Raw genomic sequence first — 93,853 nt, 5'->3', positions numbered from 1 at the left:
GCTCACCTCTTACCATTCCGAACAGAGAAGTTAAGCCCGTTAGCGCCGATGGTACTGCATTTGTGGGAGAGTAGGTCGTTGCCTTTTTTGAAAGCCCTTCATATTTTTATGAAGGGCTTTTTGTTTTTATTTACTTCGCTTATATATCCTATTAAAATTCTAAAATCTTAAAGGAACCTAAATCATTATCATAGCTAATAAAGGAAATTTGATTCGATTGTATGAAAAAGATATAATTGACCATTCAAGTCTATAAACTTTTCGAGTATATTTAAGGTATATAATTTCAGGAACAAATACTAAAACTAATGAACACACAAAATTCAAGACGTAACTTTATTAGAAAAACTGCAATAGTTGGAACCGGTATATCTGTATATCCAAACTTTACTTTTGGTGGTAATGAGTATAACAAAAAAGTAAAACTCAAATTAGGATTAATTGGTGTTGGTTTAAGAGGAACGAATCATTTAAGTAATGTGCTCTTAAGAGATGATGTATTAGTGACTGCAATTTGCGATATTGATTCACAACGTATTGATTTGGCATTACAATTAATTAAAGATGCAAATAAATCAAAGCCAGAAGTTTTTGGTAAAAACGAATTTGATTATAGGAATTTACTAAACTTAAAGAATGTTGATGCAGTCATTATTTCGACACCATGGTTGTGGCACACAAGAATGTCTAAAGATGCTATGATAGCAGGGAAGTATACAGGCGTAGAAGTTTCTGCAGCAAATACAATTGAAGAATGCTGGGATTTGGTAAATACTCATGAGTCGACAGGAACTCATTTGATGATACTGGAAAATGTTAATTACCGACGAGATATTATGGCAGTTCTAAACATGGTTAAACAAAATGTGTTTGGAGACTTAGTGCATTTTAGATGTGGATATCAACATGATTTGCGTTTTGTTAAATTAAATGATGGAAAGAGTGCTTATGGAAAAGGAGTAGAATTTGGTGAAAAGGGTATTTCTGAATCAAAATGGCGTACCCAACATTCTGTAGCTAGAAATGCGGATGTATATCCAACGCACGGGGTTGGTCCTATAGCAACCATGTGTAATATTAATAGGGGCAATCGTTTCTCGTCGATTACCTCAAATGCAACAAAAAGTATAGGGTTACATAATTATATTATCAATAATGGTGGAGACAATCACCCAAATGCTAATATTAAGTTTAAGCAAGGGGATGTTATAACTTCAATGATTGAAACAACAATGGGTGAAACCATTATTATAACCCATGATTGTAATTTACCACGTCCTTATTCATTAGGATTTAGGGTGCAAGGCGCTAATGGTTTATGGGAAGTTGATGGAAACAGGATATATATTGAAGGAACTTCTGAACCTCACAAATGGGATGACGCGGATAAATGGTTAGAAAAATATGATCATCCATTATGGAAAAAGTTTGGTGAACATGCTTTGGGGGCTGGACATGGTGGGATGGACTTTTTTGTGATGAATGCTTTTATAGAATCAGCAAAACAAAATATTGCACCACCATTAGATGTGTATGATGCAGCTGCCTGGAGTGCAATTACACCTTTATCCGAAATTTCCATAGAGAATAATGGTGAACCGCAGGATTTTCCTGATTTTACAAGAGGATTGTGGATGAAACGCAAACCATATGACTGGATTAAGGACACTTATTAATTTTGAAGTTAATTAAGGATCATTACTAGATATCTCTTGAAGAAAAAAAATAAAATAATAAAAATAGTATCTCCTGGTAGAACTTGTTTATTTGGTGATCACCAGGATTATCTTGGTTTGCCAGTAATTGCTTGCGCTATAAGCAAATATATAAGTCTTAATGCTTATGAAAATTCATCTTTTGTTTTTAGAATTCAATTGCCAGATATTGGCGAAGAAAGAATTATAGATATTCATGATGATTTTAAAATTTTAAAAAAAAGAGATTATTTTGCATCTTCACTTAAAGTATTAAAACGATATGGTTGTATCCCAGACAGAGGATTTAATATAACAATAAAGGGAGATTTACCTATAAATGCTGGACTTTCAAGCTCATCTGCGTTAATAGTTGCTTGGATTCGGTTCCTCTTGGAAGGATTCGGTTCAACTCATAAAATAACACCGGAATTAATTGCTAGAATGGCTTATGAAGCTGAAGTTTTAGAGCATAAAGAGCCCGGCGGAATAATGGATCAATATACCATAAGTATGGGTAATGTTTTATTTATTAATACTAGTGAAAGGGCATCTTATGAAATTATTCAGAAAAAATTGGATGGATTAATTGTTGGTGAATCTGGTATTAAAAAGGAAACAATAGGAACTTTAGGAAACAGAAAGGAATTTGCCTTAAAAGCGATTGAATCTGTAAAACTAAAAAATCCTGATTTTAACATCCAGTCGGCTTTGCTTGAAGAATATGACCATTATGAGAAAGATATTCCTTTAGAATTAAGACCCTATTTTTTTGCAGCACTTAAAAACCATTCTATTACTTTAAAAGCTTTTAATGAGTTTAAAAAGGAAAAACCGGATCTAAGATATTTGGGGGCTTTAATGAACGAACATCATTTAGTTTTAAAGGATATTCTTAAAATAACGGTTCCTTTAATTGACCAAATGGTTTCAAAGGCCATTGAAGCGGGAGCTTATGGTGTTAAGATTGTAGGATCCGGTGGTGGTGGGAGTATTGTTGCTATTGCGCCATTGGAAAAAGAACAAAAGGTTATAGAAGCTATATGTAATGCAGGAGCCAAATCGGCTTACAACGTAAATGTAGATAGAGGAGTAAGATTAATTGATTAGTAAATATGCATGATATTTTAATTATTTTGGCGGGTGGAGCCTCATCACGAATGAAAAACTCAAAAGATTCTGAGTTAGGAAATGATTTGGCAATACAAGCCAATACTCGGACAAAAGCACTTATTAGTTTGGACAGTACGGGGCGACCTGTGATGGATTATTTATTATTCAACGCAAAAAAGGCTGGCTATAAAAACATATATATTGTAATAGGAGAAGAAGAATCTTTGATTAAGGAATTTTATGGAGATAAATCAAAGGGTAATACGTTTCATGGGCTGATAATTAATTATGCCATTCAATATATCCCTGAGTTCAGAGAAAAGCCTTTTGGTACAGCGGATGCTTTGAGCCAGGCAATAATGCAATATCCGGAATTAAGAGTTAAATCATATACTGTTTGTAATAGTGATAACTTATATTCCGTGATTGCTTTAGAAAAATTAAGACATTCTAAGTATAAGAATGCCCTCGTGAGTTATGATAGAGATGCCTTGCAATTTAATATCGAACGAATAGCGAGATTTGCTTTGGTATATATCGATGAAAAGGGGTTTTTAAAAAATATTATAGAAAAACCTTCTATTGAAGATACAGCACTTTATAAAGATAAAATGGGTAAGCTACGGGTAAGTATGAATATCTTTAAGTTTGATGGTAACCTGTTTACAGATTATGTAGAAAATTGCCCTATTAATGAGATAAGAAATGAAAAAGAGCTTCCAACGGCTTTATTAAATATGGTGAAAGATTATCCAAAATCAGTTTATGCCATCCCAATTTCAGAGCATGTCCCGGACCTTACTTCAAAAGAAGATATTGCAATTTTAAAAGAATATATAGCAGTGCATTATTCCAATATGAATTGGAACTAATTTAATTTTAAAAATATCTTGTCAATCCCTAATTATACTTCTTGAAATCAAAAAAACGAATTTTAATCTCTCAAAATACGTCTCGAGATTACAATTTTTTAAATTTCAAAAAGGCCTTCCTAAATCTGAGTTGTTTTAGTATCTCACATCAATCGTTCTAAATGATGAACTTTTACAAAACCATAGCCGCCGTGTATTTTTAATACTTCTACATATATTATCGTAATTAGTTTAATAAAAATATATAGCAGATACTGCAGATTTTATTTTTCATAAATAACTCAACAATTAATTTCATAAATTATTATCTTCCAAACCTATTTAATTATGTTTAATGGCTGTAAATATAGAACTTGAATTAGCTTGGGAGTTTGTAAACAATACCAATCGATCTATTTTTTTAACGGGAAAAGCAGGAACAGGTAAAACGACTTTTTTACATCGATTGAAAATGGATAGTTTAAAGCGTCTGGTTGTTGTTGCTCCTACAGGTGTAGCAGCTATAAATGCCAAAGGTGTTACGATACATTCGTTTTTCCAGATGCCTTTTGGTCCTATTTTGCCAGATACAGACTTAAATAATTCTACAAGTTTTAATAGAAAGTTTAGCAAGACTAAAATCAATATTATTAAATCGATGGATTTATTAGTTATTGATGAAATTAGTATGGTACGTGCAGATTTACTGGATGGTATTGATAGAACATTGCGTCGTTTCAGAAATAGAGATAAGGTTTTTGGAGGTGTACAAGTGCTCATGATTGGAGATTTACAACAATTATCGCCTGTTATTAAGCAGAACGAATGGAACTTGTTGAAACATGTTTATAGTAACGGATTCTTTTTTAGTAGTAAGGCTTATCAAGAATGTCATGCGGTTACTATAGAGTTAAAACATATTTATAGGCAAGAAAATCCTAAGTTTATTAAAATCCTCAATGAGATTAGAAACAATGTTCTGAGTGAAGCCTCAGCTTCAGAATTGAATAAACGATTTATTCCAGATTTTACACCAGAAGCTAATGAGGGCTATATTTCATTAACCACACATAATAATAAAGCAGAGGCAACTAATAAGGCCGAGTTGGAAAAGCTCGAGACTAAAGTGTTTACTTATAATGCTAAAGTAGAAGGCAAGTTTCCAGAATTTTCGTTTCCTAACGATGAAGCTCTTAAATTGAAAGTGGGTGCACAAGTCATGTTTATTAAAAATGACAGCAACCCAGATAAACGTTATTTTAATGGAAAAATAGGTAAGGTTGTTCATTTGGATATTGATGAAGTGGCAGTATATTGTCCCGAAGATGATTTTAATATTGTAACGACACCCGAAATTTGGGAAAACATCAATTATACAGTTGATGCTGAAACAAAAGCCATTACCGAAGATAAAATAGGTGCCTTTACACAAATGCCACTGCGATTGGCTTGGTCTATTACTATACACAAAAGTCAGGGATTAACTTTCGAAAAGGCGATTATTGATGCACAGGGTGCTTTTGCCCATGGACAAACCTATGTAGCTTTGAGTAGATGTAAATCTTTAGAGGGTTTGGTTTTAAAAAGTAAAATTAGTTCGAATCAAATTATAAGCGATGGCCACGTTATTTCGTTTAATAAAAATGCCGAAGCTAATGAGCCTGATAAAACGGTTTTAGAAAACTCTCAAAAGATGTTTCAGTTAGATTTGATAGCTGAAGTTTTTGGATTTTATGAGTTTATGTATCCTGTCAATAGAATACTAGATATTTATTATAAAAACCGAACTAGTATTGAAGGTAAAGTTGAATCTCCTATGCTTAGGATTAAAAATACGATTACCAATTTTTTAAAAGTGAGTAATGGCTTTAATATGCAATTAAAACAACTTACCGAAAATGAGCGCTTACCAGAGTTTAGTGACCAAATTCAAGAACGTTTTAAGAAGGCTATTGCTTATTTTAAAACGGAAACAGATGCGAATCTGGTTGCTCCTTTAAAAGAATTTGGGTTTACTACCGATAACAAGGCTGTTGGTGCAGATATTACTAAAAATCTAGATTTGGTTGAAGAATTACTGGAAGCTAAACTTTTATTTTTTAACGGATTATCTGATGGTTTTACAACTATAAAACTTTTAGAATTGCGAGCGAAATCTGTGTTTCTTACCAAAGAGAAACCTAAAAAACCAAGAAAATCGGTTATTGATGGAAAGACCAATGTTGAATTATTTGAGTTGTTGAGAGTTCTTAGAAATGAGATAGCCAATGAAAATGATTTAATACATTATCAAGTGTTTACTCAAAAGGCGCTATACGAAATGTGTGAAACCTTACCATTAACAAAGAAAGAACTGCTACAAGTAAACGGTATGGGAAAAACGAGAGTTGAAAAATATGGGAATGCTATTTTGGAAATAATAAAAGCTTATTGTGAAGATAATGACATAGAAACTCTAACTAATGAACCCGTTTTTGAAGAAGTAACATCAAAAAAGAAGAAAGTTGACACTAAAAAAGTGTCTTTAAAATTATTTAAATCAGGCAAATCTATTGAAGAGATAGCAAATGAACGTGACTTAAATGAAAATACTATTTTTGGACATTTAGCAGGTTTAATTCCTTCAGGAGAAGTGAAGGTTACAGATTTAATGTCTAAAAAACATTATAATGAATTAAAGAAGCTTATCCCAAGTACGACCTTCGATAATTTATCAGATTTAAAACATCAGTTAGATGAAAAATATTCTTATGGTGAATTACGTTTAGTTCTTGAAGACTTAAATAAATAATACTAATGCCTCAAAATACGTCTTGAAATGGAAAAAGTGAATTTTATTCTCTCAAATTTCTTTCAAAATCAAAAAATAGAATTTTAATCTCTTAAAATACTTCTCGAGATTACAATTTTCTGAATTTCAGAAGTGCCTTCATAAATCTGAGTTATTTTAGCATCTCGCATCAATCGTTCTACATGATAATCTTTTACAAAACCATTGCCGCCATGTATTTGAACAGCTTCTACCGTATGCTCCATAGCTACTTTAGAAGCGTATAATTTTGCTACGGCACTTGATACATCATAATTTTTTCCTTGATCTTTATCCCAAGCTGCTTGCATTACCAAATGGCGTGCTGCAGTAATATCTGTATACATATCGGCTAATTTAAAAGCAATAGCCTGATGATTTGAAATTTCAGTTCCAAATGCTTTTCGCTCTTTAGAGTATTTTCTAGCCAATTCATAAGCACCTTGAGCAATTCCCAAAGCTTGAGCGGCAATACCAATACGTCCGCCAGACAAGGTTTTCATAGCAAATCTGAATCCAAAGCCATCATCACCAATTCGGTTTTCTTTGGGTACCTTAACATCATTAAATTGTAACGTATGTGTATCACTACCTCTAATGCCTAACTTGTTCTCTTTGGGTCCAATATGGAAACCTTCCATGCCTTTTTCAACAATAAAAGCATTGATACCGTGAGAACCTTTGTCTCTATCTGTTTGTGCAATGACTAAATATACATCTGAACGTCCGCCATTTGTAATCCAATTTTTAGTTCCATTTAGTAAATAATAGTCGCCTTTGTCTATCGCTGTTGTCCTCTGCGAAGTAGCATCACTACCAGCTTCTGGCTCACTTAAACAAAAAGCTCCAATAAATTCACCTGAAGCTAATTTTGATAAATATTTTTCTTTTTGAGCCTCGGTTCCATAGGCTTCAATACCATAACAAACTAAAGAATTATTTACAGATACAATAACAGATGCAGAAGCATCAATCTTAGATAATTCTTCCATGATGATTACGTACGAGATGGCATCCATACCGCTTCCACCATATTTTGGGTCTACCATGATTCCCATAAAACCTAGTGCCCCCATTTTCTTAATTAACTCATCTGGAAAATGTTGATTTTCGTCTCTTTCTATAACACCTGGAAGTAATTCATGTTGTGCAAAATCGCGAGCAGCCTCGCGTATCATGATATGTTCTTCTGTAAGATTAAAATCCATAATATAAATTAACTGTTGATTTGATAAAAATTACAAACAAATATAGGTTTTTAATAGTATATTTTTAATAATGATTGTTGTTTTTTCTGAATATGATAAAAATTTAAACAAGATAATATTTGCTTACAAAGCGAAAACCATACAATAAACGGTTAACAATCTTAAATATATTTCTTATTTAAAAATAACAAAAAATTAATCTTAAAGGGTTTTAGTTTTTTATATTTGTTACTTAATGATTTAACATTTTTATTATGACTCAGCTTTAGCTACGCCTAGATATTATTAAAAGAATTTAAAAGCAATCTAAAAATGAATCATAGACTAATATAAATGAAAGAATTATTAAAGAAGTTTGAAAACAAAGAACCGGAAATTGTCTTTAATTGGAAAGATTCTAAAACTGAAGCGGAAGGATGGGTAGTTATCAACTCACTTAGAGGAGGTGCTGCTGGTGGAGGTACAAGGATGAGAAAAGGTCTGGATATGAATGAAGTTTTGTCTTTGGCAAAAACGATGGAAATTAAATTTACTGTTTCTGGACCCCCGATTGGAGGTGCTAAATCTGGAATTAATTTTGATCCTAATGACCCAAGAAAGAAAGAAGTGTTGGAACGTTGGTATAAGGTAGTATCTCCGTTGCTTAAAAGTTATTATGGTACTGGTGGTGATTTAAATGTTGATGAAATTCATGAAGTAATTCCTATTACAGAAGAAAGTGGAGTTTGGCATCCTCAGGAAGGAGTATTTAATGGGTTTTTTAGACCTACTGAGGCAGATAAAATTAACAGAATTGGTCAATTACGTCAAGGTGTTATAAAAGTTATTGAGAATCCGTTTTATTCACCTAGTGTTTCAAGAAAATATACAGTGGCAGATATGATTACTGGTTTTGGAGTTGCAGAAGCAGTTAAGCAGTATTACAATATTTATGGTGGCAACATTAAAGGTAAAAAGGCTATAATTCAAGGGTTTGGTAATGTAGGTGCGGCAGCCGCATTTTACTTATCACAAATGGGCGCTAAAATAGTTGGGATTATAGATGCTGTTGGAGGGCTTATAAATGAAGACGGATTTACATTTGAAGATATTAGAAGTTTATTTTTAGCAAAAACAGGAAATACATTAGTTAGTGATAATTTAATATCATTTGAAGAAATCAATAAAAAAATATGGTCGCTTAACGCAGAGATTTTTGCGCCATGTGCTGCATCGAGATTAGTAACTATTAATCAGATAGATGAACTTATTGATAACGGTTTAGAGGTGATATCATGCGGTGCAAATGTGCCATTTGCAGATAAAGAAATTTTCTTTGGACCCATAATGGAACGTACAGATAATAGAGTTAGTTTGATACCTGATTTTATTTCTAACTGTGGCATGGCAAGAGTTTTTGCCTATTTTATGGAGCGAAAAGTTTTAATGACAGATGAAGCTATTTTTAACGATACATCAAACATAATAAAGGAAGCAATAGAAAATGTATATAATAAAAAACATAGTAAAACGGGAATTAGCGAGACCGCATTTGAAATCGCATTAGATCAACTTATTTAATTAAAATTTATGGAAGCAGCAATTATTTTGGTATTTGTAATGGGTTATTTAGCCATAACCATAGAGCATAGTATAAAGATAGATAAACTTATCCCAGCCCTTGTAATGATGGCTATTTGTTGGGCATTAATAGCATTAGGTCTTGATGGTTTTTCTCAATGGTTTGATTCTTCGAAACATACTTTATTAGAAGGATTTGGAGCCTTTACTTCAGATGAAAAAATGCATTTAATGGAAGAAACGCTTTTGCATCATTTAGGGAAAACTTCCGAAATTTTAGTATTTTTATTAGGGGCCATGACTATTGTTGAAATCATCGATTATTTTGATGGCTTTTCAACCATAAAAGATTTTGTGAAAACTAAAAAGAAAACGAAGATTCTATGGATTTTTTCTATTTTGGCATTCATTTTATCTGCCATTATTGATAACCTAACAGCAACTATTGTTCTTATTTCGATTCTTCAAAAAATTGTAAAAGACAGAAATGTACGTCTGTGGTATGCTGGTTTAATTATAATAGCTGCCAATGCTGGTGGTGCTTGGTCTCCAATAGGAGATGTAACGACTACTATGCTTTGGATTGGTAAAAAAGTTTCAACTGGTCATTTAATGGGATATTTATTGCTTCCATCATTCTTATGTATGGCGGTGCCATCTTTTATTGCTTCTTTTTTACCAGCGTTTAAAGGTGATTTGGAAGTTGATGAGAATGTCGAAGAAAAAAAGAAATCGAAGTTTAGTGGCACGATGTTATATTTAGGTTTAGGGGCTATTGTTTTTGTGCCTGTTTTTAAAATGATTACTCATTTACCACCATATGTTGGTATGATGCTATCTTTAGGATTTGTAGCCGTTTTTGCAGAAATATATAGTAATTCTAAATTTAGTATGTCACACTTTGATGCAGAAGAAAGTGATGCTCATGCCTTACACAGTCCTGTTCATCATTCGTTATCAAAAATAGAATTACCTAGTATTTTATTCTTTTTAGGAATCTTAATGGCAGTAGCGGCATTAGAATCTTTAGGGATTTTATTTGGTTTTGCCGAATCATTACAAGAAACTATGCCAATGTTAGGTACCGAGATTCATGCGGGTGAAGGGGTTTCAGATCTTGTAGTCCTTTTATTGGGAGTGGGTTCTGCTGTTATAGATAATGTGCCTTTAGTAGCGGCTAGTTTAGGAATGTTTCATGAACCAATGGATGATGAGCTTTGGCACTTTATAGCCTATTCAGCTGGTACGGGAGGTAGTATGTTAATTATTGGTTCTGCAGCAGGAGTTGTTGCAATGGGAATGGAGAAAATTGATTTTTTCTGGTATTTAAGAAAGATTTCGTGGCTAGCTTTAATTGGGTTCCTTGTAGGTGCTGCTGCATTTATGTTTACTAGAACATTATTTTAATATACTTTAATAAGAATTTGGCCGTTATATAATCGGTTAAAAAAATACACCATATGATAAACACACTCATACAAAATGCACAAGAAGGAGTAGACATACTTCAAGAAGGTGAATCTGTTGAAAAAACACTATCAATTATTGAATTAATTGGTAGTGGAGGAATCGCAGGACAATTTATAATAGCTATTTTATTTTTAATGCTTGTATTAGCTACTTATATTTATTTTGAACGTTTGTTTGCTATAAAAGCGGCCTCAAAAGCAGATGCAAATTTTATGAATCAAATTAAAGATCATGTGAGTCATGGTAAAATTGATGCAGCTCAAATATTGTGTGCTCAGGTAAATTCACCTGTATCTAGATTAATAGGCAAAGGTATTACTAGAATAGGAAAGCCACTGGCAGATATTAATACAGTTTTAGAAAATGCAGGAAGATTGGAGATTTATGGGCTGGAAAAAAATGTAAGTATGTTAGCCACTATTTCGGGGGCTGGTCCTATGATAGGATTTCTAGGTACCGTAATTGGAATGATATTAGCAATATTTGAACTTGCAAATGCTGGAGGAACTATTCAAATGGATGTTCTGGCTAGTGGTCTTTATACAGCAATGACCACAACAGTTGCTGGATTAATTGTGGGAATTGTTGCTTTTATGGCATATAATCATTTGGTAGTAAAAACTGATAAAGTCGTGTATCAAATGGAAGCAAATTCGCTTGAGTTTTTAGATCATTTAAACGAGCCATCATAATATGAATATTAGAGGAAGAAATAAAGTATCTCCAGAATTCAATATGTCTTCTATGACAGATATTGTGTTTTTGCTACTTATATTTTTTATGATCGCATCTACTTTGGTTTCTACCAGTGCTATAGATATATTATTACCCAAGGCGAGCGGGAAAACCGAAAACAAGAAATCTGTTGCTGTAAGTATAAAGAAAGATTTGACTTATTATATTGACCAAAAGCGTGTTGGTGAAAGTGTTTTAGAATCCGAATTAATTGCTGCTCTTTCATCTGAAGAAAAGCCGACTGTGGTTTTGCGTGCCGAGAGATCAGTGCCCGTTGAAAATGTGGTTAAAGTTATGGATATTGCCAACAGAAATAAGTTTAAAGTGATATTGGCAGTTAAGCCAAATGATTAATTAAAAAATGGGTTACTGATTTCTGATGAAATATTTTGAAACCAAACATGAAAGGAATTCTGCCAAATTAACAACTTTAATTACGGTTATTTTAATTTTGTTATTATTTGTAGTAGGGGCGCAATATATGGATCCGCCAATAGAATATGGTGTCGCCGTTAATTTTGGTAATACGGACTTTGGTAAGGGAACAGTTCAACCCTTAAAACCGGTTAAATCTGAACCAAAAGAAATTAATGAACCTTATCAACCTGAAGTTTCTAAAACGGAACCTCCAAAAGCCGCTGAAGCAAAAGAAGAAGTTTTAACACAGGAAAATGAAGAAGCCATTGCTATAAAAAAGCAAAAACAGGCTGAAGCAAATGCGAAAGCAATTGCGGATGCAAAAGCTAAAGCAGAGGCCGACCGAATCGCCAAAGAAAAACAAGAGCAAGAAGATAAAAAACGAAAATTAGACGCCTTAATTGGCGGTGTTAGTAAGTCTGAAGGCAGCACCACAGGAAGTGAAGGTAACGATAATAAAACTGGTGATAAGGGGCAGCTAAATGGAGATCCATACGCACCAAGTTATTTTGGAGATCCTGGTACCGGTAGTGGAGGTGTTGGATATGGTTTAAATGGAAGAGGTAAGGCGACATATCAAACTTTAAAACAAGATTGTAATGAATCTGGTCTGGTGATAGTAAAAATTATTGTCAACAATAGCGGAAATGTTGTTGAAGCTGTTCCTGGTTTTAAAGGAACAACCAATACAGCGGCTTGTTTATTAGAACCTGCAAAGAAAATCGCCTTATCTCATAAATGGAGACCAGACCCTAATGCGCCTTCAAAACAAATAGGTTTTGTTAAAGTAAACTTCACTTTAGGGCAATAGAATGACATATCAGGATACCTTAAATTGGATGTTTTCTCAACTACCAATGTACCAAAACCAGGGTAAAACAGCTTTTAAGGAAGATTTATCTAATACCCTAAAACTAGCTAAGCATTTAGAAAACCCAGAAAATAATTTTAAATCAATACATGTTGCAGGAACCAATGGAAAGGGCTCAACTAGCCATATGTTGGCATCTATATTACAAGAAGCTGGTTATAAAGTAGGCTTGTATACCTCGCCGCATTTGAAGGATTTTAGAGAGCGAATTAAAATTAATGGAAATGTTGTTAGTAAACAGTTTGTTATTGATTTTATAAAAAGAAATAAGTCCTTTTTTGAACAGCATTCTTTATCCTTTTTTGAGATGACTGTAGGAATGGCATTCCAATATTTTTCTGAAAACAAAGTAGATATAGCTGTTATTGAAGTCGGACTTGGAGGAAGACTTGATTCAACCAATATTATCACCCCAGAAGTATCAGTAATTACTAATATAGGCTTAGATCATATGCAGTTTTTGGGAGATACTTTAGAATTAATTGCTTTTGAAAAAGCGGGTATAATAAAACCTGGGATACCTGTGGTGATAGGGGAGACTCAAAAGGAGACCACTAATATTTTTAATAAAACAGCAACAGAAAAAAAAGCTAAAATTGTTTTTGCAGATCAGAAAAATAAAGAAACGTTTCAAAGTGATTTAAAAGGGTATTATCAATTAAAAAACATAGCAACAACGGTTCAAACAATTAAAGAACTTCAATTAAAAGGTTATAGGGTAACAAAGGAGCATATTGAAAGCGGATTATTAAATGTTGTAAAAAACACTGGTTTGTTAGGTAGATGGCAACAATTACAATCAAATCCTAAGGTTTTTTGCGATACGGGTCATAACAAGGAGGGGCTGGCCTATGTTATGAAACAGATCTCAAATGAGAATTTTGATGCTTTACATATAGTTTTTGGAGTCGTAAATGATAAAGAGTTAGGGACGATTGTTCAATTATTACCTAAAAATGCGACTTATTATTTTTGTAAACCTCATATACCTCGAGGTTTAGATGCCTTTATTTTGAAGGCATATATGAACAAAGAAGGATTTTATGGGAATGCTTATCCTTCAGTAAATGAGGCCTATAAAGAGGCTTTAAGTAAAGCAACAACCAATGATTTTATATTTGTTGGAGGCAGTACTTTTGTAGTTGCTGAAATAATTTAATTTTTTACATAAAAAGTTTTTGCAGTATTAAAAACTACTTTATATTTGCATTCCAATTATTGGGGCAATTAGCTCAGTTGGTTCAGAGCACCTCGTTTACACCGAGGGGGTCGGGGGTTCGAATCCCTCATTGCCCACCAAATAAAAATCCTACTAGAATTAGTAGGATTTTTTTATTTTTCATTCTGTCATAATAAGCTCATCAAGCCTTCTGTGTAATAGATAATCTAATAACAATGGCCATCAGTAGCCAAATAATAAATGTTTCACCATTAGACATCTCATAAGTAGAGCCGGCCAATTTTGCTATCCCCAAAACAATGTAAATAACGATTGGTGATAACACTAAGCATAAAACAAGATTCAGAATCGATTTTTTAAAATCCATAATTTGATAATTTGTTTGGTTAATACTAAAAATTTAATTGTAAAATAAAATGTCAAGTTAAAGATACTAAATTTTTAATATGGTTGAATTTCAAACTTATGAATTCTCGTTTATCAGATAAAAAACAGATTTGATGTTTTATGGCATAAAAAATTTTAGATGAACAGAAAAGATAGCTATAAGCTTACTAATCAATTAATTCTCATTACTCTTATATCCATAGGGTTAATTACTTTGATGTTTTTTATTTTGTAAGAGTTTTTTAATTAATTTTGATGTCATTTAGGGTCATTAACTCAGTTGGTTCAGAGTGTTACCTTGACAGGGTAGAAGTCACTGGTTCGAATCCAGTATGACCCACATCAAAGACAATCCCAATGCCTGTCATTGGGATTTTTGCTTTGGGAAAACCCAAGTCGGAGATTGGCGGGTTTGTAGGAAACAAAAAGACCTGGAGCGCAAAAAGCGTATTGGAATGTATGTGCATGAGTGGTTTTCTCTGAATCACTTTAGTAATCCAGTACGACCCACATCATTCGGAAAATCTGTATGACATACAGATTTTTTTTTATATTTGAAATTTTAATATTAACGCTATGATTTTAGAAAATATAAAAACATCCTACAAAGAAATATTTCAATCTTATTTTAATGCTTCTCTCGAAAAGCACATTAATAAGATTATTGAGTTAGATGCCTACTTACCTTATAGTTCTACCTTTTTCTGTATTACTAATACTCAAAACTTGTCTTTTGAATATATAAGTAAAAACATGTTTTCCTGTTTAGGCTTAGATTATGACGTAATGAAAAGTAAAGGCATGAATTATTTTTGGAGTAGAATGCATCCTGATGATATTGAACCTTGGCTCCAGGCACTGAATGAACTTATGGCCTTTACCTTGTCAAATATTTCGGTAGAAGAACGATCTAGAATGAGCTACACCTGGAATTATAGAATTAAAAATGTTCATGATGTTTATGTAAATGTTATTCAGAATACAACACCTTTAGAATTTGATAAAAATGATAAGCCAATCATAGGATTAGCACATTATACTGTTTTAGATTCAAAAATTAAGTTACAAGTTTCTGCAACAGCTAAATTATTAAATGAACATAATGAGTACGAAACCAAGTTCTTTAATAATTATTCTCAAAAATTATTTTCTGCCAGTATTAGTAACAGAGAACGAGATGTTGTTCGACTGTTAGTATTAAATAACTCTAGTAAACAGATAGCAGAAAAGTTAAATATTAGTTCAAATACTGTAGATACGCACAGACGAAATATTTTAAAGAAACTTAATGTTTCCTCAACGGGAGAGCTTATAGGAATGATTAAAACTAAGGATTACTTTATATTTTAGTCATTAAAGTTATTAATAATCTTAAAAAATACTCAAATTGAGTATTGCCTAATATACTTTTTATAAATATGTTTGCCATGCTATTAATCAATTCTTAGGGAGAATTTGAAATTTGAAGAGTGTCTATAAGGTTTATTCCTTTTAGGCGCTTTTTTTTTTGGATTAAATTATTTCAAATTTTTAAAGTAAATTATTAGGAATTTAAACAACAAATTAGGAGACTGTTTAAATAATCTTATAAAAAGGTTTTAAGAATAACTTACTTAAAAAAATCTAAAGTTCGCTCTAAAGCCATGCCACGAGATCCTTTAATTAGAAAAGTTATGTTTGTAAGCTGTGAAAAGTTAAAGTCAGTTTTAAATTCCTGAAAAGATTTGAATAATGAAACTTTAGGAGAAACAATCTTTGTTTTAAAGAAGTTTTCTCCAATAAGAATAATATGATTAAAAGGCATAGTTGATGCTAAGTCTGCTATATATTGATGTTCTTTTGGTGCATCTTCTCCAAGTTCAAACATATCTCCAAGAATAGCGATTTTATCTCCTGATTGTTTTTCAAAATTTAATAAAGCAGCTCGCATGCTAGTTGGGTTGGCATTGTAAGCATCTAATATTATCTTGTTAGAGTCTTTTAGTATGATTTGTGAACGATTATTGGATGGGGCATAACATTCTATTGCTGTCTTTATATCACTTTTTTCAACTTTAAAATAGTGGCCAATAGTTATCGCTATCGCTATATTGGTAAAATTATAATCACCAATTAGTTGACTATGTATTTCTAAACCGTTATATAAGCACTTTACGAATGGTTGGGCATCAACAAATTTGATATTGACATCTTTATTTGAATCGCCAAAAGAGATTCTTTTAGCTATTTGAGTTTTATCAACTTGAATGGGGTCATTTGCATTAACAAAAATGGTTTTATTATTTGAAATTAAATAATCATACATTTCACTTTTCCCTTTAATAATGCCTTCTACACCTCCAAAACCTTCTAAATGTGCTTTACCATAATTGGTTATTAATCCGTAATCAGGTTGAGCAAGGTTACATAAAAATTCAATTTCTTTTTGATGATTAGCGCCCATTTCAACAATGCCTATTTCAGTCTCCTTATTCATAGACAAAAGAGTTAAAGGCACACCAATATGGTTGTTTAAGTTTCCTTTGGTAGCTGTGGTTTTATATTTTTTAGATAGAACAACGTTTATAAGTTCTTTAGTTGTAGTTTTTCCATTGCTTCCTGTAAGCGCTATTATTGGTATTTTTAAATAATCTCTATGAAAAGACCCTAACTTTTGAAGTGTTTCCAAAACATTATCTACTAAAATAGTCTGTGATGACGTGTTGTATTCAGCCTCATCAATAACAGCGTATTTTGCACCATTATTTAGGGCTGAGTTTGCATACGTATTCCCATTAAAATTATCGCCTTTAAGAGCAAAAAACATGTCGTTCTTATGTATATTTCTCGTATCCGTACTTACTAAATTACATTCTAGAAATAGGGTGTGAAGTTGACTTATATCCATGAATTAAAAGTAAAAAAAAAGTCTTAACAATTGAATGTTAAGACTTTTTTTAATTTATATTTTAGAAGAATTAATTCTTCGTTTTATTTTTGTCTTTAGATTTTGAACCTACTCTCGACATCGCACATCTAAACCCAATATAGTCGGTGGCCATATCCTGTGGGAAATAGCGCCTTTGAGCTGGATCTAACCAGTATTCTCTATCTTTCCAAGAACCACCCTTGTAAACTCTAACTTTATCGTTAATAAGAGACGTTCTGTTATTACTCTTGTCGTATTCTCTAACTAAGTTACCATCTTCATCCCTAGTTACAGAATGTTTAGGTGAGTTATACATTTCTCCAGTTAGAGATTCCTCATCACCACTTTCATCATCAAAGTTTTGATCATACTTTCTAGATGAGCGTCTATCACCATCTCTAAAGTTTATTTCATTACTTTTATCAAAATTGGTTCTTAAGTAAGTCTCATTTTCATCAACAGGAACTTGTAAAATTTCACCAGGTAAGTTTCTAGCTATAATTTTTCCGTTTGATAATGTATCATATACAATGTCTTCTGGAGTCACAACTTTTACTGTACCATCTTCATTTAAAGCGTTTTTAGTATAAACATTTCCGCGATAATAGTTGAAATCATTAAACTCATCATCAACGATAGGTCTGTAAACATCAGCAACCCATTCAGCAACATTTCCTGCCATATCATATAAGCCATAATCATTAGGCTCATAAGACTTTACTTCGTTTGTGATGTCAGCGCCATCATCAGACCAACCTGCGATTCCACCATAGTCACCTTTTCCTTGTTTGAAGTTAGCTTTTTGGTCGCCTTTGCTTTTACGTGAATCAGATCGTGTGTACTGTCCATCCCATGGGTATTTTTTACGACCACGGTATAAGTTATAGCTACGAATTTCTGATAAACCTAAAGCGGCGTATTCCCATTCTGTTTCTGTTGGTAGTCTGTATTTTGGAGAAATTATCCCAGTTTCTCTGGTTGCATATAGGTTTGTTTCATTACCATCAGCATCTACCATAACATTTCTATTTCTACCACCTTCTTCATTGATGATTTCTTCATTTCCGCCATAAGTTAATGTTGGCGCATTAATGTAAGTGTCCGTATTAAAGTTAGATTCAGCATTTACATCTGTAATCATCGCATCTCGTTTAATGTAACCAGCTTGCGTTAAATTGGCTTCATTAACTCTGTCTGTTCTCCAATTGGCAAACTCAACAGCCTGAATCCAGCTAACACCTACAACAGGGTATTCGGCATAACCCGGATGACGTAGGTAATTTTCAGTCATTACTTCATTGTAACCTAATCTATTTCTCCAAACAAGCGTGTCCGGTAATGCACCATGATAAATGGCTCTAAAATTTTCTTCAGTTGGCGGGTAAACCCTTTTAATCCAATCTAGAAATTCTAAATACATGACATTAGTAACTTCAGTTTCATCCATATAGAATGACTGAACATGCTGTTGGTTTGGGGTATTATTCCAATCATGCATTACGTCGTCTTGAATACGACCTTTGGTAAAGGTACCACCTTCAACAAATACTAAACCAGGTGCAGTTTCTTGTTCTTTGAAATCAGTGTTATACTGAAAACCACCTTCACGGTTATTTATTTGCCATCCAGTTGCCCTGGAACTATTCTTATTACTGGTAGATTTTTTACATCCAACCATAGCTAAAAATAACGTCAAAACTATTAAAGTCTTGAATGCTAATGCTTTTTTCATATCCATTTATTTAAGTAAGCTAATCAATTTTGGTGCTGCAATATAAGAATTAAACCCAATACTGCAAGCGATTTTTCACATTTTAACGAAAAAAATGTGTATTTCACCCTATTTTTTTGACATTACAACGATGATTTTGCTGTTTTCTGCCTCTATTTTGTCTTATAACAACGTAGATTTTAGTAAAATATTATTGTATTTTTGAAGTGTTTATTAAAATTGTTATTTCTATGATAATAACAGGGAATAAATCTCGTTTATCAAACAATGAAAAAGAAACTATTACTATTTATTTTTTTTACGTCGTATTTAATCTTTTCTCAGCAAAAGAGTTTTACTATTGATTGGAATGGTTTTAAAACCTTATCAAGTGAATCGGTTTCAATAAAGGTTCCGTCTTTTAATAGTGAAAATTTTAGCTTTGGTTTTGAAACGGGATTACGTTTTGTCTCCCAATGGAAATCGTCAATTAATATTGATGAAACAAATATTGTGCTAAATAATGTAACATATTCATCGATATCTAAACCAGATTTAAAAGATTTGGATGCTAGTAAGATACCTAATGAGGTGGTTTATGAGTTGAAAAATTCAAAGGCCAGAAACGAGCAATTTGCCTTTTTCTATATAAGTCCTATTATTAAAGATGGTAATGGGAGTTTTAAAAAAATCACTTCTTTCACTATTACATATACCGCCATAAGAAGTAATAAGACAACTTTAAATAAAATAGGTAAAGCTTTTAAAGTAACTGATAATTCCGCATTAAATTCTGGAGAATGGTACAAATTTTATGTCGATACCACTGGTGTTTTTAAAATCACGAGAAGTTTTTTACGGGAATTGGGAGTGAATGTTAATAGTGTTGACCCAAGGAATTTAAAACTTTTTGGAAATGGAGGTGATATGATTCCATATTCAAATAGTGTTTCATATCCTTTAGATATTCAAGAGAATGCCATTAAGGTTGTTGGAGAGGAAGATGGTGTTTTTAATAATGAAGATTATGTGTTGTTTTATGGGGTAGGACCAAAAGGATATCAAGTAGAAAGTAATACGAATATTAATTGTTATACAGATAAAACCTATTATTTCATTAATATAAGTCCTAGTGCTGGTAAACGCATTCAACCTTTTGCTCAGCCAGTCGGAACCATTGATTTAGCCATTAATACCTTTCAAGATTATCAATTTCATGAGGTTGATGAATATAATATAGCCGCTTTTGGCAGGCGTTGGTTTGGAGACAGATTTGGTGTTGAAAATAATAAGACATTTACATTTGAATTTCCCGGCTTGGTAACATCAGAACCAATTAGATTAAGAACCTTTGTCGCGGGTGTTTCATCTTCACAAACGTCGATGCAGCTTTTAGTAAATGGGAACTCTGTTGCTACATTTTCATTATCGGGAGCTTCATCACCATCAGTAGCCAGCGAAGCTTCATATACTGGTAATGTTAATGTAAGTTCTTCAACGATTTCTGTAGATCTTAATTATAATAATTTAGGAAACCCGAGTGCTTTGGCTTATTTAGATTATATATCAATTGAGGCAACTAGAACTTTAAATTTTTTAGGAAATCAGTTCCAATTTAAGAATAATGAGACCGCATTAACTTCCGGAATTGGAGAATATACTATTACAAATGCTTCAGAGATAGCAGAAGTTTGGGATGTTACTGATATTTTTAATGTAGCTAATTTTATAAATTCAGAAAGTCTGTCAAATTTAAGTTTTACATCAACACTTGGGACTTTAAAAGAATATGTGGCCGTTACTCAAAAAGATTATTTTGAACCTAAAAGAGATAGTAACACCTCAGTAAGTAATCAGGATATTAAAGGAACTATTTTTTTAGATAATCAAGGACAGTTTCAAGATATCGATTACATTATCGTTGCTCCAAATAATATGATGAGTGAAGCAGAGCGATTGGCAGAAATTAATAGGAATCAATATAATTTAAATGTAAAGGTAGTAGCACTAGACAATATATATAATGAGTTTAGTACGGGGAATCAAGATATTGGCGCTATAAGAAATTTGATTAAATACGTTTATGATAATGCAAGTGCTCCTGAAAAGAAGATTAAATACCTTTGTTTGTTTGGAGACAGTTCTTATGATTATAAGGATAGAATTACCAATAACACAAATATAATACCCTCTTGGCATGCTTATAATAGTTTTAGTTTAACAAGTTCTTACGTTTCAGATGATTTTTATGGTATGATGGATTCAAATGAAGGAAACATGCAGACTAGTGATAAATTAGATATTGCGGTTGGAAGAATTCTAGCAGATACCCCACAACGAGCAAAAGAACTTGTAGATAAAATTGAATCGTATTATAAAAGAGAATCTTTTGGAAGTTGGAGAAATAATGTAGTAGTGGTTTCTGATGATGTTGATCAAGATTGGGAAGGTATTTTACAAGGAACTACCGATAATGTTGGGAATCTTATTACCCAATCTAAAGCTTTTGTTAATGTTAATAAAATACATTCAGATGCATTTAAACAGGAATCATCCGCCGGAGGAAACAGCTATCCACAGGCAAATGAGGCTCTATTAAATGCCATTGATAATGGTGCATTAGTAATTAATTATTTTGGTCATGGTGGTGTAGAACAGTTAGCATCAGAGAGTATTTTAGTAAAATCAGATATTTTAGGTTTAAGAAATTATTTTAAACTTAACTGTTTTGTTACTGTTACCTGTGAATTTACAAGATTTGACAACCCTTTTAGAGAAACTGCAGGTGAGTTTACGTATTGGAGTAAAGATGCTGGAGCAATAGGGTTAATAACTACTACAAGACAAATTTTTGTAACTACTGGAGTTACATTAAATGATGTTTTGGGGCAATATCTATATTCTTACAGTAATAATGATTCTTATGAATATTATGAATACCCTTCAATGGCAGAAGCATTAAGACTTACAAAAATTGATCCCAATGTTTCTGGGATTGGCCAAAAGCGATTGGTGTTCTTTATTGGTGATCCAGCCATGAAGCTTGCGTTTCCAAAACCAAATATTAGGCTCACTAAAATAAACGATATTCCTATTGGTCAGTCAACAGACACTTTAAAAGCTTTAAGCTATGTTAAATTAGCAGGCGAAGTAACGGATATAACGGGTAATGTTATGAACAATTATAATGGGGCATTATCTACAACCATTTATGATAAAGAAATAAACAGGCAAACACTTGCTAATGATGGAATTAGGTTAAACGGAGAGCTTGTTAAACTAGACTTTACCACTTTGGGAGAAATTATATTTAGAGGTAAGGCAACCGTTTCAAATGGACAATTTGAGTTTGATTTTGTAGTACCTAAAGATATTGGAGTTCCAGTTGGATTTGGAAAAGTAAGTTTTTATGCAGAAAATGAAACGGTTTTAGAAGATCAAACAGGAGCTAGTATCAATACAGTAAAAATAGGTAGCGTTAATGAAAATGCTCCAACTGACGAGGTAGGACCGTTGATATTACTTTATATGAATGACGAAAATTTTGTTTCTGGAGGTATCACTAATGAGTCGCCAACATTATTAGTTAAGCTGGAAGACCTAAATGGTATTAATACAGCTAGCGGCATTGGGCATGATATAGTCGCCATTCTTGATGGTGATGAAACAAATCCTTTTATTTTAAACGATTATTATCAAACAGAATTAGATGATTATCAAAAGGGAGTTGTAAGTTATCCTTTTAGAGATCTAGCACCAGGACTTCATACCTTAACAATTAAAGCGTGGGACGTTTATAATAATTCATCAACTGCGGAAATTCAATTTATTGTTTTTGATAAAGATCAAGAATTGGTTGTAAATAATGTGCTTAATTACCCAAATCCATTTGTTAATTATACAGAATTTTGGTTTAATCACAATAGTTCAGACCCTTTAGACGTTTCTATACAAATATTCACTGTCTCAGGAAAGTTGGTAAGAACCTTAAATGGGCAAACCACAGGAGGGATTTATGCAACCAGTTCGCTGTCTAGAGACATTGTTTGGGATGGAAGAGATGATTTTGGAGATAAAATAGGCAAAGGCGTCTATATATATAAATTAAAAGTAAGATCACCGCTTTTAAATAAGACCGTTGAAAAACTTGAAAAACTTGTTATACTATAATAAAAAATTATATTTGTTAAATTAAATATTTTAAATGAAAAGATTTATCATAACCATAGCTTTAGTATTACTAATAGTTAAAGTAAATGCACAAACTACAATAATTCCGAATGAAAATGACAGTCGCGTAATTACTACAGGCATTCCATTTTTGTTAATAGCTTCTGATGCACGAGCAGCAGGTTTGGGAGATATGGGAGTTGCAACTTCTGTAGACGCTTATTCTCAACAATGGAATTCTTCAAAATATGCATTTTCTGAAACCAAGTCCGGAATAGCTGTTAGTTATACGCCTTACCTAAGTAAATTAGTAAATGATATTTTTTTAGGAAACCTTACTTATTTTAATCGATTAGATGAAAGAAGTGCCTTTGCCTTAAGTTTAAGGTATTTCTCTTTAGGTGAAATAGAATTTGTTAATAATGAAACAGATACACCTAGAATACAAAAACCAAGTGAACTTTCTCTTGATGCATCTTATGCTTTGCGATTATCAGACCAATTTTCAATGGCTGTAGCAATGCGGTATTTGCGTTCAGATTTAAGAATTCAAGGTGTTGATGGGGATGTTTCGCCAGCAAATACCTTTGGAGTTGATATTTCTGGATACTATCAGAGTGAGGAAGAAGCTTATTCTGATTTTAATGGACGTTGGAGAATGGGCTTTGCTATTCAAAATTTGGGCCCAAAATTTAAATACGATGATGGAGGACTTGATAATTTTCAACCAACAAATTTAAGATTGGGTGCAGGTTTTGATTTTATTTTTGATCAATATAACAAAGTATCCGTAACTGCTGAAGTAGCGAAATTATTGGTGCCAACACCTCCAATGTATGGTACAGAGTTTAATTATACAGATGAGAATGGTAACGGTGTTTATGATGAAGGTGATACTTTAGGAAGTTCTGTAGCTGAAAATGTTATTTACAAAGGTCAAGACCCAAATGTTGACTTTTTATCAGGTGTTTTTCAATCGTTTGGAGATGCTCCAGGCGGTTTTAGTGAAGAATTGAAAGAATTTACATGGTCTTTAGGAGCAGAATACGTGTACCAAGATTCTTTTGCTTTTAGAGCAGGTTATTTTAATGAAAGTGAAGAAAAAGGAGCCAGAAAGTTTTTAGCATTAGGAGCCGGTTTTAAATATAATGTCGTTAATATTGATTTATCATATTTGTTTTCAGCATCTAAAGTTCAAAGCCCATTAGAAAATACCTTACGCTTTTCTTTAACTTTCAATATTGGTGCTGGCGAATATCAAGAATATTAATCTAAAACAATAAATCAAATAAGATAAACTATTGTTCTTTCATAAGAGCAATAGTTTTTTTGTCTAAAATTGTTTCTTAACTTTATTGAAAAGAACTCGCCAAATGAAAGAATTAAAAATTGAATCAACAATTTATATTTTTGATACTTTAGAAGAATTACCTAAAGAAGTCTTGTTGTTGATGAATAACGCTATTGAAGCAAGGAAGAATGCCTATGCGCCCTATTCTAATTTTAGTGTTGGCGCAGCCTTATTATTAGATAACAATGAAGTTATAACCGGTAATAATCAGGAAAACGCCTCTTACCCGTCAGGGTTATGTGCAGAACGTACTGCTATATACTATGCTGGGTCACAATATCCTAATGCTAAAATTATTAGAATGGCTATAACTGCTGCGTCTAAAAAAAATAAAACAACATCACCTATTCCTCCATGCGGGGCTTGCAGGCAAGCTATTGCTGAGTACGAAGTGAAACAAGATATACCTATTGAAATATATTTTATGGGTGAAGAAGGTAAAATTGCAAAATCTAATTCTTTAGCTAATTTATTACCACTTATTTTCGATAAAACTGTACTTTAATACCTTAATGTATTCCATAAAATTTAGTTGATAAAACAAAGTAATTTTTTTGATATAAAACTAATTATTGAGAAAATTTATAAAATACGCAATATTGCATCTTTAGAGCTCGTTTTTTAATATTTTTTTGACTTTAATTAAGTTAGGTTTTTTCAATAGCATACAAAGTATTACTTTTGTACTTCTCATAAGTAAAACCAATAATAGTCGATGCAAAAAATCACTAAAAAAACATACCTAAAATGGTATGAAGATATGCTGTTCTGGAGAAAATTTGAAGATAAGTTGGCAGCAGTTTATATCCAACAAAAAGTAAGAGGTTTTCTCCATTTATATAATGGTCAAGAAGCCATACTAGCAGGCGCTTTGCATGCTATGGATTTAACAAAAGATAAAATGATTACGGCCTACAGAAATCACGTTCAGCCAATAGGTATGGGTGTTGACCCTAGACGTGTTATGGCAGAATTATATGGAAAAGCGACTGGAACATCTCAAGGTTTAGGTGGTTCGATGCATATATTTTCTAAAGAACATGGCTTTTATGGAGGCCACGGTATTGTTGGAGGTCAAATCCCTTTAGGTGCTGGAATGGCATTTGGAGATAAGTATCATGATAGGAATGCCGTTACTATATGTTGTTTTGGAGATGGTGCAGCGCGCCAAGGATCTTTACATGAAACATTCAATTTAGCTATGCTATGGAATCTTCCCGTAGTTTTTGTTTGTGAAAATAATGGGTACGCTATGGGGACATCTGTTGCCAGAACTGCAAACCATACTGATGTTTGGAAACTGGGAAAAGGGTATGAAATGCCCTGCGGTCCCGTTGATGGTATGAATCCTGTAAAAGTTGCTGAAGCATTTGACGAGGCAATTCAGAGGGCCAGAAAGGGTGGGGGTCCAACATTCTTAGAATTAAAAACATATCGTTACAGAGGGCATTCAATGAGTGATGCGCAGCATTACAGAACTAAAGATGAGGTTGAAGAATACAAAAAAATTGATCCTATTACTCAGGTTAAAAAATTAATATTAGATAATAAATACGCAACTGAAGACGATTTAAAAGTGATTGATAAGCGTGTAAAAGATTTAGTATCAGAATGTGAAAAATTTGCTGATGAATCGCCATATCCAGATAAAAATGTTATGTATGACGTGGTGTATGAGCAAGAAGATTATCCATTTATACAACATAAATTATAAGCTATGGCAGAAATTATAAATATGCCTCGTTTGAGCGACACCATGGAAGAAGGTACTGTGGCGACGTGGTTGAAGAAAGTTGGAGACAAAATAAGTGAAGGCGATATTTTAGCTGAAATTGAAACGGATAAAGCGACAATGGAGTTTGAGTCGTTTCATGAAGGGACCTTACTTCATATAGGTGTTCAAGAAGGTGAAACAACAAAAGTTGATGAACTTTTAGCAATTATAGGAGACGATGGAGAAGATATTTCCAGTCTTTTAAATTCAAAGTCTGAATCACCAAAAGAAGAAGAAAAAGAACCAGTTAAAGAAGAAAAAGCTACTACTGAAGTTTCAACTAAAGATGATATTCCAGAAGGTGTTACTGTTGTTACTATGCCTCGTTTAAGTGATACGATGGAGGAAGGAACGGTTGCTACTTGGTTGAAAAAAGTTGGTGATGAGGTAAGTGAAGGTGATATTTTAGCCGAGATTGAAACAGATAAAGCCACGATGGAATTTGAATCTTTTCAATCGGGTACGCTACTTTATATAGGAATTAATGAAGGCGAATCTGCTAAGATTGATTCACTTTTGGCTATTATTGGTCCAGCAGGAACAGATGTTTCAGGTATTGCATCTAATTTTAGTGTAGATTCTGGTTCAACAAATTCAGAAGAACCAGTCAAGGCAAAAGAAGAACCTAAAGACGTTGCTCCTTCTAAGCAAGAAGATAAAGCTGTATCCCCAAGTGCAGCTCCGTCAGCGTCTTCTAACGGAAGACTTTTTGTATCGCCATTAGCTAAGAAAATGGCAGAAGAAAAAGGTGTTAATTTATCAGAAATAACAGGTTCTGGTGAAAACGGAAGAATCGTAAAACGTGATATAGAAAATTTCACACCTGCGACTGTATCATCAGCTGCTGCGGTTGGTAAGTTTGTACCTTCAGGTCAAGAAGATTTTGATGAGAAGCCAAACTCTCAAATGCGTAAAGTGATAGCTAAACGTCTTGCAGAATCTAAATTTACAGCGCCTCATTATTATTTAAATGTAGAGTTTGATATGGACAATGCGATTGCATTCCGTGAACAATTTAATTCCATTCCAGATACTAAAATATCATATAATGATATCGTTGTAAAGGCTTGTGCGTTGGCATTAAAACAGCATCCACAAGTTAATTCGCAATGGTTTGCTGATAAGATGCGTTTAAATAATCATGTACATATTGGAGTCGCAGTTGCTGTAGAAGACGGTTTAGTGGTACCAGTAGTTAAATTTGCCAATGAACAAAGTTTACCTCAAATTGGAGAAGCGGTTAAAGATTTTGCAGGCAGAGCAAGAAATAAAAAGTTAACACCTGCAGAAATGGAAGGGAGTACTTTTACAGTATCCAATTTAGGTATGTTTGGTATTGAAAGTTTTACGTCTATAATTAATCAACCTAATTCAGCTATTTTATCTGTTGGTAATATTATTCAAAAACCAGTGGTTAAAAATGGTCAAATAGTAGTTGGTAATACTATGAAATTATCTTTGGCTTGCGATCACAGAACAGTTGATGGAGCAACAGGTGCTCAATTCCTTCAAACATTAAAGGGGTTTATTGAAAATCCGGTCACTATGTTGGTCTAATATTTATTGAATATTATTTTATAATACAATAAAAATAGCCTGCTTTATTTTAAGCAGGCTATTTTGTTAATTAGCGGTTGGTTTAATATTTTGATTGACTCTAAACAAGTTATTAGGATCAAACGTCTTTTTAATGCGAGCCAAGCGTTCATAATTATCTTTATAACTAGCCTTTACGCGTTCTTGTCCTTCATCCATCATAAAGTTAGAGTAAGCGCCTCCAGAAGAATATGGATGTAGAGCTTCCCAATAATCTTTACACCAATGGGTGATTTTATCAGCATTTTTAGGGTCTGGGTCTACGCCTACAATGACACCTGCATATTTTGCGTCTCTATAGGCCCAAGGCGTATCTTTTATACCAACTCTACTAGCGGCTCCACTAATTGGATATAAATGCATTTGAGACAATGGCGTTGGAATTTTAGATCCAAACTTTAAATGTTGTGCTCTTACTTTGGGTCCCAATTCATTAAAAAAGTCAGCACGCCAATACCATTGTAATCCTGGAGGCATTAAACCATCAAACAAGGTTTGGATAGAAGGATATGGCATTTCACCAACATGAGCAAAAACGGGATTTAAATCCATAGCTGGTTTAATCAACTTATCGAATTCCTCTTGGCTGCCTGTATAGCACCATACAATCCCACAATATTGGTTTCCATGCAAGAAATCAGGAAATGGTGGACCAGGGATTATCATTGCAGCAATAAACCCATTTAATTCATCGGGAGCATCATTAATGAATTTATGATACCATTCCATGATTTCTTCAGTTCTTTCAATAGGCCATAAAGTGGGACCTCCAATAACATTTTTTACAGGATGCGCTTGAAACTTAAATGAGGTAACTATGCCAAAGTTTCCACCTCCCCCACGAATTGCCCAAAACAAATCGGTATTTTGATTAGCATTTACAGTAACAAAAGTGCCATCAGCAAGAACCATATCAACTTCCAATAAATTATCAATAGTTAAACCATATTTTCTAGATAGGTGACCCACGCCACCGCCAAGAGTAAGTCCTCCAACGCCAGTAGTTGAAATTATCCCAGCAGGAACAGCTAGTCCAAATGGATGTGTGGCATGATCTACTTCTCCCCAAAGGTTGCCACCACCAACTCTTACCGTATTATTTGAAGTGTCTATACGAACAAATTTAATTCCAGATAAATCGATAACAAGCCCATCATTACATAAGCCTAATCCGCCCCCATTATGGCCACCACCCCTAACGGCGATTAATAAATTGTTTTCTCTTCCAAAATTTACAGCTGCTATAACGTCTGCTACATCAACACACATAACAAATAAACCTGGATGTTTATCAATCATGCCGTTATAAACTTTTCGTGTTTCGTTATATTTGGAATCTGATGGTTTTATAAGTTCGCCTCTTAATTTTGAGGCTAAGCCTTCAATTATGTCAGGCTTTAAATTTTTAACTAATGTTTTCATTTGTATAGTTTTAGGTTGGTTGCAATTACTTATTTTCCTATCATCATGCCTTTTAATGACCATAAAATGGATAAGACATCTTTTTTAGAGTTTTCATCAATATTATTTTTATCTAGAGCCATAAAAATATCATCCATTACGTGCATGTATTCTGCAGGACTTATATTCATGCCTGTATGCGCCGTTACCATATCTTTTCCTTTATAGTTGTTTGGTCCACCACTGCCAGCACTAAAAAAATCAATCGTATGATTTTTAATAATAGCTAATCGTTCAGGTTGTTCTTTTAAAGGAAGAAACCGTGCATTTACTGCTGTGTTGTTCATGTGGTTCTCAACGGTATCATCAACGATTGCTGATATACCATTTCTGCCTCCAAGTCTGTCGAATAATGTTTTCATTTGGTTGGTTTTTAGTTTAGTTTGTTAATTAAATTAGTTATTATGTGGTTTTTTCAAATTGTGAAAAATGCTCATGTGTTATTTTCCAAGTACCGTTTACTTTTACAAAATCTTAATAGTTTTACCTTTAGTTTTTTAGTGGAGAATGGTGTTCGTGAACCATCTTCCAGCCATCATTTGTTTCCACAAATAGCAGGGTGATTTGGTCGTTTACAATAACAAGGTCTTCACCGAATTTTAAATGAAAATTAGAGTGAAATGTTAGATTGGCTACGTGACCATATACAGCAATTTTCAAATCTTTTGCGTCAAACTTTAATACTTCGGTGACAGAACCAAAAACGTTTCGTTCGTGGATTTCGTTTGCTTCACTACCATTTCTTAGTTCTCCGTTTTTAAATTCTGTAAACTTTGGCCCATAGGCATGAAAAGAGATGAGTTTATCTATATCTCCGTCTTTTATGCTTTGTGCAATAGCCTCAAAAGTTGCCATGACTTCCTTCTCAGCTTGTGGGAATTGAGCTTTGATAAGGTTCGTTTGTGCGATACAGGTTGTAGATAAAAAACCAAATATCATAATAAATGTATATAATAATCTTGTTCTCATAATAATATATTTTAAAGGTTTTAGTTGTTTTTAAGTGTTTTGCCACTAATTAGTTTAATGGTGAATGATGTTCATGAACCATTTTCCAACCTTTTTTTGATTTAACAAATAACAAGGTTATTTGGTCATTCACAATAACAAGGTCTTCACCAAATTTTAAATGAAAATCTGAATGAAACGTGAGATTAGCAACTTCTCCATATACAGCAATTTTCAAATCTTTCGCGTCAAACTTTACTACTTCAGTAATAGAACCGAAAACATTACGTTCGTAAGTTTCATTTGCATCACCTCCATTGCGAAGTTCTCCATTTTTAAATTCGGTAAACTTTGATCCATAAGCATGAAAAGAGATGAGTTTATCCATGTCACCATTTATAATGCTTTGCGCAATTGCACCAAATGTTTCTTGCACCTCTAACTTGGCATCAGAAAATTCAGGGGTTATCAGGTCTGGTATTTTCTTTTTTCCTTTTAAAGTAGCTTTAGAAGTCACAGGGGCTATAAGGTCTGGTATTTGTTCTGGTGCCTTATCTTGACTACACCGAGAAATGAACATTGAAAAAATCATAATCAATGCAATTTTTAATTTTGTTTTCATAATTTTGAATTTATTGGCTATACATCAAAACTATGAAGAGTGAAATGAACCAACCTTTACATTTAATTCAAAAAAGTAGAATTTTGAGCCATTGAAAATTTTAGCGACACAATAATGTTACATTATATGTTGCTGAATATATTTTGACGGTAGAATACCGTATTTGTTTAGAAAGCATTTTGAAAAATAAGCGGCACTATTAAATCCTGTTTCAAAGGCGATTTCTGAAATATTTCCTTTTTGTTTGTATAATAATTGTAATGCCTTATGCAGTCTAAATTCTTTTAAAAAATTATTGGGTGATAGCCCAGTTAAGGTTTTTAACTTTCTGTTTAATTGTGATTTACTATAGCCCATGGCCTTACTAAAGAAACTAACATCAAAATCAGATTTATGCCATTTGTCTTCAATAAAATCCATTAATTGAGTAAGAAATTTTTCCTCAGCAACTTTTAATATTCTTACCGATTCTTTATCAATAGTGGCATTTCTGTTTTCACTTTCATAAAGTGAGTTAACCTCAGAGGTAATAACAAAAGGCTCTTTTATAATATCGCACATCCGAGTTGCTAAGGTTATAGCGTCTTCAAATATATTTTCTTTATCAGTTACTGGAATACCTGAACTTAATGCAATGTTTAGTTTTCTACTTGAAGGGTCAAACTTAGGTGTTACATATTTAAATTGAAATTGAATTTTTTGCGCACATAATACAGCATCTGTAACCGATTTAAAAGACACTAAATAGTTATTATTGTTTTTCTTTACAATATTTCCATTAAATTGATTTAAACGTTTTGAAACGCTATTATGGAATTTTTGAGTAAATATGGTATATTGATTGGCTTCAAGTCGATCAAGATAATTACTAGTTTCAATGACCATTAAAACTCTAAATGCCGGGTCGTTTATTATATTTAGTTCTGTATTTTGAGATTTCTCCGGATCTTCAATACGTCCTAAAAAAGATTCAACTATGTTACCATCAACCTCAATGATGCGTAATGGCACATCACCGTGTGCCTTAGTATGTAATTCTTTAAGAGCTTTTTTATTAGGAGCTTCAATCAAGCAGAAAGCTGTTTGTCTTTTTTCATCACACCAGTATGTTAATCCACGACAATTAAATTCATGTTCAATTTTTAAATCGGCTTGATGCATTTCTGCAACATGTTCAGCAGTAACACCATCAGGCATTTCATGGAGGTCTAAATATATTGGCATAGTATGTATTTTTATCCAATTTAGTGATTATTAGTGTATTATTCAAAAAAAGAAATTTATGTAACAGACTAAAATTTTGTTTGTAAGATAAAAGTAATGCGTAGCGTATTGTTTTTTTTATCTTTAAGCTCAAAATATATACATGAATAAAATAGTTGCTTTTTTATGTTTAATATTAATTGTTAGTTGTAAATCATCTAGTAAAATACAAATTACGCTTGATGAAGTTAAAGAGCATGTTGCATTTTTAACATCTGATGAATTACAAGGTCGGGATACGGGTTCAAGAGGGATAGAGTCGGCAGCCAAATACATCGAAAATGTCTTTATTAAAAACAATATTAAGCCCTACTTTCAAACGTATCGAGATAGCTTTAGTGCTAAAGACCGTATTGGTTATAATATCATCGGGCTAATAGAAGGCACTGATTCTAAATTAAATAATGAATTTGTAATTATTGGTGCGCACTACGATCATATAGGCTTTTCAAATGCATTTCAAAACGATTCTATTGCAAATGGGGCAAACGATAATGCTGCCGGAACGAGTGCTGTATTATCATTAGCTAAATATTTTTCCAAGAAAAATAATAATAAACGAAGTATCATAATTGCTTTATTTTCAGCTGAAGAAATGGGGCTTTTAGGATCTAATCATTTAGCCAATAAGTTAAAAGAAAACAATCTAGACCTTTATACAATGCTAAATTTTGAAATGATTGGTGTGCCCTTTAAAGATAGAGATTATGAAGCCTTTGTAACCGGTTACGATTTAAGTAACATGGCTACTGTTATGAATGCTCAAATAGGGTCGAATTATATAGGGCGCTCTGAGATAGCTATAAAATATAATCTCTTCAGACAATCAGATAACTTTGCATTTTATAATGTCTTTAAGGCACCTTGCCAGACCATTTCCAGTTGCGATTTATCAAATTATGATTATTACCATCATGTGGATGATGAAGCAGATAAATTAGATTATGAGCATATGATGAGCTTGATTCAAAAAATGATTCCGGCTATAGAACATATTTGTAATTCAGATACAAAAGAAATAAAAGTGAATAATGAGTAAAAATGTAATTATAACAGGAACCAGCAGAGGTATTGGTTTTGAGTTAGTAAAACTGTTTTCGCAATCAGGACATAAGGTATTGGCGCTTTCGCGGAATGATCAACCAATAAATAATCTTAAACTTGAAAATGTTACTGCCTTTTCATTTGATTTAATTAAGATAAAAGACTATAAAAAAGTTAAAGATTTTATAAACAAAAACTGGAAGCAAGTTGATGTTTTAATAAATAATGCTGGTACACTTTTAAATAAACCGTTTGCCGAAACAACAGTTCAAGATTTTGAATATGTTTATAAGGCAAATGTATTTGGTGTTGCCGAAATGACAAGAATTGTAATTCCCTACATGAAAAAGGATAGTCATGTGGTTACTATCAGTTCTATGGGAGGTGTACAAGGGAGTATGAAATTTCCAGGTTTGGCAGCTTACAGTTCAAGTAAAGCAGCGGTTATTACACTTACAGAATTATGGGCTGAAGAATATAAAGAAGCGGGCCCTAGTTTTAACGTGTTAGCCCTTGGAGCGGTGCAAACTGAAATGCTGGAAGAAGCGTTTCCAGGTTATCAAGCACCAACAACAGCTTTAGAAATGGCCTGCTATATTTTTGATTTTTCCATTAACGGAAATAAATATTTTAATGGTAAACTACTTCAAGTTTCAAATTCTACGCCTTAGTTTATGAGTCACTATAAATGTGTAATTTTTGATTGTGATGGCGTATTAGTAGATAGTGAACCAATAGGAAATCAAATTTTGGTTAATATGGCTAACCATCTTGGCGCTAATATAGATTTAGACTTTGCCATGAAGTACTTTAAAGGCAGTCATTTTTCAGAATGTTTAAAAATTATTGAAGTTTTAGTCAGTCAACCCATACCAGAAACATTCGAAACTCAATATAGACAGCAAAGTTTAAAGTCATTTGAAACTAATTTAAAACCTATTGAAGGGGTTACCCAAGTAATTGAGCAATTAAAATTACCGTTTTGTGTAGCTTCCAGCGGAATGGAGTCGAAGATGAGGTTTAATTTGGATTTAGTGGGTTTATTGCCATATTTTGAAAACAAAATGTTTAGCTCTTATACTATTAAAAAATTTAAACCAGAACCTGATGTTTTTTTATGGGCAGCAAAAACTATGGGATTTCAACCTCACGAATGTATTGTTATCGAGGATAGCTTATTAGGCGTTAAAGGAGCACTTGCTGGGGGTTTTGATGTGTATGGTTTTACAGCTCATGATTATGATAAGGAATTAGAAGGTTTGGCAACAAAAACTTTTAGTAGTATGCTTGAGCTTTTAAAAATGATTTGATTTTGTATAGCGAGTTTGGTAATTGTAATTAGTTAAACTGACGATATCTAAACCATATTTTAAAAAGTTCGATTGGTGCAAGTAAATAGTATTTGATTTTTATTTTTGATCCTGCTATTTCACTCCATTCATTAATGGGATATTCTATAATCTTATCATTACAATTAGTATAAATCATTTTGAAACGAAATAAGAGTTCAACATCAAAAATCCATTTACTTATAAAAGGATCTTGAAAAAGCTTATGGATTAAAGAACAGTGTATCAGTTTTGCTCCGCATTGGCTATCATAAACATTTTCTTTTAATATGATACTAACCGTTGTAGCAAAAACTCTACCAAAATAATGTCTGAACAAATTTCTGTTAATTTGTGCTCCTAATCTAGCAACGCGTATTCCTAAAATAAATTCGACCTCATTATTCTTTTTAATTATATCTAAAAAAGCTTCTATTTCTTTAAGTGGGACAGATAAATCTGCATCAAAATATCCAATAAATGTATATTCTTCATTAGCATTATTTACAGACAATATACCATTTCTTATAGCTTCTGCTTTACCCAAATTTTGATTTAAATTAAGATAGTTCAGATTTTTACGTGCATTGCATAATGATTGTAACAATCCCAAAGTGTTATCAGTACTGCCATCATCAACAAAAAGAAAATGTATATTTGGATGTTTAATTGAAAATTTATAAAATGTATCGGTCGCTAGTCGAAATTCTTCATTATAACAGGGAATAATAATTAAAACTTTCATTCTTAATTTTCAAATAGTTTTTTTAATAGTTGATTTTCTACAAATAACATAACATGATAGACCTGGAATATTAATTTTAACTTTTCTAAGTATCTTTCCTATCTGATAATCAAATAATAAGATGTGTTTTATAACTTGGGTAGTTGTTTTTCTACCTTTCCAATTTCCAACTTTTTGTAAGTGATTTCCTTTTTTATTTTTTATTTTTTCAAAAATCATATTTATGAATCTCGGGATTAACAAAGACGTAAAAAAATATCCTCCTTCAATAAATTCTAGATTATTTTTGTTGATTGTGTTTTTGAGTTTCTTTAAGTTATATCTTCTAAAATGTTTTAAAAGGTTATCATGATGACTAAATAAAGTTTGATAAGCAGGTACGGAAATTAAAACATATGTATTATCATTAATATAAGGTTGTTTTAAAATATTGTTTAAAAAGGTATCATCATTAGGAACATGCTCAATAACATCTAACAAAGTGATAAAATTAATTTTGCTATTTTTTATTTCATTAAGATTCGTATATAACTTTAAATTTTGATTGTTGTAAATAGAATTTATCTTCCTTTTTAAATCTAAAGTATATTTATGATCAACACAATGAGTATATTCAATGTTTTGTAGTTTAGTAAAACTATTAGCTAAAAAAGCATCACCACTTCCTACGTCTAAAACATCAATTCGTCTATTTTGGGCGGAAATATATTTAGATATTAATTCGATAACAATAGCTTTCCTAGCTAGCTCCCACGGGTGTCTGTTAATGTGTTTAAAATTAATTTCTATTAAATCCATTGTATTGATTTCATTCAAATTCTTTTTTTAAAATATCTATTATATTAATAATAATTGAATTAGCATCACTGAATTTACTTTCCAAATCGTACACCTCAATTTTATTTGAAATTTTACCTTTTCCTAAGCCCAAAGAATCTAATCTTTCTTTTACTATTTGATTGAATAATGGTTCTGGCACCCATATTCTAGATGATGAAATATGTCCAAATTCATCTGCATATTCTTTTTCATAGAATTTAAATTCCTGTAGAAATTCATTTTTGGGCTTAATAAATATTATTTTTTTTTGATTATCTATTGGAACCTTATTAAAAGCAGTTTTAAGCGCAATATATTCTTTATGATGAATTTCAGTGATATAAAAATTCAAGTTAATTGAACTAAAACCGATTAATAATACACCTAATAATAATGATATTTTTTTTAAAATTTGATTTTGCTTACTTAGTTTAATTAAGAAATAAAACTGATAGAATAATATTAGTATCGCAGCTGGAGCAATAGTTCTGCTGCACATATAATTATCTACAGATAAAAGATTTGGTAAATAGCTTAAAGGTAAAACTAAAATTAGAAATGAAATGAAATAAAAGAATTGATTTGTTTTTGTTCTTTTTTGATAGAGTAAATAGAAAAATCCTAAAAAACTAAATGCGCCAATTATTAAGAACAGAGTAGGAAATATTAAAAAACTGCTACCATAAAGTAATATTTTCATTTCTTTAAAGTAAAAAATTATAGTTCTTAGAGGTAGTTTAATAATATCAATTTTGGTTCTATTTATAGGATCAAGTTCATACCAGAAAAGAGAAAGTTTAAAAACAATAAAATATAATATGAAAGTAATTCCCAAAAAAACTAATAAAGTAACAGCTTTTCTTAGTGAGAAGTCTTTACTTAAAACAAAGGAAAAGACAAAAGGGATAAGAAATGCTGTAGCAGCTGATTGATAGAGACAAAGAGATATGACGACTAATATAACAGCAATTATATAATTTAATGGTTTGATTTTATTTTCGCAGGCGTTCAATAAGAGAATGCCAGCTAGAAAAGAAATATTTAATACTACCGGAATTTCATAAGTAGCACTCCAACTATAATAAACGGAGAAAGAAGGAATAGTTAAAATTAAAAAAGAGAATAATGCAGATTCATATATTTTCATTTTTAGTTTCAGTATAAATGAAAATACTTGTATTGAAAAAATCACACAAGCCAATAGAGAAAATAATCGAACCCATTTAAGATCTGATATGGAATAACATAATGGACCATATATAAATTCACTAATTATGCCATATAAAAACCTTCCGCCTTGTATAAATAAATCTTTAAAATTTGAATCTATATCTGCTGTCCAAATAAATTCATGAGCATCTAAAAAAGCATAATCTTTAAAAATGCCAAGGTTTAAAAGGAGGCACCCAATTACTGCGAATATACTATACGATAAAATAGGGTTATTCTCAACAATTAATTTAGCCTTGCTTAAGAATTTTATTAATATGCTTTTATAAGTTATTTCAGCAGATGCCAAGTGGTTTGAATTTTAAAGTATATTGGAGTTGTTTATAAGGCGAATTTATCGAATTTTACCCAAAACCAATTGCTTTTCTTTTAATAATTACACTATTATTGGTTGAAAGTGAATTTGATTTAAAAATTATATTTCAAGGTATATCTTAAATACAGTTTTAATTGTTTTTATAGAATAGGCTCATTTAGTGGTTATAGTTAGAAATGAGCCTAAACCTAAGTAGGGAGATTAAAGAAAGTTAAGAAAAAGTAGGCATCAAAGAATTAGGAATTTATACATATATAGGTATCAATTTTTAATTCTGAAAGCAGGCTAAAAATTCGGATACAATTTTAATACTTCCTTTCATTTTGAGTTTCTTTTACTCTTTTTATATCCTGATTTTTTTTCCTAGAAAAAAGCCTAAAAGGAATATTCCAATTGGAACTATTATAAAAATTAAAATTAATTGAATTGGTCCGATTGTTAAATACATAATTTTCTATCTGTTCATTGTTACATTTTTAAGTGCGTTCGGTAATGAATGGTAATATTATAATATGGAATCGCTTTAATGTTTTATATTTAGCTTTAAACTAAGTTAGTCAAAAGTTCGTATAAAATCAATATTTTTACTTTCAATAATTCCTGTATTTTTGTGTGATGCAAGATGCCCTTTTAAGTTATATTCCAGAACAGGCCATGACACAGGTTTTAAACCTGTTAAAACATGATAACCTTACGGTAAAAGTTAAAAAAGAACGCAAAACACGTCATGGCGATTATATGCGCTTACCGAATGGTAAGCATCAAATCACCGTCAACTCAAACTTAAATGAATATCGATTTTTAATCACACTCATTCACGAAATTGCTCATTTTGAAGCTTACAAAGCCTATGGTCGTTTTATAAAACCGCATGGTGTAGAGTGGAAACGAACTTTTCAACACTTGATGTTACCATTTTTAAATCCTAATATTTTTCCAAATGACTTGTTATCTCTTTTAGCAAAACATTTTAAAAACCCAAAAGCCTCCAGTGATACAGATGTTAATTTAGCACTAGCTTTAAAACAATTTGATAAACCAAATAATAAAACGTATATTTTTGAAGTGCCAATTGGTAGCACATTTAAATTGTACAACGGGAAAGTGTTTAAAAAATCTCAAAAGCGCGTAAAACGTTATGAGTGTATAGAAATAAATACAGGAAAATTGTATCTGTTTAATCCAAATGCAGAAGTCGAATTATTAAATTAATAATATGAACAAAAATTACTACGCCATTTTAATGGCAGGAGGTGTTGGGTCCAGATTTTGGCCAGTAAGTACCCAAGATTTTCCAAAGCAGTTCCATGATATGTTGGGTACAGGAGACACCCTTATTCAAAAAACATTTCACAGACTAGCAAAGTTAATTCCACAAGAAAATATTTTCATTTTAACCAATGAGCGTTATAATGATTTAGTTTTTGAACAATTGCCTAGCGTAACGCAACGTCAGGTCGTTTTAGAACCGGCTATGCGAAATACAGCACCGTGTATTTTATATGCGTCTTTAAAAATTCAAAAAGAAAATCCAGATGCTGTAATGATTGTGGCACCAAGTGATCATTGGATTGAAGATGAAACTACCTTTTCAAATAATGTACAACAAGCATTTGATTTTTGTATTGAAAATGATGCATTAATGACATTGGGTATTCAACCAACGTTTCCAAACACAGGGTATGGTTATATTGAGTTTGACAAAACAGCTTCTAGTGATATCAAGGCAGTTAATCAGTTTAGAGAAAAACCAGATTACGAAACAGCCAAGGAATTCATTGCTCAAGGAAATTTTCTTTGGAATGCAGGGATTTTTATGTGGAGTGTGAAAAGTGTGGTTGCAGCATTTCAAAAAAATCAACCAACACTTTTTGAATTATTTAAAAAGGGAATTTCTGTATATAATACTGAACAAGAGAACACGTTTATTCAAGAAAACTATGCTAAAGCAGAGAACATTTCGGTAGATTATGCTATTATGGAGACATCAAAAAATGTATATGTTATTGCAGCAGAGTTTGATTGGAATGACCTCGGTACTTGGGGCAGTTTGTATGATAAGTTAGATAAAGATGCGAGTGATAATGCCGTAGTAAATTCAAGAACATTAACCGAAGATGCTACCGGTAATATGATACGCACCAAAAAAGATAAAATTGTTGTTGTTGATGGGCTGCAGGATTATATTATCGTTGATAAGGAAGATGTGTTGTTAATTTATCCCAAATCAAAGGAACAAGATATTAAAAAAGTGCTGAATAAAGTAAAAGATACATTTGGTGAGCAGTATGGTTAATTTATAAAATGAGCCATAACAATTATGTTGATGCTAACCGAAATGATTCTTGGTAAATTGTGTCTGATCCATAAAAAATAATAAAACTTAAATTGATTAAATATTAAAAATATTTAATTGAATATTTTATATTTATACACATATGTAAGCTAATTAATCAAAGATGGAAGAAAATAAATCCAATTTCTCTGAAGAACAATCTAAAAGAGAAGAAGCGGTAGAGCAATCAAAAGATGATATTAAAAAAGGTGCTCAAGGCTTATTTGACAATGTCAAAAAGTTTTTAAGTGAATTGTTGGATTTTAGAGAGGATACAGATAGAGATGCTACCATCCAAGCAATAAAAAATGATATTCCTTTTAAAGGAGCTACAGCTTGGATTTTGGTGTGTTCAATTTTTGTGGCATCAATTGGTTTAAATGCCAATTCTACAGCGGTTGTTATTGGGGCTATGTTAATTTCTCCACTTATGGGACCCATTCTTGGTGTTGGTTTATCAATCGCTATTAATGATGTTGATACCTTAAGACGGTCTTTAATTAATTTAGGAACAATGATTGTTCTTAGTTTACTCACAGCTTTTTTATTCTTTTATTTGTTCCCATTAAGTGAAGATACTTCAGAACTCTTAGGGCGAGTAAAACCAGATATTCGAGACGTTTTGATTGCGTTTTTTGGTGGTTTAGCTTTAATAATTGCACGAACCAAAAGAGGCACTATTGCCTCGGTTATTTTTGGAGTTGCCATTGCAACTGCTTTAATGCCACCTTTATGCACCGCAGGTTATGGCTTAGCAAAAGGTAATTGGCAATATTTTGGTGGGGCAATGTATTTGTTCACCATCAATACTATTTTTATTGCAATGGCTACCTTTATTGTATTAAAGGTATTGAGGTTTCCGATGCTTAAGTACGTTAATTCTGCGAAACGTAAGCGTATAGGTAGAATTGCTTCGTTGGTCGCTTTTGTAGTTATGGTACCTGCTGTTTGGACTTTTGTAAATGTTTTGCAAGAAAGTAATTTTGCTAGAGATGCTAAGGATTTTGTTAACAATGAACTAAAAGAGTTGCCTCATTTTGAGTATATTAAGAATAACGCTATTTACAACTATACAGACAGAAATATATCTTCAATTGATATTAATACTTTTGGTTTAGATGAAATACCTGAATCTACTATTAATATTCTGAAAAGTAGAATGAAAGATTATGGCGCTTTAGTAGAATCTACTTTAAATTTCAATCAAAATCGATCTAGAGGGTTAGATAATTTTAAATATATGGAAGAATTGCGCTATAGAGATTCTTTAGATTTATTATCTCAAACCCAAAAAATTGCTTTTCTAGAAGGAAAAGTCAGACAACTATCAAAATTGGAAAAAAATTATATTGCTTTTGAAGAACTTACTAAAGAGGTTAAAATTAATTATGAAAATTTAGATCAATTTGCATATTCTAGCGTAATCAATTCTAACTTTACTAAAATGGATACTATTTCGGTGTTTACTGTCAAATGGGTCGATTCTTTAACTAATGAACAATCAAGACAAAAGGATACACAAAAGCTTGAGAAATGGTTAAAACTTAAGTTGAATTTAGATACTTTGGTTGTAAAACGGGATAATTAAAGATTTATTTAAATAGAAACATCAATTAAAATAATTTTATAGAAAAGTATTTTACTTTTTAAAAAAATGAGAATATTTTATAGAAAAATTCTTTTTCTAATTTCGTTAAGTCTTTTCTTTAGGTGTTCAACTAAACAAGACTTATTTGTAGATTATTCAAATTCACAAATTGACTATTCAGGTAGAATAGATTCATCAACAGTTAAAGGCGTTAATCTTTATTGGTCGGGGTCTTCAATAAAATTTAATTTTGAAGGTGAGTCTATATCGGCATTGCTTGAGGATGAAAAAGGAGATAATTATTACAATGTTATTATTGATAATGATAGTCTTTATATTTTCCGACCTGATACAACAAAGCAATACTATCAACTAGCCTCAAAACTGCCAAAAGGAAAACATACCATTGAAATTTTTAAACGAACTGAATGGGATAGAGGAAAAACATCTTTTTACGGATTTCAAATAAAAAGAGGCGCGAAGATTTTACCCATGCCTTTACCTTATAAGAGAAAAATAGAATTTTATGGAAATTCTATTACTGCAGGTTATGCTGTTGAAGATACGTCGGGGAGAGATTTACCAGATAGTACTTATACCAACAACTATTTAAGTTATGCCGCCATCACAGCTAGACACTTTCAATTAAAATATCAATGCATTTGTAGAAGCGGCATTGGTATAACCATTAGCTGGTTTCCCTTAACGATGCCTGAAATGTATGATAGATTGATTCCCACGGATAAAAATAGTAGATGGGATTTTTCTTTATACTCTCCTGATATTGTTGTGATTAACCTATTTCAAAATGACTCTTGGTTAGTTAACATGAATGATTCAAATGAGTTTAAAGAGCGATTTGGCACTAAAGTACCAAATGATACATATTTTATTGAAGCGTATCAACAATTTGTAGATGACATAAGAAGCCATTACCCCAAGTCTAAGATTATATGTATTCTCGGTAATATGGATGCTGCCAAAGAAGATTCAAAATGGATCAATTTTATTAAAAAAGGAGTTGCAAATTTAAATGATAATAATATTTATACCCATTTCATACCTTTTAAAGAAACTAACGGACATCCTTCGGTAAAAGAGCAGGAAGAAATTGCTAATAGTTTAATTCAATTTATTAATAACAATATAGATTGGTAATCTAAAAATTACTACATAATATTTTAGAAATATACCAGCTATATAATTTGATGTGGATAGGGTGTTTTTCGGTTTTGGAATCTCAAAATTGTATCTTTTACGATTACTCCTTTATCAATATTAATCGCGTTTTTAATAGTTTTATTTTCCTGCCAACCTTCATAACCCGCAATTACTGATGGTAAATGAACAATCATGGCTGCTGAAAGAGATCTTGAAGCACTTTCCCAAAAATAACTAGGTGTGTGGTCTACCGCATAATAATCAATGTTATCAATAGGTATGATTGGGTTTTTAAATGTAGTGGGCTTAGCAAAATAAAAACCCATACCTTCATCACAGCTTACATCAATAATTAAGGTGCCTGGTTTAAGCATTGCTTTTTCATCTTCGTTTACATAGTTAATGGGGTCATCCACGTCTTGATAGGTTCCATTGATGATGATTTCAGACTCATGAATTAAATCCAATAGAGACCGTTCAGACCCGTCGTGCTCCACTAAAACAAGTCTTGGCTCGTTTTCGTTTCCCTTTCTAACTCGTGTATAATGAACGTCCAAAACTTCTTCACGTACTTCATGATCTGGCCTTTGAATACATATGGTAATGTCTCTAAAACCATGTGCTTTTAATGCGTAGATAGCACCTCTGCTAACAGCTCCAAAACTGAATATAATGGCTTTCCTTTGATTTCCATAATGACCATCTATTCCCTTTAGTTGTAGTGCATGAATAACGGCACAATATCCAGCCATTTCATTATTTTTGTAAAATGTATGCCTACCAATTTGTCCGTTCGGATTCCAGACATACATATCTTCAAAAGCTATTAAGGTTAATTTTTTATCAATTGCTGTTTGAGTAATCTGCATTTGTTGGGCGCAATGGGGATATCCCCATAAAATACCGCCAGTTTTAAGTTCTTTTAAATCAGCGAGGATAGGTTTTGCTATAATAACAGATCCGATGTCTGATAATATTTCACTACGAGTTGCCATGCCCCCGGTAAGTTCTATAATTTCTTCATCTTCAATGTTAAAAGGTTTGCCATACCCTTCTTCAAAAATAAGTTGTCTTCGTATATGTTCTGGAAGTCTTTTTAAATGTTCAGGATGAATAGGTACGCGTCTTTCGTCTTCTTTTTTTGAGGTTCCAATAACCCCCATTTTTAATAAAGCCATATGATTCTATTTTTGAATTAAAACGAATCACAGATTAATGAATTAAGCAAAGCGTCAGATTGAATTTTTTTTTGGATTTTTCTTCTAGTAATCAGTCATTAAGTTGACAACTAGAGTTGCGTAGAAAGTTAAATTAAATCAACGGACAAATATCCATTGTTAAAGATAGGCTATTTGTTTAAGAATTAGCGGGTTATTCAGGTAATTCTTAGCTAAAAAATAATATATAATCTGGCTTAAATCAATTTTTAAAAATATTTTAACTTAAAACAAAACATTACTCCTTCTCTTCAATATACATTTGGCGAACTTTTTTCATGAGCTCAGATGAATATACAAAATCAGTTACTACGTCGTTATCAGTTTTAAAAATAGTATCTTTTGAGCCTTCCCATGCTTTTAATCCATCTTTTAAAAATATAATCTTTTCGCCAATTTCCATAACAGAGTTCATGTCATGCGAATTAATCACGGTTGTAATATCATACTCATCAGTGATTTCTTGAATTAAATTATCAATGATGATGGCCGTTTTTGGATCTAATCCTGAGTTAGGTTCATCACAAAATAAATACTTTGGTTTATTCACAATAGCTCTTGCGATGGCAACACGTTTTTGCATGCCTCCAGAAGCTTCACTCGGCATTTTATTATGAGCATCAATTAAATTAACACGTTTTAATACAAAATCGACGCGATCTTCCATTTCGCTTTTGCTTTGTTTGGTGAACATTCTCAAAGGAAACATCACGTTCTCAGCAATGGTCATAGAATCAAACAAGGCACTTCCTTGAAAAACCATACCTATTTCCCCACGTAAATTTCTTTTCTGGTCCTCACTTAATTCAGAAAATATTTTTCCGTCATAAGAAATACAACCTTCTTCATATTCAAATAATCCTAAAAGACATTTTATAAAAACGGTTTTTCCTGAGCCACTCTGGCCAATAATTAAATTAGTTTTACCCTTTTCAAAAGTAGTGCTAATACCTTTTAACACTTCAACTCCAGAAAACGATTTATGTATGTTTTTTACTTCTATCATTAGCTCAACAACATTTGGGTTAAAATATAATTAATAAGAATAATAACTACACTTGTCCACACGAATGATGTTGTACTAGCTTTTCCAACTTCAAGGGCGCCACCTTTCATATAAAACCCATGATAGGAAGGAATCGTGGCCAATATAAAGGCAAAAACGAAGGTTTTTATAAATGCATAAGTAATATGAAATGTAATAAAATCCATTTGAATACCAATAATATAATCTTCAAGTGAACTAAAACCACCATAAACACAGGCTGCCATACCTCCAAGAATCCCTAAAAACATAGCAATAGAAATAACAAATGGATAAAGCGTTAAGGCTATAAACTTAGGAAATACCAGATAATTTAAAGAGTTAATTCCCATAACTTCTAAAGCGTCTATTTGCTCGGTTACTCTCATAGTTCCAATACTTGAGGTTATAAACGAGCCCACTTTACCAGCCATGATTATGGACATGAATGTTGGTGCAAATTCTAAAATAATGGATTGTCTTGTTGCAAAACCAACCAAGGATTTAGGAATAAGTGGATTGCTAATATTTAAGGCTGTTTGAATTGTAACAACACCACCCACAAAAAACGATATAAAGGCAACAATACCTAATGAGCCAATAATTAAATCGTCAATATCCTTTAATATTAATTGTTTCATTACCGACCATTTGGTAGGTTTACGAAACATTTCTACTATCATTAAAAAATAGGTGCCTATATAACTAAGGTATGTCATACTTAAATTTGTTAGTGCTAAAGTAAAAAAAAGTTAGAGGTATTTAACTTTAATTTTAAATTATGATGTTTTAAAATCAGTATTTTTGAAAAATCTAATACAAACAAAAAAATGAAACATTTATTTGCTCTTATTGCATTTATTATTTTAGGCAGTTCATGTAACGCTCAAAATAATTTAAAAACTAACCAAACTAGTCATAAAAGTAGTTTAATTGAACGACCAAAATTAGTTGTAGGTATTGTGGTAGACCAAATGCGTTACGATTATTTAACACGTTTTTATAACAAATACAGCGAAGGCGGTTTTAAACGGATGATGAATGAAGGGTTCAATTGTAAAAACCATCATTTTAATTATATACCAACAAAAACAGGACCTGGACATGCCTCAATTTTCACAGGAACGACGCCGAGATATCATGGCATTATTGCTAACGATTGGTATGATAAAATCACAAAGGAGTTTGTCTATTGCGCAGGTGATAATAATGTCGAATCTATAGGAACAACCGATGATGCAGGTAAAATGTCACCACGCAGAATGGTTGCAACTACTTTTGCAGATGAGAATAAGTTATTCACACATATGAAAGGAAAAACCATTGGTATTTCTATAAAAGACAGAGGGGCGATATTACCAGCGGGCCATACGGCCGACGCGGCTTATTGGTTTCATGGAAAAAATGAAGGTGTTTTTATTTCCAGTAGTTTTTATATAAAAGAATTACCAAAATGGGTAAAAGCTTTTAATGAATCGAATATCGTTGAATCTTATTTAAAGGATTGGAATACGCTTTATGATATAAATACCTATACCGAGAGCGGAAGTGATTTAAATAATTTTGAAGATGGTTTTAAAGGAAAAGAAACAGCAACTTTTCCATATGATTTAGCTGCTTTAAAAGATAAGAATGGTGGATTTGATATTTTAAAATCAACTCCTTATGGAAACAGTTTTGTTGCCGATTTTGCAATAGCAGCTATTCAAGGAGAGCAATTAGGTCAGGATAATATAACCGATGTTCTTACAGTAAGTTTTTCTAGTCCTGATTATATTGGTCATAATTTTGGAGTGAATTCGAAAGAAACTGAAGATGCTTATTTACGTCTTGATTTAGACCTTGAGCGTTTATTCAAAGCACTGGATCAACAAGTAGGTAAAGGTGAATATACAGTGTTTTTAACAGCAGATCATGGGGCCGTTAATGTGCCGTCGTATTTAGAAATAGTAAAGATTCCAGCAGGATATCTTAATAATAAATCTTCTAGAGAGCAATTAAAGCAATTTCTAAAAGCAACGTTTGGCAGTAGTGATTTAATTGAAAATATTAGTAACGATCAAATTTTTTTAAATAAAAGTACCATTAAGTCTTTAGGCTTAAACGTTGATGATGTTGAAGAAGCTATCGCCAGTGAGGTTATAAATTATGAAGATATTTATAAAGTGTACACGGCTATAGCAATGAATCAGACATCATTTTCTGACGGGATAGAACATCTATTACAAAACGGATTTAATCAAAAGCGCTCTGGAGACATATTACTTGTTGGAAAACCAGGCTATATTTCTTACCGTAAAACTGGAACAACTCATGGAACGGGTTATAACTACGATACACATGTTCCTTTGCTGTTTTTTGGAAAAGGTATAGCTCATGGTACAACCTTACAGAAAACTGTAGTGAGCGATATTTCACCAACGATATCTGCTTTATTAGGAGTTGCTTATCCTAATAGCTCTATAACAGGAAATCCTCTAGAGTTTGTCTTAGAATAGTTTTTTAATTTGAATAAAAGAACATTATACTCTGTAATAACAATTATAGTTGTTTTAGGTGTTTATGGATATGAGCATTTTCTGAAAGAATCAGAAAAGGCTGAAATCGTATCAGAAGGCAGAAGTCTTAAAGCAAATACTAACAAATATTTTTTACCTGCAAGTACATCGGGTCAAATAATCCATCATGAAAGTTATTCGTTATCTTATAGTGAACCTCATGAGCAGGCCGAGTGGGTTGCTTACGAATTAAAGAAATCGCAGTTATCGAATAATAATTTTGATAGGCCTTATTTTGAAATTGATAAGGCTATTAAAACAGGTGCGGCTCACTGGAGGAATTACAAAAACTCAGGATATGATCGTGGACATTTATGCCCGGCAGGAGATAGATCCTATAGTATTGGGGCTTATAATGAAACTTTTTTAACAAGTAATATTTCACCTTAGGAGCACGAATTTAATGCAGGCATCTGGAATACGTTAGAACAGAAAGTGAGGTATTGGGCCAATAAATATGACGGCGTTTTTGTAGTTACAGGAGGCGTCTTACAAAATGGGTTACCAACAATAGGCGAGGAGCGTGTCGCTGTACCCAAGCAGTTTTACAAGATCATTTTAGACGATAATAACGGAGCGATAAAAATGATTGCTTTTTTAATGCCTCATGAAAATTCTGGCAAGCCGTTATATAAGTTTGTCGTTTCTGTCGATGAAATTGAAAAATTAACTGGAATAGATTTTTTTTCTGAGTTAGATAATGCTTTAGAAAACAAATTGGAATCTTCAAGCAATTATAAAAACTGGAATCTTAATTGAATTTATTCAACATGCCTTTCCAGCGTAATCTTCTTATAAATTCACCTTGCTCTTCAGTAACTAGATAAGATGTTTTATTCTTTTTTGCCTTGAAATATCCGGCGATATAATCTTTAAATAAGGAAAATTTTTTCTTTTTGTAGGCTAGTTTTAAAGCAGAAATAAATGTGATTATAAATTTATAACGCATTTTGTACATAGCCTCTCCTTGTAAATATTTTGAAGCTTTATTGTAACTAATTCCAGTAGGTTTTAAATGTTTTACGTGAAGGGAAGAATCGGTTAAAATCTCCCATTTATAGTACTTAGCTAGTAGCTCATCAATGGTGTCCCATCCCATAGAGGGTTTCAGTTTTCCTATTTCAACAAAGCAATCTCTACGATAGGCTTTTAATGCACCCCGAATATGATCTTTTCTCGTTAGGTTTTCAATAACCCATTTATTGTTTTTTTCAATGTAACAAAAACCAGAAGCCATTCCTAGACGTTCATTATTTTCAAAGTGTATGCCAATCTGCTCTAAATAATTATTAGGAAAAATTAGATCGGCATCAAACTTGCAAATTACATCATAATCATTATCCAAAATTTCAAATCCTTTATAAAACGCATTGATAATTTTTGATCCCGGTAAATGTTCGTTAGAAGATTTAGAATTTATAAGTCGAATCCAAGGATATTTAGTACTATAGCTCTCTACAATATCTTGTGTATTATCAGTTGAATTATCATTTACAACAATTAGCCGTTTAGGTAATATGGTTTGATGAACTAATGAGTCTAGTGTAAGGGCTATAGAATCTTGTTCGTTGTGTGCAGGTATGACTATATAGAAATTCAAATTCTTAAGTTTAATACTCAAAGTTAGAACTTATTTTCTATATTTTTTAGTTTAGAATTTAATTATTGATACGTTCTGCGTACACAATGTAATACCGAGGCGTAAACCATCTAAGTAGAGGTCTAATCCCTATTTTCTTTGTTGGGTTGGTCCATTTTTGGCGTGCTAAAATTTTCCAACCAGCTTTCTCTAACAACCAATCAAATTGCCAGTCTTCAAACTCATGATAGTGTCTGTCCCACATATCAGTTTTGCTTCTATAGGCCGATGAAAACCATAATCTAAGCGGAATACTTGCTACTAATTTATTGGATTTAATAGACTTTAAAACCGTGAAAGGTGATAATAGATGTTCGAAAATTTCAAAGGCAGTCACTACATCGGCTTTAGAACTTTCGATAGAAGTCGAATCAATATCTAGATCTTCTCCTTGGGTGTTTTCTACGCTAAAACCTTCAGATTTTAAAATTTCTGAAAATGGATTTTGAACGCCTAAATCTAAAATAGATTCAGAATTAGAAACATGCGTTTTTAAAAATTCTATAGTATGTTTGTAACGTTTATTCGGATAGCTTTTCTCGTACATATTTCTTCCCAAAAATGAGATGATTTATATATTTCCATTTAAATGGAAATGTTTAGTCATTAATATTTATAAGTTAAAGCATTGATACTCATTCCTGAGCCAACGCTTGCAAATATAATGACATCACCTTTATTTAAGCTGTGGTTTTCTAATTTGTTATTCCTTACTAAATCAAAAAGTGTAGGAACTGTTGCAACTGAACTATTTCCTAACTTTTGGATACTCATAGGCATAATGTTATCTGGGATTTTAGTTTTGTAAAGTCTGTAAAAACGTTTTAAAATAGCTTCATCCATTTTTTCATTAGCTTGATGTATAAAAATCTTCTTTACATCTTTGATATCCACACCGCTATTATCCAAACATGTTTTCATGGCCTGGGGTACATAATTGAGTCCAAATTCGTAAATTTTACGACCAGCCATTTTTATATAACGCGTATCTCTATCTAATTCTTGATTATTAGAATTTCCAAAGTATAAATAGTAAGCTTCATCATAAGTATAAGTAGCTGTTTCGTGTGCCAAAATACCCCCTTCCTCATCTGTTGCTTCAACAATAGCTGCACCTGCACCATCTGAGAATATCATCGCATCTCTATCATATTTGTCTATTACTCTTGATAATGTTTCATTTCCAATAACTAAACAACGCTTTGCCATTCCAGCTATTATAAACGCTTTAGCTTGAATAACCGATTCAATCCAACCAGGACATCCAAAAAGGATATCATAAGCCACGCATTTAGGATTTTTAATACCTAGACGGTGCTTAATTCTGGATGATAATGCTGGTAACATATCACTTTGAATTGTATTATGTTTAACGTCTCCAAAATTATGAGCAACAATAATATAGTCTATCGTTTCAGGGTCTATTTTTGCATCACTAATCGCTTTTTCAGCAGCAAAAAAACCTAAATCGGATGAATTTAAATGTTCTTTTGCATAGCGCCTTTCAGAAATTCCTGTGATATTTTTAAATTTCTCAATGATAACAGTGTTTTCACTATTAATAGGTGTGCCATCTGTGTTTAAAAAAGTATTTTGATTAAAACTTTCGTTTTTTTCAATGATATCTGGAATATAGCTTCCAGTACCAGTAATTTTAATATTCATAAATAAAAATTATGACTTTAATTTAGTATGTAACAAAAGTACTTACTTAAAATTTAAGGTCAATTAAAATGTATAAAATTTTACGACGTTCATCATCGTAATTATGCGTCCATATAGGCTTCAATTGGAGCACAGGTACATATTAAATTCCTGTCTCCATAAGCATCATCCACACGTCTTACAGTAGGCCAAAACTTGTTCTCTTTTACATAGTCTAACGGAAATGCAGCAGCTTCTCTCGAGTAAGGAAATAGCCACTCATCTGAGGTTACCATCTCTAAAGTATGAGGTGCGTTTTTTAAAACATTATGAAGATCATCTTTCGAAACTTCATCAATTTCTTTTTTAATCGAAATCATAGCATCACAAAAACGATCCATTTCTTCTTTACTTTCACTTTCTGTAGGCTCAATCATTAGGGTTCCAGCAACTGGAAAGGATACTGTGGGTGCATGAAACCCATAATCCATGAGGCGTTTAGCAATATCAGTCACTTCAATACCATTAGTTTTAAAAGGTCTGCAGTCAACAATCATTTCGTGAGCTGCTCTTCCACATTCTCCAGAGTATAAAGTATCAAAGCTACCTTGTAAACGGTGTTTAATATAATTAGCATTTAAAATAGCTATTTTGGTAGATTCCGTTAATCCTTCAGCTCCAAGCATTTTAATGTAACCATAAGAAATTAAGCAAGCCAATGCAGATCCAAAAGGAGCTGCAGATATCGCTGAAATGGCTTTTTCGCCCCCTGTTTTTATCAGCGGATTTCCAGGTAAGAATGGAACCAATTGTTTAGCAACACAAATAGGGCCAACCCCTGGTCCACCACCACCGTGTGGAATCGCAAAGGTTTTATGTAAATTTAAATGACAAACATCAGCACCAATATTACCTGGGTTTGTTAACCCAACTTGAGCGTTCATGTTGGCGCCATCCATATAGACTTGGCCGCCATTATCATGTATGATTTTAGTAACCTCTTTTATGGCAGATTCATAAACACCATGAGTAGATGGATACGTTACCATAATTGCAGATAAATTATCTTTATGTAATTCAGCTTTTTCACGTAAATCATCTACGTCTATATTACCTTCAGCAGTAGATTTTGTAACAACTACTTTCATCCCAGCCATAACAGCACTTGCAGGATTGGTTCCATGTGCCGAAGACGGAATTAAACAAATATTTCGATGTTCCTCCCCATTGGACTCATGATATGCTTTAATAACCATAAGACCTGCATATTCGCCTTGCGCACCAGAATTAGGTTGTAATGAGGTAGCTGCAAAACCAGTGATTTCGGTTAATTGATCTTCTAATTCTTTTAAAACTGCTGAATAGCCTTTAGCTTGTTTTAAAGGTGCAAACGGGTGAATATTACCCCATTTAAACCAACTTAACGGTAACATTTCCGAAGCAGCATTTAATTTCATCGTACATGAACCCAAAGAAATCATAGAATGATTTAATGATAAATCTTTACGCTCAAGCATTTTTATATAACGCATTAACTCTGTTTCAGAATGATATTTGTTAAAAACATCAAGCGTTAAAAAGTCTGAGTTTCTTTGTACCGTTTGAGAAATATTATTTGATTCAGAAATTGATGCTATTTTAATAGCATCTTTGTTGGCCGCTTTAGCAAAAACAGAAATAATATAATTTAAATCTCTAACAGATGTTGTTTCATTGATAGAAATAGTCACAGTTTCCTTATCCGGATAAAAGAAATTAACTTTTTTCTCTTTAGCGATTTTTTTAATTTTTTTAGAATCCGTCTTTATTTGAATGGTATCAAAAAACGAGTTATTAACCTGATTAAAGCCTAATTGAGTTAAGATATTTGAAAGTGTAGATGCTGTATTATGAACCTTGTTAGCTATAAATTTTAATCCTTTTGGACCATGATAAACAGCGTACATACTAGCCATAACAGCCAATAATACTTGGGCTGTACAAATGTTTGATGTTGCCTTATCACGTTTAATATGTTGTTCACGTGTTTGTAAAGCCATTCTCAAAGCTCTCTTGCCATTAGTGTCTTTTGTGACCCCAATAATTCTGCCAGGTAAATCACGTTTATAAGCTTCTTTAGTTGCAAAATAAGCAGCATGTGGACCACCATAACCCATTGGGATACCAAAGCGTTGTGTGGTTCCTAAAACTACATCGGCACCAAATTTTCCAGGTGCTTCTAATTTTACTAAGCTCAAAATATCAGCAGCTACTGCGACTTTAATTTGAGACTCATTAGCTTTCGTTATAAAGGTTTTAATATCAGTTGTTTGACCATCTTTCCCTGGGTACTGTAAAATAGCTCCAAAAAATTCTGATGAAAGGTCAAATGTACTTTCGTTACCAACTACCAATTCAATTCCTATTGGAGTAGATCTCGTTTCAAGTAATGATAATGTTTGTGGTAATATATTTTCGGAAACAAAAAACTTATTAACGTTATTTTTCTTTTGCTCGCGTTCTCTTACTGCAAACATCAAACTCATGGCCTCTGCAGCTGCAGTACTTTCATCTAAAAGCGACGCATTAGCAATTTCCATTCCTGTTAAGTCAGTAATCATGGTTTGGAAATTCAATAATGCCTCTAATCGACCTTGTGCAATTTCAGCTTGATATGGCGTGTAAGCGGTATACCATCCTGGATTTTCAAGAATATTTCTCTGAATAACGGCAGGCATGACTGTAGGGTGATATCCTAAACCTATATATGTTTTATAAGCTTTGTTTTTTTTAGACAACTCATGAATATGAAGTAAATATTCATGCTCCGTCATGGGTTCATCTAATTGTAGCCCTTTTTTTAAACGAATATCATCTGGAATGGTTTCATAAATTAATTGATCTAAAGAGTCTAAACCAATGGCTTTTAACATAAGATTTTGATCTTTCTCTCTTGGACCTATATGACGCAGTGCAAAAGCGTTTGTATTCATAGAAATATTTTTGAGATTTTATCGGCAAAATTACATAATTAAAAGCCCTTTTTAGTTAATTAAAATGAAAGTTTTTAACCATTTAATTGCTTTATTAACACTTTGATTACTTTTGTATGGTGAATGTATTAAGACGGATTTTAAATTTTTATATCAATAGCAGTATTCATGTGGCTTTAGCCGTATTTTCTATAGCATGGATTACGCTTATGGATTTTAATATTTCCTATGACGCTAATGTCCTTTATTTTATATTTTATGCATCCATAACCGGATATAATTTTGTTAAGTTTTTTGGGATGGCAAAATTTCATCATCGAAGTTTAACAAGATGGTTGAAATTGATTCAGGTTTTTTCGTTTTTATGCTTTATTTTGATGTGTTACTATGGGTTTAAGCTTAACAAAAATTCAATTATATACATTGGGATTTTTGCAATAATAACGTTTTTATATGCTGTACCTTTTTCCTCTCGTAAGTTTTTTTTGGATGAACAAAACAACTTAAGAAACATCGCAGGTTTAAAAGTATATGTGATTGCTTTGGTATGGAGTGGCGTTACCGTGTTTCTTCCGCTGTTGAATAATGGGTATTATGTAAATGCCGATGTTATGATAATGGGAGTTCAGCGATATATTTTTGTAATTATTTTAATGTTACCTTTTGAAATAAGAGACTTGCAATATGACAGCTTGAAATTAGCTACTATTCCTCAGAAATTAGGTGTTAATGGAACTAAAATTATGGGAGTTTTATTAGGTGTAATCTTCGTCTATCTTGATTTTTTAAGAGATAAACAGATTATGGTTTCCTTTATTATAGTAATTATATCTATGTTGTTTGTGTTATTTTCTAAAAAAGAGCAAGGGAAATACTACTGTTCATTTTGGGTGGAAGGCTTACCAATTTTATGGCTCTTATTATATCTTATTCTTGTTTAAGATTATTCTTATTTAGTGCTTTTTCAAAATCTTTTTTCAAGCATTCTCTATCACTTTTATCCATACAAGTTACTTTTGAATTTGTTATAGCCGACGAAAGTTTTGCGTTTTTTTTAGAATATTTTCTACAATGTTTGCAGCGCAAGAGGTGAATGCTAAGTTTTAGTTTCTCCCAAAAAGAACATTCATTATACTGCGATTTATCACATACAAGATTTGCTTCATTACAAGGAATGCCAACTTTAATTTTACTACTCATAATTAGAACCAATTTTTTTCAAGACAGGCAGCCATAGCCGTTCTAGCTCGATGTATGATTACCCAAAGGTTAGACGCAGTTATATTTAGTTCATTACAAATTACTTCAGTTTCATAGCCTTTAATGGTTTTCATTCTAAAAACTTCTGCTTGCTTTTCTGGTAATTTAGATAAGCAATTGTGAATAGCTTTACTAAGCTCTTCATTTTGTAAGGTATCTTCAGCTGTTTTATCAAAAGGATCGGCTACTTGTTCCTCAAGCCAGTCACCTTCAGTTTCAGTATCGCTATTATAATTTATTCTAACTTCAGCTTTACCTTTATTAGAATTTATTTTACGATAATAATCAATAATTTTTCGTTTTAAAATTGAAATAAGCCAAGTGCGCTCACTAGCTTCTCCTTTAAAATTTTTCATTGACTTTAATCCTGCCAGAAAGGTTTCTTGTATTAAATCCTGCGCTATTTCCTTGTCATTTACACGAGTTATGGTGTAATTAAATAAGTAATCGGCATATAAATCTATCCATTTATTAGGGTTTAAAAGGTGTTCAGACATATGTGATTTTGATATTTGCTATCAAAAATAATGTAAAAAAATTAGACATTTAAGATTTTATTAATCCAGCACGTTTTAATAAGGCGTCAGGTTGAGGTTCTTGACCTCTAAAGCGCTTGTATAGCTCCATTGGATCTTGAGTGCCGCCTTGAGATAAAATATTGTCTTTAAACTTTGTCGCTACTTCTTTATCAAAAATACCAGCTTCTTTAAAATATTCAAACGCATCAGCATCTAGAACTTCAGCCCATTTGTAACTATAATATCCGGAAGAATAACCGCCTTGAAAGATATGTGAAAACGATGTGCTCATACAATTTTCATTAACATCAGGATATAAGGTTGTGTTTTCAAAAGCTTCAACTTCATGCGCTTTTACATCTGTTATGGATATTGGATCTATACCATGCCAGCTCATATCTAATAGCCCAAAACTTAACTGACGCAGTGTTTGCATGCCTTCATGAAAAGTTGCAGAATCTTTGATTTTTTTAACCAAATCCATGGGTATCACTTCTCCAGTTTCGTAATGGGTAGCAAACAATTCCAACGCTTCTTTTTCGTAGCACCAATTTTCAAGCACCTGACTTGGTAATTCAACAAAATCCCAAAACACACTGGTTCCAGATATACTAGGATAGGTTGTGTTTGCTAACATGCCATGTAAGGCATGACCAAACTCATGAAACAACGTGGTAACTTCATTAAAGGTTAACAAAGACGGTTTGCTTTTTGTTGGCTTGGTAAAGTTGCAAACTATAGATATATGTGGTCTACTATTCACTCCGTTTTTAACGAACTGAGGTTTGTAAGACGTCATCCAAGCTCCGTTTCGTTTTCCGGGTCTTGGGAAGAAATCGGCATAAAGAATAGACACTAAATCATCCTCATCATTAATTACCTTGAAGGTAAGAACATCTTGGTGGTATTTATCAATGGTATTAATTTTTTCGAAATGTAAACCAAATAATTTTTCGGCAACCAGAAAGACGCCGTTAATAACGTTTTCTAGCTTGAAGTATGGTTTAAGTTTTTCATCATTTAAATCAAATAAGTTTTGTTTTAGCTTTTCTGAGTAATAAGCATCATCCCATTTTTCTAATTGCTCAATACCATCTATACTGTTGGCGAAATCCTGAAGATTCCCAAATTCTTGTTGTGCTGCCGGTTTCGCCTTTTCTAATAATTCATTTAGAAATGATGCCACCATCTCAGGGGTTTTTGCCATGCGTTCTTCCAACACAAAATGTGCATGGGTTTTATAGCCTAATAATTGTGCGCGTTCAAAACGAAGTTTAGCTATATTTAAAACATGCTGTTGATTGTCAAGTGCATCGTTATGAAATCCTTTTTTACCTGCTGCAATGGATATTTTTTTTCTTAACACTCTGTTATCTGCGTAAGTCATGAAAGGAATGTAACTCGGATAGTCTAACGTAAATAACCAGCCATCTTTGTCCTTTGATTCTGCTAATTGTTTAGCTGCTTCAATAGTTCCTTCCGGTAAGCCTGATAAGTCTTCTTCGTTAGTGATTAGCATTTCAAACTTGTTGGTTTCAGCTAATACATTTTCACCAAATTTCAGCTTCAAGTGACTTAGTTTTTTGTCGATGTCTCGAAGTTTTAACTTTTTTTCTTCGGGTAAATTAGCCCCATTTCTTGAGAAACTTTTATATTTTTTATCAAGAAGTGTTTGTTGTTCAATAGTTAAATCTAGAGAACCTTTAAGATGGTAAACAGCCTTAATACGTTTAAAAAGAGTTTTGTTTAAAGCGATATCGTTGCTGAATTCTGATAATAAAGGTGATACTTCTTGTGCGATTTTTTGGATTTCCTCGTTAGTTTCGGCTGAATTCAAATTAAAAAATATGCTAGAAATTCTATCTAATTGCTCACCTGAAAAATCTAAAGCGTCAATAGTGTTTTCAAAAGACGGCACTTCTGTGTTATTTACAATGGCATCAATTTCAGCTTTGGCATCTTGTATTGCCTGATTAAAAGCAGGGAGAAAATCCTTATTTTTTATTTTTGAAAATGGAGCTGTATTATATGCTGTTGCAAATGGTTTTAATAATATATTATGAGACATTTTTTTAAATTTTGATAAAACTATGCATGCATAGTTTTTTTTGTATATTTGCTGTTATTATTTTGAAAAGTGACTAATTCAAATTGATACTCAAAAAACCTCGGATAAATCTGAGGTTTTTTATTTTAATTCGTTAGCAGATTTAATCACCATTTCTTTTAAGCCCTCTTTGTAAATAAGAATTTTGTTCAAAACACCAGAATCACTAGAGCCTATTATTTGAGCTGCTAAAATGCCTGCGTTTTTGGCACCGTTAAGTGCTACGGTAGCGACAGGAACTCCTCCAGGCATTTGAAGAATAGAAAGAACGGAATCCCAACCATCAATAGAATTACTGCTTTTTATCGGGACGCCAATAATGGGAAGCGGAGATAAAGAGGCAATCATACCTGGTAAATGAGCGGCGCCACCAGCACCGGCGATTATTACAGAAAATCCCTTATCATGAGCATGTTTCCCATAATCAAATAATTTTTCAGGTGTTCTGTGAGCTGAAACAATATCAACTTCAATTTCTATATCAAAACCTCTTAAAATATCTATGGCATCTTGCATAACAGGAAGATCGCTTTTGCTTCCCATGATTATTCCAACTTTACTCATAACTTAATATTTATTTTGAAATTACTTTAATCGTATTTTTCACTTCTTCGGCAATTTTTCTTGCCTCACTCAAATCTTCATTAACAATGGTAACGTGTCCCATTTTTCTAAAGGGTCGTGTTTGTTTTTTTCCATAGATATGTGGAGTTACACCATTCATTTTCATTATGGTTTCAATATTTTGGTAAACAACATCGCCATCATAACCTTCTTCACCCACTAAATTAACCATAATGCCTCCAACTTTGCTGTCTGTTCTTCCTAGAGGTAAATTAAGAATGGCTCTTATATGTTGCTCAAATTGTGATGTGTAACTCGATTCTATAGTATGATGACCAGAATTATGTGGTCTTGGTGCCACTTCATTTATTAGAATGGTGTCATCATGTGTTTGAAACATTTCAACGGCCAATAGACCTACATGATTGAAGGCAGCAGATGTTTTTAAGGCAATCTCTTCCGCTTTTTTTGCAATGTCAACAGTTATTCTGGCTGGACAAATAACATATTCCACTTGATTCGCTTCAGGGTGAAATTCCATTTCAACAACGGGATATACTTTTGTGTTTCCTGACACATTTCTAGCCACAATAACAGCCAATTCATTTTTAAAAGGAATTAAGGCTTCAGCAATACATTCTACATTTGGTAAGCCATTTAAATCTTCAATATTTCTTACGATTTTTACACCTTGCCCATCATAACCAAATTGAGCACTTTTCCAAACAAACGGAAAATTTAAACCACCATGATTAATAGCGACTTTAATTTCTGAGGTATAAGCAAAACGAGAAAAAGGTGCTGTAGGCAGATTATGATCTTTATAAAATAACTTTTGAGTGGCTTTATTTTGTATGGTTCGCAACGTGTTTGAACTAGGATATACTTTCACACCTTCTTTTTCTAGAGTTTCTAATGCATCAACGTTTACATTTTCAATTTCAATGGTGAGGACATCTACCTGTTTTCCAAAATTATAAACGGTCTTGTAATCCATTAAATTTCCTAAGTGGAATTCGTTACTTGCAATGCTGCAAGGGGCTTCTTTACTCGCATCTAAAACACAGGTATAAATATCAAATTTTCTAGTGTCATTAAGTAGCATTTTACCTAATTGTCCACCGCCTAGGATCCCAAGTTTAAAATTTGAAGAAAAGTAATTCATGAAATTATTTTTTACTAAAATGATTTATGGATATGCAAAAATACATTTAAAAATGAAAAGAGCATAGTAATAATAAGGATGTAATAAACGAATAATTATTCCAGATTTTATCTATGAATTATTAAAATACACTTGATTAGATAAAATTACTTCTCAATTCCTAAATCAAAAAATCGGTATTAGTCAATGATTTCCGTAACTTTGCATCTTTTAAAATTTGATAAGAGTGATAAAGCTTCATAACAAATATTTTAAACCATTTATTTCAAATCAAGAAATAGATGCGGCTATTGAGCGTTTAGCTAATGAAATTCATAATGATATCGGAGATGAAATACCGGTGTTTGTAGGTGTTTTAAATGGATCATTTATGGTAGTAAGTGATTTTGTGAAAAAATATCCAAAACCTTGTGAAGTAACTTTTATAAAACTAGCCTCTTATGAAGGTGTTAAATCTACTGAAGATATACAAAGATTGATTGGATTAACGCAAGATTTAAAAGGTAGAACCGTTGTTATTCTTGAAGATATAATTGATACAGGTAATACCTTGGCAGAAATTCATAGAATTTTTAAAAACGAACAGGTTAAAGCACTTAAAATAGCAACACTTTTTTATAAACCTGCGGCCTATAAAAAAGATTTTAAATTACATTATGTTGGTATAGAAATTCCTAATAAATTTATTGTTGGTTATGGACTTGACTATGATGGATTAGGGCGAAATTTACCAGAAGTATATCAAATTAAAGAAACACAACACATGACAAATTTAGTGCTATTTGGACCTCCAGGCGCAGGAAAAGGAACTCAGGCAAACTTTTTAAAGGAAAAATATAATCTTATACATATTTCTACAGGAGATGTGTTTAGGTTTAATATAAAAAATGAAACGGCTTTAGGAATGCTAGCCAAATCCTACATGGATAAAGGGGAGTTGGTTCCAGATCAAGTAACTATAGATATGCTGAATGCCGAAGTTGAAAAAAATGCCGATGCTAATGGATTTATTTTTGATGGGTTTCCACGTACCAATGCACAAGCAGAAGCACTTGATAGATTAATGGACAGCAAAGATTCTGCTATTAGTGCAATGGTGGCTTTAGAAGTTGAGGACGATGTGTTGGTTAATCGGTTGTTAGAACGAGGAAAAACCAGTGGAAGAGCTGACGATGCTGATGAATCAATTATAAGGAATAGAATTACTGAATACTATAATAAAACGGCTATTTTAAAGGACTATTATTCTGCTCAAAACAAATATTTTGGAGTAGATGGCGTAGGTAGTATTGAAGACATTACATTGCGTTTAAGTAAAGTAATAGATGCGCTTTAAGAAGTGCCTTTATTCGCCTAGTTGTTTAAACTTCTAAAGATTACTCAATTTAACAACTCAACAAAAATCAAATAAAAATAAGATGACAGAAGGAAATTTTGTTGATTATGTAAAAATGTTTGTGTCTTCGGGTAATGGAGGCAAAGGATCTTCACATTTACATCGAGAAAAATTTATCACTAAAGGAGGACCAGATGGCGGAGATGGAGGTCGTGGTGGACACGTTATTTTACGTGGTAATTCAAATTTATGGACCTTATTACATTTAAAATTCAAAAAACATATTAGAGCGGGTCATGGTGGACATGGAAGCAAGAGCCGAAGTTTTGGAGCCGATGGTGAAGATGTCTATGTAGATGTGCCATTGGGAACTGTTGTACGCGATACGGAGAGCAACGATATTATCTTTGAAATTACGGAAGAAGGGGAAGAAAAAATAATTGCTGAAGGAGGAAAAGGAGGGCTAGGAAACTGGCATTTTAGATCGTCTACTAATCAAACCCCACGTTATGCACAACCGGGACTTCCACTAGAAGAGAAGCATATTACTTTAGAATTAAAGGTGTTAGCAGATGTCGGGTTGGTAGGGTTTCCAAACGCGGGAAAATCTACACTTTTGTCTGTAATCACTTCAGCTACACCAAAAATAGCCGATTACGAATTCACCACCTTAAAACCTAATCTTGGAATTGTAAAATATCGTGATTTTCAAACCTTTGTTATGGCTGATATTCCGGGGATTATTGAAGGAGCTGCAGAAGGTAGAGGTCTTGGTCATTACTTTTTACGTCATATTGAGCGTAATTCTATTTTATTATTTTTAATTCCGGCAGATGCCCAAGATATTAGAAAACAATATGATATTCTTTTAGATGAGTTAAGACGATACAATCCGGAAATGTTAGACAAGGAACGTATTATAGCTATATCTAAATCTGATTTGTTAGATGAAGAATTAAAGGCAGAACTTAAAGAAGAACTAGATAACGAGTTACCTATTCCTTATTTATTTATTTCGTCGGTAGCGCAAAAAGGTTTAAGAGCATTGAAGGATACGTTGTGGAAAATGTTGAATACTTAAATAATACGTGCTTTGTTTTGTATTATCAAACTTTAGACTTTTCATTTTTATCTCGTAAACAGTTTTTTTCCTAAGATTCTGATCATGGAATAAATTTTGATTAACTTTAATTAAAAATACAGAGATGAAAAACCTTCTTATTTTAACCTTTATCTTAGGTGCTATGTCTTGTGCGCCAATTCGTGTCAATTATGATTACGATAAAGGAACAAACTTCACTAAATACAAAACCTATAACTATTATAGTGATATGAAAACGGGTTTGAGCGAATTAGATACCAAACGTTTTTTGGAAGCATTGGATGCTAAACTGGAGTCACTTGGAATCAGATTTTCAGAAACACCGGATTTCTTTATTGATATTAAAAGTAGTACGTTTCAACCTGCTCAACGAAATACGGTTGGGGTTGGTTTAGGTGGTGGTGGCGGAAATATGGGAGGTGGTATATCAATTGGGTTGCCAATTGGTCAATCATCAGCAAATAGACAAATCATTATTGATTTTGTTGATGAAAACCAGAAGCAATTGTTTTGGCAAGCAGTTAGTGAATCTAGTTATAGCCCTAATAGAATACCAAAAGAACGAGAAGCACAATTAAGCGGTATTGTTGAGAAAATGTTATCTCAATATCCGCCTAAGCGATAAGGATTCAAACTTTATAATTATCATAACATTTTATATTTAGTCTTAGCATATGCATTTTGTAATTTTACATAAAATCGAAAAATTATGAATCAATTAAAAAATAAAGTAGCGCTCATAACAGGAGGCACAAAAGGTATAGGTTACGGAATTGCACAAGCTCTTCTAAATCAGGGTATTCATGTAGTTGTTACAGGCAGAAGTCTTATTAGCGCACAAAAAGCGGCTGATGCTCTTAATTCTAACTCAAAAGTAGGAGCAAAGGCAATTGGTGTGAAGGCAGATGTGAGAGATTATGAAAGCCAAAAACTAGCCGTTCAAACCGTTTTAGAACATTTCAAGCAATTAGATATTGTGATTGCTAATGCAGGTTTAGGGCATTTTGGGTCAATAGAAGATTTGACTTTAGAACAATGGCACGAAACGATCGACACTAATCTTACAGGCGTTTTTTATTCTATCAAATCTAGTGTAGAAGCTTTAAAAAAATCAAAAGGGTATTTTATAACCATTTCAAGTTTAGCAGGAACAAATTTCTTTGCTAATGGATCAGCTTATAACGCCAGTAAATTTGGAGTTACAGGATTTACGCAAGCTGTTATGTTAGATTTACGTAAGTATGATATTAAAGTAAGTGCAATTATGCCGGGGTCAGTTGCGACACATTTTAATAATCACACGCCAAATCCTGATGATGCATGGAAAATTCAAAGTGAGGATATTGGTGAATTAGTGGTCGATTTAATTAAAATGAATCCAAGAACACTGCCAAGTAAAATAGAAGTTAGGCCAACCATGCCGCCTTCAAAATAATATGAGGCTGTCGAAAACGCATTTTTTTAAGTCATTACAAGGAACGAAGCAATCTGTAAGTATGTAGTAATACATCATAAGATTACCTCATTGAGTTCGTAATGACGGGTTTTATTTACTTTTTAGACAGCCTTATTTATTCTATAGAAATGCGAGTTCCTTCGCTATGACTGCTAAATTCGGGAGCGTACATACTTTGAATGGTGGTAATGCCATTACTCATATTTCCAGCATTGTTCACTCTTAAATCGTATTCAAATACAAAAAACCCTTTTGGTAAAAAATCAAAAAAGAAATTGGTTGAAGCATCTTTGGTACTTTCATAGTAGCCTAAACCATCTTGCCATTTGTATTGGGACAGGACATTAATAGGTTCTAAACCAGAAGCACGCATATCTTTCATATGAATAAACTCCATCGCTCTATCGCTGCGTAATTCAATACGAACACGAACTAAATCACCCACTTTTAAATGCGTTTCTGAAGTGATTTCAGAGATCTCTTCACCAGTATCTGTGTTGGTTTTTAAGAATAATTTTTTCTTTAATTGCAAAGGAGTTTCAGCCGATGTTATTTTATCTAAATCTTCAAAATATTGCCAATATAAACTGCCCCAAACAATACCGTCTCCTTTTTTAGTGAGCGTCACTTCGGCCATTTCTGGTTTGATTTCAGAAGACGTCCATGAGGTTTTATAATAACCCGTTCCAGCTTCTACTTTTACGTCTTCTAGTATTGAAGGGTCTATGTATTCTCCACCAATAACTACATCCACCATATCGGTTACAGATAGCCAATCAGTTCCTTGAAACAATAAGGCATAAACAGCATCGGTGGTGGCTTTGGTGGTTTTCCATTGGTTGGTTTGCTTGTTTTTAAGCAGCCAGATTTTTAAATTGTCAATGGTTCCCTTATCTGAATCAATTTCTGAAAAAGCTTCAATCATTAAAGCTTGTGTTTCAATAGGTGCTTGATACCAATACCAAGAGTTTGTATTCTCTTTCCAGTACATGCCTAATTCGTCACTGGTGATGCTATTTTCTTTAAGTGATTTTAATATTTTAGAAGCCGTCGTTTTATCACCAAATCGATCAGACACTAAGACCATTAAGCCTTTGGCATATAGTGAACGCTTTAACCAATATTTTTTGATTTGTGTTTGATAATATGCTGTAATCTCTTCAATTTCCTTTGATTTTTTAATCTCTGGAAAAAAGCTTCGCATATACAAATAATGTAACTGCATATAGCTTAAATGGTCTTTTGATAAATCGGCTTTTGAATCATATTTTTTTAGGCCTTTATATTCTTTTATAAATTCAGCATCTAAATAATGAATCGCTTTTTCTGTCATTTTTGATTCTTCGACGGCGCTCAGGGTGACACCAAGTTTATTTAAGTGTCCGAAACCAGTAATAATATGTTGCGTAATGTATCGATTTTTTTTACCGCCATTAAACCAAGCCCAAGCACCCGAAGACATTTGATTATTTTTCAGTTTATTGATAGCCGATTGCAATTCATTATTCATCTTGTTTAAATCGAATAATAAGGCAATCCGTTTTTTCTGTTCGGTTTCGCTTTGCGCATCGCGTAACCATGGTGTTTCTTGAATGAGAAACGATTTTAGTTCCTCATTTTTTTCAAGATTTGAAATCAGCAGATCTTGAGATTTCCATTGATTGAATACCTCCTGAATTCTTGGGTTCGCATTAGCAGTATGACTTGCCAAGGCATTAGCGTAATATCTAGAAAACGTTTGCTCGTTGCACTCATATGGGTATTCCATTAAATAAGGAAGCGCCTGAACGGCATACCAAGCCGGATTAGAAGTCATTTCCAAAGTTAATTTATGGTGTTTTAGTGTGGCTGAGGTATTCGTTTTTAATTTATCTAAAGTGAACGTTCTACTTTCGTTTGAGCGTATCCACATAGGTAAGGTTTCGGTAACCAACATTCTGTTACTTAAAACGGGTAACGCATTTTGTTCACCATCACTAAAGTCACCTGCTTTTGCTATGATTTTATATTGAACAGCATCAACATCATTTGGAATGGTTAAGTTCCAAGACACTTGGGTGTTGCCCAAGGTGTCAACACTAAATGATTTTATATTGTTTAAATTATCAAGTTTTGCGTCGATCGTATTTTCAGAAATGGCATCAGTTAATAGTAAAATAGCTTGACCAGATAATTGATTTTCTGTAAGATTTGAAATTTTTGTACTGATGGTTATTTGGTCACCTTGACGCAAAAAACGAGGTGCATTGGGGATAATCATCAATTCTTTTTGCGTTACTGCTGTCAAGGTTTTAGTAGCACTTTCCATTGTTTTGGTGTGTGCTAATAATTGCAGTTTCCATTGGGTTAAGGCTTCTGGTGTAGTAAAACTAAAACTTACATTTCCATCTTTATCAGTTTGTAACTGAGGAAAGAAAAAGGCTGTTTCTTGAAGGTTTTTACGGATTTTAATGTTGTTGAAATTAGAATCTTTATTAAACTCTTTATCTTCTGAATTCTTTTCTCCATAACCAACCATCACAACTTCATCTAAGGCAGCGCCATCTTCTAAAAAATTAGCAGTTTCTTCAACTTCCATATCGTCTTCAACAGTAGAAATTCCAGATATTTTGGCACTTAACACGCTCTTTACATTTGAAGCGCCTCTAATCATTATATTTTGCCTTCCAAAATAAAACCCAAACCAATTTAAGGCATCATAGTTTTGTTGTTTGTAGTTGTAGTATGTTCTTTCATTATATACTCTAAAGTGTTTTGTTCCAAAGCTTCTGTTAGCATTACTTTGGTTATATGAATCATATGTTGGCTGGTAAATTGGGTTAAAACTCCAAGAATGCGATGTAAACTGGTCGAGCGACGCATCATACATACTTGCTAATAATTCTGCAGATACTTTATCACCTTGCGGACCTTTAATTTTAAAACTCCAAGTTTCATTCGTTCCGGGTTGTAATTTATCTCTAAAGGTGATAGTTTCAATGTCTAGTTGAGCGTTCGGGTAGGGAACCGAAATAATCTCCGTACCTGATTGAAAACTATTAAACGCCGCAAAACTATAATTTACTGCAAAACCGCCAATATCGCTGTTAGTTACGGGAACCGTAATGGTTTTTTTGTTGTTATTAAGATGAAGAATATAGGTGTTAATAACCTTATGGTTTTTCTCAACAGTTATGGTAATATTCAAATTTTCTGCAGCCGAAGCAAACGTAATAATGGCTGTTTCTCCAGATTTGTAATTAGCTTTATCAGTTGTTATGCTGAATAATTGATTATCGGATATTGATTTGTCATCATGACTATATAAGGTTGTTTTAATCTCGTCTTTAATCAACTGACCGAATTTATCTTTACTTTCTAAAGTGATTAGATATTGTCCAGATTCCCATCGTTTTATGTTTCCTAAGTCTAATGTTTTTGAGTTATTGGTATCGAAGTTTTTTTTAAAAACCAATGTACCTTTTTTCCAGTTATTGGGATCATGCTCATCTTTATAAGCATCGTGTGGAAACAGGGTTTTAAAGTTGTCTTCAGTAAACTCCTGATAATCGGGAGTCGCCCAAGGTCTGATTCTTAATACAGAATTAGGAGCTTTTAGTTTATAGATTTTTATAGCGCCTTTTGCAGGAGTAAATTCACCGTTGAGGTTTTTGGTGTCAATCGTGAGTTGATGGTCTTTTTTTGTTTTATCTAATTTGTTTTCAATATACATGTTAGCGACTAAAGCGTGATAACCAACATTTACAATGGTTGTAGTGCTTTTGGTTTCGCCATTTAGGTCAGTAACATCCGCGGTAATTTCATAGTTAAAAACGGGTAAATTATTTTTGTCGACACTTTGATCGGGCAGCGCTTTAAAGATGATTTCAAATTCTCCTTCGCTATTAGTAATGCTTTCACCATGCGTAATCTCTTGAGACTCTCTGGAAAAAGACGGTCGGTACCAATAATACCATCTTGGATATTGTACTTTTCGATGAACTCTATAAACTACTTTAGCATCTGTAATATTACTACCCGCATAGGCCAAAGCGTTTCCTTTTACAGTTACAGAATCGTTGACTTTATAGGTGTTGGTAACAGGATAGAACTTAGTTTCAAACTTTGGACGCTTGTATTCTTCAACTGAAAAATAGTAATCCGTAAATAAATCTTCAGTTTCTGAATCGAATTCAATATAATATTGACCCGTTAATCCGGAATTTGGCACTATAAATTCTCCGGATACAGAGCCATACTCATTCGTTATTAAATCCAGTTCTTTAAGGTCTTGGTCGTTAACATCATATAGCACAGCAGTCATTTTGTGATTTACCAAAACTTCAGATTTACCATCGTTGGTTCTCATGGCAATGCCCTTAAAATAGACTGTTTGTCCTGGTCTGTAAATACTTCTGTCGGTGAATAAAAAGGATTTATAAGATGTTTCTTCTTTCGTTTTCTTATATAGTTGACTAATGTAATAGTTACCAAAAACAGCCGTGTCTTTATTGGCTTTTACTTCTATGGACAAATTTCTATAACGGTCGTTGTCTTTTTTAATGCGTATTTCGCCTCTTGAGTTGGATTTGAAATTTTCAGAGTATGTACTTTTAGAATTATATTGATTAAACTTAAGGCTTGCATTAGCATTTGCAACAGGGGCGCCATTATTCCTGTTTATAATTTGAAAAATATGCTGACTTTGATTACTCGTTTCAACCAATGCTAAATTAGTAATCTGAACAGTGCTAAAAGCAGAAGCGCCTTTGTTGCTAATTGTTGGAGACGCGAAGATTAAAAATCTGCCATTGTCTAGTTTTGGAACTAAAATTTCGGTTGAATGCGTTTGGTAATCGCCTTCATTCTTTAAAGTCGTATACCATTCTTTGTAAATATCTAGTTTTTTAATAAAGGCTAATTGTTCTACCTCGTTGTAAAGTTTGTTGAATTTTTGAAACTCTTTTTCAGATAATTTATAGGTCTTGAGATAAAGCGCATCTAAGTTTTTGTAGGTTATTAATAAACGGCTATTTGTTTGTATTGGTAAAAATTCTTCAGTCGTAATTTGAAGCGTCTGTTGTTCAATTTGATTTTTTAAAGTAGCACATTTTTTAGCACTTAAACTTTTAGGGAATTGTGAAATAACACGATTACAAATATCTATGGCTTCTTTGATTTTCCAACGTGTGCTATCGTTATTTTCAGAACGATAATTTAGGCCTTGTTTATAAAAAAACGAGGCGATTTCAAAATCATATAAGCCAGATAACTCATTATTAGCCATGTCTTCGCTTTCAGATTTAAGCGTGTTTAAAAACAACGTCTCTTTATTAACGAATGTTCCATGTTCATTTACGAATTTTAAGCGTTGAATGTTGGCATCAGTCAACGCAAATGACTGTTTGTCTTTTAGATGAAAGGCAATTATATCTTGATAAATTTTTAAAGCACGTAGTTGTAATGAAGTAGAATCTTTTGATTCAATATGTAAAGTTGAAAATGCTTTTGATTCAGCCAAAAATTCAGGCTTATCAATTTCAAACTTGTAAGCTGGTTTTGTAATACTAGATTCGTTCGTTTTATAGAAATCTAAGGCCAGATAATTTAAAAAATCAAATAATGTGGGTCTATACCTTTTAGAGTCTTTTGCGAGAATTAAGATATCATCATAGTTACCTAAAGGCTCTAATTGGAGCATCAATCCGTTTTCTAAAGACTTCTTAAAAAGCAGATGCGTCTCATCAAATAAGGTTTGTAAATCCCAGGTTCTAAAGTCGGTCGGATCAACTTTTTCATTTGTTTTAGTTCTGTTGTAAAACTTATACCGGTTTTGTTGAAAGTATTGCCAATACAAGTTCGCTAATAGGCTTTCAAGAATATTTTTTTTAGGAAATTCACTGGAGGTAATTTCAGTTTTAAAATTATTAACAATACTGAGTTGTGCATCTTCTTCTAAAACTAAAGCAAATTTACTTTTGTAAATCATGCTTTTAATTTGTTGTGATGGATTGTTCTCTTTTTCAGCTTGTTTTGAAATCTCTTCTACAATTTTTAGGGCTGATTTGGGTAACCCATCCATTTCAAATTGTTCAACTTGCTTCCACAGTTTGCTATAGGTAGCGTCTTGGGCTGAACAAAAATTAGCTATTAAAATGATGAATAAAATAGATAGTGCCTTTTTCATTTAGTAAAAATTATATAATAATAACTTTCAAAAGTTGTTCCAAAATGTAATATTGAATTAATAATATTCGTTTGAATGCTTAAGTTAATACTTTTAAAGTATCCTTGATTTTTTAATTTTGTATTTTCGCTCTCAGAATATGAATAAATTTTTATTACTTCTTTTTGTTCCATTGTTTAGTTTTAGTCAATCTTTATTGACCGAAGTGGATACGCTTTTTCAAAAAAAAGAATATATAAAAGCAGAAAAAGTGATTCTAAAGCATCTTAAAAATAATGCTAAAGATTTAAGCGCTATAGAATTATTAGGCGATGCTTATGGTTTTCAAGAAAATTGGGACCCTGCCATTGATGCATACAAAAAACTTGTCGATGTAAATCCTAGCAGTGCTAATTATCAATATAAATATGGTGGCGCTTTAGGCATGAAAGCACTTTCGGTGAGTAAAATAAGCGCTTTAGGAATTATTGGTGATGTTAAAAATGCCTTTTTAAAAGCCGCCGATTTGGATTCTAAACACATTGATGCCCGTTGGGCTCTGGTAGAATTGTATATGCAATTGCCAGGTATTTTTGGAGGAAGTAAGAGTCAATCGTTAAAATATGCTAACGAGTTAGAAACGCTTTCAAAAGTGGATGGTTATTTGGCTAAAGGGTATATTTATGAATATGATAACGATCAAGAATTAGCCGAAACCTATTATATAAAAGCAATCAAAGAAGGAGGTTCCATCACTTGTTTTAATAAACTTACCAGTTTTTACGAAAGTGAAGATCAACCCCAAAAAGCCATTCAAAACATAGAAGAAACTCAAAAAAATTATCAACGAAATGCACTACATTATCAAATTGGCAAGGTGGCAGCAGAATATAATGTAGAGTTACAAAAAGGAGAAATCTGCCTGCAAACCTATCTTAAAAATTACACGTCTAGAGATGGTGTACCCAAGGCTTGGGCTCATTATCGATTGGCGCAAATCTACTTGCATAAAAAAAATAAAGGAGAAGCACTTAAATATATCGATTTAGCATTATCCGAACTTCCCGAAATAAAGCCTTTCAAAAAAGAAAAAGAAAAGATTTTAAATTTGTAATATTTGGTCGCCTGCCTGCCGTCAGACAGGTTACCTCTTAGGACCGGCTTTCACTAATCGCTTTTTTTACTTTTTGTATCAAAAAAGAGATCAAACAGGCCGTTCAATCCCTAACGCAGAAAACACGATTCCTTTTAAAAAATAGTAAAGCAATTAGTATCTTTACCATTCAAAATAAGTTTATGAATGTACATTTTATAGCCATTGGTGGTAGTGCTATGCACAATCTGGCCATTGCTTTATATAACAAAGGTTACAAGGTTACAGGAAGTGACGACGAAATTTTTGAACCTTCAAAATCCAGATTATCAGCTAAAGGTCTTTTACCAGAATCGTTTGGCTGGTTTCCAGAAAAAATAACAGACCAGTTAGATGCCGTTGTTTTAGGAATGCACGCCAAAGCCGATAATCCAGAATTGCTTAAAGCGCAAGACTTAGGTCTAAAAATTTATAGCTATCCGGAATTTTTATACGAACAGTCTAAAAATAAAACCCGCGTGGTGATTGGTGGGAGTCATGGAAAAACGACTATTACATCAATGATTTTGCACGTGATGCATTATCACGACAGGGATGTCGATTATATGGTTGGCGCTCAACTTGAAGGTTTTGATGTCATGGTGAAACTGACTGATGACAATGATTTTATTGTTCTAGAAGGCGATGAATATTTAAGTTCTCCTATAGACAGGCGACCAAAATTTCACTTATACAAACCTAATATTGCCTTGTTAAGTGGTATCGCCTGGGATCATATTAACGTATTTCCAACCTACGATAATTATGTAGAACAGTTTCGCATTTTTGTAGATTCCATCGTAAATGGTGGTAGTATTACCTATAATGAAGAAGACCCGGAGGTAAAGCGTGTGGTAGAAGCCTCGGAAAACACTATAAGAAAACTACCGTACCACACTGCAAAATATACTGTTGAAAACGGACAAACACTTTTAGAAACGACGGAAGGACCTTTACCCATCGAAGTATTTGGTGCTCATAACCTAAATAATTTGGCAGGTGCTAAATGGATTTGTCAACATATGGGCATTGATGAAGTCGATTTTTACGAAGCCATTGCTAGTTTTAAAGGCGCTAGTAAGCGTTTAGAAAAAATTGCTGAAAGCGAAAATAGTGTCGCTTATAAAGATTTTGCGCATTCACCAAGTAAAGTAGAAGCGACGACCAAAGCAATGAAAGAGCAATACCAAGAAAGAACAGTGGTTGCTTGCTTAGAATTGCATACCTACAGCAGTTTAAATGCTGAATTTTTAAAGGAATATAAGGGCGCTCTTGATGCTGCCGATGTCGCTGTTGTGTTTTACTCACCACATGCGGTAGAAATTAAAAAGTTAGACAAAGTAACACCTGAGCAAATAGCTAATGCGTTTGAACGTGACGATTTAATTATTTACACCAACCCAGACGATTTTAAAAACTTCTTATTTTCACAAGATTTTAAAAATAAAGCTTTGCTATTAATGAGTTCTGGTAATTATGGCGGTTTGGATTTTAATGAGGTTAAGGGGTTGATTGAATGATTTTTAGTGTCGTTTAACTATTTGCTATAAAATCGTTTTAATACTTTAAATCTAATGTTAAACGAAGTTGATTGAAATGTTTTACAAAGGCAATAATTATGTATACCTACCTTAATATCTCTTTAAAAAACGCAATCGTACGTTCCCAAGCTAAAGTGGCAGCGGCTTCATCATATCGCGGCGTCGTATTGTTATGAAACCCATGATTAACATAAGGGTATATATAAGCCGTGTGTTTAACGTTATTTTCTTTTAAAGCTATCTCATAAGCTGGCCAACCAGCATTGACGCGCGTATCTAAACCTGCATATTGCAATAATAAAGGCGCTTTTATTTGCGCTGCTTCTTCCGCAGATGGTTGACCACCATAAAACGGTACGGCCGCTTTAAGATCAGGAACTTTAACAGCCATCATATTGGCAATCCAGCCGCCAAAACAAAAACCGACGACACCTATGTTACCGTCACAATTTTCATGAGATTTTAAATAGTTAAAAGCTGCTATAAAATCTTCAAGCATCTCATTACGGTCGCGCTGGCGCTGTAATGCTCGTCCGTCATCATCATTTCCTGGGTAACCACCAAGTGGCGTTAAAGCATCTGGGGCTAGCGTAATAAAACCATCAACCGCTGCGCGTCTTCCTACATCTTCAATATAAGGGTTTAAACCACGATTTTCATGCACCACTATAATGCCTGGAAACTTTGTTTTGCTATCATTCGGTTTTGATAAAAGACCTTTAATGGTGCCTCCACCTTTTGGAGAATCATAGGTAATGTATTCAGAGTCGATGCGTTCATCGTCTGGTTTAACTAAAAAAATATCAACATAATTGGGTGTTATAAAACTTAAGAGCGATGATACAGTTAATCCGCCAATAGCGTAAAGGGATAGTTTTTCAACAAACTGACGTCTGTCTATTTTGTTGTGAGCATAATCATCGTATAAATCAAAAACATCTTGATTGATATTTTCTTTTTTTATTAGTTTCATAACATTTATGGTTAATTAATCTGAGACTGTAAATGTTTTTAGCATGTTTTTACTTACTGGATTTGGTACTTCTGATATCAATATATAACGACCTGGGTCAAGATTTACAGTAAAATAACCGGTATCACCTGCCGACATGTTATTTACACCACCTAAAAACGTTATTCCTATGGGTGCCGGTTCAATGAGACCTTTTGGGTTAGACCAATCCATCCAACTATTAATTTCATCTAAATCAGCATTGCCATCTATTTTCGCCAGATTAATATCATGACCTATAAAGTTTTCATGTGCAATCTGATCTTTATAAAAAACAGAAAAGCAGTGGTTTCCTTTACTTATAGAATCATTAAATGTAATACCATCTGTGCTTGAGATAGCAATTTCAATATCAGCTTTAGGCTCCATATTTCCAGAATTTGTTTCAGAAACGATTACCTCTTTCGCCATTCCCATGGAGGTATGCCAAACTCCATTACTCATTTTTACATAACATTCTATTATGTAATATCCAGGATCAAGCTTTAGAGTTGTTTCAGCAACAAGACCTGGAGATATTAAACCAGATCCTCCTAAATTTTTCATTTCCATAAACCAATTTGGAAGATTTCCAAATTCAGCAAAACCGGCTTCTGCATTACCTTCGTTAATAAGTTTCATGCCCTTATCAAAAGGTGGTAAAACGCGAGCTTTAACGCTATCTAAAGTTATAGCCTCAGGGTATTTGTCTATAAGAAAAAAGTGTGTCTGTGTTGAAGCATTTTTATATTTAAATGTATTCCATCCTGAAGTTATGGTATCAGCCATTTGGAAATCCATACCTTCAGTAAGGATATTAATAACATTCTCTTTCACAAAGGGAGAATCTTCTATTTTGTTTTGTTTTTTGTCAGATTTACAGGATTGTAAACTCGCAACTATACTAATGCTAAAAAGCGTTATAATAATAATTTTAAATGTAATGGGATGTGTTTCAGTTTTCATAATAAGACATATTGGTTGGTTAATCATAATCTGTGTAACTCTATAAATATAAAGATATTAGATTAAAATTGCAATCTGAAACTTACATTTGGCGTAATACCTAAAGATAGATTCTCAACTTTACTAACTATGTTTTGGTTGTCTAAGGTATAATAGGAATTAATGATGTTCCTTTTATTGGTAAGGTTCCAAATAGAAGCACCTATGGTAGCCACTGTATTATTGGACACATTAAATTTGTAGGTTGCCGAACAATCAGTGCGTAAATAATCTTTTAATCGAGAGCTGTTTGGTAATTCATAATTAATACGACTATCGATCACTTCGTTATTTAATACAGGAATAGTGTTTGGTTTTCCACTATGCCAATTAAGTCCTAATGCAAACTTAATGTTTTTATAGGTGTAGGTACCTGCCAATGTGAGTGCATGCCTAATATCGGTATTGTTAGGAAAAGATTGCCCATCGTTTAAGGTATTAAACGTATAATCATTTTTACTAAAAGAGTAACTAAGCCATGAGCTTACAATAGTGCTAAATTGTTTGTTTATCAAAAGGTCAACACCTTTAATTTGGTAATCTCCTATAGCATTTATAAACTGATATTGGTTTTGAAAACCTTGACTTCTAGTTGTAATGCCTTCAACATGTTTTAAATACGCTTCTGCACTAATAAGCAGTTTATTTTTGTTATAATAAATACCAGAAGAGATTTGCTTACTTTTAATAACGGGAATATCGTTATTATTTGACAAAATCCAGCGGCGTTTTTCAATGCCTAAAAAGTCATTCTGTAAATCAATAATTTGAGATGTGGTTTGACTTTTTAATTCACCTAAAACCTCAAATCTGAAATTATTTAAAAAACGTTGACTAAAACTGAGTCTCGGTTCTACTAAAATCATGTTGAATTTCTGGAAGTAATTGATTCGTGAACCAAGTTTTAAATTGGTGTTTGCATTATTTGAAATAAGTGAGCTTTCTGCATAAATAGCATGACTGCGTATAACTTCTTTAATATAACTTCTAAAAATGGGGTTGTTAACATCTTCAAGGTTGCTAACCCCAATTTCAGAAAATTGATAGCCACCATTAATTTTTAAGTTGTGGTTAGCATTATAATTGATGTCTAATTTAGCTGAACCATCATTCACTTCATTTTCCTGAATTAAACGTTGATTGTTTAACACATCATAATTGGTTGCCTCTAAATTATATTTTGAAATATAGACTTGGGCAGTGGTTGATAAACGGTCGTTTAATTTTTTTGTATAAGTGACTCCCAAGGCAAGGTTTTGTTGCGACAATTTACTGTTTAAGGCTTCATTAGCATCATTAATGGTAGATTGCTCATCATATTTTAAATCATTGTTTACATTTAAAAAATGAACTCTGATTTTATCGTTTGAAGTAATATCATATAAAAACTTGGCGGTAATATCATAAAAATAGAAATCTTCATTTTGAGAAATAGAATTCCTGTTATCATTGGTATTTGTTAAGTCTGTATCTTGGAAAATACGTTTAAAATACTGATCATAAGTAGGTGTGATAATTAAATCCGTTATAGAACGCCTTGTAGAGACTTGCAGTTCAGTTTTTTTTGAAAGTGGAATTTTGGCATAGGCATCTCCATTAATCAAATTAAACCCTGCTCCGGTTTTAAATTCATTATCAATCTTATCTGAAAGTTGCATATCAATAACACTAGAAACACCGTCACCATATTTAGCTCTTGTACCGTTTTTTGATACATTAACCTGTTTGGTTGTATACGGATTAAAAGCAGAAATTAATCCGAAAAAATGACCAGATTGATACATTTTTATACCATCCCAAAGAAATAAGTTTTGGTCGTGAGTGCCACCTCTTACATTAATATTTGAAACCGTTTCGTCAATGCTTAAAACCCCTGGAATAGCTTGGATAGTTTGTAAAATATCGGGTTCAATTAGACCGGGGAGGATTCCAAAAGCATCTGGTTTTATAGTGGTTGTTCCATCATTGAGCTTCGAAATACCTTTAGTAAGGTAATTGGTGACAACCACTTCTTCTAACCTTTGAGTTTTTAATGACTCTGAATTATTTTCAATAGCTTTTATAACAATAAATCTTTCATCTAAAATTTCAAAGTCAAGGTTTGTTTCAGATTTTAGGATGTTTAAAGCATCTATTAAAGTTGAAGTTGACGCGGGTAATGTGGCCTTAATATCGTTTATCGTTGCATCTACATAAGAAAAACTAATATTAAATGTGCTTTCAAGAACTTTTAAAACGGTAGTAAGTGGTTGTCTTTCTTTTTGAGTTGATTGCGCATTTAAGGTCGCAATATTCAAAAAAAACAAAATAATAATAACAGGAAGTTGTCCTTTTCTACTCACGTTTAAGTGTAATAGTATTATTAGTTTTACTATAGGTTAAATGTAAGGGTAAGGTAATGGATTTTAATGCAATTTCTATATTGTTATGACCAAAGCTGCCTGTAAAGAGTTGGTTGGTATCAATGTTTTCAGATTTAAAAGTTACGTTAAATTGTCTTTCAAATTCTTCTAAAACTTCTCTGTACGGTAAACTTTTAAACTGACTTTCATTATTTAACCACGAAGGTGTTGATTTATTTTCTTTTTCTTTAGTAATAAATTTCCCATCAATAATTAAAAAACTGTCTCCAGCTTTTAGTTTTGAGAGTTGTGCGTTGAAGGTTACTCCAACAACACCTTCGTAGCAAATAACTTCAAAATAACGATTACGTTGTTTAACATTAAATTGTGTGCCAAATACAGTGACTTTTCCAGATTTAGTAATAACACTAAACGAAGACCCTTTAGCAACTTTAAAAAACGCTTCTCCTTCAAGCTCTACACTTCGCTCATCTTTCCAAGATTTTTTATTATATACTAAAAACGTTTTGGCATTAAGAGATACCGTTGAGGCATCTGGTAGCTCAATGGTTGTTTTTTCAGACAATGCAGTGGATATGGCAGTATCAATAGTAGTTGTGTAATAATACAAACTAAAACATATAGCAAGAATAGCTGCAACACGTAACATGGGCTTTAACCAATGCGTTTGCTTTTTGGTAGAATGAATAGTGTTTAAAACACCATCAAGTTCTTTTGATGCGTCGAAATCGTCAGCCTTAAAAGCCTTCACGCCATTAGATATTTTAACTATATCATCATAATCTTCAAGCTTTTTAAATGCTTCAAGTTCTTGATCATTTAGATCATTATCCAACCATTTTGATATTAAATTTTCTCTTTTCATGATTTCTTATACAACTATATAACAGTTAATTTATATTTTTTCCTACCCTTATTATAAAAATAAATTTGTTTACACCTTTTTATGTTGTGCACAAGCCTTTTTAAAGTTACCACTATTAAGTAAATCGTAGTAATGATAACAAATATGACTCCAGCCATAACCAATATTTCAAATATGTTAATCCATATGTTAGGAACTCTTTCTCCTATATCAAATAAAAAACCAATAATTATTAGAATAAATGAGATAATCAATATTTTAATTACTGCATTAAATGATTCATTCTTTATTTCATTTATAAATATTTCGACTTTAATTTATAGTAAACCGAAATTTAAGTTTACAATTCTTTAATGTGCTTGCGTAATTTTTCTAAAGCGCCATAAATACGTTTTTCAACTGCTTTTGTAGAGATATCTAAAATTTCTGCAATTTCTTTAAAACGTTTTCCTTCAACACGGTTCATCATAAAAGCAACGCGTTGGGCTTCTGTTAAATCAGAAAGCGCTTTTTGAAGCTTTTGCATATATTCATCTTCCTGCATTAAAAACTCAGGATTTTCATTGGTGTAAGATTTTGGTTTAGTTTGCTGATGTTTTAAAACTACTTTTTGATGAGCCACTTCATTAAGCATTAAATTATTTGCGGTAGTGAATAAAAAACTTTTGGCTTTATCTGGTTTTATTTCACTGCAATGTTCCCATAATTTTATAAACGCTTCTTGTACTTTGTCTTTAGGGTTGAATAATTCACCAAACTTATAATATAGAAAGTTGTGTAAATCTTTAGAGTATTTTTTAAAAATGGAAGAAAAAATATGTTCTTCGCAAATATTTTCATGCAGTTGTTTCCCCATTATTATTGGTGATTGGTGGCACTAAAATAAAAAAAAAGCAAATAGGGGTAGGGATTTTTAGGTTTTAATTGTTTTATATACAAAATGTCCCGTGTTAAACTAAAAAAAATTGTTATGAAAAATTTATTACTACTTCCTTTTTTTGCCCTTTTAATGTTTATGTCTTGTCAAGAAGAAGTTGTTGATATAACAGAGCCTGCCGAAGGGGAGGCTCTTACAGCAACGTTACAACTTACAAGTTTAATGAGTGCGACATCTGTAATGGATGGTTCTGATGATAATATTATTGACAACGCAAGTTGTTTATCTATTGAATTACCTGTTACAGTTATTGTAAATGGCGTTGAAATCACAATCGATTCTAAAGATGATTATAGTGTTATTAAAGCCATTTTTGATGAGTTTGAATATGATGATGATAATTTGGATATTATTTTCCCTATTACTATTGTTTTATCAGATTATGAAGAAATTATTATTAATAATCGTGCGGATTTAGCCGAGTTAATTCAACAATGTAAAGGTGAAAATGAAGAAGATGACGATATAGAATGCATCGATTTTCAATATCCAATTTCGTTTTCAGTATATGATACTGCTTTTCAGGTAATAGATGTTATTACTATTGAAAATGATAGAGCATTACACCTTTTTTTAAAGCGTGTTAAAAATTCAGAATTTTTAGCCAGTATTAATTTTCCAATAACCATGGTATTAGCTGATGGTTCTGAAATTATTGTAAATAATAACCAAGAATTACAGTCAACCATTGAACAAGCGAAAGATGCCTGTGATGAAGATGACGATAATGATTATCACGACACTGATTTCACAAAAGAGCGTTTGGATAACCTGTTAATGACTTGTCCTTGGATTGTTTATGATTTTGAAAGAAATGAAGATAATTTAATTGAACAATATGAAGAGTACGCTATTAAATTTTTCGAAGATAATGTTGTAAAAATCCGTTCTAGAACAGGCGACTTATTAATCGGAACTTGGACAACTAGAGTAACAGATTATGGAGCTTTAATAAAATTAGAGTTTGATAATTTAGTTGACTTTACATTAGAATGGTTTGTTTACGATTTAGGTCCTGGTAGAATTAAATTTTACCAAGCTGGAGGTAACAGAATGATACTAAAGAAAAACTGTGAGGTTGTTTTTAATATTACTAAAGAAAGAATAGAAAATTATTTACAAGAATGTTTCTGGAGAGTTGCTCGCTTAAGTGTTGATGGTACAGATAATGAAAAAGAGTATATAGGTACACCTTTAAAATTCTTATCAGATAATGTTGTTAAAATGAGAGTAAATGGAGAGTTTGTAGAAGGTACTTATAATGTGTTACCTGTAAATTCAGATGGGTTTGTATTGCAAATTCAATTAGATGGAAGACCTAATTTACAATTACAATGGTTTGTTACCTTCTTAGAACCAGGATTAATAAAATTAGAATCATTAGGAAACAGAGATAATAAGATGGTTTTAGAGAGACATTGTATTGATGTAGATGATGATTTAAATTATATTGATGGAATATTAATTGATGGTTTATGGGAAGTTGCCTTATATCAAGATAATGATGTTAATAAGACCGAAGAATTTTTTATGTACACAATAGAATTCCTAGAAAGTGGTTATATTAAAGTAACCGATCCAAATTTTGGAATTATTGATGGGGCGTGGTTAGCTTTCAGAGCAAATGGGTTATTTCTTGCAATGAATTATGGTATTGAAGCACCATTTGATGACTTAAATCATAGATGGAAAATTGTTGAAATAAATGAAAATAGAATTGAATTAAAAGATTTAAGTTCAACAGGAACCATAGAAAGAATATTAGTATTAGAAAAGAAATAAACTATAAAGGAGGATTTTCATAAATTCGGTTGGTTAGGTTAGTTATTTAAATTTCCTTTATACAGGCTGTTAAATCATAAGATTTAGCAGCCTTTTTTTATTCAATTTTTTTATTCTTCGTTACTTCTATAATACACTTCAAATCCTTAAATTTGCGCAACTTAAAATAAGAAGAGGAACTATGTTTAATAATTTAAGCGATAAGTTAGATAAAGCATTACATGTATTAAAAGGGCATGGAAGTATAACAGAAGTTAATGTTGCAGAAACTTTAAAAGAGGTAAGAAGAGCTCTTTTAGATGCCGATGTTAACTTTAAAATAGCCAAAGATTTTACGACCAAAGTAAAAGAAAAAGCACTTGGGCAAAATGTATTGACGACATTACAGCCCGGTCAGTTAATGGTTAAAATCGTTAAAGACGAATTAACTGAACTTATGGGGGGCGATGCTGAAGGTATAAATCTTTCAGGAGATCCGAGTATCATTTTAATGTCTGGTTTACAAGGTTCAGGTAAAACAACGTTTTCTGGTAAGCTAGCCAATTATCTTAAAAACAAAAAAACAAAAAAGCCTTTATTAGTAGCTTGTGATGTGTATCGTCCTGCTGCGATAGATCAATTACATATTGTTGGAGAACAAATTAATGTTGAGGTTTTTAGTGATAAAGGAAACACAGATCCCGTTGCTATAGCTAAAGCTGGTATTGCTCACGCCAAAGCCAATGGGTTTAATGTGGTTATTATAGATACCGCTGGTCGTTTAGCTGTTGATGAGGTGATGATGACCGAAATATCTAATATTCATAAGGCCATACAACCACAGGAAACATTATTTGTGGTTGATTCAATGACAGGTCAAGATGCCGTAAATACAGCGAAGTCTTTTAATGATGTGTTGAATTTTGATGGTGTTATTCTTACCAAATTAGATGGTGATACTCGTGGTGGGGCCGCTATTTCAATAAAATCTGTAGTTAATAAGCCTATTAAGTTTATTGGTACAGGTGAAAAAATGGAAGCTATCGATGTGTTCTATCCATCACGTATGGCAGACCGTATTCTTGGTATGGGTGATGTGGTGTCTTTGGTAGAACGTGCGCAAGAGCAGTTTGATGAAGTAGAAGCTAGAAAGCTTCAAAAGAAAATAGCCAAAAACCAGTTTGGGTTTGATGATTTCTTAAAGCAAATTCAGCAAATCAAGAAAATGGGGAATATGAAAGATTTGATGGGTATGATTCCTGGTGCTGGAAAAATGCTAAAAGATGTAGATGTTGATGATGATGCATTTAAAGGTATTGAAGCCATTATTCATTCCATGACACCTAAAGAACGAACAGATCCATCAATTATTAATGCCAGCAGAAAAAAGCGTATTGGGAAAGGTTCAGGAACATCAGTGCAGCAAGTCAATCAGTTGTTAAAGCAATTTAATCAAATGAGTAAAATGATGAAAATGATGCAAGGTGGTGGCGGTAAGAAAATGATGCAGATGATGCAAAATATGCGTTAATTAAAGCTTATAAATAAAACATAACATACCACATATGACAATTTTAGACGGAAAAAAAGTTAGTAACGATATTAAAAATGAAATCGCTGCTGAGGTAAAAAAAATGAAAGACCGAGGTGAAAAAGTACCTCATTTAGGGGCTATTATTGTTGGAAATGATGGTGCGAGTTTAACATATGTTGGTAGTAAGGTAAAAGCCTGTGAACGCGTAGGATTTGAGTCAACCTTAGTTAAAATGTCGAATACAACAAGTGAAATTGAACTGCTAGATAAAATTGAAGAACTTAACAATAATGACGAAATTGATGGTTATATTGTTCAATTGCCTTTGCCTCCGCAAATCGATACTCAAAAAGTCTTATTGGCGGTAAATCCTGATAAGGATGTTGATGGTTTTCACCCAACCAACTTTGGTAAAATGGCCTTAGATATGTCCACGTTTATTCCAGCAACTCCTTTTGGAATTTTAGAATTGTTAGATCGATACGATGTTGAAACTAAAGGAAAACATACGGTCGTTATTGGTCGTTCCCATATTGTAGGTCGCCCAATGAGTATTTTAATGGGTAGAAAAGGATTTCCGGGAAATTCAACGGTTACGTTAACCCATAGTCACACGAAAAACATAACTCAAATTACATCACAAGCAGATATTATTATTTCAGCTTTAGGAGTGCCAAACTTTTTGAAAGCCGAAATGGTAAAAGATGATGCTGTAATTATTGATGTTGGTATTACAAGAGTTGCTGACGATTCTGCACCTCGAGGTTATGTTATTACGGGTGATGTTGATTTTGAAAATGTTAGTAAAAAAGCAAGTTTTATAACGCCGGTTCCTGGTGGCGTTGGGCCAATGACCATTGCTATGCTCTTAAAAAACACCTTATTAGCAAGAGAGAGGCAACATCTACGTAAATAATTTACTAAGAAAATTAGATGTTTTTAATTTCATATTAATTAACTACCTTTTTAAAAATTTTATATCATTATGAAATATTTAAAATGGGTAATGATTCTCTTATGTCTTTCTCTATGCAACTGCAAGACAGAATTGCAAACTAAACTTTTTTTAAACGTTAATTTATCGGATAGTTTATCCCATCAAAACTTTGATGGTAGACTTTTGTTAATACTTGCGGACAATGATGATTCCGAACCTCGTTTTCAAGTTAGTGAAGGTTTAAATGCACAACCAATTTTTGGCTTGAATGTTGAAAATTGGACTGGAGAACAAGCTAAGAATTTTGATGATTCTGTTTTTGGATTTCCTTATGATCAATTATCCAAAATTAAACCGGGATCGTATTATGTGCAAGCCGTTTTGCATACCTATGAAACATTTAATTTATCAACGGGACATCAAGTAAAATTACCCATGGATAATGGGGAAGGACAGCACTGGAATACATCTCCAGGTAATTTATATAGCACACCAATTAAAATTTCTATTTCCGATAAGGGTATTCAATCATTTAATATTGTTTTAAATAATGTAATTCCGAAGATTGAAGAACCTAAAGATACGGAGTGGGTCAAACATATTAAAATGAAGTCTGAATTGCTTTCAGAGTTTTGGGGACGAGATATATATCTTGGAGCACATATTCTTTTGCCAAAAGGATTTAATGAGCATCCTGAGGCTAAATACCCGTTGATGGTTTTTCAAGGACATTTCCCTTCAGATTTTGGAGGGTTTAGAACGGTGCCGCCAGATGAAAACTTAGAGCCTGATTATTCAGAGAGATTTCATGTTAACGAATATAATATCATTGATCAGCAAGAAGCTTATAATTTTTACAAAAGATGGAATGAACCAGATTTTCCAAGGTTTTTAATTATAGAGATTCAACATCCAACTCCTTATTATGATGATTCTTATGCCGTTAATTCTGCTAATCAAGGCCCATATGGGGATGCCTTAACGTATGAACTTATACCATATATAGAAAAACTTTTTAGAGGACAAGGCGAAGGTTGGTCTCGGTTTTTGTATGGTGGTTCAACAGGTGGTTGGGAAGCTTTAGCTGTCCAAGTTACATACCCTGAAGAATATAATGGATGCTTTGCTGCATGTCCTGATCCTATTGATTTTAGGGCGTATTGTTTGACAAATATTTATGAACAGGAAAACGCCTATTATTCTAAAAGTAATCATAAAAAAATTGAGGTACCTGATCATAGAGATTATTTAGGGAATATTAGTTCAACCGTAAGAGAAACTAATCATTTAGAATTGGTTTTAGGAGATAATTCGAGGTCGGGTGGGCAGTTTGATATTTGGGAAGCTACTTATTCTCCTCAAGGAAAAGATGGTTATCCTGTTAGGCTTTGGGATAAAATGTCTGGAAAAATAAATCATGAGGTAGCGGAATATTGGAAAGAAAATTATGATTTAAGATATATTTTAGAGCGCGATTGGTCTAAATTAGGTGAAAAGTTAAGAGGTAAAATTCATATTTATTGTGGTGATATGGATAATTATTATTTAAATAATGCCGTGTATTTAATGGAGGATTTTTTAGAAAGTACAACAGAACCTTATTACGAAGGTGAAGTAGATTACGGGGATAGGGCAGAGCATTGTTGGAATGGAGATCACGAGAATCCAAATTATATTTCTAGATTACGCTATAACAGCATGTACGTTCCTAAAATCATGAAACGAATTTTGCAAACGGCACCAGCTGATGCCGATTTAACAAGTTGGAGATATCAATAGATTTATTTTGCAAATAGTTGAGTTAAATCTTTAAAAGCTTTAAATTCTAGAGCATTGCCTGCAGGATCATAAAAAAACATGGTAGCTTGTTCACCCACTTGTCCTTCAAAACGAATATAAGGTTCTATAACAAATTGAATGTTTTTGGATGTTAAATGGTCTGCAAAGGTTTGAAAATCATTCCAAGGTAAAACAACACCAAAATGAGGTACAGGTACATCTTTTCCATCTACACGATTTGTATGCAATACTTCAACAGATTTTGGTTTAAAATGAATCACCAATTGATGTCCAAAAAAATTAAAATCAACCCAATTCGCGCTGCTACGGCCTTCTTCGCAGCCTAAAATGTCTCGATAAAATTTTCTGCATTCTGTTAAATTGTGCACGGGAATAGCTAAATGAAAAGGTGAAATAGTTGGCATAATCTATTGAGGTTTGTTGTTTTTTCTTTTAATGGATTCACTATAAGTTTTGGTAGAATCTTCAATTAAAACATTAAGTTCTTTTAGTTCTTCTTTGGTTAATTCTCTATAGTCTCCCAATGGCATGTCGAGCTTTATATTCATAATCCTAACACGTTTTAGGGTTTCAACTTCGTAATTTAAATATTCGCACATACGGCGTATTTGTCGGTTCAAGCCTTGTGTTAATATGATTTTGAATTCATAAGTACTTAGTTTTTCGACCTTACATTTTTTGGTAGTACGATTTAATTCAGTTAGGGGTATACCACCAGACATTCTTTCAATAAAGGTTTGTGAGATAGGTTTATCAACCTTTACAATGTATTCTTTTTCATGATTATTGCTGGCACGAAGAATTTTATTTACAATATCACCATCATCCGTAAGAAGAATTAAACCTTCACTTGGTTTATCAAGTCTCCCAATAGGAAAAATGCGTTTTGGATACTTAATAAAATCGATAATATTATCTTTTTCAACGGACGTATCGGTGGTGCAAACAATGCCAACAGGTTTGTTAAACGCTAAATAAACAAAAGATTCTTTCGTGTTTTCTATCGGTTTTCCGTCGACCGCTACAACGTCATATTGGCTGATTTTTGTTCCCATTTCAGGAACTTCACCATTAATAGTGACACGTCCGGCATCAATAAGTTTGTCTGCTTCTCTGCGTGAACAGTAACCTACTTCGCTTAAAAATTTATTAATTCGTTTTAAGGATTCTTCCATAGTACAAAGATAAGAAGTTTAATGTTCAAGAAACTCCGAAACATGCAATGTTACTGTTTTATCATTAAGTGAATGTCCCAAACCTTTTGTGGTTATTAGTTCACTATTTTTATAATTCTTCTTAATAAGGAGCGCATCGTTATAAGGAATGATGTCATCGTCTTCATCATGAATAATTAGACCTTTTAAATGAATAGTTTTAATATACGACGCTGTAGAAAATGATTCAGGAAGTGCCCCAAAGCGTTCTAAAACAATAGCATCTATTTGATTTATAATACGTTGATTATAATTTAGCATATCGGTGTATTGTTTCAACACATTTGTAAATTCTGAAGGTGTCCCTAGAAGAACCAATTTTTTTAAACTATTTAATCGATATTTATGCTGAAAAAAAACGGTGGCCATACCGCCAACCGAATGGCCTATAATGATATCTGGTTTAAAGGTTTTAGCTGCTTCATTTATGAATTCTGCGAACAAAATAGCATTGAAATACGGGCTCCCTGAATTGCCATGAGCAGGTGCATCTAAACAAATAATGTTATAGTTTTTGTCTTTTAAGTGATTTATAAGAGGTTCCCACCTTCCGGAATTACTTTCCCATCCATGAACCAACAGTACGGTTTGTTTATTTCCAGACCATTGGTAGGTCATTATCTCATTAGAATTATAATAAAGAACTTTCTTAATAGATGTATTTAAAAAATCAGACTGTATTTTAGTGATTTGACCATTTCTTGGTTTCGAAAATAAGGATAGGGCTTTATCTGCTGCGTAGCTTTTTGAGATATAACTTAAACCATTAATTGTTAAACCGACAAGTTTTACAAATGTAGATGCCATTAATCTTCTCTGTTAACATGGTCTATTGAAAAAGCAGGTTTGCAAATCGCTAAATACTCACAAGGTTCTGTAAATGGATTAGAATATTGAACTCTGGTATTTTTTTTAATTTTAATAGATTGTCCCGCTTCTAATACAACCGTCTCTTCTTCTATAATAAATTGTTTTTTTCCTTTAATGATAAATGTGTATTCTTCAAATTCAGGTGTTTGAAATGGTTCGCTCCAACCAGCAGGTGCAATCATATGGGCAATGCTTATTTTAGAGTTCCCATCAGAAGCCAGTCCGAAATGTTCTTTGATTATTTTTCCATCTGTTGTTGGTACAACAAAAGGGTTGTTTTGAATGGTATATTTTTTCATCACTATGTTATTCTTTTTTCATAGGTTTTCTTTTAATCATACCACCTTTTAAATCTTTCACGGTGCCCATGACTATAAACGCATTTCTGTCAATTTTATCTATTTCAGTTTGCAATTTTGCTAGTTCCAGACGTGTAACCACCGTGTAGATAATATCTTTATCATAGCTTTCTTTATGTTTGCCAAATCCTCCTTTTCCTGCATATATAGTACAAGCTCGTTGTAACTTTTCAATAAGCATCGTTCGAATGGCTTTATGCTCGTTAGAAATAATAGTAACACCTACGTATTCTTCAACACCATCTACAACAAAGTCTACGGTTTTAGCCGCAGCTAAATATGTTAGGATAGCGTACAAAGCTGTCTCAATAGACAAAATATAGGCGCCAAACGAAAAAATAATAATGTTGATAAGAAGTAAAACATCACCAATGGTTAAAGATAATTTTCGACTTAAATAAATAGCCAGTACTTCGGTGCCATCAATCACGCTGCCGCCTCTCATAGACATACCAATACCTAATCCTAAAAAGAAACCACCAAAAACGGCAATAAGTAACTTGTCTTCTGTTATTATGGGATAATTAACAAAATGTACAACGATAGCCAATAGCGTAATTGCTATGATACTTTTAATGGCAAATTTTAAATGAATGGTTTTAATGGCCAGCATTAAAAAAGGAAGGTTTACTAATACTAATAATATACCTAAATCAAGTGTGGTAATGTTTCCAAGTAGTAGTGAAATACCCGTCGCTCCGCCATCAATAAACTTGTTTGGTAATAAAAAACCTTTTAAACCAAAACCTGCTGAAAACACACCAATAATTATAAAAATATAATCTTGAACAGCATGAGTTAATTCCACCTGAAGATTGTTTACAACAGGAATTATCTCTTTATTACTTATCGCTTTAGAACCCTTTTTTGACGCTATTCTTTTACGAGCAACATCTATTAATATTTTTGAGATAAATGGATTCATTATGTTTATTTCTATTTAGTTTTATTCCAATTCAAGAAGAAATATTTGATTTTGGCGTTATCAGGGATATGAGTGGCTTCAATTTTTAAAGCTCTATCAAAACGTAAATTAGCCGGTAATTCTTCTTTACTAATGGTAAATGACGCATTAATTTCATTAACGCTTATAACGATTGTGTTAATTAAATTATCTATTCTCGTTATTTTATAATTGTTATTGATGTCCTTAAATGTGCTTAATATAGAAAGTTTTTTTTCTGTTTGAAATCGGCTATCATTAATGCGAACACTTTGTATATATGAGGTTGAATCATTTGGTTGACGCGGACTAATACTTAAAAGTTTTTTTCCATAGTTGTCAAAAACATCAATATCGTTAATGATCCCTGTGAAATCATTACTGTTATAATTTACCAAAGAATCATTAATGTAAATAGTTTTAAGATCTTTTACTTGCGTTGAGTCTGTAAGTAAGCCAATATTGTGTTTGGTTATTTGGAAAGGGTTTTGTTCTTCTTTACAACTTGAAACGATGATAAGAATTAGAATTGTAAATAAAAATGATTTATACATGTGGGACAATGAATTTATTGTTTAATTGATTTTTTTAATGTAAACTATTTTTTTAAGACTTTCGTTAAAATCCCAAAAACACTTCTTATAAAGGTGGCGCTCGTTAATACTTTAACCACAGGATTCATAGCAGTGCTTCGTCTTCTGGAGCTTGTTTTGGTTCGTTGTTTTGATTCTGCCTTTTGAAGTGCTTCTTTTTCCTGTCGTGCTTTTTCTTTGGCTTCTTCAGCTTCAGCTTTTTCTATTTTTTCGTTAAGCATTTCATAAGCGCTTTCTCTATCAATAGTTTCGTTGTACTTTTTAACTAGTTTTGATTTTGAAAGCAAATTACTTAATTCGTTTTCCGTTAAAACATCCATTCTACTCATTGGTGCACGCATCATGGTGGCGGCCAATGGTGTTGGTCGTCCTTTTTCGTCCAAAGCCGACACTAAAGCTTCACCAATACCGAGTGATGTGAGTACTTCGGTGGTGTCATAATACTCAGAATCAGGATAGTTTTGTGCGGTCAATTTTATGGCTTTTCTATCTTTTGCCGTAAACGCTCTTAGCGCATGCTGTATTTTTAAGCCTAATTGTCCCAAAACAGCTTCAGGGACATCAGTTGGATTTTGAGTTACAAAATAGAGACCAACACCTTTACTTCTAATTAACTTAACAATACTTTCTATTTGATTGAGTAGTGGTTTTGAAGCTTCATTAAAAATTAAATGAGCCTCATCAATAAATATAATAAGTTCTGGCCGGTCGCTATCACCTTGTTCAGGAAATGTAGAATAAATTTCAGCCAATAAACTTAACATAAAGGTTGAGAATAATTTAGGCCTATCTTGAATGTCTGTTAGCCTCATGATATTAATATAACCACGACCTTCTTCGTTAATTCTCAATAAATCCTCAACATCAAAAGAGGTTTCACCAAAAAATAAATCAGCTCCTTGCTGCTCAAGCTCTATAATTTTTCTTAAAACAGCACCGGTAGAAGCCGTAGAAATTCTACCATAAGCACCGTCAAATTCTTCTTTACCTTCCTGGGTGGCGTATTGTAAAATCTTTTTAAAATCTTTTAAATCGAGAATAGGCATTTTATTATTGTCGCAATACTGAAAAATAACAGCGACAACGCCAGCTTGCGTTTCAGATAAATCTAAAATCCTTGAAAGTAAAACAGGGCCAAATTCACTAACGGTAGCTCTTAGACGAACACCGTCTTGTTCTGATAAGGTTAAAATCTCAACAGGAAACGATTTCGATTCAAATGGAAGTCCTATTTTTTCATGGCGCTCATCAATCTTTACATGTCCCGGACTTGGCTGCGCCAAACCACTTAAATCACCTTTAATGTCCATAAGTAACACTGGAATGCCTTTGTCACTTAAATTTTCAGCTAGAACCTGTAATGATTTTGTTTTTCCTGTACCTGTTGCACCTGCAATTAATCCATGACGATTTAGTGTTTTTAAAGGAATTTTCACATGCGCTCCTGTAATGGTTTCACCGTCTAACATAGCCGCTCCAACAGGGATAAAATCGCCTTTGGTAGTATTGCCATCCATTATATATTTGAAAAAGGCGTCTTTATTACTCATTCTTGATAATTTTGTATAAAAATAACTATTCCTATTGAATTCATACAAACAAGGTGCATAAAACTATCAACATTTAGTAAGCAAAATACTATCTTTGCACACTTATGCAAAAAGAGATTCAAAATTTAGTTGATAAAGGGGAAATGCTACCTTTAATGGAGGAGTTTTATACCATTCAAGGTGAAGGATTCCATAAAGGAACTGCCGCTTATTTTATTAGAGTTGGTGGTTGTGATGTGGGTTGTCATTGGTGTGACGTTAAAGAAAGTTGGAATGCCGATTTACATCCACCAACACGTGCTATGACGATTGTTGAAAATGCTAAAAAATATAGTGATACCATCGTAATTACTGGCGGTGAACCTTTAACATGGGATATGACATTTTTAACATCAAAGTTAAAAGCTGAAGGTTTGAAAGTACATATTGAAACATCAGGCGCCTACAAATTAACCGGAATCTGGGATTGGATTTGCTTGTCGCCTAAAAAGTTAAAGTTGCCAACCAAAGAAGTCTACGAAAGGGCAGATGAATTAAAAGTAATTATTTACAATAAAGATGATTTTAGGTTTGCAGAAGAACAAGCGGCTAAGGTGAATAAAAATTGCATTTTATACATGCAACCTGAGTGGAGTAAACGAGATAAAGTAATTCCTGAAATCGTTGATTACGTAATGAAAAACCCAAAATGGAAAGTGTCACTTCAAACACATAAATATTTAAATATTCCATAAAAAAAACGCCATGGAATTACAAGGCGTTTTTTTATAAAAGATAAATGAATTTTATTTTGTAAAAGGTACGGCAACTCTGGTAGTTCCCCAACCTAAATGCATATGTACGCCATTGTCAGATTTTTCAAAAGCAATTGAAAACGCTTCAAGAGATTCTTTTCCAGTTGAAACAGGAACAGATAATCTCGCCACATCATTCGCTTCATTATAAAAATAAGAACCCCAAACATTAAGGTCTTTGCTAATTATCGCTGTCCATTCTTTGTCCCCAGGAATTACATAAAATGTATATGTTCCAGCTTTAATATTAGTGTCTCCTAATTTCATGTCGGTATAAAGTGTAAGTTCGGCAGCTTCGTTTGCTCCAGTTCTCCAAACCTTTCCATTAGGTGCTAAGTCACTTAACTTTCTGTCATTTAATTGAGGTCGGCTATAAACTATTTTTATTAGTTTATCAGCTACTTTATAGTTTGCTGGAAATGCCGCAGCATCCATAGGGCTTTTATCTAAGCCTTTAAATTCTTGTGCCGTTACATTAATAGCTAATAGCATTAAAATGCTAAAGGTTAAAGTTGTAATTCGATTTAAATGTTTCATCTTATGTTTTGTTTTTTATTTCGTCTAAAAATAGCAAATTACGCATTGAACTTTCTTAATGTTTTATTAAATATCATATGTGTAAGGTAATATTGAAGATTTTTATAAATTTGAATAAATTCATTAATTTATAATTACATATTATATAAATAATTACATTATGTGTTTTATATTGTAATCATTTATTGTGTATATGTTTTTAAATACATATCATATAACCACATTTGCATCAATAATTAGAATATAAATTAAACTCATTAAAAAAATATAAAGTTATGTGCGGAATTGTATGTGCATTTGATTTAAAGCAGCAGTCAGAAGAATTAAGACCACAATTATTAGAAATGTCTAAAAAAGTTCGTCATCGTGGACCAGATTGGAGTGGGATTTATAGTAACGATAAGGCTATTTTAACGCATGAGCGATTGTCTATTGTAGATCCTGCTTCAGGAAAGCAGCCATTGTTTAGCGAAGATAAAAAACTTGTCTTGGCAGCTAATGGTGAAATTTATAATCACCGTGAATTACGTAAACAATTTGAAGGTACTTATAATTTTCAAACACAAAGTGACTGCGAAGTTATTTTGGCTTTATATAAAGAAAAAGGAGTGAGTTTTATTGATGAAATGAATGGTATTTTCGGGTTTGCCATTTATGATGTTGAAAAAGACGAATATTTTGTAGCTCGAGATCATATGGGTATTATTCCATTATACATTGGTTGGGATGAAAACGGTACGTTCTATGTGGCTTCAGAATTAAAAGCCTTGGAAGGTGTTTGTACAAAAATTGAATTATTTCCTCCAGGACATTATTTGTCTAGTAAAGATGGCCAATTTGTAAAATGGTATGTTAGAGAATGGGTGGAATTTGATGCGGTTAAAGACAACGAAACCAGTATTAAAGCTGTAAAAGAAGCTCTTGAAGCGGCTGTTCATAGACAATTAATGAGTGACGTGCCTTATGGCGTATTGTTATCTGGTGGATTAGATTCTTCAGTCACATCCGCCATAGCAAAAAAATATGCTCAAAAACGTATTGAATCTGATGATGTGTCTGATGCATGGTGGCCACAATTACATTCCTTTTCGGTGGGGTTAGAAGGGTCTCCTGATTTAGCGGCGGCTCAAAAAGTGGCAGACCATATTGGAACGGTTCATCATGAAATAAAATTCACGATCCAAGAAGGATTAGACGCCATAAAAGATGTTATATATAACCTTGAAACCTATGATGTCACTACGATTAGAGCATCAACCCCTATGTATTTGATGGCGCGTGTTATTAAATCTATGGGAATAAAAATGGTGTTATCTGGCGAAGGTGCCGATGAGTTGTTTGGAGGGTATTTATATTTTCACAAAGCACCAAATGCAAGGGAGTTTCATGAAGAAACGGTTCGTAAGTTAAGTAAGCTTCATATGTACGATTGTTTGCGTGCTAATAAAAGTTTGGCAGCTTGGGGTATTGAAGGACGTGTGCCATTTTTAGATAAAGAATTTATGGATGTTGCTATGCGAATCAATCCTCAGGATAAAATGATTAATGGTGAACGTATGGAAAAATGGGTTGTAAGAAAGGCTTTTGAGGATATGCTGCCAGCAAGTGTTGCTTGGAGACAAAAAGAGCAATTTTCGGATGGTGTTGGTTATAGTTGGATTGATACTTTGAAAGAAGTTGTCGCCACCGAAGTGACTGATGAGCAGTTGGCAAATGCAAAATATAAGTTTCCAATACAAACACCAACAAGTAAAGAGGAGTTTTATTACCGTTCAATTTTTGCAGATCATTTCCCAAGTGATGCCGCTGCTTTGAGCGTACCTCAAGAGGCGAGTGTTGCTTGTAGTACTCAAATTGCATTAGAGTGGGATGAAGCATTTAAAAACATGAACGATCCAAGCGGTAGAGCCGTTGCTAATGTGCACGATGATGCTTATGTAAAGTCTTAACTAAAACTTATGACATAAAAAAAAGCCTGTTTTATATAGGCTTTTTTTTATTTTATTAAGAAACAAAAATGGTTTATTCCACAGTCATCACACGTTCGTATAAAATACGGTATTCAAATCCGTCTGGAAGAATGTCATTCATCTTAGATTTTGATAATATGTCTGCCTAGGGGTTGTCAGAATTATTTGCATCCATTGTTGTGAATCTTAGTTGTTCCATAGCGTTAGACAACTTATTAAAGCCATCCCAGGTCATTACTGTAAATCTGTCTTGATTTCCTGAAGGATATATTACAGAGGCCATTCCCTAGGCAGTCATCCCGTTCCCAGTTTTAATGTTATTGGTATGAAAAGGTTTCCAAAGGGTTCTGTTTTCTTCAATAAACGCACCAACGTCAGTTGGTTTGGCATAATTAACAATGCAGTACTTGTAATCGCCTTCCATAAAGTCTTCCAATTGAATATAATAATCAAAAGTGAGCGTGGTAAAAGAATTCGTTTCTACTTCGCCTGGTTTTACTGCACCTAAAGCACTTAAATTATCGCCCCATGCATCGTTATCGTCTAATTGTTTTAAATTGTTATAAGAATTTACAAAAACATAATTAGGCGCATCAACTTTGGTAACGCCTATTTTTCTCCATAAGGTCCATCCACTAAGTTGACCTATATCAATAGTAGCTTTTGCTACTTTAGACCAGTGTTTGGTCTCTCTCTCAACGAATTTTGCGTCTTCACTTTGAGGAACATGTCGATACTGTAAATAAGAAATTTGGGAAAATGATACACTGGTAAACAGCAGTACA

At 32.7% G+C, this 93,853-nt stretch carries 76 protein-coding genes, 2 tRNA genes, 1 rRNA gene and 1 pseudogene; 41 read left to right on the top strand and 39 right to left on the bottom strand.

Annotated features, from left to right (window positions below; all coding sequences use genetic code 11):
- The 5 genes from rrf to AC15TD_RS07815 all read left to right on the top strand — a co-directional run.
- Positions 1-87 (top strand): 5S ribosomal RNA (gene rrf, locus AC15TD_RS07835); the annotation flags it as partial.
- A gap of 221 nt (positions 88-308) precedes the next feature.
- Positions 309-1,676: a Gfo/Idh/MocA family protein gene (locus AC15TD_RS07830; protein ID WP_484451580.1), complete on the top strand. Its 1,368-nt coding sequence runs from the start codon at positions 309-311 to the stop codon at positions 1,674-1,676.
- A 36-nt stretch (positions 1,677-1,712) separates the two neighbouring features.
- Positions 1,713-2,804, top strand: coding sequence for a GHMP family kinase ATP-binding protein (locus AC15TD_RS07825; protein ID WP_484451579.1), 1,092 nt, complete (start codon positions 1,713-1,715; stop codon positions 2,802-2,804).
- A gap of 5 nt (positions 2,805-2,809) precedes the next feature.
- Positions 2,810-3,679 (top strand): sugar phosphate nucleotidyltransferase, encoded by an 870-nt coding sequence (locus tag AC15TD_RS07820; protein ID WP_484451578.1) that lies wholly within the window; start codon positions 2,810-2,812, stop codon positions 3,677-3,679.
- A 334-nt stretch (positions 3,680-4,013) separates the two neighbouring features.
- A complete protein-coding gene (locus AC15TD_RS07815) occupies positions 4,014-6,449 on the top strand; it encodes a helix-turn-helix domain-containing protein (RefSeq protein ID WP_484451577.1) in 2,436 nt (811 codons plus the stop codon).
- A gap of 83 nt (positions 6,450-6,532) precedes the next feature.
- Here the strand turns inward: AC15TD_RS07815 and AC15TD_RS07810 are convergent, their stop codons facing one another.
- On the bottom strand, positions 6,533-7,675 hold the full coding sequence (locus AC15TD_RS07810) for an acyl-CoA dehydrogenase (RefSeq protein ID WP_484451576.1): 1,143 nt from the start codon (positions 7,673-7,675) through the stop codon (positions 6,533-6,535).
- A gap of 333 nt (positions 7,676-8,008) precedes the next feature.
- On the opposite strand from AC15TD_RS07810, the gene AC15TD_RS07805 reads away from it, so the two are divergent.
- From AC15TD_RS07805 to AC15TD_RS07765, 9 genes are all read left to right on the top strand, one after another.
- Entirely contained in the window at positions 8,009-9,235 is a 1,227-nt protein-coding gene (locus AC15TD_RS07805; protein ID WP_484451575.1) for a Glu/Leu/Phe/Val dehydrogenase dimerization domain-containing protein, read from the top strand.
- 9 nt (positions 9,236-9,244) lie between these two features.
- Positions 9,245-10,642: a sodium:proton antiporter NhaD gene (gene nhaD / locus AC15TD_RS07800; RefSeq protein WP_484451574.1), complete on the top strand. Its 1,398-nt coding sequence runs from the start codon at positions 9,245-9,247 to the stop codon at positions 10,640-10,642.
- A gap of 53 nt (positions 10,643-10,695) precedes the next feature.
- Positions 10,696-11,397, top strand: a complete 702-nt coding sequence (locus tag AC15TD_RS07795) for a MotA/TolQ/ExbB proton channel family protein (protein ID WP_484451573.1) — start codon at positions 10,696-10,698, stop codon at positions 11,395-11,397.
- A gap of 1 nt (position 11,398) precedes the next feature.
- On the top strand, positions 11,399-11,794 hold the full coding sequence (locus AC15TD_RS07790; protein WP_484451572.1) for an ExbD/TolR family protein: 396 nt from the start codon (positions 11,399-11,401) through the stop codon (positions 11,792-11,794).
- 25 nt (positions 11,795-11,819) lie between these two features.
- Positions 11,820-12,668, top strand: coding sequence for an energy transducer TonB (locus AC15TD_RS07785; protein ID WP_484451571.1), 849 nt, complete (start codon positions 11,820-11,822; stop codon positions 12,666-12,668).
- A gap of 1 nt (position 12,669) precedes the next feature.
- Complete coding sequence (locus AC15TD_RS07780) at positions 12,670-13,887, top strand: bifunctional folylpolyglutamate synthase/dihydrofolate synthase (protein ID WP_484451570.1); 1,218 nt, start codon at positions 12,670-12,672, stop codon at positions 13,885-13,887.
- Between the two features lie 62 nt (positions 13,888-13,949).
- Positions 13,950-14,027, top strand: a tRNA-Val gene (locus AC15TD_RS07775).
- Positions 14,028-14,560: 533 nt separating this feature from the next.
- A tRNA-Val gene (locus AC15TD_RS07770) sits at positions 14,561-14,635 on the top strand.
- A 236-nt stretch (positions 14,636-14,871) separates the two neighbouring features.
- Complete coding sequence (locus tag AC15TD_RS07765; RefSeq protein ID WP_484451569.1) at positions 14,872-15,645, top strand: LuxR C-terminal-related transcriptional regulator; 774 nt, start codon at positions 14,872-14,874, stop codon at positions 15,643-15,645.
- 259 nt (positions 15,646-15,904) lie between these two features.
- On the opposite strand, the gene AC15TD_RS07760 is transcribed toward AC15TD_RS07765, so the two are convergent.
- The gene (locus AC15TD_RS07760; RefSeq protein ID WP_484451568.1) at positions 15,905-17,182 is read right to left on the bottom strand and encodes a UDP-N-acetylmuramoyl-tripeptide--D-alanyl-D-alanine ligase; all 1,278 of its coding nucleotides are present in this window, start codon (positions 17,180-17,182) and stop codon (positions 15,905-15,907) included.
- A 70-nt stretch (positions 17,183-17,252) separates the two neighbouring features.
- Positions 17,253-18,941, bottom strand: coding sequence for a gliding motility lipoprotein GldJ (gene gldJ / locus AC15TD_RS07755; RefSeq protein ID WP_484451567.1), 1,689 nt, complete (start codon positions 18,939-18,941; stop codon positions 17,253-17,255).
- A 261-nt stretch (positions 18,942-19,202) separates the two neighbouring features.
- Between gldJ and porU the strand changes: the two genes are divergently transcribed.
- The 5 genes from porU to AC15TD_RS07730 all read left to right on the top strand — a co-directional run bounded on the left by porU (position 19,203) and on the right by AC15TD_RS07730 (position 27,766).
- Complete coding sequence (gene porU, locus AC15TD_RS07750) at positions 19,203-23,084, top strand: type IX secretion system sortase PorU (RefSeq protein ID WP_484451566.1); 3,882 nt, start codon at positions 19,203-19,205, stop codon at positions 23,082-23,084.
- 34 nt (positions 23,085-23,118) lie between these two features.
- A complete protein-coding gene (gene porV / locus AC15TD_RS07745) occupies positions 23,119-24,354 on the top strand; it encodes a type IX secretion system outer membrane channel protein PorV (RefSeq protein ID WP_484451565.1) in 1,236 nt (411 codons plus the stop codon).
- A gap of 103 nt (positions 24,355-24,457) precedes the next feature.
- On the top strand, positions 24,458-24,940 hold the full coding sequence (gene cdd / locus AC15TD_RS07740) for a cytidine deaminase (protein ID WP_484451564.1): 483 nt from the start codon (positions 24,458-24,460) through the stop codon (positions 24,938-24,940).
- 210 nt (positions 24,941-25,150) lie between these two features.
- Positions 25,151-26,149: a pyruvate dehydrogenase (acetyl-transferring) E1 component subunit alpha gene (gene pdhA / locus AC15TD_RS07735; protein WP_484451563.1), complete on the top strand. Its 999-nt coding sequence runs from the start codon at positions 25,151-25,153 to the stop codon at positions 26,147-26,149.
- A 3-nt stretch (positions 26,150-26,152) separates the two neighbouring features.
- Complete coding sequence (locus AC15TD_RS07730; RefSeq protein WP_484451562.1) at positions 26,153-27,766, top strand: pyruvate dehydrogenase complex dihydrolipoamide acetyltransferase; 1,614 nt, start codon at positions 26,153-26,155, stop codon at positions 27,764-27,766.
- 66 nt (positions 27,767-27,832) lie between these two features.
- Here AC15TD_RS07730 and AC15TD_RS07725 read toward each other — a convergent pair whose 3' ends face one another.
- The 5 genes from AC15TD_RS07725 to AC15TD_RS07705 all read right to left on the bottom strand — a co-directional run bounded on the left by AC15TD_RS07725 (position 27,833) and on the right by AC15TD_RS07705 (position 32,060).
- Positions 27,833-29,227, bottom strand: coding sequence for an FAD-binding oxidoreductase (locus AC15TD_RS07725; RefSeq protein ID WP_484451561.1), 1,395 nt, complete (start codon positions 29,225-29,227; stop codon positions 27,833-27,835).
- 29 nt (positions 29,228-29,256) lie between these two features.
- Complete coding sequence (locus AC15TD_RS07720) at positions 29,257-29,628, bottom strand: group I truncated hemoglobin (RefSeq protein ID WP_484451560.1); 372 nt, start codon at positions 29,626-29,628, stop codon at positions 29,257-29,259.
- Positions 29,629-29,755: 127 nt separating this feature from the next.
- Positions 29,756-30,235: a YybH family protein gene (locus AC15TD_RS07715; RefSeq protein ID WP_484451559.1), complete on the bottom strand. Its 480-nt coding sequence runs from the start codon at positions 30,233-30,235 to the stop codon at positions 29,756-29,758.
- A gap of 49 nt (positions 30,236-30,284) precedes the next feature.
- Entirely contained in the window at positions 30,285-30,836 is a 552-nt protein-coding gene (locus tag AC15TD_RS07710; protein ID WP_484451558.1) for a nuclear transport factor 2 family protein, read from the bottom strand.
- Between the two features lie 117 nt (positions 30,837-30,953).
- Positions 30,954-32,060, bottom strand: coding sequence for a nickel-binding protein (locus tag AC15TD_RS07705; protein WP_484451557.1), 1,107 nt, complete (start codon positions 32,058-32,060; stop codon positions 30,954-30,956).
- A gap of 142 nt (positions 32,061-32,202) precedes the next feature.
- Between AC15TD_RS07705 and AC15TD_RS07700 the strand changes: the two genes are divergently transcribed.
- The 3 genes from AC15TD_RS07700 to AC15TD_RS07690 are packed head-to-tail and all read left to right on the top strand — an operon-like array spanning position 32,203 to position 34,453.
- Entirely contained in the window at positions 32,203-33,138 is a 936-nt protein-coding gene (locus AC15TD_RS07700) for a M28 family peptidase (RefSeq protein ID WP_484451556.1), read from the top strand.
- Positions 33,131-33,814, top strand: a complete 684-nt coding sequence (locus AC15TD_RS07695; RefSeq protein WP_484451555.1) for an SDR family NAD(P)-dependent oxidoreductase — start codon at positions 33,131-33,133, stop codon at positions 33,812-33,814. Before AC15TD_RS07700 ends, AC15TD_RS07695 begins: the two co-directional genes overlap by 8 nt.
- Before the next feature lie 3 nt (positions 33,815-33,817).
- A complete protein-coding gene (locus AC15TD_RS07690) occupies positions 33,818-34,453 on the top strand; it encodes an HAD family hydrolase (RefSeq protein ID WP_484451554.1) in 636 nt (211 codons plus the stop codon).
- Positions 34,454-34,481: 28 nt separating this feature from the next.
- Here AC15TD_RS07690 and AC15TD_RS07685 read toward each other — a convergent pair whose 3' ends face one another.
- From AC15TD_RS07685 to AC15TD_RS07675, 3 genes are read right to left on the bottom strand one after another with little or no spacing between them, the layout of a single operon-like run.
- Positions 34,482-35,216 carry a glycosyltransferase gene (locus tag AC15TD_RS07685; RefSeq protein ID WP_484451553.1) on the bottom strand — a complete coding sequence of 245 codons (735 nt, stop codon included), beginning with the start codon at positions 35,214-35,216 and terminating at the stop codon, positions 34,482-34,484.
- Positions 35,217-35,225: 9 nt separating this feature from the next.
- Positions 35,226-36,014, bottom strand: a complete 789-nt coding sequence (locus tag AC15TD_RS07680) for a methyltransferase domain-containing protein (RefSeq protein ID WP_484451552.1) — start codon at positions 36,012-36,014, stop codon at positions 35,226-35,228.
- Positions 36,015-36,024: 10 nt separating this feature from the next.
- Positions 36,025-37,554 (bottom strand): hypothetical protein, encoded by a 1,530-nt coding sequence (locus AC15TD_RS07675; RefSeq protein WP_484451551.1) that lies wholly within the window; start codon positions 37,552-37,554, stop codon positions 36,025-36,027.
- A 642-nt stretch (positions 37,555-38,196) separates the two neighbouring features.
- Between AC15TD_RS07675 and AC15TD_RS07670 the strand changes: the two genes are divergently transcribed.
- The 4 genes from AC15TD_RS07670 (at position 38,197) to AC15TD_RS07655 (ending at position 42,662) form a co-directional block, all read left to right on the top strand.
- On the top strand, positions 38,197-38,793 hold the full coding sequence (locus AC15TD_RS07670; protein WP_484451582.1) for a SprT-like domain-containing protein: 597 nt from the start codon (positions 38,197-38,199) through the stop codon (positions 38,791-38,793).
- Positions 38,794-38,797: 4 nt separating this feature from the next.
- Complete coding sequence (locus AC15TD_RS07665) at positions 38,798-39,877, top strand: mannose-1-phosphate guanylyltransferase (protein ID WP_484451550.1); 1,080 nt, start codon at positions 38,798-38,800, stop codon at positions 39,875-39,877.
- A gap of 163 nt (positions 39,878-40,040) precedes the next feature.
- A complete protein-coding gene (locus AC15TD_RS07660) occupies positions 40,041-41,504 on the top strand; it encodes a DUF389 domain-containing protein (protein WP_484451549.1) in 1,464 nt (487 codons plus the stop codon).
- A 66-nt stretch (positions 41,505-41,570) separates the two neighbouring features.
- A complete protein-coding gene (locus tag AC15TD_RS07655) occupies positions 41,571-42,662 on the top strand; it encodes an SGNH/GDSL hydrolase family protein (RefSeq protein ID WP_484451548.1) in 1,092 nt (363 codons plus the stop codon).
- Between the two features lie 38 nt (positions 42,663-42,700).
- Here AC15TD_RS07655 and AC15TD_RS07650 read toward each other — a convergent pair whose 3' ends face one another.
- From AC15TD_RS07650 to AC15TD_RS07640, 3 genes are all read right to left on the bottom strand, one after another.
- On the bottom strand, positions 42,701-43,843 hold the full coding sequence (locus AC15TD_RS07650) for a N(5)-(carboxyethyl)ornithine synthase (protein ID WP_484451547.1): 1,143 nt from the start codon (positions 43,841-43,843) through the stop codon (positions 42,701-42,703).
- Between the two features lie 277 nt (positions 43,844-44,120).
- Complete coding sequence (locus AC15TD_RS07645) at positions 44,121-44,888, bottom strand: ABC transporter ATP-binding protein (protein WP_484451546.1); 768 nt, start codon at positions 44,886-44,888, stop codon at positions 44,121-44,123.
- Complete coding sequence (locus tag AC15TD_RS07640) at positions 44,888-45,625, bottom strand: MlaE family ABC transporter permease (RefSeq protein ID WP_484451545.1); 738 nt, start codon at positions 45,623-45,625, stop codon at positions 44,888-44,890. Before AC15TD_RS07640 ends, AC15TD_RS07645 begins: the two co-directional genes overlap by 1 nt.
- A 111-nt stretch (positions 45,626-45,736) precedes the next feature.
- Between AC15TD_RS07640 and pafA the strand changes: the two genes are divergently transcribed.
- Both pafA and AC15TD_RS07630 read left to right on the top strand, forming a co-directional pair.
- Positions 45,737-47,404, top strand: a complete 1,668-nt coding sequence (gene pafA, locus AC15TD_RS07635) for an alkaline phosphatase PafA (protein WP_484451544.1) — start codon at positions 45,737-45,739, stop codon at positions 47,402-47,404.
- A 9-nt stretch (positions 47,405-47,413) separates the two neighbouring features.
- A pseudogene (locus AC15TD_RS07630) lies at positions 47,414-48,223 on the top strand (DNA/RNA non-specific endonuclease).
- Here AC15TD_RS07630 and AC15TD_RS07625 read toward each other — a convergent pair.
- The 4 genes from AC15TD_RS07625 to gcvP all read right to left on the bottom strand — a co-directional run bounded on the left by AC15TD_RS07625 (position 48,216) and on the right by gcvP (position 53,719).
- A complete protein-coding gene (locus AC15TD_RS07625; protein WP_484451543.1) occupies positions 48,216-49,064 on the bottom strand; it encodes a glycosyltransferase family 2 protein in 849 nt (282 codons plus the stop codon). The pseudogene AC15TD_RS07630 and the gene AC15TD_RS07625 overlap by 8 nt on opposite strands.
- A gap of 58 nt (positions 49,065-49,122) precedes the next feature.
- A complete protein-coding gene (locus tag AC15TD_RS07620; RefSeq protein ID WP_484451581.1) occupies positions 49,123-49,650 on the bottom strand; it encodes a class I SAM-dependent methyltransferase in 528 nt (175 codons plus the stop codon).
- 59 nt (positions 49,651-49,709) lie between these two features.
- Positions 49,710-50,768 (bottom strand): 3-oxoacyl-ACP synthase III family protein, encoded by a 1,059-nt coding sequence (locus AC15TD_RS07615; RefSeq protein WP_484451542.1) that lies wholly within the window; start codon positions 50,766-50,768, stop codon positions 49,710-49,712.
- A gap of 101 nt (positions 50,769-50,869) precedes the next feature.
- A complete protein-coding gene (gcvP, locus tag AC15TD_RS07610) occupies positions 50,870-53,719 on the bottom strand; it encodes an aminomethyl-transferring glycine dehydrogenase (RefSeq protein ID WP_484451541.1) in 2,850 nt (949 codons plus the stop codon).
- A gap of 116 nt (positions 53,720-53,835) precedes the next feature.
- Between gcvP and AC15TD_RS07605 the strand changes: the two genes are divergently transcribed.
- Entirely contained in the window at positions 53,836-54,660 is an 825-nt protein-coding gene (locus AC15TD_RS07605; RefSeq protein ID WP_484451540.1) for a UbiA prenyltransferase family protein, read from the top strand.
- Here the strand turns inward: AC15TD_RS07605 and AC15TD_RS07600 are convergent.
- The 5 genes from AC15TD_RS07600 to AC15TD_RS07580 form a co-directional block, all read right to left on the bottom strand.
- Positions 54,647-54,919: a hypothetical protein gene (locus AC15TD_RS07600; protein WP_484451539.1), complete on the bottom strand. Its 273-nt coding sequence runs from the start codon at positions 54,917-54,919 to the stop codon at positions 54,647-54,649. The genes AC15TD_RS07605 and AC15TD_RS07600 overlap by 14 nt on opposite strands.
- A 2-nt stretch (positions 54,920-54,921) precedes the next feature.
- Positions 54,922-55,476, bottom strand: coding sequence for a sigma-70 family RNA polymerase sigma factor (locus AC15TD_RS07595; RefSeq protein ID WP_484451538.1), 555 nt, complete (start codon positions 55,474-55,476; stop codon positions 54,922-54,924).
- A gap of 49 nt (positions 55,477-55,525) precedes the next feature.
- Positions 55,526-57,565, bottom strand: coding sequence for a M3 family metallopeptidase (locus AC15TD_RS07590; RefSeq protein ID WP_484451537.1), 2,040 nt, complete (start codon positions 57,563-57,565; stop codon positions 55,526-55,528).
- 120 nt (positions 57,566-57,685) lie between these two features.
- Positions 57,686-58,168 carry a 5-(carboxyamino)imidazole ribonucleotide mutase gene (gene purE / locus AC15TD_RS07585; protein WP_484451536.1) on the bottom strand — a complete coding sequence of 161 codons (483 nt, stop codon included), beginning with the start codon at positions 58,166-58,168 and terminating at the stop codon, positions 57,686-57,688.
- Positions 58,169-58,178: 10 nt separating this feature from the next.
- Positions 58,179-59,333 (bottom strand): 5-(carboxyamino)imidazole ribonucleotide synthase, encoded by a 1,155-nt coding sequence (locus AC15TD_RS07580; protein WP_484451535.1) that lies wholly within the window; start codon positions 59,331-59,333, stop codon positions 58,179-58,181.
- Between the two features lie 226 nt (positions 59,334-59,559).
- Between AC15TD_RS07580 and AC15TD_RS07575 the strand changes: the two genes are divergently transcribed.
- The 4 genes from AC15TD_RS07575 (at position 59,560) to AC15TD_RS07560 (ending at position 63,206) form a co-directional block, all read left to right on the top strand.
- Positions 59,560-60,669, top strand: a complete 1,110-nt coding sequence (locus AC15TD_RS07575; RefSeq protein ID WP_484451534.1) for an adenylate kinase — start codon at positions 59,560-59,562, stop codon at positions 60,667-60,669.
- A gap of 82 nt (positions 60,670-60,751) precedes the next feature.
- On the top strand, positions 60,752-61,750 hold the full coding sequence (gene obgE / locus AC15TD_RS07570) for a GTPase ObgE (protein WP_484451533.1): 999 nt from the start codon (positions 60,752-60,754) through the stop codon (positions 61,748-61,750).
- Between the two features lie 124 nt (positions 61,751-61,874).
- The gene (locus AC15TD_RS07565; protein WP_484451532.1) at positions 61,875-62,396 is read left to right on the top strand and encodes a DUF4136 domain-containing protein; all 522 of its coding nucleotides are present in this window, start codon (positions 61,875-61,877) and stop codon (positions 62,394-62,396) included.
- 84 nt (positions 62,397-62,480) lie between these two features.
- A complete protein-coding gene (locus AC15TD_RS07560; RefSeq protein ID WP_484451531.1) occupies positions 62,481-63,206 on the top strand; it encodes an SDR family oxidoreductase in 726 nt (241 codons plus the stop codon).
- 136 nt (positions 63,207-63,342) lie between these two features.
- Here AC15TD_RS07560 and AC15TD_RS07555 read toward each other — a convergent pair whose 3' ends face one another.
- Entirely contained in the window at positions 63,343-69,393 is a 6,051-nt protein-coding gene (locus AC15TD_RS07555; protein ID WP_484451530.1) for an alpha-2-macroglobulin family protein, read from the bottom strand.
- 139 nt (positions 69,394-69,532) lie between these two features.
- Between AC15TD_RS07555 and AC15TD_RS07550 the strand changes: the two genes are divergently transcribed.
- Complete coding sequence (locus tag AC15TD_RS07550) at positions 69,533-70,486, top strand: tetratricopeptide repeat protein (protein ID WP_484451529.1); 954 nt, start codon at positions 69,533-69,535, stop codon at positions 70,484-70,486.
- A 182-nt stretch (positions 70,487-70,668) separates the two neighbouring features.
- Positions 70,669-72,024 (top strand): UDP-N-acetylmuramate--L-alanine ligase, encoded by a 1,356-nt coding sequence (locus AC15TD_RS07545; protein ID WP_484451528.1) that lies wholly within the window; start codon positions 70,669-70,671, stop codon positions 72,022-72,024.
- Positions 72,025-72,130: 106 nt separating this feature from the next.
- On the opposite strand, the gene AC15TD_RS07540 is transcribed toward AC15TD_RS07545, so the two are convergent.
- From AC15TD_RS07540 to AC15TD_RS07520, 5 genes are all read right to left on the bottom strand, one after another.
- Positions 72,131-73,018 (bottom strand): dienelactone hydrolase family protein, encoded by an 888-nt coding sequence (locus AC15TD_RS07540; RefSeq protein ID WP_484451527.1) that lies wholly within the window; start codon positions 73,016-73,018, stop codon positions 72,131-72,133.
- 15 nt (positions 73,019-73,033) lie between these two features.
- Positions 73,034-74,002 (bottom strand): hypothetical protein, encoded by a 969-nt coding sequence (locus AC15TD_RS07535; protein WP_484451526.1) that lies wholly within the window; start codon positions 74,000-74,002, stop codon positions 73,034-73,036.
- A gap of 62 nt (positions 74,003-74,064) precedes the next feature.
- Positions 74,065-76,383: a TonB-dependent receptor plug domain-containing protein gene (locus AC15TD_RS07530; protein ID WP_484451525.1), complete on the bottom strand. Its 2,319-nt coding sequence runs from the start codon at positions 76,381-76,383 to the stop codon at positions 74,065-74,067.
- Positions 76,376-77,269: a FecR family protein gene (locus tag AC15TD_RS07525; RefSeq protein ID WP_484451524.1), complete on the bottom strand. Its 894-nt coding sequence runs from the start codon at positions 77,267-77,269 to the stop codon at positions 76,376-76,378. The genes AC15TD_RS07530 and AC15TD_RS07525 overlap by 8 nt, the downstream gene beginning before the upstream one ends.
- Positions 77,270-77,609: 340 nt before the next feature.
- Positions 77,610-78,125, bottom strand: a complete 516-nt coding sequence (locus tag AC15TD_RS07520) for an RNA polymerase sigma factor (protein WP_484451523.1) — start codon at positions 78,123-78,125, stop codon at positions 77,610-77,612.
- Positions 78,126-78,239: 114 nt separating this feature from the next.
- Here AC15TD_RS07520 and AC15TD_RS07515 point away from each other — a divergent pair, with 114 nt between their 5' ends.
- From AC15TD_RS07515 to AC15TD_RS07500, 4 genes are all read left to right on the top strand, one after another.
- Positions 78,240-79,988, top strand: coding sequence for a hypothetical protein (locus AC15TD_RS07515; RefSeq protein WP_484451522.1), 1,749 nt, complete (start codon positions 78,240-78,242; stop codon positions 79,986-79,988).
- A gap of 181 nt (positions 79,989-80,169) precedes the next feature.
- Positions 80,170-81,498, top strand: a complete 1,329-nt coding sequence (gene ffh / locus AC15TD_RS07510; protein ID WP_484451521.1) for a signal recognition particle protein — start codon at positions 80,170-80,172, stop codon at positions 81,496-81,498.
- 34 nt (positions 81,499-81,532) lie between these two features.
- Positions 81,533-82,417, top strand: coding sequence for a bifunctional 5,10-methylenetetrahydrofolate dehydrogenase/5,10-methenyltetrahydrofolate cyclohydrolase (locus AC15TD_RS07505; RefSeq protein ID WP_484451520.1), 885 nt, complete (start codon positions 81,533-81,535; stop codon positions 82,415-82,417).
- 132 nt (positions 82,418-82,549) lie between these two features.
- Positions 82,550-84,217 (top strand): alpha/beta hydrolase-fold protein, encoded by a 1,668-nt coding sequence (locus AC15TD_RS07500; RefSeq protein WP_484451519.1) that lies wholly within the window; start codon positions 82,550-82,552, stop codon positions 84,215-84,217.
- A gap of 2 nt (positions 84,218-84,219) precedes the next feature.
- Here the strand turns inward: AC15TD_RS07500 and AC15TD_RS07495 are convergent, their stop codons facing one another.
- The 7 genes from AC15TD_RS07495 to AC15TD_RS07465 are packed head-to-tail and all read right to left on the bottom strand — an operon-like array spanning position 84,220 to position 89,767.
- Positions 84,220-84,642, bottom strand: a complete 423-nt coding sequence (locus AC15TD_RS07495) for a VOC family protein (RefSeq protein ID WP_484451518.1) — start codon at positions 84,640-84,642, stop codon at positions 84,220-84,222.
- A gap of 3 nt (positions 84,643-84,645) precedes the next feature.
- Positions 84,646-85,413, bottom strand: coding sequence for a 23S rRNA pseudouridine(2604) synthase RluF (rluF, locus tag AC15TD_RS07490; RefSeq protein WP_484451517.1), 768 nt, complete (start codon positions 85,411-85,413; stop codon positions 84,646-84,648).
- A gap of 18 nt (positions 85,414-85,431) precedes the next feature.
- Positions 85,432-86,259 (bottom strand): alpha/beta hydrolase, encoded by an 828-nt coding sequence (locus AC15TD_RS07485; protein ID WP_484451516.1) that lies wholly within the window; start codon positions 86,257-86,259, stop codon positions 85,432-85,434.
- Complete coding sequence (locus AC15TD_RS07480; protein WP_484451515.1) at positions 86,259-86,621, bottom strand: cupin domain-containing protein; 363 nt, start codon at positions 86,619-86,621, stop codon at positions 86,259-86,261. The genes AC15TD_RS07485 and AC15TD_RS07480 overlap by 1 nt, the downstream gene beginning before the upstream one ends.
- 7 nt (positions 86,622-86,628) lie before the next feature.
- A complete protein-coding gene (locus tag AC15TD_RS07475) occupies positions 86,629-87,606 on the bottom strand; it encodes a YitT family protein (protein WP_484451514.1) in 978 nt (325 codons plus the stop codon).
- An 11-nt stretch (positions 87,607-87,617) separates the two neighbouring features.
- On the bottom strand, positions 87,618-88,178 hold the full coding sequence (locus AC15TD_RS07470) for a hypothetical protein (RefSeq protein WP_484451513.1): 561 nt from the start codon (positions 88,176-88,178) through the stop codon (positions 87,618-87,620).
- 44 nt (positions 88,179-88,222) lie between these two features.
- A complete protein-coding gene (locus AC15TD_RS07465; RefSeq protein ID WP_484451512.1) occupies positions 88,223-89,767 on the bottom strand; it encodes a helicase HerA-like domain-containing protein in 1,545 nt (514 codons plus the stop codon).
- Between the two features lie 104 nt (positions 89,768-89,871).
- Here AC15TD_RS07465 and AC15TD_RS07460 point away from each other — a divergent pair, with 104 nt between their 5' ends.
- On the top strand, positions 89,872-90,501 hold the full coding sequence (locus AC15TD_RS07460; protein ID WP_484451511.1) for a 7-carboxy-7-deazaguanine synthase QueE: 630 nt from the start codon (positions 89,872-89,874) through the stop codon (positions 90,499-90,501).
- Between the two features lie 51 nt (positions 90,502-90,552).
- Here the strand turns inward: AC15TD_RS07460 and AC15TD_RS07455 are convergent, their stop codons facing one another.
- Positions 90,553-91,098, bottom strand: a complete 546-nt coding sequence (locus tag AC15TD_RS07455) for a DUF2911 domain-containing protein (RefSeq protein WP_484451510.1) — start codon at positions 91,096-91,098, stop codon at positions 90,553-90,555.
- A gap of 275 nt (positions 91,099-91,373) precedes the next feature.
- Between AC15TD_RS07455 and asnB the strand changes: the two genes are divergently transcribed.
- The gene (gene asnB, locus AC15TD_RS07450; protein ID WP_484451509.1) at positions 91,374-93,047 is read left to right on the top strand and encodes an asparagine synthase B; all 1,674 of its coding nucleotides are present in this window, start codon (positions 91,374-91,376) and stop codon (positions 93,045-93,047) included.
- A 166-nt stretch (positions 93,048-93,213) separates the two neighbouring features.
- Here asnB and AC15TD_RS07445 read toward each other — a convergent pair whose 3' ends face one another.
- On the bottom strand, positions 93,214-93,351 hold the full coding sequence (locus AC15TD_RS07445; RefSeq protein ID WP_484451508.1) for a hypothetical protein: 138 nt from the start codon (positions 93,349-93,351) through the stop codon (positions 93,214-93,216).
- Between the two features lie 3 nt (positions 93,352-93,354).
- The coding region (locus tag AC15TD_RS07440; RefSeq protein ID WP_484451507.1) for a hypothetical protein at positions 93,355-93,853 on the bottom strand (499 nt) is incomplete at its 5' end.

The sequence above is a fragment of the Yeosuana sp. genome (genome assembly GCF_057126245.1).
The sequence above is the reverse complement of the archived record's forward strand: the minus strand, read 5'-3'. Positions and strand labels throughout refer to the sequence as shown.

What these genes read in the sequence shown, in the direction of transcription:
- AC15TD_RS07830 (WP_484451580.1), top strand. Translation starts at nt 309, where the DNA reads ATGAACACACAAAATTCAAGACGTAACTTTATTAGAAAAACTGCAATA.
- AC15TD_RS07820 (WP_484451578.1), top strand. Translation starts at nt 2,810, where the DNA reads ATGCATGATATTTTAATTATTTTGGCGGGTGGAGCCTCATCACGAATG.
- AC15TD_RS07815 (WP_484451577.1), top strand. Translation starts at nt 4,014, where the DNA reads ATGGCTGTAAATATAGAACTTGAATTAGCTTGGGAGTTTGTAAACAAT.
- AC15TD_RS07810 (WP_484451576.1), bottom strand. Translation starts at nt 7,675, where the DNA reads ATGGATTTTAATCTTACAGAAGAACATATCATGATACGCGAGGCTGCT.
- AC15TD_RS07805 (WP_484451575.1), top strand. Translation starts at nt 8,009, where the DNA reads ATGAAAGAATTATTAAAGAAGTTTGAAAACAAAGAACCGGAAATTGTC.
- nhaD (WP_484451574.1), top strand. Translation starts at nt 9,245, where the DNA reads ATGGAAGCAGCAATTATTTTGGTATTTGTAATGGGTTATTTAGCCATA.
- AC15TD_RS07795 (WP_484451573.1), top strand. Translation starts at nt 10,696, where the DNA reads ATGATAAACACACTCATACAAAATGCACAAGAAGGAGTAGACATACTT.
- AC15TD_RS07790 (WP_484451572.1), top strand. Translation starts at nt 11,399, where the DNA reads ATGAATATTAGAGGAAGAAATAAAGTATCTCCAGAATTCAATATGTCT.
- AC15TD_RS07785 (WP_484451571.1), top strand. Translation starts at nt 11,820, where the DNA reads ATGAAATATTTTGAAACCAAACATGAAAGGAATTCTGCCAAATTAACA.
- AC15TD_RS07780 (WP_484451570.1), top strand. Translation starts at nt 12,670, where the DNA reads ATGACATATCAGGATACCTTAAATTGGATGTTTTCTCAACTACCAATG.
- AC15TD_RS07765 (WP_484451569.1), top strand. Translation starts at nt 14,872, where the DNA reads ATGATTTTAGAAAATATAAAAACATCCTACAAAGAAATATTTCAATCT.
- AC15TD_RS07760 (WP_484451568.1), bottom strand. Translation starts at nt 17,182, where the DNA reads ATGGATATAAGTCAACTTCACACCCTATTTCTAGAATGTAATTTAGTA.
- gldJ (WP_484451567.1), bottom strand. Translation starts at nt 18,941, where the DNA reads ATGGATATGAAAAAAGCATTAGCATTCAAGACTTTAATAGTTTTGACG.
- porU (WP_484451566.1), top strand. Translation starts at nt 19,203, where the DNA reads ATGAAAAAGAAACTATTACTATTTATTTTTTTTACGTCGTATTTAATC.
- porV (WP_484451565.1), top strand. Translation starts at nt 23,119, where the DNA reads ATGAAAAGATTTATCATAACCATAGCTTTAGTATTACTAATAGTTAAA.
- cdd (WP_484451564.1), top strand. Translation starts at nt 24,458, where the DNA reads ATGAAAGAATTAAAAATTGAATCAACAATTTATATTTTTGATACTTTA.
- pdhA (WP_484451563.1), top strand. Translation starts at nt 25,151, where the DNA reads ATGCAAAAAATCACTAAAAAAACATACCTAAAATGGTATGAAGATATG.
- AC15TD_RS07730 (WP_484451562.1), top strand. Translation starts at nt 26,153, where the DNA reads ATGGCAGAAATTATAAATATGCCTCGTTTGAGCGACACCATGGAAGAA.
- AC15TD_RS07725 (WP_484451561.1), bottom strand. Translation starts at nt 29,227, where the DNA reads ATGAAAACATTAGTTAAAAATTTAAAGCCTGACATAATTGAAGGCTTA.
- AC15TD_RS07720 (WP_484451560.1), bottom strand. Translation starts at nt 29,628, where the DNA reads ATGAAAACATTATTCGACAGACTTGGAGGCAGAAATGGTATATCAGCA.
- AC15TD_RS07715 (WP_484451559.1), bottom strand. Translation starts at nt 30,235, where the DNA reads ATGAGAACAAGATTATTATATACATTTATTATGATATTTGGTTTTTTA.
- AC15TD_RS07710 (WP_484451558.1), bottom strand. Translation starts at nt 30,836, where the DNA reads ATGAAAACAAAATTAAAAATTGCATTGATTATGATTTTTTCAATGTTC.
- AC15TD_RS07705 (WP_484451557.1), bottom strand. Translation starts at nt 32,060, where the DNA reads ATGCCAATATATTTAGACCTCCATGAAATGCCTGATGGTGTTACTGCT.
- AC15TD_RS07700 (WP_484451556.1), top strand. Translation starts at nt 32,203, where the DNA reads ATGAATAAAATAGTTGCTTTTTTATGTTTAATATTAATTGTTAGTTGT.
- AC15TD_RS07695 (WP_484451555.1), top strand. Translation starts at nt 33,131, where the DNA reads ATGAGTAAAAATGTAATTATAACAGGAACCAGCAGAGGTATTGGTTTT.
- AC15TD_RS07690 (WP_484451554.1), top strand. Translation starts at nt 33,818, where the DNA reads ATGAGTCACTATAAATGTGTAATTTTTGATTGTGATGGCGTATTAGTA.
- AC15TD_RS07685 (WP_484451553.1), bottom strand. Translation starts at nt 35,216, where the DNA reads ATGAAAGTTTTAATTATTATTCCCTGTTATAATGAAGAATTTCGACTA.
- AC15TD_RS07680 (WP_484451552.1), bottom strand. Translation starts at nt 36,014, where the DNA reads ATGGATTTAATAGAAATTAATTTTAAACACATTAACAGACACCCGTGG.
- AC15TD_RS07670 (WP_484451582.1), top strand. Translation starts at nt 38,197, where the DNA reads ATGCAAGATGCCCTTTTAAGTTATATTCCAGAACAGGCCATGACACAG.
- AC15TD_RS07665 (WP_484451550.1), top strand. Translation starts at nt 38,798, where the DNA reads ATGAACAAAAATTACTACGCCATTTTAATGGCAGGAGGTGTTGGGTCC.
- AC15TD_RS07660 (WP_484451549.1), top strand. Translation starts at nt 40,041, where the DNA reads ATGGAAGAAAATAAATCCAATTTCTCTGAAGAACAATCTAAAAGAGAA.
- AC15TD_RS07655 (WP_484451548.1), top strand. Translation starts at nt 41,571, where the DNA reads ATGAGAATATTTTATAGAAAAATTCTTTTTCTAATTTCGTTAAGTCTT.
- AC15TD_RS07650 (WP_484451547.1), bottom strand. Translation starts at nt 43,843, where the DNA reads ATGGCTTTATTAAAAATGGGGGTTATTGGAACCTCAAAAAAAGAAGAC.
- AC15TD_RS07645 (WP_484451546.1), bottom strand. Translation starts at nt 44,888, where the DNA reads ATGATAGAAGTAAAAAACATACATAAATCGTTTTCTGGAGTTGAAGTG.
- AC15TD_RS07640 (WP_484451545.1), bottom strand. Translation starts at nt 45,625, where the DNA reads ATGACATACCTTAGTTATATAGGCACCTATTTTTTAATGATAGTAGAA.
- pafA (WP_484451544.1), top strand. Translation starts at nt 45,737, where the DNA reads ATGAAACATTTATTTGCTCTTATTGCATTTATTATTTTAGGCAGTTCA.
- AC15TD_RS07620 (WP_484451581.1), bottom strand. Translation starts at nt 49,650, where the DNA reads ATGTACGAGAAAAGCTATCCGAATAAACGTTACAAACATACTATAGAA.
- AC15TD_RS07615 (WP_484451542.1), bottom strand. Translation starts at nt 50,768, where the DNA reads ATGAATATTAAAATTACTGGTACTGGAAGCTATATTCCAGATATCATT.
- gcvP (WP_484451541.1), bottom strand. Translation starts at nt 53,719, where the DNA reads ATGAATACAAACGCTTTTGCACTGCGTCATATAGGTCCAAGAGAGAAA.
- AC15TD_RS07605 (WP_484451540.1), top strand. Translation starts at nt 53,836, where the DNA reads ATGGTGAATGTATTAAGACGGATTTTAAATTTTTATATCAATAGCAGT.
- AC15TD_RS07600 (WP_484451539.1), bottom strand. Translation starts at nt 54,919, where the DNA reads ATGAGTAGTAAAATTAAAGTTGGCATTCCTTGTAATGAAGCAAATCTT.
- AC15TD_RS07595 (WP_484451538.1), bottom strand. Translation starts at nt 55,476, where the DNA reads ATGTCTGAACACCTTTTAAACCCTAATAAATGGATAGATTTATATGCC.
- AC15TD_RS07590 (WP_484451537.1), bottom strand. Translation starts at nt 57,565, where the DNA reads ATGTCTCATAATATATTATTAAAACCATTTGCAACAGCATATAATACA.
- purE (WP_484451536.1), bottom strand. Translation starts at nt 58,168, where the DNA reads ATGAGTAAAGTTGGAATAATCATGGGAAGCAAAAGCGATCTTCCTGTT.
- AC15TD_RS07580 (WP_484451535.1), bottom strand. Translation starts at nt 59,333, where the DNA reads ATGAATTACTTTTCTTCAAATTTTAAACTTGGGATCCTAGGCGGTGGA.
- obgE (WP_484451533.1), top strand. Translation starts at nt 60,752, where the DNA reads ATGACAGAAGGAAATTTTGTTGATTATGTAAAAATGTTTGTGTCTTCG.
- AC15TD_RS07565 (WP_484451532.1), top strand. Translation starts at nt 61,875, where the DNA reads ATGAAAAACCTTCTTATTTTAACCTTTATCTTAGGTGCTATGTCTTGT.
- AC15TD_RS07560 (WP_484451531.1), top strand. Translation starts at nt 62,481, where the DNA reads ATGAATCAATTAAAAAATAAAGTAGCGCTCATAACAGGAGGCACAAAA.
- AC15TD_RS07555 (WP_484451530.1), bottom strand. Translation starts at nt 69,393, where the DNA reads ATGAAAAAGGCACTATCTATTTTATTCATCATTTTAATAGCTAATTTT.
- AC15TD_RS07550 (WP_484451529.1), top strand. Translation starts at nt 69,533, where the DNA reads ATGAATAAATTTTTATTACTTCTTTTTGTTCCATTGTTTAGTTTTAGT.
- AC15TD_RS07545 (WP_484451528.1), top strand. Translation starts at nt 70,669, where the DNA reads ATGAATGTACATTTTATAGCCATTGGTGGTAGTGCTATGCACAATCTG.
- AC15TD_RS07540 (WP_484451527.1), bottom strand. Translation starts at nt 73,018, where the DNA reads ATGAAACTAATAAAAAAAGAAAATATCAATCAAGATGTTTTTGATTTA.
- AC15TD_RS07535 (WP_484451526.1), bottom strand. Translation starts at nt 74,002, where the DNA reads ATGAAAACTGAAACACATCCCATTACATTTAAAATTATTATTATAACG.
- AC15TD_RS07525 (WP_484451524.1), bottom strand. Translation starts at nt 77,269, where the DNA reads ATGAAAAGAGAAAATTTAATATCAAAATGGTTGGATAATGATCTAAAT.
- AC15TD_RS07520 (WP_484451523.1), bottom strand. Translation starts at nt 78,125, where the DNA reads ATGGGGAAACAACTGCATGAAAATATTTGCGAAGAACATATTTTTTCT.
- AC15TD_RS07515 (WP_484451522.1), top strand. Translation starts at nt 78,240, where the DNA reads ATGAAAAATTTATTACTACTTCCTTTTTTTGCCCTTTTAATGTTTATG.
- ffh (WP_484451521.1), top strand. Translation starts at nt 80,170, where the DNA reads ATGTTTAATAATTTAAGCGATAAGTTAGATAAAGCATTACATGTATTA.
- AC15TD_RS07505 (WP_484451520.1), top strand. Translation starts at nt 81,533, where the DNA reads ATGACAATTTTAGACGGAAAAAAAGTTAGTAACGATATTAAAAATGAA.
- AC15TD_RS07495 (WP_484451518.1), bottom strand. Translation starts at nt 84,642, where the DNA reads ATGCCAACTATTTCACCTTTTCATTTAGCTATTCCCGTGCACAATTTA.
- rluF (WP_484451517.1), bottom strand. Translation starts at nt 85,413, where the DNA reads ATGGAAGAATCCTTAAAACGAATTAATAAATTTTTAAGCGAAGTAGGT.
- AC15TD_RS07485 (WP_484451516.1), bottom strand. Translation starts at nt 86,259, where the DNA reads ATGGCATCTACATTTGTAAAACTTGTCGGTTTAACAATTAATGGTTTA.
- AC15TD_RS07480 (WP_484451515.1), bottom strand. Translation starts at nt 86,621, where the DNA reads ATGAAAAAATATACCATTCAAAACAACCCTTTTGTTGTACCAACAACA.
- AC15TD_RS07475 (WP_484451514.1), bottom strand. Translation starts at nt 87,606, where the DNA reads ATGAATCCATTTATCTCAAAAATATTAATAGATGTTGCTCGTAAAAGA.
- AC15TD_RS07470 (WP_484451513.1), bottom strand. Translation starts at nt 88,178, where the DNA reads ATGTATAAATCATTTTTATTTACAATTCTAATTCTTATCATCGTTTCA.
- AC15TD_RS07465 (WP_484451512.1), bottom strand. Translation starts at nt 89,767, where the DNA reads ATGAGTAATAAAGACGCCTTTTTCAAATATATAATGGATGGCAATACT.
- AC15TD_RS07460 (WP_484451511.1), top strand. Translation starts at nt 89,872, where the DNA reads ATGCAAAAAGAGATTCAAAATTTAGTTGATAAAGGGGAAATGCTACCT.
- AC15TD_RS07455 (WP_484451510.1), bottom strand. Translation starts at nt 91,098, where the DNA reads ATGAAACATTTAAATCGAATTACAACTTTAACCTTTAGCATTTTAATG.
- asnB (WP_484451509.1), top strand. Translation starts at nt 91,374, where the DNA reads ATGTGCGGAATTGTATGTGCATTTGATTTAAAGCAGCAGTCAGAAGAA.
- AC15TD_RS07445 (WP_484451508.1), bottom strand. Translation starts at nt 93,351, where the DNA reads ATGGCCTCTGTAATATATCCTTCAGGAAATCAAGACAGATTTACAGTA.